The 94,408-nt window shown below is 41.9% G+C and carries 76 protein-coding genes, 2 tRNA genes and 1 pseudogene (1 of these 79 running past the window's edge); 38 read left to right on the forward strand and 41 right to left on the reverse strand.

Going from position 1 to position 94,408, the window contains the following annotated elements; genetic code table 11:
• On the reverse strand, window positions 1–2,240 hold the beginning of the coding sequence (locus tag UYC_RS0132290; protein WP_016879813.1) for a trifunctional serine/threonine-protein kinase/ATP-binding protein/sensor histidine kinase. Its footprint begins 3,199 nt before the window's first position; 2,240 of the gene's 5,439 nt are visible here — the first part of the coding sequence; the start codon lies at window positions 2,238–2,240; its stop codon lies beyond the left edge, outside the window.
• A gap of 214 nt (window positions 2,241–2,454) precedes the next feature.
• Entirely contained in the window at window positions 2,455–2,592 is a 138-nt protein-coding gene (locus UYC_RS38395) for a hypothetical protein (RefSeq protein ID WP_157171297.1), read from the reverse strand.
• 104 nt (window positions 2,593–2,696) lie between these two features.
• Between UYC_RS38395 and pstS the strand changes: the two genes are divergently transcribed.
• The 3 genes from pstS to UYC_RS0132305 all read left to right on the forward strand — a co-directional run bounded on the left by pstS (window position 2,697) and on the right by UYC_RS0132305 (window position 8,843).
• On the forward strand, window positions 2,697–3,797 hold the full coding sequence (gene pstS / locus UYC_RS0132295) for a phosphate ABC transporter substrate-binding protein PstS (RefSeq protein ID WP_016876521.1): 1,101 nt from the start codon (window positions 2,697–2,699) through the stop codon (window positions 3,795–3,797).
• 198 nt (window positions 3,798–3,995) lie between these two features.
• Entirely contained in the window at window positions 3,996–5,990 is a 1,995-nt protein-coding gene (locus UYC_RS0132300; RefSeq protein WP_016876522.1) for a di-heme oxidoredictase family protein, read from the forward strand.
• Between the two features lie 180 nt (window positions 5,991–6,170).
• Window positions 6,171–8,843, forward strand: coding sequence for a U32 family peptidase (locus tag UYC_RS0132305; protein ID WP_016876523.1), 2,673 nt, complete (start codon window positions 6,171–6,173; stop codon window positions 8,841–8,843).
• 129 nt (window positions 8,844–8,972) lie between these two features.
• Here UYC_RS0132305 and UYC_RS0132310 read toward each other — a convergent pair whose 3' ends face one another.
• Entirely contained in the window at window positions 8,973–10,151 is a 1,179-nt protein-coding gene (locus UYC_RS0132310; RefSeq protein WP_235082999.1) for a TolB-like translocation protein, read from the reverse strand.
• A gap of 397 nt (window positions 10,152–10,548) precedes the next feature.
• Between UYC_RS0132310 and UYC_RS0132315 the strand changes: the two genes are divergently transcribed.
• Complete coding sequence (locus UYC_RS0132315; protein ID WP_016876525.1) at window positions 10,549–11,490, forward strand: tetratricopeptide repeat protein; 942 nt, start codon at window positions 10,549–10,551, stop codon at window positions 11,488–11,490.
• A 484-nt stretch (window positions 11,491–11,974) separates the two neighbouring features.
• Here UYC_RS0132315 and UYC_RS0132325 read toward each other — a convergent pair whose 3' ends face one another.
• The gene (locus UYC_RS0132325; protein WP_016876527.1) at window positions 11,975–13,888 is read right to left on the reverse strand and encodes a transketolase C-terminal domain-containing protein; all 1,914 of its coding nucleotides are present in this window, start codon (window positions 13,886–13,888) and stop codon (window positions 11,975–11,977) included.
• Window positions 13,889–14,256: 368 nt separating this feature from the next.
• Between UYC_RS0132325 and UYC_RS0132330 the strand changes: the two genes are divergently transcribed.
• Window positions 14,257–15,030, forward strand: coding sequence for a DeoR/GlpR family DNA-binding transcription regulator (locus UYC_RS0132330; protein WP_016876528.1), 774 nt, complete (start codon window positions 14,257–14,259; stop codon window positions 15,028–15,030).
• 170 nt (window positions 15,031–15,200) lie between these two features.
• Window positions 15,201–15,866, forward strand: a complete 666-nt coding sequence (locus tag UYC_RS0132335) for a cytochrome b N-terminal domain-containing protein (protein ID WP_016876529.1) — start codon at window positions 15,201–15,203, stop codon at window positions 15,864–15,866.
• On the opposite strand, the gene UYC_RS0132340 is transcribed toward UYC_RS0132335, so the two are convergent.
• Window positions 15,833–17,755, reverse strand: a complete 1,923-nt coding sequence (locus UYC_RS0132340; RefSeq protein WP_016876530.1) for a cation:proton antiporter — start codon at window positions 17,753–17,755, stop codon at window positions 15,833–15,835. The two genes, UYC_RS0132335 and UYC_RS0132340, sit on opposite strands and share 34 nt — an antisense overlap.
• A gap of 359 nt (window positions 17,756–18,114) precedes the next feature.
• Between UYC_RS0132340 and UYC_RS0132345 the strand changes: the two genes are divergently transcribed.
• A tRNA-Glu gene (locus UYC_RS0132345) sits at window positions 18,115–18,187 on the forward strand.
• Window positions 18,188–18,426: 239 nt separating this feature from the next.
• Here UYC_RS0132345 and UYC_RS0132350 read toward each other — a convergent pair.
• The 3 genes from UYC_RS0132350 to UYC_RS0132360 form a co-directional block, all read right to left on the reverse strand.
• Window positions 18,427–19,017 (reverse strand): SRPBCC family protein, encoded by a 591-nt coding sequence (locus UYC_RS0132350; RefSeq protein ID WP_026087589.1) that lies wholly within the window; start codon window positions 19,015–19,017, stop codon window positions 18,427–18,429.
• The gene (locus UYC_RS0132355) at window positions 19,010–21,064 is read right to left on the reverse strand and encodes a GAF domain-containing sensor histidine kinase (RefSeq protein WP_026087801.1); all 2,055 of its coding nucleotides are present in this window, start codon (window positions 21,062–21,064) and stop codon (window positions 19,010–19,012) included. The genes UYC_RS0132350 and UYC_RS0132355 overlap by 8 nt, the downstream gene beginning before the upstream one ends.
• Before the next feature lie 740 nt (window positions 21,065–21,804).
• Window positions 21,805–22,140 (reverse strand): ribbon-helix-helix domain-containing protein, encoded by a 336-nt coding sequence (locus tag UYC_RS0132360; RefSeq protein WP_016879815.1) that lies wholly within the window; start codon window positions 22,138–22,140, stop codon window positions 21,805–21,807.
• 519 nt (window positions 22,141–22,659) lie between these two features.
• Here UYC_RS0132360 and UYC_RS0132370 point away from each other — a divergent pair.
• Window positions 22,660–23,049 (forward strand): alr0857 family protein, encoded by a 390-nt coding sequence (locus UYC_RS0132370; protein WP_016879817.1) that lies wholly within the window; start codon window positions 22,660–22,662, stop codon window positions 23,047–23,049.
• Between the two features lie 169 nt (window positions 23,050–23,218).
• Here UYC_RS0132370 and UYC_RS0132375 read toward each other — a convergent pair.
• Window positions 23,219–23,292, reverse strand: a tRNA-Arg gene (locus tag UYC_RS0132375).
• Window positions 23,293–23,510: 218 nt separating this feature from the next.
• Between UYC_RS0132375 and UYC_RS0132380 the strand changes: the two genes are divergently transcribed.
• From UYC_RS0132380 to cutA, 4 genes are all read left to right on the forward strand, one after another.
• The gene (locus tag UYC_RS0132380; protein ID WP_016876537.1) at window positions 23,511–24,167 is read left to right on the forward strand and encodes an Npun_F0813 family protein; all 657 of its coding nucleotides are present in this window, start codon (window positions 23,511–23,513) and stop codon (window positions 24,165–24,167) included.
• Window positions 24,168–24,300: 133 nt separating this feature from the next.
• On the forward strand, window positions 24,301–25,179 hold the full coding sequence (locus tag UYC_RS0132385) for a hypothetical protein (RefSeq protein ID WP_016876538.1): 879 nt from the start codon (window positions 24,301–24,303) through the stop codon (window positions 25,177–25,179).
• A gap of 24 nt (window positions 25,180–25,203) precedes the next feature.
• Window positions 25,204–26,154, forward strand: a complete 951-nt coding sequence (locus UYC_RS0132390; RefSeq protein ID WP_026087591.1) for a helix-turn-helix domain-containing protein — start codon at window positions 25,204–25,206, stop codon at window positions 26,152–26,154.
• A 98-nt stretch (window positions 26,155–26,252) separates the two neighbouring features.
• Window positions 26,253–26,579 carry a divalent-cation tolerance protein CutA gene (cutA, locus tag UYC_RS0132395; protein WP_016876540.1) on the forward strand — a complete coding sequence of 109 codons (327 nt, stop codon included), beginning with the start codon at window positions 26,253–26,255 and terminating at the stop codon, window positions 26,577–26,579.
• Window positions 26,580–26,640: 61 nt separating this feature from the next.
• On the opposite strand, the gene UYC_RS0132400 is transcribed toward cutA, so the two are convergent.
• Window positions 26,641–27,177, reverse strand: a complete 537-nt coding sequence (locus UYC_RS0132400) for a DUF4330 domain-containing protein (protein ID WP_016876541.1) — start codon at window positions 27,175–27,177, stop codon at window positions 26,641–26,643.
• Window positions 27,178–27,507: 330 nt separating this feature from the next.
• Here UYC_RS0132400 and UYC_RS0132405 point away from each other — a divergent pair, with 330 nt between their 5' ends.
• Complete coding sequence (locus UYC_RS0132405; protein ID WP_026087592.1) at window positions 27,508–28,377, forward strand: M48 family metallopeptidase; 870 nt, start codon at window positions 27,508–27,510, stop codon at window positions 28,375–28,377.
• A gap of 48 nt (window positions 28,378–28,425) precedes the next feature.
• Here UYC_RS0132405 and UYC_RS0132410 read toward each other — a convergent pair whose 3' ends face one another.
• Window positions 28,426–29,184: a metallophosphoesterase family protein gene (locus tag UYC_RS0132410; RefSeq protein ID WP_016876543.1), complete on the reverse strand. Its 759-nt coding sequence runs from the start codon at window positions 29,182–29,184 to the stop codon at window positions 28,426–28,428.
• 785 nt (window positions 29,185–29,969) lie between these two features.
• Here UYC_RS0132410 and UYC_RS0132415 point away from each other — a divergent pair.
• On the forward strand, window positions 29,970–30,188 hold the full coding sequence (locus tag UYC_RS0132415; protein WP_016876544.1) for a hypothetical protein: 219 nt from the start codon (window positions 29,970–29,972) through the stop codon (window positions 30,186–30,188).
• Between the two features lie 258 nt (window positions 30,189–30,446).
• Here UYC_RS0132415 and UYC_RS0132420 read toward each other — a convergent pair whose 3' ends face one another.
• From UYC_RS0132420 to UYC_RS0132455, 8 genes and pseudogenes are all read right to left on the reverse strand, one after another.
• Window positions 30,447–31,124 (reverse strand): Uma2 family endonuclease, encoded by a 678-nt coding sequence (locus tag UYC_RS0132420; protein ID WP_016876545.1) that lies wholly within the window; start codon window positions 31,122–31,124, stop codon window positions 30,447–30,449.
• A 138-nt stretch (window positions 31,125–31,262) separates the two neighbouring features.
• Window positions 31,263–33,107: an ATP-dependent zinc metalloprotease FtsH3 gene (gene ftsH3 / locus UYC_RS0132425; protein WP_016876546.1), complete on the reverse strand. Its 1,845-nt coding sequence runs from the start codon at window positions 33,105–33,107 to the stop codon at window positions 31,263–31,265.
• Window positions 33,108–33,201: 94 nt separating this feature from the next.
• Window positions 33,202–34,107, reverse strand: coding sequence for an aminotransferase class IV (locus UYC_RS0132430; protein ID WP_016876547.1), 906 nt, complete (start codon window positions 34,105–34,107; stop codon window positions 33,202–33,204).
• 47 nt (window positions 34,108–34,154) lie between these two features.
• Window positions 34,155–34,943: a hypothetical protein gene (locus UYC_RS0132435; RefSeq protein WP_016876548.1), complete on the reverse strand. Its 789-nt coding sequence runs from the start codon at window positions 34,941–34,943 to the stop codon at window positions 34,155–34,157.
• Between the two features lie 97 nt (window positions 34,944–35,040).
• The gene (locus UYC_RS0132440) at window positions 35,041–36,417 is read right to left on the reverse strand and encodes a glycoside hydrolase 100 family protein (RefSeq protein WP_016876549.1); all 1,377 of its coding nucleotides are present in this window, start codon (window positions 36,415–36,417) and stop codon (window positions 35,041–35,043) included.
• Window positions 36,418–36,422: 5 nt separating this feature from the next.
• Window positions 36,423–39,120, reverse strand: a pseudogene (locus tag UYC_RS35915) (MGH1-like glycoside hydrolase domain-containing protein).
• Between the two features lie 46 nt (window positions 39,121–39,166).
• Window positions 39,167–39,790, reverse strand: coding sequence for an SAM-dependent methyltransferase (locus tag UYC_RS0132450; protein ID WP_016876551.1), 624 nt, complete (start codon window positions 39,788–39,790; stop codon window positions 39,167–39,169).
• Window positions 39,791–39,905: 115 nt separating this feature from the next.
• A complete protein-coding gene (locus UYC_RS0132455; protein WP_016876552.1) occupies window positions 39,906–40,541 on the reverse strand; it encodes a hypothetical protein in 636 nt (211 codons plus the stop codon).
• 280 nt (window positions 40,542–40,821) lie between these two features.
• Between UYC_RS0132455 and UYC_RS0132460 the strand changes: the two genes are divergently transcribed.
• Window positions 40,822–41,016, forward strand: coding sequence for a hypothetical protein (locus UYC_RS0132460; protein ID WP_016876553.1), 195 nt, complete (start codon window positions 40,822–40,824; stop codon window positions 41,014–41,016).
• 145 nt (window positions 41,017–41,161) lie between these two features.
• On the opposite strand, the gene UYC_RS0132465 is transcribed toward UYC_RS0132460, so the two are convergent.
• From UYC_RS0132465 to UYC_RS0132475, 3 genes are all read right to left on the reverse strand, one after another.
• The gene (locus UYC_RS0132465) at window positions 41,162–42,328 is read right to left on the reverse strand and encodes a glycerate kinase family protein (RefSeq protein WP_016876554.1); all 1,167 of its coding nucleotides are present in this window, start codon (window positions 42,326–42,328) and stop codon (window positions 41,162–41,164) included.
• 84 nt (window positions 42,329–42,412) lie between these two features.
• Complete coding sequence (locus UYC_RS0132470) at window positions 42,413–43,897, reverse strand: ATP-binding protein (protein WP_016876555.1); 1,485 nt, start codon at window positions 43,895–43,897, stop codon at window positions 42,413–42,415.
• 83 nt (window positions 43,898–43,980) lie between these two features.
• The gene (locus UYC_RS0132475; protein ID WP_016876556.1) at window positions 43,981–45,522 is read right to left on the reverse strand and encodes an SLC13 family permease; all 1,542 of its coding nucleotides are present in this window, start codon (window positions 45,520–45,522) and stop codon (window positions 43,981–43,983) included.
• Window positions 45,523–45,708: 186 nt separating this feature from the next.
• Here UYC_RS0132475 and UYC_RS0132480 point away from each other — a divergent pair, with 186 nt between their 5' ends.
• Window positions 45,709–47,316 carry an iron uptake porin gene (locus tag UYC_RS0132480; RefSeq protein WP_016876557.1) on the forward strand — a complete coding sequence of 536 codons (1,608 nt, stop codon included), beginning with the start codon at window positions 45,709–45,711 and terminating at the stop codon, window positions 47,314–47,316.
• 135 nt (window positions 47,317–47,451) lie between these two features.
• Here the strand turns inward: UYC_RS0132480 and UYC_RS0132485 are convergent, their stop codons facing one another.
• A complete protein-coding gene (locus UYC_RS0132485) occupies window positions 47,452–47,634 on the reverse strand; it encodes a hypothetical protein (RefSeq protein WP_016876558.1) in 183 nt (60 codons plus the stop codon).
• A 142-nt stretch (window positions 47,635–47,776) separates the two neighbouring features.
• On the opposite strand from UYC_RS0132485, the gene UYC_RS0132490 reads away from it, so the two are divergent.
• Both UYC_RS0132490 and UYC_RS0132500 read left to right on the forward strand, forming a co-directional pair.
• A complete protein-coding gene (locus tag UYC_RS0132490; protein WP_016876559.1) occupies window positions 47,777–48,175 on the forward strand; it encodes a hypothetical protein in 399 nt (132 codons plus the stop codon).
• Window positions 48,176–48,724: 549 nt separating this feature from the next.
• Window positions 48,725–48,994, forward strand: coding sequence for a GlsB/YeaQ/YmgE family stress response membrane protein (locus UYC_RS0132500; RefSeq protein WP_016876561.1), 270 nt, complete (start codon window positions 48,725–48,727; stop codon window positions 48,992–48,994).
• A gap of 66 nt (window positions 48,995–49,060) precedes the next feature.
• Here the strand turns inward: UYC_RS0132500 and UYC_RS0132505 are convergent, their stop codons facing one another.
• Together UYC_RS0132505 and UYC_RS0132510 are read right to left on the reverse strand one after the other, a co-directional pair.
• Window positions 49,061–54,292, reverse strand: coding sequence for a translocation/assembly module TamB domain-containing protein (locus UYC_RS0132505; RefSeq protein ID WP_016876562.1), 5,232 nt, complete (start codon window positions 54,290–54,292; stop codon window positions 49,061–49,063).
• A gap of 133 nt (window positions 54,293–54,425) precedes the next feature.
• Complete coding sequence (locus UYC_RS0132510; RefSeq protein ID WP_016876563.1) at window positions 54,426–54,950, reverse strand: L,D-transpeptidase; 525 nt, start codon at window positions 54,948–54,950, stop codon at window positions 54,426–54,428.
• 364 nt (window positions 54,951–55,314) lie between these two features.
• On the opposite strand from UYC_RS0132510, the gene UYC_RS0132515 reads away from it, so the two are divergent.
• Window positions 55,315–55,734, forward strand: coding sequence for a hypothetical protein (locus UYC_RS0132515; protein ID WP_016876564.1), 420 nt, complete (start codon window positions 55,315–55,317; stop codon window positions 55,732–55,734).
• 240 nt (window positions 55,735–55,974) lie between these two features.
• Here UYC_RS0132515 and UYC_RS0132520 read toward each other — a convergent pair whose 3' ends face one another.
• The 6 genes from UYC_RS0132520 to UYC_RS0132545 form a co-directional block, all read right to left on the reverse strand.
• The gene (locus UYC_RS0132520; protein ID WP_016876565.1) at window positions 55,975–57,339 is read right to left on the reverse strand and encodes a deoxyguanosinetriphosphate triphosphohydrolase; all 1,365 of its coding nucleotides are present in this window, start codon (window positions 57,337–57,339) and stop codon (window positions 55,975–55,977) included.
• A gap of 171 nt (window positions 57,340–57,510) precedes the next feature.
• On the reverse strand, window positions 57,511–59,100 hold the full coding sequence (locus UYC_RS0132525; RefSeq protein ID WP_016876566.1) for a hypothetical protein: 1,590 nt from the start codon (window positions 59,098–59,100) through the stop codon (window positions 57,511–57,513).
• A 211-nt stretch (window positions 59,101–59,311) separates the two neighbouring features.
• Complete coding sequence (locus UYC_RS0132530) at window positions 59,312–61,360, reverse strand: AMP-binding protein (RefSeq protein WP_016876567.1); 2,049 nt, start codon at window positions 61,358–61,360, stop codon at window positions 59,312–59,314.
• A gap of 54 nt (window positions 61,361–61,414) precedes the next feature.
• A complete protein-coding gene (locus UYC_RS0132535) occupies window positions 61,415–62,458 on the reverse strand; it encodes a 3-oxoacyl-[acyl-carrier-protein] synthase III C-terminal domain-containing protein (protein WP_016876568.1) in 1,044 nt (347 codons plus the stop codon).
• A gap of 455 nt (window positions 62,459–62,913) precedes the next feature.
• Window positions 62,914–64,047 (reverse strand): aldo/keto reductase, encoded by a 1,134-nt coding sequence (locus UYC_RS0132540; RefSeq protein ID WP_016876569.1) that lies wholly within the window; start codon window positions 64,045–64,047, stop codon window positions 62,914–62,916.
• 72 nt (window positions 64,048–64,119) lie between these two features.
• Window positions 64,120–64,617, reverse strand: a complete 498-nt coding sequence (locus UYC_RS0132545) for a bifunctional nuclease family protein (protein WP_016876570.1) — start codon at window positions 64,615–64,617, stop codon at window positions 64,120–64,122.
• Window positions 64,618–64,957: 340 nt separating this feature from the next.
• Between UYC_RS0132545 and UYC_RS0132550 the strand changes: the two genes are divergently transcribed.
• Window positions 64,958–65,638 (forward strand): riboflavin synthase, encoded by a 681-nt coding sequence (locus UYC_RS0132550; protein WP_026087595.1) that lies wholly within the window; start codon window positions 64,958–64,960, stop codon window positions 65,636–65,638.
• A 105-nt stretch (window positions 65,639–65,743) separates the two neighbouring features.
• On the opposite strand, the gene UYC_RS0132555 is transcribed toward UYC_RS0132550, so the two are convergent.
• The gene (locus UYC_RS0132555) at window positions 65,744–67,354 is read right to left on the reverse strand and encodes a peptidoglycan DD-metalloendopeptidase family protein (RefSeq protein ID WP_016876572.1); all 1,611 of its coding nucleotides are present in this window, start codon (window positions 67,352–67,354) and stop codon (window positions 65,744–65,746) included.
• 89 nt (window positions 67,355–67,443) lie between these two features.
• Complete coding sequence (locus UYC_RS0132560) at window positions 67,444–68,283, reverse strand: biotin--[acetyl-CoA-carboxylase] ligase (RefSeq protein WP_016876573.1); 840 nt, start codon at window positions 68,281–68,283, stop codon at window positions 67,444–67,446.
• Between the two features lie 50 nt (window positions 68,284–68,333).
• On the opposite strand from UYC_RS0132560, the gene pgeF reads away from it, so the two are divergent.
• The 4 genes from pgeF (at window position 68,334) to UYC_RS0132585 (ending at window position 73,251) form a co-directional block, all read left to right on the forward strand.
• Window positions 68,334–69,134 carry a peptidoglycan editing factor PgeF gene (gene pgeF / locus UYC_RS0132565; protein WP_016876574.1) on the forward strand — a complete coding sequence of 267 codons (801 nt, stop codon included), beginning with the start codon at window positions 68,334–68,336 and terminating at the stop codon, window positions 69,132–69,134.
• Window positions 69,135–70,180: 1,046 nt separating this feature from the next.
• On the forward strand, window positions 70,181–70,939 hold the full coding sequence (gene aqpZ / locus UYC_RS0132570) for an aquaporin Z (protein WP_016876575.1): 759 nt from the start codon (window positions 70,181–70,183) through the stop codon (window positions 70,937–70,939).
• 360 nt (window positions 70,940–71,299) lie between these two features.
• Entirely contained in the window at window positions 71,300–72,283 is a 984-nt protein-coding gene (locus tag UYC_RS0132580; RefSeq protein ID WP_016876577.1) for a TAXI family TRAP transporter solute-binding subunit, read from the forward strand.
• Between the two features lie 404 nt (window positions 72,284–72,687).
• Window positions 72,688–73,251, forward strand: coding sequence for a response regulator (locus UYC_RS0132585; protein ID WP_016876578.1), 564 nt, complete (start codon window positions 72,688–72,690; stop codon window positions 73,249–73,251).
• Between the two features lie 24 nt (window positions 73,252–73,275).
• On the opposite strand, the gene UYC_RS0132590 is transcribed toward UYC_RS0132585, so the two are convergent.
• From UYC_RS0132590 to UYC_RS0132600, 3 genes are all read right to left on the reverse strand, one after another.
• The gene (locus UYC_RS0132590; protein WP_235083001.1) at window positions 73,276–74,220 is read right to left on the reverse strand and encodes a helix-turn-helix transcriptional regulator; all 945 of its coding nucleotides are present in this window, start codon (window positions 74,218–74,220) and stop codon (window positions 73,276–73,278) included.
• Between the two features lie 118 nt (window positions 74,221–74,338).
• Window positions 74,339–74,953, reverse strand: coding sequence for a Crp/Fnr family transcriptional regulator (locus UYC_RS0132595; protein ID WP_016876580.1), 615 nt, complete (start codon window positions 74,951–74,953; stop codon window positions 74,339–74,341).
• Between the two features lie 134 nt (window positions 74,954–75,087).
• Window positions 75,088–75,516, reverse strand: coding sequence for a MarR family winged helix-turn-helix transcriptional regulator (locus UYC_RS0132600; protein WP_016876581.1), 429 nt, complete (start codon window positions 75,514–75,516; stop codon window positions 75,088–75,090).
• Window positions 75,517–75,714: 198 nt separating this feature from the next.
• Between UYC_RS0132600 and UYC_RS0132605 the strand changes: the two genes are divergently transcribed.
• The 6 genes from UYC_RS0132605 to UYC_RS0132630 all read left to right on the forward strand — a co-directional run bounded on the left by UYC_RS0132605 (window position 75,715) and on the right by UYC_RS0132630 (window position 81,180).
• Entirely contained in the window at window positions 75,715–76,407 is a 693-nt protein-coding gene (locus tag UYC_RS0132605) for an antibiotic biosynthesis monooxygenase family protein (RefSeq protein ID WP_016876582.1), read from the forward strand.
• An 86-nt stretch (window positions 76,408–76,493) separates the two neighbouring features.
• Window positions 76,494–77,228, forward strand: coding sequence for an SDR family oxidoreductase (locus UYC_RS0132610; RefSeq protein WP_016876583.1), 735 nt, complete (start codon window positions 76,494–76,496; stop codon window positions 77,226–77,228).
• A gap of 41 nt (window positions 77,229–77,269) precedes the next feature.
• Complete coding sequence (locus UYC_RS0132615) at window positions 77,270–78,385, forward strand: alkene reductase (protein WP_016876584.1); 1,116 nt, start codon at window positions 77,270–77,272, stop codon at window positions 78,383–78,385.
• A 210-nt stretch (window positions 78,386–78,595) separates the two neighbouring features.
• Window positions 78,596–79,309: a rubrerythrin family protein gene (locus UYC_RS0132620; RefSeq protein ID WP_016876585.1), complete on the forward strand. Its 714-nt coding sequence runs from the start codon at window positions 78,596–78,598 to the stop codon at window positions 79,307–79,309.
• 232 nt (window positions 79,310–79,541) lie between these two features.
• The gene (locus tag UYC_RS0132625; RefSeq protein WP_016876586.1) at window positions 79,542–80,747 is read left to right on the forward strand and encodes an MFS transporter; all 1,206 of its coding nucleotides are present in this window, start codon (window positions 79,542–79,544) and stop codon (window positions 80,745–80,747) included.
• Window positions 80,748–80,835: 88 nt separating this feature from the next.
• A complete protein-coding gene (locus UYC_RS0132630; RefSeq protein ID WP_016876587.1) occupies window positions 80,836–81,180 on the forward strand; it encodes a luciferase domain-containing protein in 345 nt (114 codons plus the stop codon).
• 71 nt (window positions 81,181–81,251) lie between these two features.
• Here the strand turns inward: UYC_RS0132630 and UYC_RS0132635 are convergent, their stop codons facing one another.
• Together UYC_RS0132635 and csaB are read right to left on the reverse strand one after the other, a co-directional pair.
• A complete protein-coding gene (locus UYC_RS0132635; RefSeq protein ID WP_016876588.1) occupies window positions 81,252–82,544 on the reverse strand; it encodes a glycoside hydrolase family 140 protein in 1,293 nt (430 codons plus the stop codon).
• Window positions 82,545–82,717: 173 nt separating this feature from the next.
• Window positions 82,718–83,761: a polysaccharide pyruvyl transferase CsaB gene (gene csaB / locus UYC_RS0132640; RefSeq protein ID WP_016876589.1), complete on the reverse strand. Its 1,044-nt coding sequence runs from the start codon at window positions 83,759–83,761 to the stop codon at window positions 82,718–82,720.
• A 160-nt stretch (window positions 83,762–83,921) separates the two neighbouring features.
• On the opposite strand from csaB, the gene UYC_RS0132645 reads away from it, so the two are divergent.
• The 7 genes from UYC_RS0132645 to UYC_RS0132680 all read left to right on the forward strand — a co-directional run bounded on the left by UYC_RS0132645 (window position 83,922) and on the right by UYC_RS0132680 (window position 90,663).
• Complete coding sequence (locus tag UYC_RS0132645) at window positions 83,922–84,269, forward strand: DUF2499 domain-containing protein (RefSeq protein ID WP_016876590.1); 348 nt, start codon at window positions 83,922–83,924, stop codon at window positions 84,267–84,269.
• Between the two features lie 32 nt (window positions 84,270–84,301).
• The gene (locus UYC_RS0132650; protein WP_016876591.1) at window positions 84,302–84,592 is read left to right on the forward strand and encodes a DUF3593 domain-containing protein; all 291 of its coding nucleotides are present in this window, start codon (window positions 84,302–84,304) and stop codon (window positions 84,590–84,592) included.
• Window positions 84,593–84,820: 228 nt separating this feature from the next.
• Window positions 84,821–85,594 carry a 1-(5-phosphoribosyl)-5-[(5-phosphoribosylamino)methylideneamino]imidazole-4-carboxamide isomerase gene (gene hisA / locus UYC_RS0132655; RefSeq protein ID WP_016876592.1) on the forward strand — a complete coding sequence of 258 codons (774 nt, stop codon included), beginning with the start codon at window positions 84,821–84,823 and terminating at the stop codon, window positions 85,592–85,594.
• 1,369 nt (window positions 85,595–86,963) lie between these two features.
• Entirely contained in the window at window positions 86,964–87,716 is a 753-nt protein-coding gene (locus UYC_RS0132665) for a winged helix-turn-helix domain-containing protein (protein ID WP_016876594.1), read from the forward strand.
• Between the two features lie 40 nt (window positions 87,717–87,756).
• On the forward strand, window positions 87,757–89,073 hold the full coding sequence (locus UYC_RS0132670; RefSeq protein WP_016876595.1) for a sensor histidine kinase: 1,317 nt from the start codon (window positions 87,757–87,759) through the stop codon (window positions 89,071–89,073).
• A gap of 28 nt (window positions 89,074–89,101) precedes the next feature.
• Window positions 89,102–89,788: a phosphate signaling complex protein PhoU gene (gene phoU / locus UYC_RS0132675; protein ID WP_016876596.1), complete on the forward strand. Its 687-nt coding sequence runs from the start codon at window positions 89,102–89,104 to the stop codon at window positions 89,786–89,788.
• Between the two features lie 167 nt (window positions 89,789–89,955).
• A complete protein-coding gene (locus tag UYC_RS0132680; RefSeq protein WP_016876597.1) occupies window positions 89,956–90,663 on the forward strand; it encodes a M15 family metallopeptidase in 708 nt (235 codons plus the stop codon).
• A gap of 40 nt (window positions 90,664–90,703) precedes the next feature.
• Here the strand turns inward: UYC_RS0132680 and UYC_RS0132685 are convergent, their stop codons facing one another.
• The 3 genes from UYC_RS0132685 to UYC_RS0132695 form a co-directional block, all read right to left on the reverse strand.
• Entirely contained in the window at window positions 90,704–91,177 is a 474-nt protein-coding gene (locus UYC_RS0132685) for a TspO/MBR family protein (protein ID WP_016876598.1), read from the reverse strand.
• Between the two features lie 106 nt (window positions 91,178–91,283).
• Window positions 91,284–91,757, reverse strand: a complete 474-nt coding sequence (locus tag UYC_RS0132690; RefSeq protein ID WP_016876599.1) for a TspO/MBR family protein — start codon at window positions 91,755–91,757, stop codon at window positions 91,284–91,286.
• Window positions 91,758–92,009: 252 nt separating this feature from the next.
• Window positions 92,010–92,759: a Nif3-like dinuclear metal center hexameric protein gene (locus UYC_RS0132695; protein WP_016876600.1), complete on the reverse strand. Its 750-nt coding sequence runs from the start codon at window positions 92,757–92,759 to the stop codon at window positions 92,010–92,012.
• A gap of 45 nt (window positions 92,760–92,804) precedes the next feature.
• Here UYC_RS0132695 and UYC_RS0132700 point away from each other — a divergent pair, with 45 nt between their 5' ends.
• Window positions 92,805–94,298, forward strand: a complete 1,494-nt coding sequence (locus tag UYC_RS0132700) for an amidase (RefSeq protein WP_016876601.1) — start codon at window positions 92,805–92,807, stop codon at window positions 94,296–94,298.
• The last annotated feature ends 110 nt before the right edge of the window (window positions 94,299–94,408 follow it).

The raw sequence follows: 94,408 nt of genomic DNA on the forward strand, positions 1-94,408 counted from the left end.
TTAACAATATCAAAAATATTGGCTTCTATTTCCTGCTTTGGTGTATTTTGCAAAAGTAATTGACCGATTTTGAGATGAGTAGCCTGTTTCTGATTTTCTGGAATTAATGAATAGGCTGCTTGTTGCACCCGATCATGCAAGAATTTATAACCTACTCGTGAAGTGTCAAAATCAAAATCAATCTCTTCTTCTTGGTTAAAAGCTAAGGGAATACGATAAGCATCATTTAAAGGTAATATTAACCCTGCTTGTAAAGCCGAATATAAATCGGTTGCTGTCACAGCAGGTGATTTTTCATTAATTATCGATAAAACATCTAAACTAAATTTATCACCGACACAAGCCGCCAACTTTAACACATCCTGAGTTACTATGGGTAGCTTTTCAATTCTACTAGCAACAAGATCAACCACATTCTTATCAGTAATTCCAATTGCTTGAATTTCTTCTATACTCCATTGCCACTTAGCACTCTCAAAGCCAAAATTCAAGAGCTTATCTTGATAAAGTGCTTGAAGTAATTGTGTAATAAAAAATGGATTTCCACTTGTTTTGTAATAAATTAATTCGGCAAGTTGTAATATTTCATTTTTAAATTTTTTTGAATTATTCTCTTGCAAAAATAAACTTTCTTTTAACGTTTCAGTCATTAACTGAGTTACATTTTCTAATTTTAAAGGTTGCAACACAATATTATTAACTACTGTGCCAGCCTTTTTAATTTCCTCTACTGTTTGGATAAAAGGATGTGTGGGACTAACTTCATTATCCCGATATGCCCCAATGAATAATAGATATTTGCTGCGGGCATCCGTCATTAATTTTTGCATTAAATTTAATGTCGCTGAATCTGCCCATTGTAAGTCATCTAAAAATATGACTAAGGGATGTTCTTTTTGAGTAAAGACTTGAATAAATTCTTCAAAAACTCGATGAAAACGATTTTGAGATTCTATTGCTCCTAATTGAGCAACCTCTGGTTGTTGACCAATAATTAATTCCACTTCTGGAATAACATCAGTAATGACTTTCCCATTTGTCCCTAACGCAGTTAATATTTTCTGACGCCATTTTTCTATTTGCTCGTTATTCTCTGTCAGCAAACATCGCATCAGATAAGTAAAAGCTTGAATTAATGAAGCATAGGGTATATTCCGTTTTAATTGGTCAAATTTACCGCAGATAAAGTAACCTTGTCGGTAAGTAATCGGTTTATTCACTTCATTGACTAAAGCTGATTTGCCAATGCCAGAATAACCAGAAACCAGAATCATTTCACTAGTCCCTGATGTAACGCGTTCAAATGCAGCCAACAATTCATCAACTTGTTTTTCGCGCCCGTATAGTTTTTGTGGTATTAATAACTGACTTAAAACATCTAACCTTCCTGGAACAAAACCAGTAATTTCACCCTTTATTTCTAGCTGATTGAGACATAATTCTAAATCTGCCAATAATCCAGCAGCACTTTGATATCTATCTTCCGCATTTTTTGCCATCAGCTTCAAAATAATTTCTGCAATGGAGGTAGGAATATTTGGATTTACTAATTGTGGATTTGTTGGTTGAACAGCAATGTGACTGTAAACTATCTCTAGAGGATCTTGGCTAAAAAATGGAAGTTTTTTAGTAAAAATTTCGTATAAAGTTACACCAAGAGAATAAAAATCCGTGCGGTAATCAAGAATACGATTCATTCTCCCTGTTTGTTCGGGAGACATATAAGCAAGTGTGCCCTCAACGGAGTTGGTGTTAGTAAATTGAGGGTTTTCTTTGTTGAGGCGGGAGGCTATACCAAAATCAGTGAGCTTAACAATACCTGTTTGGGAGTTAATGATGATGTTACTGGGTTTGATATCTTTATGAATAATCTGATTTTTATGCAAATAATCTAAAGCTTTAGTTAATTGAATAGCAAGATTTAAAGATTTAACTAATTCAAGCTTTTCTGTTTCTATTATTTGTGCTAAAGACTGACCTTCAAAGTCTTCCAATAATAACCCGACACGATTATCAAATGTCTCTAGACTAATTGCTTTGACTATGTTGAGATGGTCTAAATCTTGCTGAATTTGATACTCATTTTTAAGGCGAGTAAAAGCTTCAAGTGTTGGATATTGATTTTTAAGAAGCTTAAGGATAAAGCGCTGTTGTGTATTTGGGATTTGTATTTGATAGATAATGGTTTGGATGCCTTCGTAAAGAGTAGAGTTGATTTGGTATCCAGTTAGATTTGGCATTGTTGTTAACTATAAATTTACAAAAATTAGACTAATTCCTTTTCTTGTCGTGAAAAGGCTCTCATATGATTATTCCCAAGGGTTAAAAGATTATTATCATTAAGTAGTTGCATACCGAGTGGTTGTAAGCAAAACCAGGTACTGCCTTGGTAAAGGCACTCAGGTATGTAAACTTTATGTCATTGTCACTTTCTAATCACATTTGCTCTCAACACTAAGAGTGTTGAGAGTAATCAGTAAAAATACCCCAGGTATGAACGCCATTTTTGAAGAATTTATCCGGGCGATCGCCTAACAACGGCGCTGGATGAACGGTGCCAGCATTCTTATTGTGCTGGTTTGACAGCCTCACTCTCAAGCTGCCTTGTGCAAAAAGGTGCAATTGTAGTTTTGTTAACGATAAATATCAAACTTTAAGCGATAGCAAACTTAATTAATTTTGAGGCAAGCATAACAATGTACTTGAACTTCTTTGGCTTTCATGTCAATCATTGGACAGCTTCTGTTGCTTTCACTGCCCTAGCAACTGGGTTAGTCTCTTGCCAACCTCAAAGCCCAACTGCAACTGCTCCTGGGACACCTGGCGCTCCCGGTGAAACAATATCCATTAGCGGTGCAGGTGCCTCATTCCCGGCTCCTTTGTATCAGCGCTGGTTTGCTGAATACAATAAGCAAAATCCCAATATCCAAATTAGTTATCAGTCAGTTGGAAGTGGTGCTGGGGTGAATCAGTTTTTGGCACAGACTGTGGATTTTGGAGCTACTGACGCACCACTCACCCAACAAGAACGTGAGAAGTTTCCCGCACAACGGGGACGCCCAATTCAATTGCCAATGACTGGTGGAGCACTTGTCTTTGCCTACAACCTCCCTGGGGTAGATAATCTACGACTATCTCGACAAGCATACTGTGGGATTGTTCAAGGCGATATCAAAACTTGGAATGACCCTCAAATAGCACAGCAAAATCCTGGTGTCAACTTACCCAATACTCCAATTTCTTTCATCCATCGTTCTGATGGCAGCGGAACAACTTTTGTGTTTACCAATCACCTCCAAGCTGCCTGTCCTCAGTGGCAAGCAGGTGCTGCTAAATCTGTGTCATGGCCGACAGGTCTTGGTGCTAAAGGAAATGAAGGTGTTACCGCTCAAGTTCAACAAACTCAAGGGTCAATTGGTTATGTAGAATTCGCCTATGCTAGGGAAAACAAAATGCAAATGGCTGCAATCCAAAACCAAGCAGGTAATTATATTACGCCCGAACCAGGTTCAGCTGCTACTGCAATTGAAGGCGCTCAGATTCCTGAAGATTTTGCACTCCTAGTCCCAGATCCAAAGGGAGAGCAAGCTTATCCAATTGTTGGTTTAACTTGGTTGCTGTTATACGAGCAGTATGATAATCCTGCTAAAGCAGAAGCACTGAAAAACGCAATCCAGTGGGCTTTGACTCAAGGCGATAAGTATGCTGAAGAATTGGGCTATTTGCCTTTGCCTGATGACGTTTCACAAAGAGTAATTGCAGCTTTAGACACAATTAAAGTGGCTCAAGGGCAATAAGTATAGAAGTTATCGTTACCAGGTTGAACCTGGTAACGAGGGTTTGTGGGCTTGCTTCTAGGTTGATGGAACTGATGCAAGATGTGAATCTATCCAACAGTGGCTCAAAATTTCACAAATGAGAATGGAATATCAACACAACAAATAATAGCAAGGATTCGCTGTAGCAATTGATCTTCAAAACACAGTGAAAAAGCCATGCGATTACGCGGCATAATTGTCTTAATCTCTTTACTTCTGTTTGTTGGCTTTTTGGGTTTTCAATTAGAGCTAAGTTTGCCCGGAAAATCCCCTTCAGTCAACAATACTTATACTCCACTGACAAAATCTGCACCCAGAGGAGTTGGCTCCTATGACGTGCTGGGTTATGTAGTTAGTAAAGAAGAAGCGAATAAGTTTCTACAAACAGAAAAAGGACGTGAAGCTCTTTCTTCAGAGAATGGTGCAGTTGAAATTACTGAAGAGTTAATCGACCTTGGACGTGATGCTTTTTATCAAGAAACCTTTGGCAATGAATATCTGTTTACTGATATAGTTGGCATTCTGGATGGCCCTATCAATTTAGGTAGCATCACCAAAGCAATATTAGCTCTCAAGGGCAAACAAACCACTAACCTTCAGATTCCCTTAGAACAAGATATCACTGTAGGCGATCGCACTTTTCCAGCAGGTACGTTACTCAATACTGGTTTAGATGTAGCTAAGGGTTCCTTGTTTCCTTTAGGAATTACCCTAAAAATCGACCATGTTCAACCGCGAGTCGGTATTACCTGTGCTTTATGCCATGCCACAGTCAATCAAGAAACTGGACGTATACTAGAAGGCGCGATTAATACAGACGTTAATTTGGGGCCATTGATTGCAATGGCTAGTAATTCAGCTGCTCTGTTCCGGCAGACAGATGTCAATCCAACAAAAATACCACCTGGACAGCATACCTACATCAACAAGAACGGAGAAACAGCACTTCTTCCAGACTCAAAAATCATGGAAGACGAAGTAGATAAAGCGATTCTATCCTGGCCCCCTGGTAACTTTGTTTCTAATGGCGATCTAAAAAATAACTCGGCTCAGATCCCATCTTCTTATACCCACGATTCTTGGCCTTATGCTTGGAGTGGTGTTGCTTCCATTGGTTGGTTCCACGGACTAACCACATTAAATAATGCCGTATTTGGGTTAAATGCAGATCCAACAACAACAGCGGATGCCAGCGAAATGGTATTAGGCATTGATAAAGAAATCTATCTGGGGACAATGCTGCAAAACGCTTCCAAATCTGAATTTCGTCTTCCAGAAGGAACACAACCCTGCAAATTTTTAGACAAGGTAGATCCTACACCTGGGGAACCTGGAATCAACAGTACTATTCGGATGCCAGAATATCCCAAAGGTTCGCTGTTCATGCAAAATGGATTAATGGCAGTAACTCCTGGTTTACCTGTGGCTGCTCAACTCAATGGTATGTCGGCTTGGCAAAATACCTTAGCACCACCGCCTCACGAAGCTGCCGATTTTGCAACTCTCCAGCGCGGAGCAAAGATTTTTACACAGGCTAATTGTAATGATTGCCATAGTGGTAGGTACTTTACCAACCATAAAGTAATTTCTGTGCAAGAGGTAAAAACTCAAGGCAACCGAGCACCAGCATCGCAGTCCTTTGCTGAAGTGTTTGCGCCACCAGACACTTATCCAAGTAACGTGCCTGTACCATTGCCATCTAATCCACCTGTACTATCAATACCCACAGATATCACACCCCAGGAAGATATTGAGCTAGCCTATGCTATTAGCGATCCTGCTGGTGGCTATAAAGTACCAAACTTGATTGGGCTTTACCTGAGTGCGCCTTATCTTCATGATGGTGGTGTTGCAGCTAGCTCAGATGCCTTCAAGCAAGATGAAAACGGACACTTTGTCGTTGCTAACCCTGAACAATTAGGCATGGCAGGAACTTTGATGCGTGGGATTTCACCAGATGCCGAATCTAGCTTGCGATCGCTAGTTGATCGTAACCTGCGTGAGCCTATGGTTGCAGCTAACAAAGCAAATTCCAACTTACAGCGATCAAATATAACCGGTCAAGGACACCCCTACTGGGTTGATCAACAAGCAGGTTTTACTACACAACAGCAAACCGACTTGATCAAATTCCTGCTCTCAATTGACGATGATCCAGCCGTGCTACCTTAAACATCGCCCCCGCTCAAAATAATCAATCCCCCTGCTCTCCTCAAAACAGAAAGCACAGGGGGATTATTGTCGCAGGGAACAGGGAACAAGTTAGCGATCGCCCTGTTTAATTTCCCCACACCATCACCCCTCAGCAACGATAAAATCACTCTTGGTGACACTTATCCTGCCTGAGTAACGATGAAAGCCGATATCCAACTTACCGAAACCACCCAATCTACCTTCCAACGCCCCGAACTGCTCGCCCCCGCAGGTAATTGGGAATGTGCCAAAGCAGCCGTAGAAAATGGTGCAGATGCAATTTACTTCGGTTTGGATCGGTTCAATGCACGGATGCGAGCAGAAAATTTTACTGAGGCAGATTTGCCGGAATTAATGGAGTATTTGCATCGTCGCGGTGTAAAGGGGTATGTCACGCTCAATACGCTCATCTTTCCTCAAGAATTGAGAGAGGCAGAACAATATATCCGTTCGATTATTGCAGCAGGTGTAGATGCGATAATTGTCCAAGATCTAGGTATTTGTCGTCTCATTCGTCACCTTTCTCCTGATTTTCCCATTCATGCCTCTACGCAAATGACTATTACAAGTACTGCAGGTGTGGAATTTGCGGAATCAGTTGGGTGTAATTTAGTTGTGCTTGCCCGTGAGTGTTCTTTAAATGAAATCAACAAAATTCAAAGCCAATTGGCGTATAGGGAAGCGTCGCTTCCTTTGGAAGTTTTTGTTCACGGGGCGCTGTGCGTAGCTTATTCTGGGCAGTGTCTCACAAGTGAAGCTCTGGGAGGACGTTCTGCTAATCGGGGCGAGTGTGCTCAAGCTTGCCGGATGCCCTATGAGTTAATTGCAGACGGAGAAGTTGTGAATTTGGGCGATAAAAAATATCTCCTCAGTCCCCAAGATTTGGCAGGCTTAGATGTTTTGCCTAATTTAGTAAAGTCTGGAGTAAGCAGTCTCAAAATTGAAGGGCGGTTGAAGTCTCCAGAGTATGTTGCTAATGTCACTCGTGTTTATCGGCAAGCGCTGGATCGGGTGATGGAAGAAAGGCAGACGGCAGACGGCAGTAGACGCGGTAGACGCGAAGCGGCTTCCGAAGGTACGGCTTCCGTAGGTAGGCAGAAGGAAGAAGACATAAGGCAGACGGCAGACGGCAGATGGCAGAAGGAAGGAAAGGAAAATAGCTTGATTCCCGCGTTTTCTCAGGAACACTACAATTTGGAAATGGCTTTTTCTCGCGGGCTTTATACTGGATGGTTCCGTGGAATTAACAATCAGGAATTGGTTCACGCCCGTTTTGGGAAAAAGCGTGGTGTTTACATAGGAGAGGTAATCCGGATTGGAAATGACCAAGTAACTGTGCAAACGCAAGTACCAGTCAAGCCTGGAGATGGTGTAGTTTTTGACAGCGGGCATCCAGAGGCAAAGGAAGAAGGCGGTCGTATATATGCGGTACAAATGAAGGGTAAGGAAGTGGTGCTGACGTTTGGGCGGCGCGATTTGAATTTGCGGCGGGTGCATATCGGCGATAAGGTTTGGAAAACCAGCGATCCGGAACTTGATAAGCAATTACGTCAGAGTTTTGCTGGGGATACACCACAATTTCAGCGTCCGATTAATATCGAAGTGCATGGAGAAGTTGGGCAAAATTTAATTGCGATCGCTCGTGATGAAATTGGTCACGTTGTTGAAGTAGAATCTTCAATGCCACTGGTAGAAGCACATACCAAACCCCTGACTTTAGAACGTTTGCAGGAACAATTTAGTCGTCTTGGCAATACTCCTTTCTGTTTGGGCAATTTGTCAAATCACTTAAATGGAAATGTGATGTTGCCCGTGAGTGAGTTAAATCGAATCCGGCGGGAAATTGTCGCGCAGTTGGAAGAATTGCGAAGTCAACCTAAACGCTGGCAAATAAACCCCTATGCTTCTTTGAAAGACTTACTTCCCTCCTCCTTACCTAATTCCTCAAGCACTCCATCTCTTATAGTGCTGGTACGAAATCTTCAGCAACTCCAAGCTGCACTCCAAACAGGAATTGAGACAATTTATTGTGAATTTGAAGATCCCCTCAAGTATCGTGAAGCGGTGCAGATGGTACGGCAGCAAGGGGAGCAGGGGAGAAAAAATTCTTCTACCATCTGGGTAGCGCCTCCCCGCATTACTAAACCAGGAGAAAACTGGATTTTGCAGCAGGTGCGTTCCTCTGAGGCGGATAGATATTTGGTGCGGAATTACGATCAATTGCAGTTCTTTGCCGAAGCTCGTTGCATTGGAGATTTTTCTCTCAATGTTGCCAATCCCTTAACAGCAGATTTGTTTAAAAATCACTTTGGTTTGGAACGCTTAACAGCATCCTACGATTTGAACATTAGCCAACTGGGAGACTTGCTGAAGAGTTCTCCTCCTGACTGGTTTGAGGTGACAATTCATCAGCATATGCCGATGTTCCACATGGAACATTGTGTATTTTGTGCTTTTCTATCTACAGGGACAGATTTTCGCAATTGTGGACGACCATGTGAAAAACATGAGGTAAAATTACGTGTTCGCGGAGCGTTTCCGAAGGAATCTCGCATTGGCACAGAACATATACTTCATGCTGATGCTGGTTGTCGAAATACAGTATTTAATGGCACAGCTCAAACTGGGGCAGAATACGTACAGCATCTTATCAGGCTTGGATTGCGGCACTTCCGGATTGAATTTTTGAATGAGACTCATGAGCAGGTGACTCAAACGATACATCACTACCAGCAATTACTGCGAGGCGAGTTGACAGGTTCTCAACTGTGGCGCGATTTGAAGTTGCAAAATCAATTAGGTGTAACTCGTGGTTCTGTAATTCATCGGTGAAACTTGTTTTAGCTTTATGCCTATTTGGTGTTTTGTTACTTAGTACAGTTTTGCTGTAGCGTTTTGAAACGCAGAGGTACGCAGAGTTTTGCCAAGCTTAGTTAACTATGAATTAATGAAACACTGTACTTAGATGGCGTTTTGTACGATCGCCACATTTTCAATCAAGTTACCAACTAACACACGCTCTGTGTGCCCATCGGGATGAACTGCGTAAATGGCGCTGCCGTTGGTATATACAATTGTGCCGTCTTCCCCTAAGTCAAAGGATAAAACTCCTTCTGCTATAACTTCGGCTACACCATTTGTTAATTGTCGTACCAACTGCCACGATCGCGGCACCCAAGCAGGGGCATCTTTTTCGTCAAATTTGTTATTTCCCATCATTTCGGGAGTCAGGAACTCACCCCAAACTTTCATCTGCTGTTTGCGATCGAGAGATTTTCGTGTACCTGCTGCCATTAAAGGTTTACCGGTATAAATTTGAGTAAAAAAGTTTAGCCATTGAAAAATTGCGTAGGCAAGCCGTAAAGGTATGAGGATAATTTCCCGGAACAATCGCAGCAAGTTCACCTGTTGTTTGGGACGGAAGGGACGACGAATATAATATAGTGTGCCGTCTGCCTTCATGCGCGGCCCCAAGAAATCGTATTTACGATCGCTTACTAAAGTGGTGATGTCTTTTTGATCGCAATCTAGTTTTTCGATGGTGAAAGGAGCGCGATCGCATACGAAGCCCTGACTATTACGTCCAATGCCTGCGGACTGAAATACTAAAGCCTTTGTTTTTCCAGGAATCCAGCATGGTGCCAAGTCAATTGAGTCTCCTTCTGTCACTTCATGGGGACGAGAACCGTTTTTTGGCATCATGGCGATATTGGCAATGCCACTGCGATGAATAGTCGTGCAAGCAATCAGTTCGTGTTCGGAGTGAAAACTCAAATATCCGACTTGAAAATCAGCGTTATGGAAAAGGCGTTGTTCATGCTCGCGTGCAGGTTCGAGTATAAAAATGCCGCCCACATCTCCTGCCTCCAGTGCATAAAGTAACTTACCCTTTTCTCCTTGGCAAAGGCTATTGATGACTACATTCAGCTTTGCTTCAGGTTGTTGCTGCATTTGCTCCACAACACCAGGAGGCAACATCATTTCCATTAATCCCCGATTTTTCCATGCTTTGCGTCGCTGAGTTTGTAGCACTCGTTCCTGAACTGACTGCCCAAACTGGCTTTCATATTCGCGAATGGGTGCTTGAGGATATTTAAGATACAGTTTGCCTTGAGCCAGATACGCAATACTAAGATTCATTGCTGGAATTCCGATTGTTCTACTTAGTATTCCCAAAAACATACACAACTGACAAACATCATTAGGGTAAAGGGGATTGGGGATCGGGGATAGGTGATTGGGGATTGGGAAGAAGAGGACAAGGTGACACCCAGAAGGAGTGAGGGTATGAAAGAGGGAAGGTACGAGGGTATTTACTCTTATTCTCTCGCTCCCTCACTCCCTCGCTCCCTCACTCTCCCCCTCCTCTTCCTAGTCCCTAGCCCCTAGTCTCTAGTCCCTAATTCCTATTTTGTGACTTTGCGCAACACTCTAAAGAAAGGTTTTACATTTGCAATAAAAATCAATTAGGAATTTGGCTATGAAGTTATGTTATTGTTTTGTGAATCGGAAAAACTAAAGTTCATCCCAAGGTATGATGCCAAACTCCTTTAAACTCACCCTGAATTTGGAGGCAGAATTTTTTTTCCAGCAAGGTTTGCGAAGGAATAATGTCCAAAAGTTTGAAGCGGCGATCGCTAGCTTTGATAAAGCACTCAAATGCAAGCCAGATTACCCAGAAGCCTTATTTCAAAAAGGCTTTGCTCTCGGTTCTTTAGGACGTCACAAAGATGCGATCGCTTGTTTTGACGAAACCCTGAAATTACGTACCGATGACTGTTGGGTTTGGCACAACCGGGCTATTGCTTTAGGAAAGCTAGAACGCCACCTAGATGCTCTGAACAGCTTTGAACGTGCCATTGAATTTAATCCTAATGCTGCTACAGCTTGGCATAATCGCGGTTTAACCTTGTGCGATTTAGGACTGTATGAAAAGGCGATCGCCAGTTTTGAGCGCACCCTAAAATTGCAAGCCGATGCCTATTGGGCATGGAACAACAGAGGTAATGCTCTCAGACAACTGAAGCGTTACGAAGAGGCTCTCAATAGCTACGATCGCGCCATTGAGTTCTTCGTGAATAACGTGTTGGCTTGGCATAATCGAGGCGTAACGTTGAATGAGTGGGGGCGTTATCACAAAGCCATTGCCAGCTTCGATCGTGCCTTAACAATTCAACCCAACCATCATAAAGCTCTACTAAACCGAGGTTTGTCCTGGGAAAAATTAGGGTATTACGAAGATGCGATGGAAAACTACAATCAAGCAGCAGAGTTACAACCCAACGATCCTGTCGTCTGGTACAGCAAAGCTCGCTGTTATGCCTCACAGAACAATATCGCAGCAGCTATTGAGAACTTGCAACAAGCAATTAACCTTAGTCCAGAAACGTACCTGCCAATCGTCGCCAATAACTCAGACTTTGACAGAATCCGCTCTGATCAACGCTTTCAAGCTTTAATCCAAGAGCAAAAATATTAGAGGTGTTGCGATCGTGTGAGGAGAATAACCTACAAACATCTACAGTATTCAGGAGCAAAGCCAAAGGAACTGGGGGATAATTTAAAATATTTCTCTTGTCACATTCCCCTACTTCCTCATTAAAATTCTTATAAAAATAGCAACAATTTCAACAGATATTTATTCTGATTGGTTTGATATTGAAGTAAAAATTGTGGATAGAACACACAAGCCCAGAGGAAAAGCGATAGAAGGTTTAACTAATACATTGCAAGGTGAATATGAGGAAGTAAGGCAAATGGCAATGTGGGCTTTAGAAAAACTCGAACAGTAAGCCCAATTTAACCACCTCAACAACCCCCACACTTCGCTACGACGATGCCTATCGCGCGATCGCTCCGATTTGAGTTTCTTACACCATCTCTTTTGGCTATCTTAATTGTCTCTTAAACAAAGCCTGCCAAAAGCAGGCTTCGCTCGTTTAGTCGCACCTTTAGGGTGACGACTATTTAATTAACTCCTTAACCTTATTCATAATGCTCACCGGATCTATGCCTTGATGGGGGAATTGTTCCCACAAACCGCCACAACCTTCGTGATGAGTGCCAAGATAAGCATATTTGGGAGTATAACCGCGCTCTAACAGCCAAGAACCAAAACGGCTACCCAATCCAGTGCGACGGTTAAAGGATTCTACTACCAAGGCGAAGGGAGCGTTACCGATTTTAGTCATCATTTCTTCATCGATAACGTTCAGGGTTGGTTTATTAATCAAACCGACATCCAGCCCCTCTTGCTTGAGACGCTCTACAGCATCAAGGGCGCGATAAAGAGCATCGCCAAAGCTGATGATGTAGCCTTGCGTTCCCTCTCTAACCACCTCATCTTTACCGGGAACAAATTTGTAGCTGCTACCAAACAAGTCATTATTATTACTGTCCTTGATATTGGGCACCTTGGAACGAGTGGAGAAAATAAACCGCAGCCCAGGCTCAAAGAATACAGCTTCCACACAGGCTTTCATCTGATTCACATCAGCTGGAAAGTACAGACGTGTTTCGTAGCCATCATCCAAGCCATTGTCAGCGAACATATTATTTAAACCGAAGTGGCAGGTGTTATCTGCCATGTCATCTATGCCCGCATGAGAAAAGTGGCAAAGCACATTCGAGTAGTTCAGCCGTGCCATTGTAATTTCTGAGATGCACATTTCCAAAAAAGCGCTGAAGGTTGCGAAAATACCTTGTTTTCCTTCTTCCATTCCAAATCCGGCAGCAGCAGAGAAGTTACCTCGCTCCATAATGCCGGAGGGAACAAAAATTTCTGGGTAGGCATCGTGAATCTTCTTTAATCCACAAGAGCCTTCCAAATCGCTATCGATTACCATGACTTTTTGCTTGCGCTCTGTTTCGTTCATGCGACTCAGCACGGCAACTACTGCTTCACCAAACACATTGCGGTTAGCACCCCATTCGTTACCTGAACCGAGGAAAGTATAGGTTTGTTTGGGTTTGGTAATGCTCTTGAGGTGTTCGACAGCAGCAGTCTGCCCGCGAGATTCCAGATATTTAATTGCCAAATCTACCGAAATCACGTCATGTCCGTGATTGGAGCCTTCTAAGCCTTCAATACCGGGACACATGGGACGTTTGTTGATTATAGCGATCGGCCCTGGAGTAGTCACTGCTTCGCACAGACGGCGATATAAATCGTCTAAGTCTTCCCCATCTCCCTCTAGTACCTTCAAACCGTGCCCTTGTAAGGTTTTAGCAACGCTGAAACCGGGCAGGTATTTAGAAGGATGTCCGGCGATCGTTACGTCATTATCGTCAATAATTAACTTGACGTTGAGATACTGAGCAACAGCCAAGCGAGCGGCTTCGGCGTCATTGCCTTCCTGTTGGGAACCGTCAGAACCAAGACAGAAAACTACTTTGCCTGGATTTGCCATTGCCACGCCATTGACATAAGGCCACATATGTCCTAGACGCCCAGAGCTAAATTTTACACCAGGAGTTAGTCCCAGTTCCGGGTGTCCGGGTAAGGTTGAGTGGGCTTCGCGATAACGTAGAAGTTGCTCGGCTGGTAAATTTCCGTGCAGGGCTGCCATCAGGTACTGAGTTGCTACTCGATGTCCTGCCTCATCGAAGAAAATGGGTACAAACTGATCTGATGCTCCTCGAAAAAATGCATCGAGAATCATCACCTCTGGTACTGTGTCATAAGGGCCACCAGTGTGACCACCTACTCCTTTAGCCGCTCCAGTCGCTGTGAAGAAAACGATCGCATCACGGCAAAGTTGAATGTTTGCTTTGAGGATCTCTCTTTGCTCAGTCGTCAGAGTCGTATTCGCCGGATTAAGTGTCAGAGGTTTGTAAGCACCGAGTTCTATGGGAAATTTAATGTCAGTAAAAGTCATGACTTAATTCCTTGAATTTGAATCTATTTAGATTAGACAGGACAACAGCGCAAACTATCTGAGAAAGGTACTGAGGACTGGGTACTGGTGATTGGGGATTGGGAAGAGGACACGGGGACACGGAGAATCGTGATTGACGTTCTTGCCCCTTGTCTCCCCATCTCTTTGTCCTCTTCTTTGTTTCTAGTCCCCAGTCCCTAGCCCCTAGCCCCTTTTACCTCCCCCATGCACGAATGTGCTTGAATTATTTAAAAGTAATCCCAAATATGCAAAATCCTGCACGCCTATGAGTATAAACTCACATCATAAGTATAAACTCACAAACGTGCAATTTCAAGAAGAAATCTGCAACTTCAGGAAAACCAGTCATGCTAACTGCGGAGCGACGACAATTAATCTTAAATATTCTTCATCGTGATAAAAAGGTGCTTTCATCGGAACTTAGTGCTGTTCTGAAGGTTTCCGAAGATACAATTCGTCGGGATCTGCGGGAACTAGCTGAGTCTGGTTTATTGCAGCGCGTACATGGAGGAGCACTGCTGGCTTCTCCTGCGATCGCTAGTTATGCCGATCGCCAAAAACAAGCACCTAAAGAAAAAGAAGCGATCGCTCGTGCAGCAGCAAAATTGGTTTGTCCTGGGCAGGTGGTAATTTTAGATGGGGGTACAACAACGCTCCAAGTAGCTCGTCATTTGCCTTTAGATTTGCAAGCGACAGTAGTCACAAATAGCCCTCCAATTGCCATTGCCCTAGCAGAACATCCAAACATTAAAGTTGTGATGCTAGGCGGACAGCTCTACAAAAAAGCCTTAGTAAACGTTGGGGCTGCGACAATTGAATCTTTACGCATGATTCGTGCAGATTTGTGCATGTTAGGGGTGTGCAGCTTGCATCCAGAAATTGGAATTAGTGTGCAGAACTTAGACGAAGCCCACGTCAAACGAGCAATGATTGCTGGAGCAGCGGAAGTAGTTGGATTAGCAACAGCACAAAAGTTAGACACTGCTGCTTCCTACGTTGTGGAGTCAATTCATGCACTCACTTATCTTGTCACTGCACCGACAGTATCTGATGAAATGCTAGTTGCTTACAAAGCTTTGGGTTTAACAATTATTCGCGACGCTCTTAACCCTACAGCCTAGAAAAGAGGAGGGTGGAGATGGGGAGACAAGGGGACACGGGGACAAAGAGAAAACAAACCACCAACCACTAACTACTAACCACTAACCAATAAATCTTCACCACTCTTAACTTTTCTTAGCTACACTTGTAATAAAAATATATATTTAGCCAAGCAAAGGAGCGGTGAGCCATGCAAAACACCGAGTTCGATAGGGTGATACGGCGCATAGCAACGATACTCTCAGTCGTAATCATTACGCTATCCTTTATTGCTGCTTCTACTGGAATTTTGCTGTCTTTTTATTACGAGCCTGCAGCAGGGAGAGCTTACCAGTCTTTGAAAATGATTTCAGAGCAAGTACCTTACGGTTGGTTATTCCGTAAAGCCCACAATATTGCTGGTAATGCAGTAATTGCGATCGCTCTGGTGCAAATTGTGGTGATGTTTTTGGGCAGACGGTATCGCAAGAGTTGGCTAGCAGCTTGGATCAGTGGGATTTTGTTTACCTTAATGGCGATTGGGTTGTCATGGACAGCGATGATCTTAAGCTGGGATCAAGAAGGCTTCTGGCGTTTTAGCATTGAGTTGGGAACAATCGAAGCAATTCCTTTAATTGGTTCACAACTGCGAGAAATTCTGACTGGTGGTGCGATTAGTACACTCACGATCCAGCGTCTTTACACAATCCACAGTTACATTCTCTCGCTCGCTGCCATCATTATTTCTGTGGTGCATTTGTTAAGCACGCTGTGGCAAGAAAAGCAAATGCAGCGAGAAGAAGTAAACACTGAAGTTAGTAACAGTAACTCACAACAGTTAATTCAAGGTGCAGGAACGTCACTAGCAGAGAGTTGAGATAATTTATTGATCGGCACTTCTTCAACTTCTGGTAATTTTTCTAGGGAAAGGCGAGTAGATTGACTAGCACCAGAAAGACGTTTTAAAAGGTTTGGTCTAGGATCGTGCAGTAGGTAGATAATGCGATCGCCTGCCTGCCAAGGTTCGCCCGCAGGCATGATCTGCAATTTCTCATCCCGTTCTAAAAATAGGGGTACCAATTCACCTGTGCGAATTAAGGCTTGCAATTGCACCTTTTGCAAAGAAAAACCATTTTCTTTGAGAGTTGAGATCCCTAACTTCACTTGCTCATCGTTCAGGTATTGAATCCAAGTTTTAATTTGCAAGTCACTCAAAAAAGCTTGGTTAACTTTGGTTTTGTTTGTCGAATTATTAGCTTGCGGATCGCGAGGGAAAACTGCCAGCACCCGTGGCGGGTTGAACTCTTCTGCGGCTCGTTGTGCCAAAACAAAATTTACCTCACCATTTTTAGTCATAGCCAAAAAAGTCCCCATAGAAGCCAGTCCTGCTTCTTCTAGAACATTAGCATCTAAAGCACTGCTAGTTATCACCTGAAGATTTTGTGCTTGGGCTTTTTGGCTAGCTTCTTGATCGGTATCTATCATCACCACTGGTTCTCCCCGTTCTTGCAGCAGGCGAGCAACCAAAATACTCAAAGGATTACAACCAACAATAACTGCTCCTGTTGCCTGTTTAGCAGTGATTTGCAGCCATCTAGCCACCCAGCCAGCAGTTAGCCCTTGGCAAAACACTGTCATAATAATTGTCAGAAAAACCAAGGCTTTAATAGCATCACCACCGTTGATGCCATGCTGTGTCAGCAAAATAGCAAATAAGGAAGCAACAGAAGCGGAAACAATGCCGCGAGGGGCTACCCAACTAAGAAACAATTTTTGCCGCCAGTTGAGGTCACTATTCCACGTACACAAGAGAATATTAATCGGACGAACAACAAACATCAATGCCAGAACAGTAAATAAACTGCCCCAACCCAAGGCAAATACACTAGCAATAGATAAATCGGCTGCTAGGAGGATAAATAGCACTGAGACACAAAAAATCGTCAGTTGACCTTTAAAATGCCGCAGTAACCTTTCTTCTGGCACCGAAGCAGCTCCAAAAACAAGTCCTGCCACTACAGTTGCCATCAATCCCGACTCGCTGCGGATCATTTGCGCGAGTGCAAATAAGCCCCATAAGCCAGCCAAAACAACCAGGTTTTTCACCTCAAAGGAAAGAAAACTGGCTCGCTTGCAGATAAAAGCCATCAGCCAACCACCCGCTGCACCAATAGCCCCGCCAATACTAAGGCGCATAAATAAGCTGCTAATGGCAATCAGAGGGTCGGCATTGTCATTTAAGATTGTGTTCAGTACTACGACAGCAAGAATCGCTCCTACTGGGTCAATTAAAACTCCTTCTCCTTCCAACAGTGTGGCAACTTGTCGCTCTACATTAATATGTTTAAGCAAGGGACTGATTACAGTCGGCCCTGTGACTACAACCAAGGAAGCGTATAGAAAAGCGATCGCCCAGGGAAATTCACCTAACCAATGAGCCGCCATACTGCCACCGAGCAACGTGATCAGAGTTCCCAAGGTGACAAGTAGTTGCAAGCTTGTGGAAACTTTGTTTAACTCTTGCAGTTCCAGATTTAGTCCGCCTTCAAACAAAATTATTGCCGTTCCTAGAGCGACAATGACTTCTAGCCCAGTGCCCAACAAATGTGGATGCAACAATCCAATGCCATCAGAGCCAAGCAAGATGCCAAAGAATAATAAAAATACGATGCTGGGTACCCGCAGATATGCAGCCAGTACCTGAGCACTAATGCCTGCAACAACTGCGATCACCATTTGCAGGGTGATTTCAAAAGATGCTTCCATGTGGTAGATTTTGAGCGCTATTTTTCAAAATCTTTAGTAAAGAATGGCAAATCTTCGCTTTTGTGGGTGCGACATCACACCCCCATTCTTTGTAGAGTGGAGAAGTTGTTTCATACTTAGTTGTCTATCTTACAGCATTTGTGAGTAGGTAAAACATAAGTTGATGCTAACGCTTTCAATATAAGCGCTGCAGTATGATACTTGCCCCAAAAGTGTATTTTTTTGAGCATTCTGTGTCAATAAGTTTTACTTCCACCCAGTGTAGCTGCTGCAATTGAAAATTTAGCTAGAAATTTATTCACAATATCTGTTGACATCAACTGTAAAAACAGTTAGATTTATAAAAGTGTGAACCACGCGCCCCCATCGTCTAGAGGCCTAGGACACCTCCCTTTCACGGAGGTAACGGGGATTCGAATTCCCCTGGGGGTATCTAAACAAAGATACACCAAGATAATAAGAGCAAAGTTTTAGCATAAATTTTGCTCTTTATTTTTTGAATTTTGAACATTCATGTAGGAATACTCCTTTGATGCTTTTGAGAACTTCTACACTATGTCACCAAAACTTTACGGATAAATATGAACTGTGACTAAAATGCGCCACAAAAATTTATGAATCGGGAATATGCTGATGACGCAAGTGATACTAGATGCGTCATCAACAATTGCTCAACTTGCCAATGCTTCTACGCGTTGGCGAATTGCCAGCAGATTGAGTTGTAAATCTTTGGCGAGCCGACGTTCAATGATTCCTACTGGCATGGTACGTTTAGGCCAAACTCTCAATATGTAGCAGAGATTAGTCCCCATTTCCTGAGCCAGAGAATAAGGCTCTAAACCCCAACTGCCAGAAAAATCTTTAAAATCCCCCTCTATCATCCGAAAAGTAATTTCTTGAGGAAATTTTTCTTCTAGATCGAGAACTACACGGGCAGAAAAATTAAAGCGCAAAAAGCGTTGAGAACCAATTTGCTCTAAGCGAATACCACCATGAGGATGCTCCAGCAGACGACTTGTAGCTAGGTTGGGAATAAAATCAGCCAACGCTTCATAATCTGTCAGCACTTTCCAGACTTGTGCTACTGGTTGCGGGATTTGGATCTTAGCAGTGATTTGCCGCTGTCGCTCTGCGATTTTCTCAATCTGAACTGCCACTGCTTTTAGCTCGTGAGCATTACCTGCCAAATCCGCTTCCAGGTAGGTTTCGTCTTCAGTGATGATTGAATCGAGTTCTTCTGGTGTGTATTGTTGTTCAGTCACTTTCAGAATATGATTTGCTTTCATCAGAAAATTGGGGCAAGGTTAAGGTAAAGCAGATTTTGCTGAGGTTGGTATTCTCAATCGGAATGCTTTCCACGGCAATTTCCCCATTTAAATGCTGTACCAAGGACTGGACTAGGGCAAGCCCCAAGCCTGTACCTGGAATCCATCGTCCTTTACCACGACGGAACTTATCAAATATATAGGTGGCTTCTTCTTCAGAGATGCCATTTCCTATATTAATTACCCTTATAATAACTCGATCGACTTGCTGGATAATCTGGTGTTCGACTTGTAGTTGAACAACTGTGTCTCGTTCTGAAAATTTCCCAGCATTAGTTAACAGTTCTTGCAGAATTCGGTCAAAGCTCTCTAGTTCTGTTTGTAACTCTAATGCCTGATTTGGTAAATCGAAATGAATACTTAATCCTTTATCTATCAGTTTTTTCTCAAAAGATGCTGCTATCTCTTGAATTCTTGTATTTAAATCGATAGTTTCAAATTGTGGGCGCTCTTGATGAGTCTCTAGCTTCTGAAGCGTCAGCAAGTCATTAATCAAGTTTATTTCCTTGCTACACTCTTCTTCGAGGATGTCTAAATACTTAGCCTGTCGCTCTAGTGTGATCCCTGGTTGACGTAAAATACGTATTGCCATACGCATATTTGTCAGGGGGTAACGCAGGCGATCGCTCATATTACTTAAAAATTCATCTTTAAGTTCATTGAGTTCTCGCAGTTGCTCTACGTACTGCCTTTGTTTTTCGTATAATTTAGCCTGAACGTCTAGACTGCGCTGTAATTGAGCTGTACGCTCGTCTACCAACATCTGCACCTGCCGCAGAGTCTGCGTTTGAATAATAACATTACTAATTTGAGCGCAGACCATTTCCATCACATTTAATTCTGCTGCTTGCCAAATACGAGGTTCTGCTTGTTGTAACACCATAAATCCCAAAATCTTGCCTTGATTCTCCAAAGGCATCAGCAGCATTGCTGGCAATTGCTCTAATCCAAACACTGGTGCGGCTTGAATATCATTGCGATCTATGTAGTCGTTGAGGATGATTGATTTACTAGATTCGCTAAACACACGCTGGCACAAACCACACTCTGAAATCCAAAAAGAATTCTCTTGAGAATCTAATTTACTAGAGTTGAAACTTTCTGCTGTTTTAGCCCATTCACCGACTAAAGTTGCTTTCGCTTTGGGGATCTGTCTTTTAGGCAAAGTCCTAAATAGCGGATCGGCATATTTTAAAAGTATAAGCAAACCCCGATCTGCTCCTAAAGACTCCGCAGTTGAGGCGATCGCCAATTGCAGCATTTGATTCAATTCTAAATTGCTGCGGCTGAGGAGCGTCAATTGCTTAATTAGGTTTTGATGCCGGGCGCAAAGTTGTAGATACTGCTGTTGTGAAGCGATTAACTCTGCTTGTACTACCTGAGAAAAAGCGATCGCGCAAACTGACTCCACAGACTTGAGTAGATGTTTTTCTGACTCACTCCAAGTATGTTGTTGGGACTTGATCAGGTTAATAACACCGTTGGTGTTGTTGCCAAACCTAGTGGTGATTGCTAAAACAGCTTTGATGGGTAGCGGCAAAGATTGACATCCAATAGCCAAGCTGTTTTGAATAGTTGAAATATCCTCAAATGTCGGTTCACAAGCACACTGTACTACTGGTAAATCCAGTTGTTCCAGTGAAAATATTTCGTTAGAACGCTGCAAGCCAGAATACTCTTGAGCACACCAGTTCCCAGTAATTTCTTCACCGGATGCTTCACCCTTAACTGTCACTAAGCAGCAGCAATCTACTTTAAATGCAATTCCTAGCACTTGGGCAATATCCTGCAGCATACCTGCTGCAGTTGAGTTATTGGCGATGATTTTATTTATCTTTTGTGCCAACTTTAGTGCTGGTTCTTCCTCATAGTGCATCAGCTTGCCCGGATATTGTGTGAGTCGATCTACTTCTTCATTTATGTGCTGTAGGGGTGATGACAAACCCTTTTTTATTCCTGGTACGCTCTTGAATATTGACGTCATTGTCTTTGTACCCAAACCTCCTGCCATATGCTTACTCCATTTGTGTGACTGCACCCTGCTGCTGAGTCAGACATCTTTCATTTCAAGAGCTTCCCTCACTTGTTATAGCCCCTTTCTATATCAGATGATCTATTCTCGTATGCAAAAAGTATTGAGTAATAGAATACATAAAATCTACTAAGATGCCGAAGCTAGATAATAGCTGCTTATTAAGCATTCAGTTGTTTTACCAACTTTCACCTAAGAATATCCTGTTTGTAACTATACACAAACCGTAATTTCTCTGGACTTATGGCAAAATCTCATGAAAACTTACGAATTAATACTTAAAATACAAAATATATTTGTAATATTTTTTTCACGTTTTATTTTTATCAAACTAGTTTTTGACTAAGCCATATGACCTAAAAGCTTATCTTATAAAGGTTAAATCAAAAATTTGGTAACTAAATAAATAAGTAGCAAATAAAACTTTAAATTTATTGCTAACACTCTTATTTTAGATTTTTTTAACTTTTACTAGCTTGAGATTGTGCCTACGTTGGGTTTGGTTAAAGTTTCTTTGTCTGTCAATTTTTAAATGCAAAATTTGTCAAAGCTAGACATGGCATCATTATTTATAAGTTTATTTAATAGTTATTTGCTTTTTGTTTTTTTAATTATATGTATTAATTCTACGAATGCAGCTTGGTTATCGTTACTCACCATCTCAACCAGGCTGCATTCATCTGAGTCCAAATTTATCCAGCCAAGCTTTCGATACTCAGAGGAACCATATCGCCAGTCCTTGTTAGTCCCAATAGCATCGGTTGTTGCGGTTGAATGACTTGGCCTGTGAGTACACAGCGTTCTTCTTGCTGTGCGGTGGCGGCCATACTAGCTCGAATATCAGCTTTGGAAAATCGGGGTTTCCACTCTCCTGATTTTTGCTGGACATAATTCCAAAGGATATCGCGGATCAAGGCTTGATATCCCTGATTGCCAGCTAGTTCTTTCAACTTATCTTTCAATTCTCGCTCTAAACGGATGCTGGTAACTTCCATGTCGGTGGTTGGCGTGCGAGCAATCGTATGCATGAGTTTTTCTCCTTAAAACTATAGACAGGATAGTAATACAAGTGTAGTATGTTTAAAGGAATGTTCAATAGGTGAAATTTTCTGTGAAATTCGTTTACCCCAGCTCTACTTTCATGCGTGTTGAAAAATCTCAATCCAATTGGGAATTAACCGCTGTGGAAGTGGAGTATTTATTTATGGGGTGTGGAAGTCGAAAGCATCGTCACTTCGCAGAGGGTAATCGTGATTTTAGATATGCCAGGATTAATGTACTTAATCGAGCACCACAAATAGACGAAGAAAGCGGGAGGTACAGACACCGGGATACTGTACCGATATAGGAACTAAAGACTTTAAAGTCAATTCCCAACCCCCGCTTCAAAGAAGAAAGGAGCGGGGGTTTTTGAATGAGGAGTCAAACCGTGACAAGTGCAACGCAAGTTTTAGAGCAAAAAGCACCAACCCATTCAGCGATCGCTTTTGCAGAACAGTTTTGGTTGGACTTGCAAATAAACCTGGAATAGCATGAGAGCATGAGGAATGCTGAAACTAACTTATACCGAAACCAGCTTTCACCTAGAGTGTCTGACTCAATCCTTAGAGGAGTGGGTAGCGCAGCGAGTGATTTTGGCATTGCGAATCGGTCAAAGTCTGTGCGTTGAACCCAGTAGTGCTTCCTTTTTGCTTCCTGTCGCTCTGCCGGGATTAGAACAACTCAAATTTGAGGTGCAGTGGGATGAGAGGAAGACGATTGTTTTGTGCGTATGTGATACCAATTATCTTGAAGTGACTCTGCGGGGTTCTTGGCTTTCGGATGGTTCTGAAGATGTAAAAGGTGTGTTTGTTACCACCATAAGCGATCGCACTGAGTTATTACTGCACAAACTTTGGTTGGCAGCTACAAGCTGTGCTTCCGCTATGAGTGAATAAACATATTTCTCATAATGACAGTTAGTAGTAGGCAACTAATTACTAACTACTAACTGCTATTAATTCTGTGCGGCTTACGATTCACACTTCAAGTGATCGCTCGTAGACTCGTGCAGAAAAAATAGCGCGTATAAATTGGCTCTATTTTATCGACCCTATAAAAAACGTACGAGCGCGGCAGGACTCGAACCTGCGACCAACTGCTTAGAAGGCAGTTGCTCTATCCACCTGAGCTACGCGCTCATGATCACAAAGATTTTATTTTAACCTAACTTTTAGATATTTTATCTGCCCTCCTACTATAATGCAATCTCAAATTGCGAAATTTAGGTATGTAAAGCTAAAATTCAATTGCCACAACACAAGACATAAAGACACCAGAGGCCACTCTGCCCTAATAGAGTTATGATATCTGCCATGTTAATTAAGAATGCCCCTGTGAGGAGTTATTTGCCAGTGTCATGTTTATTCTGAAAAAGCAGGATGTTGAAATATCGACCATTCAGCACCCAAAACGGGATCAGCAGATCCCTGTCCTCCATTATCAGGGGCAAACCTTTAGGCTAATTAGCGTCTTCAAAGCTAGCCAAGAAGAAGAAGCTAGAGCCTTGTGGAGAGATTTTACTGATAATCAGGGCAAAGCCTGTGTTCTGTTGGAGGAACCAGAGCGCTTTAGTGTTTGGGGCAAAATTCGCTTAGATCAACTCAGCAGCGATACAGGCGATCGCGCTAGACTAGATGTCTTTACTAAAGCCAGCATTTTGCTGCTACAAGCCGTATATATGGATATAGAAGACTTTTTAGGTTCTAGGCAAGCGGCATTATTTAAGAAAGAAATTACAGCCACACTCCAGCAGTGGCAATTTCCTCAGGTAGCTTCCCCAGAGGAAGTCAAAAATCTGCTAGAGATGAATCCCCACAAGGAGCAAGTACCAAATTGGCAAGAACATCATATTATTACCTTGTTGCATGAACTGCATCGGCTAGGGAAAGGCTATTTTGGCAATACTAACTTTGCCCATTCGGTGGTTGATAAACTACAAGGTATGCCTGAAGAAGAGCGATCGCTATTCCTGGGTTGGCTAAATCAGTCTCCACTGAGTAAACTGTGGCATTAGTATAACAGTGTTTCTAAAGGTAGAATTTTATACTAGCAAACAAGTCAAATTGACATAATCCTTGTCATGAAAATGCTCTGTTAAATTTCTGCTAGCGAAACACTGTCAGCATACGTTGACACAGTGAATTAATATGAGTAGCACTTACGACAAATCTCAAAGTTCTAAGTCTTTATTTACGACTCAAAATATTGTCTTAACAGGCATAACCTGGGGTGTATTGGCATTTTTGTACTTTTTGTTATTTAGTGCCAAAATTCCCGGTGCAGATGGGACAGAAATGCGTGCGGAGTGGTACGTTCTTGGTACAAATATTTTTGAAGCGATCGCTTACCTGTGGTCTGGTATCCTATGCTTGAGGAATTGGCGTAGCGAGCAAATAGTGAGCGGTCGAAATGTTTGGCTAGCTATTGGTATTGGTATGCTTTCCTATTTCTTAGGAGGGATAGTTTTTGGCTATATTGAAATCTTTTTACAACAAGAACCTTTTCCTTCAGTCGCCGATGTATTTTATGTAATAACATATTTGTCACTGGGCGTAGGTATGATTTTAGCAGTGGCTTCTAGGCGATTACATTTGGAAATATCGCAGTGGATAATAGTATTGGCAATAGGAGCCTTGGGCAGTACCTTGGCATGGCTAATTTCCAATCAACCACAGACAGCAATCCCAAGTCAATCTTCTTGGTTCGAGATTGTTGCTTCTGTTTTAAATTGGTTTTATGTGCTCAGTGACGTATTGCTGTTAATTTTCGCTACCACCTTACTGCTGGCTTTTTGGGGTGGAAGAGTTTCTCTTTCTTGGCGTATGATTGCAGCTGCGGCATTTTCGCTCTACATTGCAGATATATGGTATAAATACGCCGAGAATTCGATTTCAAATTATCAAAGTGGAGAGATACTAGAAGTGTTTTGGGTGTGGAGTGGAGTGTTATTTGGCATGGGTGCAGCCTTGGAATATGAGGCATCATTAAACCGTTCGCGGCGAGAACGGGGAAAAAAACGTGGTTAGAAAAATGTTTGCTTGGTGTCTACTGTGAGAAAACTAACAGATTCTGATAAGGAAGAAATCCTCAAATTATATCGTCAAACTGCTGAAACGACCTCAACTTTAGCGGAACGCTATGACGTAAGTAATTCGACTATTAGCCGTTTACTCAAAAGTACCTTGCCAGAAGACGAGTACGAATATCTCGTGTCTTTAAAGCGTGCGGCAAGAACTCCTGAGGGCAGAGCGCAGGTAACTTACGAAAACCCACCTTTATTCACTCAAGTTGAGCCAGAGGTAAAGGAACTGCCGCAGGAGAAGCCTGTTTTAAAAGAGCAGTTAAGCCCAGTTACTGCAACTGAGCCAATTCCTAAAAGCAGAAGAGTCAAGCGACGTTCCTCAGCGACGGGACAGGAAATACCATCTGTAGCAGAGCAATTAGAACTGTTACCCAAAACCCAGGAAATTACAAATATTCCCAGCCCGCTGATTGAGGATACACATCCAAATGCACAAGCGATCGCCCAAATTTTGGGTGAAGACTTGTTAGATGAATCAGAAGAATTGGAGGATTTAGACGAAGATCTTGATGAAGAAGACTTCGATGATGAAGAAGACTTCGATGATGAAGACTTTGTGGAAGCACCACGTTTAGTGACAAGAGCTAGAATTGGTGATTCCTTTGTGCGGGTTTTGCCTCTATCAGCTGCCAATTTACCAAAAACTTGCTACTTAGTCATCGACCGCTCTTCGGAATTAATTACCAGACCACTTAGAGATTTTGGTGATTTAGGACACATTCCTAGTCCAGAAACTCAGGAAAGAACTCTGCCTGTATTTGATAATCACCGAGTGGCAAAACGCTTTTCTACTAAACGCGATCGCGTAGTTAAAATTCCCGATAGCAGAATGCTACATAAAGCTCGCTATCAACTGCAAGCTAAAGGTATTACTCGACTGTTAATTGATGGTCAGGTATATTCCTTATCTTCTGGTTAATTCAGTACGTTTGTACAACAGTCAATAGTTAACAGTCAATAAGTAAATAGATTGGCTATGAGCTATTGACTCATTCAAAATTCCAAATAATAGGAGCTATGGCTAACTCTACTGCCTATGGTGTAGTGTTGGTAACAACTGCCTCAAAAGAAGAAGCGGAGGCGATCGCTTCTGCTCTTGTAGAAGCTAAACTTGCTGCTTGTGTAAACTTTTTTCCGATCCAATCTATTTATCGTTGGCAGAAAAAACTACACAATGAGCAAGAATGGCAGTTGTCCATTAAAACTGATTTGAGATTATTTCCACTTTTAGAAACTAAAATTCGTGAACTTCACTCCTATCAAGTACCAGAAATAATTGCTCTGCCTATTGTTTACGGCTCAGAGCTTTACTGTCAATGGATTTCAGAGCAACTTGGGAGTTAGAAATTATCTCAAAAATAGTCCCCATTTCTGGATCAGAGATGGGGACTATTTCCCGCATCAGCTATGACTTATCTTTAACCCGAATATCAATAACAGAAGCGTTGAAATTGTAATTAAATCCATCCAACTCAATTGGTACTCCAATTTTGAGTTTGCTCGAACCCATAACCGGGCCATTATTTGTGATTGTCGCTCTCCCATCTAAGGTCAAAAGCATATCTGTACTAAAATTGTTTGTCTTTGGATCTGGCATTTCTTTAACAGAACCATCTGGCTGTGGCACTAAGACAGTTCTGGGTAATAGCCGTGCAGATTTAATATTAATAGTACCGTGGGGTTGATTGCGGATAATAACATTTGTTTTACCGCCTTTTGTTAACCCCTGATCGAATAACTGTTGAGGATCGCGCACATTTAAACCACGCACAATTAAATCAATCTCGACTGGTTTTGTTGTAACTCCAACTTGGGCAACAGAACCAGTTGTACCAGGAAAGAAAAAGATACCAAATATAACTAGCAATATTACCAGTGCCGCACCCAAATCGAGGATGTTGAACTTACCGAATAACCGACCTTTGGAATCTAAAATAGTCATAACAAGTTTTTCCAAATCAGAGCAGAGTAAGTAATTCTGGCAGTATGGCAAGAGTTTAAGTGCGCGTCTTGTTCTCTACATTGATAAATTTCAGTCATTTTTATCCTTAGATCCACTCAGTCTCCTGCATCCCTGCCTTTTATATTTTTTGATCGTGCAACAGTTTATCACGTTCGCTGTTTTTAGTTCATATTCAATATAAATAAGAACAAACAGCCGTATACCCAAGTAAAACTCTTATACTGGGGCATTAATTAAAAATGCAACTTATAAAACCCTAAATCCGTCTCATCTTTCATGTTCTGCTAAAACACCCCTCAAACCGGATAGATGATGAATAGGAACAGTTTATCTTTTAATTACAATTTTTTTCGGCGTCGTTATTTTTATCCTTTAGTTTCAGTAGTGGTGGCATTGAGTATTTGCCTGAGTACTGCCTTGCCTTCCCAAGCTTTGGATTGGTTCCCTTTACTTTTACGGGGAGTTCAAGTACTTCAGCTTTCTAATATATCCGATCGCCAAGAAGCTGAAATTGGTAAACAAATTAACCAAGAATTGTTAAGCGGTGATGTTCGACTATATCGCAATTCAGAAATTAATCGCTATGTGGAACAACTTGGGCGGCGTTTAGCAGCAAACAGCGATCGCCCTAATCTTAAATATACTTTTCAAGTGGTTGATAGTGACAGTATCAACGCTTTTGCCACTTTGGGAGGCTATGTGTATCTTCATACAGGTTTGCTCAAAGCAGCAGCGAATGAAGCGGAACTAGCAAGTGTAGTTGCCCATGAAATTGGGCATATTGGCGGCAAGCACTTAATTAAACAAATGCGGCAAAAAGCTATTGATGAAGGTTTGTTAACAGCAGCTGGGTTAGATCGCTCTACAGCAGTGAAAATAGGAGTGCAATTGGCACGTAACCTGCCCCGCAGCCGCCAAATGGAGTTTGATGCCGATCAAAGAGGATTAAAAACTTTAACGCGCACTGGTTATGCTCAATCGGGAATGATTTCTTTTATGCAAAAGTTGCTCAGTAGCAGTAGCCAGCGCTCTGTGCCAACATTTTTAAGCACTCACCCGGCAACTGGTGATCGCATTGCAGCTCTCAAACGTGCCGTTGATAATCAACCAAGTAACAGCAACGATGGATTAGATAATAATGTTTATCAAGCTAATATTCGACCATTACTAAAGTCTTAGCATTGCCTGGTTTTGAGTAAATTGTGTCCCCTCCCATCCCTGTAATTACTACGCCAAACACCTGTTGCGAGCGCTAACTCGAATCTGTTCTGGCTTTATATTGGTTACCACTTCTTTTAAGGGCAGAGTGCGGACACAGTTTTTGAAGACGTTAACTTGATAAACTAGGCAATTTGTAACATCGAGTGCAGTTAACCAACCACTACGCGGATGATACGCACCAGTATCAATATCAATCCATCCTTGTCCTTGCGCTAGTTTTCCAGGCAAAACACCAGGCAAAGTAAAGGTGATAGTATGACCGATAATCATTAACTTATCGGGAAAATAAGGCTTCTGGATACTATGGAATTCATCTCGCACCCAACACATTTGCTCGGCAGTTTGTTCAATTAAGGGAATTGAAGGATCTACACCAGCATGAACTAACCAAATGTCTCCCAGATCTAAATGTGTAGGTAAAGTGCTGAACCATTCCAAATGCTCGTGGGGGATAGTAGCTTCTTGATAACTAGCTACTGTGGCTTGCCCACCACTATAAAGCCATGCTTGCACTGTTGGGGTAGGAATACGTTTGGTAAAAATGTTTAATAACATCTGCTCGTGATTCCCCAACAAGCACTGATAAGGACTATTTTTGACAAAATTCACTACCTGTGAGCTTTTTGGCCCGCGATCGATTAAGTCTCCTAAAAAATAAACTTGATCGTCTGATGCAGGAGCGATCGCCTCCAACAATCTCATTAAACCTTGATAGTGACCATGCACATCTCCAATTACTATGCGGCGCTGCCTAATTACGCTCATCGGCTTTATGCTTGAATAACTTTGCCTTATCTTGCTGCTACAGTTTAAACTGTCTAAATTTCGCAAACTTATTACTAAATTCAGAATCTATCTAAATTATTCCCACTTTAACTCTGTATATCTAAATATTTATTTAATTCTTACAGGTGATCGTAGGCAAGTAAGCGACTTAAAAAAGGTCGAAATCAAAAAAATCATCCATAATTTGTCATTCCAGACTTGAAGACCTTCCTTTTTAGCGTAGTAACACACAAAATTTGAAGTTTTGAATAAGCATTGATAATAACACTTTGAATTTTATAGTTAACCCAGTGTGAAATCAAATCCGGTTAATTACTGACTGGATATATTCTGTGCATACTAGTGTTCATCTCTACTATAACTTTATGCAACTTGATATCACTTCTCAAAAAAAATACTTAAAATCTATGTAATTATTGTTACGCTAGTTTGTTAACAAAATATTAATAAATTAGTCAATTTTGTAACAAATTACTTGAAATACCGCATTTAAAATAACTATGCTGGAGGTTTTTACCAAACAATAGGCGACAATAATCTAGATAAAATGGCTATATGGTGAATATGTACCTTTAGGCAGGTATGTCAAGGCTATGAAATATTTATTAATATAGAATATATATACAATATCAAGAAGCTGGAAGCAATTCATACACTCAAAAAACATGGCACTGAAATACTCGTAATAGCAAGAACTGTTACAGATGAGTTTTTCCTAAACCGCAAATTTTGAGCCAACTTCTTTACCAACGGAGTAGAAAGGAATGAATAATCAGCAATCATCAGACTCTCAAGGATTTCTAGGAAGTCTGAAAAATGGGATTTGGCTGTTTGGTATCTCATCTTGGTTATTTGGCATTACAGACAGAAGTATTGCTTCTTTCTCGGATGGATATTTGTCTGCATTAGATCTGACACAATTATTTACAGCATCTACATTTTTTGTGGCATGGCTATTTTTAAAGCCGCAAACTAGAGCTTAAGAGCTTGACAGACTTATGGTTGACTATGCTCATATTGCTTGGCGCTAATTTTGTAAAGATTTACAAGTTCAAGAACTAAAAAACACGTGGTAAGTGACGGGGGTGTGCTAATCAGTGTATTTATCTCTATTTGGTTCGTATATGGGGTAATTTTGCGAAAAAGTGCAAATAATCCTAATTTTTGGTTACAAGGTTAATTTTTTAGCAATTTAGTAATTAATTGGTATGTATTTCTAATTACAAAAAATCTATAAGTTTTTAAACAAGAGTATCAGGATCTACACCAAGCGATCGCAACCTTTCTGCCATCACTTGTGCGCGTTTTTCGGCTTGTTGAGTACGTTCTTCTGGTGTAAGTAAACGTTGTCCTTGCTCGTTATACCAATACAGCCACTCTCGCGTAATACCTTGATATGTTCCCTGTTCCATACCAATTGCCAAACCTACCTCCGGTAACCAAATAGGGTTTCCTAATAAGGATTGGTATTCATTGTTGACTAACTTATAGACTTCTAAGCGGGGCTTACGGCTACGCATGGGGTTATAAACGACGTAGTACAATGCCCCCAGCATTGCGTACTGTTCTTTTTTACTCGTATATTCTCCGCGATAAGTCTGGGATACAACTTCCAGCACTAGTATGGGAACTTGCTTTTCTTCCCAGAGGACATAACTGCGGCGGAGATTTTCATCAAAATATCGTTCTACTCCCAAACTCAAAAATCCATCAGGTACTATCGGAGGTTGATTTGGGTCATAGTAAATACCCATATCAACCCCAAAAAACCAATCCATCCGGTCTGCCCAGGCCATTGCCAGCACAGCTTTAAGTAAAGTGGGAATTAAATCTTGCAATTCGTTATCCACTGGAATATCGTCAGAGTCGGGCAGTTCCTCTGAGGAAGGTAGGCAGGCTAGTGGATCGTACTCTAGCATGGTGAGTTTGGCGATTGTCTGAAAATCAGAATTTCCTTAATTTTAACTAGATTGGATCTTTTGCCCCTGCGTGCAAAAAAAATCAGAACAATCTTGAAAAATCCAAGAATTGTCCTGACTTTTAAGAATTATGATTAATTACGCAAATGCCGCAGTCTTCACATCATTATTTCCCAGCAGTTCTTGCAACTCCTCGGCATCCACGGTTTCCTTTTCAACCAGCATTTCTGCGAGTTGATCGAGAACGTGACGGTTATCTGTCAAGACTTGTTTAGCACGTTTGTAAGCTGCATCTACTAATTTGCGGACTTCTTCGTCAATAGCAGCAGCTGTTTCCTCAGAGAAATCGCGCTCTGACATGATATCGCGACCGAGGAACATATTGCCTTGCTGACGACCGAGGGCAACAGGGCCTAAGGTTTCACTCATGCCAAATCGCGTTACCATCTGTCTGGCAACACGGGCTACTTGTTGTAAGTCGTTAGAAGCACCAGTAGTTACTTCTTCTTCACCAAAGATTAATTCTTCAGCGATGCGACCGCCCAATGCTACTGCCATCTGGTTTTCGAGATAAGAGCGGCTGTACAAACCACTATCCATCCGGTCTTCGCTAGGAGTAAACCAAGTTAAACCACCAGCACGACCGCGAGGAATAATGCTAATTTTTTGTACTGGGTCATAGTCTGGCATCAGCGCACCAACTAAAGCGTGACCAGCTTCGTGATATGCTACTAGCTGCTTGCGCTTTTCGCTCATGACTCGGTCTTTCTTCTCCGGGCCAGCTAAGACGCGATCGATGGCGTCGTTGATTTCGTCCATCGAGATTTCGGTTAAATTCCGGCGTGCTGCCAGAATTGCGGCTTCATTGAGCAGGTTAGACAAATCAGCACCAGTAAACCCAGGAGTACGGCGAGCGATTCTCTCCAAGTCCACATCCTTGGCTAATGTCTTACCACGGGCGTGAACTTTGAGAATTTCGACACGTCCAGAGTAGTCAGGGCGATCTACGACTACTTGACGGTCAAAACGACCGGGACGCAACAAAGCAGCATCCAAAACGTCGGGGCGGTTAGTAGCGGCAATAATAATGATGCCAGTGTTGCCTTCAAAGCCGTCCATTTCTGTGAGCAACTGGTTGAGGGTTTGTTCCCGCTCATCGTTACCACCACCCAAGCCTGCACCACGCTGACGACCTACAGCGTCAATTTCATCGATGAAGACGATGCAAGGAGCATTGGCTTTAGCTTGCTCGAACAAATCGCGGACGCGGGATGCACCCACACCCACAAACATTTCTACGAACTCAGAACCAGAGATAGAGAAGAAGGGTACACCTGCTTCGCCTGCAACTGCACGAGCTAGCAAGGTTTTACCAGTTCCGGGAGGGCCAACAAGCAGTACACCTTTGGGGATTTTGGCTCCTACGGCGGTAAAGCGATCGGCGTTTTTCAAAAAGTCTACAACTTCGTTAAGTTCCAACTTGGCTTGATCGATACCAGCGACATCACCAAAGGTAACTTGGGTTTGTGGCTCCATTTGCACTCTAGCTTTGGACTTACCAAAGTTCATAGCTTGGCTGCCGGGGCCATTTTGAGCGCGACGCAGTAAGAAAAATAAACCAACCAAAAGTAATACAGGGAAAAATAAGCTGCTAAGTGCCTTAAACCAGAAACCATCGTCGGTTTGCGGTAAAACACTGATATCAACGTTATTTTTGGTAAGAGTATTGATTAGATCTGGATCGTTAACTAAGGTCACCAGCTTTTTGTTGGGGTCGTACTTGGGAGTAACAACCGCTGTAGACCGATCGGAACTGAGGCTGACTTTTTCGACTCTGCCTTTTTCAACTTCTTGAATAAATTGACTGTATCGCCATGTTTCTCTGCTTTGGGGTTGCTTGTCAAAAAAGGCTGTTCCTAAAGCAATGACAACTATAAAAAGCAGCGCGTACAGCCCCGCATTTCTCCATCTTTTATTATTCACCGAGGTCAGTCCTCCTGTACTTTTTTGTGCGAGGGCATTTTTAAGAATTATGTTAACTTATTTTAAGTTATACCAGACTTGACATCTGTAATGCTCAGAAAAACCCCCGCATTTGCTTAAAAATATGATGGTAGGGATTATATTGTAGCTGTCCAGTCGGTTGGATGACAGTGTGGATCGGAACAATTTCAACTACACTGTTGCTGGTAGCGATCGCTTCAAATCCCTTGACTAAATCTGCTGTCCAAGGTTCTTCTTTCACCTCAATTTGCTTTTGCTGTAACCAGTTCATTAGGTGATGACGCATGATTCCTGGCAAAATTCCCACCTTCAGGGGAGGCGTCCACCAACAGCCATCCCGCCAACCCCAAAGATTGCCTGTACTAGTTTCTAGCCAATTTCCTTGTGCATCGACTAAAATCGCTTCTTCGGCATCTAACTTGACGGCGTTAGTTTTTGCCAACCAAGCACTGAGATAATTTCCTGTTTTGTGACCGGGTAGAGAGCGATATAATTCCGGTGTTGTTAAACAAGCCCTGACACCATATTTTTGCTTTTCCGTCAAATTATTTGGTAATAATCTCCCAGTTATCCATTCTCGTCCATCGGGGAAAATGGTGATTCTGAGAACGGGAAAGCGTGTCATGATTAATTTCGCACCTTGACGCAATCGTGCTTCATCTGGTATTGGCCAGCTAAAGGTTTGTAAGCTAGATTTTAGGCGATCGTAATGTGCTTGCCAGTTAGTTAATCTGTGAGTAAGCGAGTTTTCATATACTCGTAGAGTTGTAAAAACCGTTGCTCCATAAAGTAACCCCGGATCGTCAATTGCTAATTCCAGGGTTTGAGATTGAATTAATTTGCCGTCGTACCAGTAAATATTTGTAACCTCGCTAGGAATTAGGAGTGGGAAAGGGAGAGAGTAGGAGACAAGGGGACAAGGAGACAGGTGACAGGGAACAGGGGACAGGGGCAGAGGAGAACAACCAGCTACTAACAACTAACCACTAACTACTAACAAATGACCAATGACCAATGACTATTTACTCAATCTTTTTCAGGTAATTTAATTCTAATAGTTCCATCATCATTTTTGATGATTTCGCCTCCTAAAGCTTCTATTTCCCTAATCACTCTTTTACGAGCTTTTTCATCTACTTGATTATTTAATACCATTACCCAGGTAGAAATTTGAGCATATTTGCTATTAGGTTTTTTATGTAAAAAATCGGCAGTTTTATAAGAAAAATAAGCTATTCTTTTGCTTTCTTCATCTGTGTACTTACTAGCCCAACTTGCTGCTTCTGTAAAGGATTGCTCGGAGGCTTGGGCATTACCTAAAAATAATAATTCATCAATTCCTTTATAACGCCATACATAATAAGCTCTGTGTGGAACCTTGGGAGATAAAGACTTTAAACCCTCCTCCATCAATCCTATAGAACGCTCTGGCATAGCAGAATACATAGATGTGCTAATAGAAAGCCCCAAATAAGCCTGTAAAAATCGCGGGTCGCGTTTCAAAATTACTTCAAAATATTCTGGACTTAGGCTATAACCTGTTTTGGCACGACCTTCTTCATCACCGAAGTATTGTAAGAAATTTAGATATACCCAATTTGCGATTAAATTATCATAACCAAAACTAGGCGTTTTTTTGAGTATATTGAGCCGAGTTTTTTCTATATTTATCTCTTTTTCTAGAGTTTCTAAGGAAGCATTTTGTTTAATAGCAATGAAGTGTTGTAGGCGTGGATATTGCAGCAAGCCTACTCCTGAAATACACAGACAGGCAGCCAAAAATGTACCAACAGCTTGACGAGAAAAAAATAACATCTGCTTGCTTGAAAAATAAAGCTCAGACTACAGTTACATAATTCCCGCAAATGTCACTAAAATAACAGTCTTAGTAACGCACCGCATTTGCATATGCTTACGCAAAATCACAGCCTAAATTCTGATTATCCTCCTCAAAAGTAATTAAGTCTAAGTAAGCAGGATTGGCAATGATTTCCTTTGCGGCTAACAATCCAGCAATGCTCCAAGTTTGGTAGATTCTGGCTTCCTTGCCAATTAAACGGCCATTTTTACCATCGTAGTATTCGGGAAATCTATCTCGGATCAAACGGCTTTCGGCAATCTCGATCGCGCGTTGGGCAAGTTCTACTCGACCTGTTTTTTCTGCTGCTGCTGCAAATAACCACAGTAAAATTGGCCAGTTGCCTCCATTGTGGTAAGACCAAGGAATATTTTTAGGATCGCATCCTGTGACAATATGCCATTCCATACCTTCTAAGGCAGGGAAACAAATTTTTAAAGGCATATAACCAATTAAGTCGTGCCAGCGCAACTCAAATAAGTCCATAATGCTTTGGGACTCTTGCTCGCTGGCTAAAGAAACTAAGATTGCTAGCAGGTTTCCTAAGGTAAAAAAGCGAAAATCCATTCTTCCGGGGCCTAAATTTCCGACTAGATAGCCTGCATTTTCAGGTAACCACTCGGTTAACCACATGGGAATAGATTCAGCATAAATATTAAACTTGTTGGCAATTTCTTTACCGAATTCATCACCTTTGTAACGATAGATTTCGCCTAGTCGCTTTAAATCCAACCAGTAATACTCGCGGATATGGTAATTTAAAGCTCCCATTCGCTGCTTAATTTTATGGGAATAGCTGTGGTTATCTCCATCTGGTAAAAGTAATTCATCAGCAGTGCGGAGAACGGCATAGAATAACACTTGAATTTCCAGAGGATGCCCGTAAACTCCCAAACGACGATCAATCATAAATGAGCCGTCAGGAACTAGCATCGTTGGGTACATGGCAAAGCGATGCACCAAACACATATCGAGAATGAGCTTAATTCCTTCCTGGAAGCCTGGTTGATGAGCAAAAGCTATGTCACCCGTGGCTTTGACATAGGCTCGCAGGAGAAAAATCCACCATAAACAGGAATCTACTGGAGGAACACGGGCGATCGCATGTTCGCCAAAATCGGCAGTTAAATATTCTTTGTTCCCATCAAATTCTACTTTGAAACTAGCAGGCATGAGTCCCGGCCCTGGTTGAAAGCAGTCCATCTGCTTTTCATGGCTTTGCAACAACAGTGTTTCTATTAAAAAATTACGGACAATCTCTGTCTTGCCTTGCATGAGAAACACCAAGGCTGAGGGAACAAAATCGCGGATGAAGCATTGATCGTAGTTCAGTGCATCTAAGTGGGGATCTTGTGCTGCGACTGTACCAACTGCTCGTCCTTGATAGTAAATAATAGATTTTTCTAAGAGTTCCCAGGCTTCCTGCATCATGGCTGTTATCGGTTTCCAGACAATGAAACTAAATCCGAAGCGATCGCTGGTTGTTCGCGAGCTTGTCTTTGCTTATAATTCTGTCCACAGTGGTGAATCAAATACGCTACCAATCCTGTCCAACCTGTTTGATGGTTAGCTCCCAATCCTGCACCATTATCGCCATGAAAGTATTCGTAAAACAAAATTAAATCGTGCCAGTCTGGATGATTTTGAAATAGAGAATTACCGCCATGAACGGGACGATAATTTACACTATTGCACAAAAAGATGCTCATCAATCTGTGAGATAACTCTGTTGCGATTTCGTTTAAATTCATAAATTTTCCAAAGGCAGTGGGACACTCAATTTGAAAGCCATCACCTAGATAGCGATAAAATTTTTGTAATGATTCTATGATTAAAAAATTCATGGGAAACCAAACAGGGCCGCGCCAGTTAGAATTTCCACCAAACATTCCACTAGTTGATTCAGCAGGTTCGTAGTCAACTCGATGCTGTTGTCCATCTACTTCAAAAATGTAGGGATGTTCAGCATGGAATTTGGAGGCAGAACGGATGCCATAAGGACTTAAAAATTCATATTCATCCAACATTTTTTTGGAGAATTGCTTTCAATTTTTCTGGGCTAACAATAGCAAGTAGTCTTCTTGCTTCACTACCTGGAATTTCTAAACAGGCAATATTTTTTTGCAGATCGGGACGATTGTTAATAAACCATTCAAAACGTTTTTTAAACCCAGGAAAAGCATTTAAGAGACTCGCTTCTATAGTTTCTGTTGCAAACAAAGGAACTAGCCCCACCATTGAACGGACTTTGAGGCGCTGACGTTCGCCATGAGGCATATGCAGTACATCATAAAAGAATTGGTCATCATCATCCCAAAGATGAATATCAGTCTTGCCGATGTGATCCATAGCATCGGCAATATAAAGAAAATGCTCAAAAAATTTGCTGGCGATATCTTCGTAGGTAGGATTAGTTTTTGCTAGTTCCAAGGCAATGGTTAACATATTCAGGCAATACATTCCCATCCAACTTGTACCGTCAGATTGCTCTAGATAACCGCCTGTCGGTAGTTCGGAACTCCTATCAAAAATACCAATGTTATCTAATCCTAAAAATCCGCCTTGAAACACATTATCACCATTATTATCTTTGCGATTTACCCACCAAGTAAAATTGAGTAGTAATTTCTGAAATACTCGTTCAAGAAATTCGCGATCGCTACGGCCATAAAATTCCTGCTCAATCTGATAAACTCGCCACGTTGCCCAGGCATGAACAGGAGGATTGACATCACTAAAGTGCCACTCATAGGCGGGAATTTGCCCGTTGGGATGTAAATACCATTCTCTTGTTAATCTCGTTAATTGGCGTTTGGCAAAATCTGGATCGATCATTGCCAGAGGAATAACATGAAAAGCTAAATCCCAAGCTGCAAACCAGGGAAATTCCCACTTATCGGGCATAGAAAGAATGTCATCATTATAAAGATGTGTCCACTCTTGATTGCGGGAGTTATGACGCTGGGGTGCTGGCTGAGTAGGATCGCCTTTGAGCCAGTCTTCCAGAACATAGTGATAATATTGCTTTGTCCAAAGTAAACCAGCAAATGCCTGCCGCTGTACATTTTGGGCATCTTCTGAAAAATTACCACCCGAAATATGCTGGTAAAATTCATCTGCTTCTTGCTGGCGTTTGGAAAAAATAGCATCAAAATCTGTATCAAAAGCTGCTGTTAGATTTGCATTATCAGTTAAACGCAGATGAATAATTGTAGTTTGTTTAGGAGCAAGAGTTAGTTCGTAATGAGCCGCTGCTTTGGTTCCAACTTGTTCAGAATTTACAGCTTCGATTTGATTGTGAACAATATAATTATTAATTCCATCTTTGACATAGAGAGAATTATTTTTTGTGCCAAATAGTCGCTCGTAATTAGTTTCATTTTCAGTAAATAAAAGCGATTTGGGGTTTTGGCAATATAGCCATCTATCTCCTAAAGATGGGTGAGATGCTTTGATAATATTTGGAGAATTTTGAGTCAGAGTAGGCTTGGAAGAGTTTTCTTGCCAAGACCAAGTATTGCGAAACCAAATTGTAGGTAACAAATGGAGATGCTTGGTTTGTGAAGCTCGATTAATAATACTAATTTTGATTAAAATATCTTCGTCTGCTGCCTTAGCATACTCAACGAATACATCAAAATATTCATTGTTATCAAAAATATTTGTATCTGCTAACTCAAATTCTGGCTCATGATAGCCCCTTTGCTGATTTTCTTTTACTAATTGGGTATAAGGAAATTCTGCTTGGGGATATTTGTAGAGATATTTCATGTAGGCATGGGAAGGAGTATTATCAAGATAAAAATAATATTCTTTGACATCTTCTCCATGATTACCTTCAGGGCCGCTCAGACCAAATAGCCTTTCTTTTAAAATAGGATCTTTACCATTCCAAAGAGCGATCGCAAAACATAACCGTTGATGATTATCACTAATACCAGCAATTCCATCTTCACCCCAACGGTAGGCACGAGAGCGGGCATGATCGTGAGGAAAATAATTCCAGGCGTTACCATCAGAACTGTAATCTTCCCGAACAGTTCCCCATTGCCGCTCACTCAAGTAAGAACCCCATCTCCGCCAGTATGCCTTGCGGTTGCGGTCTTCTTCCAGCCTTTTTTGTTCTGCGGTCATATTTTAATTCTCCTATATAACAAGCATTACAACAATTGCGATCGCGTTATCGTAAGTTCTGGGGTACGTTCTCAGGAACAACCCATAGGTAAATGGTTCTGCCTTCCACTCGCACTACTTGCTGTGGCTTCCACTCGCCCATATCGAAGTCATGGGACACAATCCGGGTGCCTGGTTTAAGTTCCTGCAAAAGCTTAGGTCGAAGTTTGATGTTGATATCGGGTAGTAGATAGAGTGTTACCACCGTTGCATCACCTAAATCAGTTTGGAACAAATCCTGTTGCCGGAATTCTACGCGATCGCTTATCCCTGCTTGTTTGGCATTAGCTTGGCTTTTCTGCACCAACTCTGGATTAATCTCTACACCAACGGCACGACGAACATTGTATTTCTGCACAGCAGTAATTGGTATTCTGCCGTCACCGCTGCCAAGATCGTAAAGTACGTCATTACTGCTGACTTGTGCCAATTCCAGCATGGCATTCACCACTGATTGTGGTGTTGGGACAAAGGGTACATCTGGTTTGCGTTCTTGGGCTTGGGGTGTGGTTGTGGCAGTTGGTGTTTGTGTTTCTGTTTCAAAAGTGCGCTCTTGGGTACATCCGGCAATTCCCAAGCTGATGATGCTAACACTTGTAGCCAGTCCGAAAAGTATTTTTTGCCACAGCATATTTTTGTCCTTTTTCCTTTTGCAAGCTGCAAGCCAGTGGTGTTAACTAGCTCGGCTTGCAATCTTTTAGGAAATGACAGTACACAAATGTTTAAACGAGCAAATTTGCTATTGATTAGAAGTTATAGCCAACTCCTAACTGTAATCCAACATCAGTTTCATCAATAAAACCAACATTCACACCAGCATTGGCGGTAAATTCATTTGACAGCGGCACATCTACACCACCAGTAAGTAGAAAACCAACAGTACTATCCCTACCTGTAGAAATAGCAGCTCCTCCACCGATGTAAGGAGCGACATTGAGTTGTTGTTGTGGGGTTTCTGTTACTGATTCCACTGGAAAGTCGAGTGTTAGCGGTAGAAGGATAACAGTATTATCGCCAAACAAAGCTCCAGGGCGGGCAGAGAAATTATTAGTTAAACCAAATTTGCTGAAGACAGCAAATGCACCTTCACCGATTGTGGTATCACCAGATAATCCAATGTTGCCGCCTACTCCAATGTAACTAGAACCACCACGGGTAGCTCTACCAGGTGTTATTGCTTGTGCTACTTCAGGAGCAGACGTTTCAGGTGAGAGTGTCTGGGTTTGCAATTGAGCAGCATTAGTACTGACATTTGCATTCGTTGTTCCTGTTAGTGCTGTAGCTGAAGTAGTTTCTGCATTTGCTTTGAAACCACTAAAAGTAATAATACAAGCGGTGAAACCGACAAGAGAAACTGTACGTTTGACAAGACTATAATTCATTGCTAATTATTGTGAGGGGTCAGTTAAAAATCAAAGTCAACAAAATTTTTTAGAACTGGTTGTCTACAAAGATTAATTTAGATTGAATCCGACTTTGTAGAGTACTAGTTCCATCTTTTGAAGAGAAGAGATTACAGCAGTTTGTAACAAGTATGAGCTACAAAAAAACAAGACTCTAAACCAGAATATAAAGCCTGTTTTACTTCTAGACTTCTGGCTCCTGCTTCTGCTGAAATTATCTTTCCTATCTTTAATAGTTAAAAATAAATGTGACTGGAAAGTGACAGTTAGTCTGTTTTTTGGTGATTTTGGAGAAATATTTGTAATCTATGCCTTTTATGGTATTTTTTCAGGGCATTTAAAGGTTGAAAAACCAACCTTTAGGAAGAGGAGGGGGAGATGGGGACACGGAGACAAGGGGACAAGGGGAAAACAAAGCAGGGGAGATGAGGAGAGTGGGGGAGTGAGGGAATAACTACTAACTACTGTACGGGCGGGTTTAGAAGATAAATTGTCTGTTAAACCCAAGGATAATCAGCAAAACCCGCCCCTACAAATGGCTAATAAATAATGACAATCCTCACGAGTAAATGTGTCAATTGCATACGTGACAGTTTAATTTATCTAACTGACTGAGCAAGTTTTTGACCAACTTTAACTAAGCGCATCACCCGTTCTGCTGCGTAGGTTAAAAGTTCAGGTGTGTTGGCGATCGCTTCAGGTAGACTACAAGGTTCTTTCAGAATTGTCGAAAAGGAGTCAATACCATAGTCAAAATTCACCCGCGCATCCTTACCGATAGTGCCAGCGATCGCAATCACCGGCAAATAATAGCGCTTGGCACGTTGTGCTACTTCCACTGGAATCTTACCTCGCGGTGTTTGGAAATCAATACTTCCCTCTGCCGTAATCACTAAGTCACTTTCTTGCAAAAGGCTATCTAGTTCTAGATATTGCATCACAATGTCATAGCGCGGATGGAGGGTAGCACCTAAAAAAGCATACAACCCCGTCCCCAATCCACCAGAGGCACCGCTTCCAGGCATTTCCCGCACATCAATTCCCAACTCTTGCTCAATCACATCTGCATAACGATCTAGTGCGGCTGCTAGTTGTTCGACTGTTTCCGGAGATGCTCCTTTTTGAGGCCCGAAAACTCTTGCTACTCCCTTTTCACCACACAATAGGTTGTGCCAGTTACACGCTACATCAATTTTTACTTGTTCTAGGCGGGAGTCACGCTGGCTCATGTCAATGGTATGGAGTTTAATCAACTCGCCACCGCCTCTTTCCAACTCATTACCAGCTGCATCTAACAAACGTATTCCTAAAGCTTGCGCCATCCCTGCACCACCATCGTTTGTGCCGGAGTCACCGCAACCAACCAAGATTTGTTCCGCTCCTGCATCCAGTGCGGCTTTGATTAATTCACCCACACCATAAGTAGTCGTTTTCAAAGGATCGCGAGCATCGCGGGGAACCAATCGCAATCCTGCCGCCGCCGCCATTTCCAATACGGCAGTTTTGACATCTGTACCCCCAAGAAAGCCATAGTGTGATTCTATTAATTGTCCTACGGGGCCAGTTACCCTGACTGAATGCAAACTTCCACCCGTAGCAGCAACCAATGCCTTAGTAAAACCCTCACCACCATCTACCAATGGCGCTTTCCTGATTTTTGCATCTGGGATAGTACGTAGAACACCTGTGGCAATACAATCAGCAACTTCATCTGCTGCCAAACTTTCTTTGAAACCAGAAGGGGCAATTAAAACTCGTAAAGTCATAGATTACTCCTTAGTATTGGTTATTGGTTAGTAGTTAGTGGTTCTCCCCATCTCCCCTGCCCCCCTGCTCCCTTGCTCTTCATCTCACTCCTCACGCCACGGCAAGCGGATCTGAACATGAGTACCTAAACCAGGTTCGCTGTCAATAATGAGATGACCTCCATGTTGCTCAACGATCGCTTTCGTGAGCTTGAGTCCTACACTGGGGCGTTGCCTGCGGGAGTCTTCAAAGGTGACAAAAGCTTGGTTAATTAATGGCTGCTCGATACCTGCACCGTCATCGGCAACTTCTATAAGCAATTCTGTGCCATTGCTGCCACTATCAAGATATGACCGGATACCCAAGCGCCCTCCCTGTTCCGGTAGGGCACAGAGAGCATTGCGTATCAACTCAGCCAAGACTTCCCTTAGCTTGAGCCGATCCACAACAGCGTAGTCAACCTCTGGAGCAATTTGTAATTCAAAGCTGACACCTCGACGCACAAAATCGTCTTGAAACCGTAGCATCACTTCGTAAAGTAATGCTCGGATATCTGTACGAGCTAGATTCAAATCAAGGGGAAACCCAAATTCAGTGACCCGTGTGACTGCTTGTAATAATTGGTCAAGCTGGTCAACTAGTGCCTGCTTTTGCTCAACTATGACTGCCCCATTGCCATCTACTTCATCGTTGTGCAGTTGGGAAACTCGCGATCGCAACTGCGACACCAGTCTGTGTAGTGTCAGGCGGGATGGAAGATTGTGCCAGTCTGCTCCTGCGCCATTATCTGTCTCACCTCCAGGCATAGCTTTTAATCCCATAACTTGCTCTCGTTGAGCGATCGCCGCGGTCATGCGATTAAAAGCACGGTTGAGCGCTCCTAATTCATCTTTGCGCTCCTCATCCAAGCGACGTTGAAAGTCACCCCGCGCCACATCATCAAGTGCCTGTTCTGCCTCACGTAGGGGAGCGAATAAATCGGAAGAGAGATAAGCAAACAGCAACAAGATGAGCGAGAGAATTCCAAAAGCAGAGATTGTCAGCACAAGTTGCGCTGTTTGGCGAGTGTTCTGAGTTTGCTGGCGAATGATCTGACGGATCTTTTGATCGGAAGCCACTGCTTGCTCAGTTACCTTCTGAAATTGCTCGAAATCTTTCTCTTCTAATTGCTCCTCCATCAATTCAAAAGCTTCATCCCGCCGATTAGCCTCCATCAATTCAAAGGTTCTACGAGAATTTTGGATCAAATTGTTGTAAGCATTGCGAACTTGCTGTACTTGCTGGCGTTCTGCCTCACTGTCAGCTAACTCCGCCCATTCCTGGAAATCTTGTTCCACAGGCTTGATAGATTCTTCAAACTCCTCTTTCGCATCGTCATCGTCAGTAAGAATTCGATCTGGCACTTCTTTAAGGGCACGAAAGGTTGCCGCTCGTACACGTTGCAATAGCAGACTGCGCTGGTAGTGATTTTGAAGGTTATCTTCGCTGGCGTGCCATTGAGCGATCGCCCACACAGTTACACCACCGCTTGCCAGTGCCAACAATGCTAAACCACTAAATATAGTTAATAGTTTCTTCTGTAAGTTCATTATTGGTCATTGGTTAGTAGTTAGTAGTTAGTGGTTTCTCCCCCTTGCCCCCTGCACCCTTGCTTCTTTCTGTCCCCTATCCCCTACAAACTCAAACCAACCCAACGCCAGTAACTGTAGTAAAACAACACCATCAGTCCTAGATGAACAGGAAGCAGCGCTGAACTGAGGCGTAGCAAATCGGTGGGTTTGTAAGTTTGGCCTTCGAGTTCTTGAAACATTAGCAGTGCTTTGGAACTGACTGGAAATGTCAAACAGTAGTCCATACCAACGGTGCTGATGAACATTACTGCAACGGGGTTGAGTTGCAAACTGTTGCCTAGATAAAGCAAAGCAGGGACTAATGCTGCTGCTCGTGCAGTGTGAGAAGTCATATAAATATGGGATGTCAGGGAAATAAATGCCAGTGACACCAAAATGAGCGATCGCGAATCTGTGTTAGCAATAGTGCTGATCGTAAACAGCCGATCAATAATCCACTGCGCTGCCCCTGAGTCAATCAGCGCTCTTCCTAAAACTAAAGCTGCACCCACAAAAATTACTAAATTCCAGGAAACAGATTTGATTCCCTCTTTCCACTTCAAAACTCCTATTCCTGGCAGAGTTAAAATCAGTGCCCCAACTACTGTTACTGTGGCAATCTCAAATCCATGCCAAGCTTCTGTTAACCACAAAGCAATCATTACTCCCACCACAATCAAGGTAATCCATTCTGAGCGAGAGAGCGGTTTGCTCTTGCCTTGGGAAATATCTAACTCCTGATTGAGGCGTGCTTCATCTAAAAATAAACGCATGATTACCCAGCATGAAGCATAGCTGGCAACTACGCCAAAAGGTAAACCGTAAATTACCCACTGAGTAAAAGAAATTCGCTGTTTGGTGATTTGCTGAAGTAAGTCATTGGCGATTAGGTGTGAACCTGCACCTACTAATGCCACAATCGTTGACACTAAAATGATGGTCGGCATTAGTAATGCTAAAGCACGAATAATTCGGCGATCGCTTGTGGCACTGGTAATGCTGCGAAATACAGGAATTGCCACAGCAGCCCTACCAGAAGTAGAAGGAATTAAAAAGGACATGGGAATTAATACAGTAACGAGCAACCAAAATACACCCTTTACCGTCTTTGCCCTAGACACAACTAATTGCGTGAGCCTTCCTGCCAAACCAGTTTTTTGCACTGCCCCGCCCAGCACAAAAGCACCAATCATTAACCAAACTACATCTGACGCTAAAGCATCAAAAAGTTGTTCCTGAGAGGTGCCGCCCACTAGAACCAACAGCATCATCGTAAAGAGGGCGATGTAGTCGGCACTAATGGAGGTAGTTGACCACAAAATTGCCGCTAGCAAGAAAGCGAACAAAGCCAAACGTGCAGGGTGAGGCAGCGAAGATGGTAACAGCACGGCAATACCAGCAATCGTAGTCAGTGCTAAAGGTAGTACCGCATCGACAACCCAGCGAAATTTTCGCTTTTTGGTCTTGCCAGAAGCCTGATGCTGAGTACCCGAAGCAGTAGTTGTAACCTGCTGCAAGCGCTTCGCATCAAATCGACTCCAAAGGCTTGCCTTGTCTGATTCAGTTTGTCTGGATACAGATTTAGAGGCAGAAGCTTTTGTCATTTCTATATTTGTTTTAATTTCTTAAAATTCACGAATTGTTTTGGTTTTAGGTTAAGAAAATATCTCCTAAGGTTAATAAAAGGTTATTTGTAGCAAGTACTATACTTAGTTTTACGGTCACAGCATTACTACCCGTAGAGAGAGTTGCGACACAATCTACATATCCTGGGAATGAGACTTTTAAAAATGATTTGGTATTTTGGCAAACAAAGCTTCTTGCTTGCTATTGCAACTATGCTGTTACTAACAGCAAAGACTTTAGCATCTGAAGTAGATGAGAGGAGCTACTCTTCAATCAGTATTCCATCTGTGTTTGGAAATCAGAATCTTAACCATGCAGATTCACTCACCCAAATCAATGCTGTATCCGATTTAGCAGAGATTCGACCAGGCGATTGGGAAGCTCAATATCTCCAGTCATTAATGCAGCGCTATGGTGTGACTGAAACAGATAATACCTTTGATGGCAACCAAGTCATGACTCGCTATGAATTTGCTATCAATCTTGCCGCAACTATAAATCACATCAACAAATTGTTACTTGCAGGCAATTCTCAATTAATTGCTCAGGAAGACTTAGAAACCCTAAAACGGTTAGGTACAGAATTTGCCCAAGAGCTAGAAATTTTGCAAGGACGAGCCAAGCGTCTGGAGGCTGATGTGCGGCTCCTAGAGGCACAACAATTTTCTACAACTACTAAACTTGATGGAGAAGTTTTGTTTGCTGTTGCAGCAGTTGCAAGTGGTGACAAAGCCGATAATTCAGGCGATCGCATTGCTAACAATCTTACCTTTAGCAACCGGGTACGGCTAAACTTTAATACCAGCTTTACTGGCAAGGATCGCCTGCGAACTCGTTTACAAGCCAGAAATGTTCCTGAATTTGATGAAGTGACGGGAACTGATATGGGGCGTTTAGCTTTTCAAGGTGATAGCTCTAACGAGGTTGAAATGAGCCTTTTAGAATATCGCTTTCCGATTGGGGAACAGGTGATGGTTTATTTAGAGGCAGTGGGAGGCGATTTAGATGATGTAGTTGTAGATACACTAAATCCTTATTTGAGTGGCAGTGGTAGCGGTTCAATCTCTCGCTTTGCCCAGCGTAACCCAATTTACCGTCAGGGAGAAGGTGCGGGAGTTGGTATAATTTACAACTTTAGTAACAGTCTCAGTTTAAGTTTGGGATACGTAGCCGACGATGCAGAGGTTAACGATCCAAAAATTGGATTTGCAAAGGGAAAATATGGGGCGATCGCTCAACTTACTCTGCAACCAAGCAAAAACACTGGAGTAGGTTTGACTTACATCCGCTCTTACAATAATCAGGACACGGGTACTGGCAGCCGCCGCGCCAACGATCCTTTTAACGATGAAAGTGATGCCATTACCGCTGACTCCTTTGGGTTAGAAACTGCGATCGCTCTTAACCCTAATCTTAATCTTGCTGGTTGGGTTGGCTTTACCCTTGCCACAGCTGAAGACTTGCCTAACAACCCAATGGCGAATATTGTTAACTGGGCACTCACTTTAGCTTTGATTGATGTCGGTACAGAAGGAAGTATTGTGGGAATAGCGATTGGACAACCACCCAAAGTTACTAGCAATGACTTTGAGGTTGCAGGTGAGGCATACAAAGATGAAGATTCCTCTTGGCATCTAGAAGCTTTCTGGCGCTACCAAGCTAGTGACAATATTGCCATTACTCCAGGATTGTTAGTGGTTACCAATCCAGAAAGCGATCGCGACAACAACACAATCTATATCGGCACCATTCGTACAACATTTAGTTTTTAAAGAAAATTAATTTTGGTCACGTCTGGAAAATAGGGTTGGGGGAACAGGGAACGGGGAACAGCGTTGTGGGTGAACAGCCTGTGGGAGCTAGCTAGACACAGCGAATTTCAAGTGGCGAGGTACAAAACTTTAGTCTTATAAGTCATATATGATGGCTATTTTACTTCTGGCTACCTGTGCTAGGTGCGTAGCGACTTCTGCAAGTAGCTGCTCCGCATCTACCGTGTCTACTGGCTTCTGGCTCCTGACTTCTGCTGTATTATTCCTTTTGGCATACGACCATATTATTACAAGCAAATCTCCTGGCAGATATACCATTATTTAGCTTTTGCTACACCTATAATTATAATTTTGCAAAGCAGTTAATTAGAATAAACCACCCCAGATATAGGAGTAAAAATTACTGACATAGTAAAACAACACATTTACACAAAAATGGATACTATTCAAGGTAATGTATATGTATCTTAAGAAAATACCAATACAAAATATAGAAGACAAGACAAATGTAAATCAGGCTAACCAAAGTGAAGTACAAATAGATGTTGTTCAACTCGATAACTTTTTTCAGCCTGATACGGTAATTGCTCTCGGTGGTGCCACTATCAGCTTTGTCATGATTTGGGCAGGGGTTTTACTAGTTATTTCTAAGATGAGGAGAGTAACTGAAAATAATAAAGTTTATTTCTCGGTCAATTCCTTACATAAATTACCCTGTAAAACTTGTCGTTACTTTTCTAATAATTATCATCTGCATTGTGCAGTACAGCCTTCTATTGTGCTCACAGAAGAAGCAATGAATTGTAGTGATTACTGTCCTAAGTCTGTAAACTTTTCGAGTAAACAAAATGATAATTGAAAATAGGTTTTAGGGGCTAGAGGTTAGGGACTAGGGAAGAAAGTTTTTTACATCCATGCTGGGGTATATAGTTTAGCAACGTCGAGTAATCATCACATTTAAAGCACTTTACACTGTCAATCACTCTAATAAGGGATTTTTCTCAAAGTTTTGCTCTAATTCGTATATGTAAAGATAGATACCTGATATTATTGAGCTTCTAACTATAGAAAGAATAGTTATCCGACTGTAGATGGTTAACTTAACCAGAGTAGATTTGCTAATTTAAGAATATGAACAAACGCACTGGCAGAACTTTGACACCGCTTTAGTTCTTTGTGGTGGTTTGAAGTCAAGCGATGCCGTAACTACCAACAGTGCATATATGACAACGACATAGATGGTTGTAGAGTTTGCTCGCTTAACTCTACTTTATCAAGAACAAGAGGATCTGTTTTCCTCTACAGCGGTTGGAGTTCGCGAACATCTAGGGTCTATCGATATCAGTTTTAGCTCTTAGAAAACAATATCTCACAATTATCTTATTCACACACGTTAAGGAGTTGAACCATGAACATTCTTGCTTGGATTGTGTTAGGTTTATTGGCAGGTGCTATTGCTAAAGCTATTTATCCTGGTTCTCAGGGAGGCGGCATTCTTAGTACCCTCGTTTTAGGAATTATTGGTGCCTTTATTGGTGGAACTTTGGTTACTTTACTACAAACGGGAACTTTCGCAATTACCTCTGCAAGCTTAAGCATTCCTGGTTTAGTTGTGGCAGTATTAGGTTCAATCATCGCGATTTTCTTGTACTACCAATTTGCTCGTAGAGCTTATTAATTGAATGTAAAATTCGCTTTGTTAAATCCCTGACTTCTTAAAGAAGTCGGGGATCTGTGTTTTTAATTAAAATCGTGTTTCATACTCAATTACCGCTCTACTCTCATCTGCTAAATTGGTAAAACCTCGTAGAATAAATTGGTCGTTGAGACGATAAATTATGCCGTAACGGAAGGATTCGTTAGCAGCGAAAACTCGCGATATGGAAGCCGAAAGATCGTCAGTTATACCAACCACCGCCTCTGCTGCTAAACCAAGCACTGAAACATTTGATGCCGGATTAGTTACAACAGTAGGAAATATGCGCAAATCTCTCAAACCGATCGCTTCCCCAAGTTGACTAACAGTTCCTTGCAACCCCGGAAAGAAAGTAGAACCAGCTATGGTAGCAATTCCTAAACCAGTATCAGATTGTCCGAGGACATTTAAAAATGAACCTCCGATTAAAGCAATTATTTCTGCTTCGGTACGAGCAGGTTGACTAGTTAATTCCAGATTATCAGCTAAATCGCTAGCAGGCCCTTGTACTCTGGCTTCTACACGAACAGTATTTAAAGTTCCGAAATTGATGGCAGAAATATCTTGAATTTCGCTAGAACCGGCTGTGGCTGGTAATCGACTGCCACGAACTTCAGGTACAAAAGTTACTAGTCGAACATCTAAAATTGGGTCAAAGCCAAGCTTAGGAGTAAATGTTGCGGTTTGTTCGTAACCGCGAGCTAAGGCGAATTGAGTGACAAATAAATTCACTTGCCCACGTCGAAGACTAATTGTTCCTTGAGGGCGAGGTTCAGCTAATGTGCCGTTGAGGGTAATATCACCCTCTGCCACAAAATTGAAAAGTGGCTCGGCGGTAACGCGAACATCATCTTCTAAGAACACCCGTAAATCTGCAAATTGTATAGGTGGAGTAGCAGGAGTTTCGTTAGCTGGAGTTGGAGAAGGTGTTGTATTTGTTGTGATTTGAGTAGGTGTTGCACCTGGTGTAGTTGGAGCAGCACTTAAACCAGCAATTCTTTCCCTTAAGGATATCTCACCATTACTTAAGCGAACATCTCCACCAATTTGCGGATCTCTTGCTGTTCCGGTAATGACAATATTGCCACTAACTCCACCTTCATACAATCCTGGCAGATTTAGCCGCAGATTTTCTGATGTAATCGTGAGAGGATTTGTTGCTGCTTGTTGTTGGGCATTTTGAGTGGCAAAAATCGGCAAAATTCCCTTAGCAGTTAATTGTCCCCGGCTGTAATCGCCTTGAAGTTGCTCGACGATGAAGCGATCGCCCACAAACCGTATTGTTCCAGTTACATTTGTCAGTGGTTCAGGCAGATTTTGTACGTTCAAAGTCGCATTTTTAATTGTCGTAATACCACTAACAACTGGTTGATCTAATGTGCCTTCAATTTCTACATCTACTTGTCCCTGACCTTTAACCCAACTAAATTGATTAGTAAAGGCGTTAACTACTGCTAAACCTTCATCTTGCACGTTAGCTTGAATGCTAATTTGGTTACTATCGGGTTCAACAGCAGCGAAAGGTAACTCGAACGGTACGCTACCTGTAATTTGCACTGGTTGTGTACCTGTACCTGCAATTTGTACAGTACTGCCAAAATTCAAGCGAGCATCGTTGTAATTGAAGCTAACTTGCGCTGTGTCTACAGATTGTTTATTCACAGTACCGTTCACCAGCCCTATTTCCCCAATTGCTCTAGGATTCTCCAAATTGCCTCCTAGAGTGACAAGGGTGTTGAGTGTCCCCGTAATATCTACAGGTAAATCAGGTAAAAAAGGCTCTATAAGTTCTACTGGTAAAGCTTCTGCTCGCGCTTGTCCAGAAAGTTGCTCTTGACTAAGTTGTCCGCTAAAAGCTAGGAGCGAGCCATTCAAATTTGCTCGCAGGGGTAGTAACGTCAAAACTCCATCTGCAAAATTACCTTGAGCAATAACTTGATTGATATTGTATTTACCCCATTCCCAATCCGAACCTGTGAGATTAAAGCCGATATTCAACCCTTGCTGTAAAGTGCCAGTTACTGCTACGTTACCACTAATTGTCCCAGTTAACTCTGCCAGCGTTGGGATTCTAGCCTCTTGTTGCTGCTCCTGGCGCTGTTGGGCAACAATTTCTTGGATTTTGTCAAAAAAGCGCAATTGTGCGAGTAAAGGCGCATTTGGTAGACTTACAGGCTGAGTTTGTAGTGCCTCTGCCCCAGCTAAATCTGGAGCTTGCAAGCCGGTGGCTACGTCTTGAAAACCAAAGATACTTACTGCTTGCAATACTTGCTCTATTCTGGCTTGGTTGAAGCTCAGTTGAAATTGTAGCGGGCGATCGCCAAGAGTTGGCAACTCACCACTAAGGGAGTAAAGTCCTTCACCTTGGCGGATCTGACCTTGTTGTAAAGTAAAAGTACCATCAGCAAAACCAATTCGCCCTCGAAATTCATCGGCGCTGATTCTGCCGATTCTGGGTTGAGCGATCGCTATATCTCCGACAAAGGTATTGTTGGTTAAATTAACAACTAAATCCCCAGATATATTTCCGGCAACAGGTCTTAAAGTTGCATTACGGGGAACAAAATTTTCTAGCACCGCTACAGGAAAATCGCGGACGTTAACAAAAAGATTTTCTCCTTCGGTTCTGCCAGTTGCAACAGCGCGATCGCGTTGAATTAAAAATGAAAGTGGGCGATTATTAGGGTCAAGAGTAAGGGCAATTTGGTCTTGTTTGCCAGTTAGCTGAAGTCGTGTTCCTTGTTCTGGCTGAAAATTTACTTGCCCTGTAAGCAGCGGATCGAACGCCACTCCATTGACTGCAAAATTCCTTAACCGAATATCTCCAGAAGCGATCGGAGTCGCAGGAGTACCAGTGAGTTGTCCGGTAAAATCTATTAGACCTGCAAGTGCTACATCTCCAGGTAGGTTAAGGGGAAGATTTTGCAAGTTATAGTTTTGCGCTTGGACATCCAAGTTGAATCCCGTAACTTGAGGCGTTTCCTCCACTTGAACTGCTACAGTACCCGCAGCCCTCAACCCTGGTGCAGTCGCCTGTAAAATTTGCAACTGCTCCCCATTCCATTGAAATTGGGCGCTCAAAGGTTGTTGCAGTTGGGCTAAACCTTGGGAAAAACGTACTTGCCCTGCGGCTTGAATGTTGGAGAGTTGGAAAGATTCAGTAGTTCCACTCGCGCTGACTTCACCATTGAGCCGTCCCCGCAATTGTGGCGATAAAGTATCAAGTTGAACTTGGGAAATATTAGCTAAAGCTTGCCAACGTCCGTCATCTAAGCGAATATTTCTCAGATTTACCGTGCCATCTGCTAAACGCAAGTTTGCCTGCCCTGCGGCTTGAATATCTGAAAGTTGAAAGGATTCAGTGGTTCCCAGCAGATTCAAGTTAGAGCTAAGGATTTGTCCTGGTGGTAAATTTTGTGCCACTTGACTCAGTGGAACTTGGGAAGCATTGACAACAGCTTGCCAGCGACCGTTATTGAGGCGAATATTATTGAGGTTAACATTGCCTTGTGCCAATTTTACATTTGCCTGCCCTGAGGCTTGAATGGCTGAAGGTTGGAAAGATTTTGTCGTTCCAGATAAAGCAAATTCACCGTTTAAAACACCTTGGTACTGGGGTGGTACTTGGGGAAGACGACTCAACTGAATGTTATTTACGTCTACAAAAGCTTGCCATTTTTCTTGGGCAAGGCTACCTCTAGCTTGGATTGTACCCCCTGCCACTTTAAAAACACCATCTTGGAACCTGACAACTCCCGTGTTTTCGATTAAAATTCCCACTTGACCAGAGTAGGTAGCACCTGGTGCTTGCAATTGTACTGCTGTTTGGAAATTACCAGGAATGCCGGAAACTTGGGCGTTTGCGGAAATATTGCCAATTGTGAATGTAGGAGCAGCTTCATAGATTTTAGCGATCGCATCTCCAGGTAAATTCTGTGCCTGCAAGTTGAAAGCAATCTTGTTTTGAGTGCCTAACCCAACTCTACCGTTACCAGTTATTTTTCCTCCGACTGTTGGCGTTGCTTGAATGTTGGAAAGAACAAGTTCAGAAGGAGTCAGGCGTAAACGACTGCTGATATTACTAAATGTCAAGCGGTCAATTTGAGCAGATTGAACAGTACTAATAGTTCCTGCCAAAATCGGTTTTTGCAGTTGTCCTTGCAATTGCAAATTTGCTTGTACTGTTCCAGCTGTTGGAACTGGTAAGTTAACATTTAATGTGTCTAAAAGGTTTTTAACGCTAGCTGCTTTCACCTGAGCTGTAAGGTTGTAACCAGTTTCGGTATTTAACTTGCCACTGGCTTGCAGCGGAATACTGCCATAACTTGTATTTAAGTTTTCTACCGCAACTGTTTGACCCTGAAATTCTAGTTTTCCTGTAGTATTATTAAATGCTCTAGGGACATTAGCAATTTGTGCAGTTACTTGATTTAAACCGACAGTTCCAAACAGAGCAATCTCTGGTTGAGTGGGTTGAAATTGGACTGTTAAATTACTATCTAAACGACCACCTTGTAAGTCAAGTGGCAACTCTATCAATCGAGTAACATCAGAGGCTAGCAGATTAGAGGAATTAATTTTGAGATTAGTTTGATTTGCTTTTAAGTTTGTCTCTCCAGCAATTCGTAAATTTCCTCCTCTCCTGGGTTGACCGTTGAGTGTAAAATTAATCCGCTGATTTTGATCTAGAAAATTAGCTACACCATTTACCTGAGTTAACCCCACAAAAGCCTTAGGTCTTTTTGGCTCAGAATAGGGGAACAACAATACATCAGCGTTCTCTACCCGGATGGATTCCAAATCAGTTCTGATCAAACCGACTCCCTCTTCGGGTGGAGTTTTAATTTCCGTTGTTACCCAGCGCCCTTCTCGATCCTGTGCAATATAAACATTGGGTTGAACTAAGGTAACATTTAGCTTTAAAGTTCGGTTTAGTAGTAGTTGCCACGGATCAAACTGCACTTCGACAGCCCTAGCTCTGAGATTATCTGGATCTGTGGCTGTAGCAGGTACTGATGATGAGCCAAAACGTAAGCCATTAAAGGAAATATCTTGGACTTCTCCTACCTGTACAGGTCGCCCAAGTATTTGCTGGATGTTCTTTTCTACTAGCGGTGCTAGCCTTTCGTTAATAAAGATCCAAGCCCACAACGCGCCTCCCACAGCACCAGCAAACAAAATCACACCTACAGCTAGACTGGTGCGGCTGAAGAGGAGGAGTCGTAAACGTCTGTTGAAACTCGATGGAGGTTGATTATCCCGATTTGGAGAGCGTGTCATCTCTCATGTCTCTAAAGGAACAGTTCTAGATAATGCCAAGCCGTATATCGCTCGACCTACATTTTGACAGATTTAGAACACATCTATCAAAAGCAGGGTAAGAAGACAAGGCACATAAAACTAATTTATTTGATTATTTGATGACGTTTACAGATGTTCCTAAAGTCACCAGTTGAAATAATTCTTTAATATCTCTGTTGTACATTCGCAAACAACCGTGGGAGATTGCTTTACCTACTGTTTCGGGATTAGGAGTACCATGGAATCCAACCCAATTTCGTCCATCAGTCCAAAAACCAATCCAATAATTTCCTAGAGGATTTTCTGGTGTTCCTCCTTTAATTTCTTTGCCTGTTATCGGGTGAATCCACGTAGGGTTTTGTAATAATTGTTGTACTTTAAATCTTCCTGTAGGGGTTTCCCAGTTACGGCGTCCAATTGCAACTGGGTAACTTTTAATTAAATTTTTACCACGGTAGACAAATACTCGTCGCCGACTCAGATTAACTTCTAATCGAGTTGTTTGGGACTGGGTTTCATAAGTGTCTGGCAATAGAAATATTTGCTCATCCGCCCAAGCAGATTGAGGAACAACCAAGTTGATTGATACACCGAGTATCAAAACTAAATAGATGAGATTATTCGTTTTGTTCTGCATTTTTCTATTAAAAATCTACTGAATATGCGGTAAACTTTGTCATTCTCTGATTTTCGTTGATTAATGGAGATTTACTGGATAATGTTTTCTTAAAAAATAGCTATTGTCATTTTCTTCTTAATCAAACTTTAGATAGATAAATAGCATTATTACTATTTCTACACTTGAACGAAACCTTCAATTTTAAATTTTTCTGTCCATCGTTTTTTGGTCAGAAACCTTTGTCAATTCAAGATTTGAGCTACTACAAAAATGTGCAAGTAATATATATGAAATTATTTTGTTACTTTTTGCAAAAGCTCTTAGATTGAATACACAAAAGATAAAGCAATTACTCAAATTTTACATAAAGGAGGTTTCATTCATGAGTACAAAAAATACCAAGAATTTATTCACAAACATTGCTACTGTGATTGGTGTTGCTGGTGTTAGTGCTTTGTTTACTATTCCAGCCAAAGCCGAAATCAATCTAAATCCTGCCAACGTTGCTCAAGCAACTCCCGGTGTAACTCAACCTGGAACAACTCCCGGTGTAACTCAACCTGGAACAACTCCTGGTGTAACTCAGCCTGGAACAACTCCTGGTGTAACTCAGCCTGGAACAACTCCTGGGGTAACTCAGCCTGGAACAGTAGATGATACAACTACCATTGACGAAAACGAAACTGCTCCTGGTGCTCAACCCGTGCAAGATACAACTACACCAACACCAGGACAAGATACAACTACACCAGGAGCCGTTCAAGAGGATGATAATGGTAATGGTGTAAGGGCTTTGTGGTAATTGGCTAAATAATATGGCATTTGTCAGGTAGCTTAGGACATCAACTGATGATAAAAGCCGGAAATTAAGAGAGTTTCAAGCCTATTCCCCCAATCCTGTTCCCTGCGACAAGAATCCCCCTGTCCTTTCTGTATTGAGAAAGCAGGGGGATTAATTTTAGCACGGCTGGATCATCGTCAATCAAGAGCGGGTACTTAGACTAACTGATATGGAAGTTTTTTAAGGGAAAAAAATAAATTTTTATCTCAAAGAAATGCCGCTAATTTGTTGGAATACACTAGTGGCATAAGAATCAGTCATGCCAGATATATAGTCTGTTATTCTCAAAATTTTGTCATATATATCATCGTTATCATTGGGGTGATACCCTTGGGGAAGCATACAAAGAATTAATCTGCCTTTGTTACTGTCATATAAAACTGCATTAACAAATTCAGCGAATAGTTTCCCTAAAACTTCATATCCAGCAATTTTTATACCCACAATATCAGGATGTTGAAAAACAGAAATGCGACTCACTTCGGCAATTTTTTTCAGATGTTGAGCGTAAATGCTTTGTGTTAGTAATCCTTGGTCGTATTCTCCTTTAAGCAAACTGTCTTCATTATCTAAAAAAGTCTTGATAGTTTCTTCAATCAGATTGTTTATAGCTTTAGCACGTAGGCGTTTTACTTTTTCTGCTTTACTTTCTGAAGAATTTTCTAAATCATTAATTTGGGCAATTTCATTTAGTAAATCTTTAGCTTCATCAAATGGAATATAGCCCATGCGATAGCCATCTTCTATATCAATAATGGAGTAGCATATATCATCCGCGGCTTCAACAAGAAATGCCAGTGGATGCCTACACCACCAGGCTGCATTATGATGACGACGGATTAATCCTACTGTTTCTGCTACTTCAGTAAATAATTCTTTTTCTGCTTGGAAAAAACCATATTTTTCTACACTTCTACCTACATAACCATTAAGTATATGCTTTGGAATAAAAGATTCTTGAGGGTACTTGGTAAAAGCAGCTAATGTTGGACAGGTGAGTTGCATTCCTCCTTTTCTTTGCGGCATTTCTAGTTTTGTAATAATCCGAAAGCCTTGAGCATTACCTTCAAATAAATCAAAATCAGCTTTTTGAGCTTTGCTTAATATTTCCTTTTTAGAATGAAAAATTGTGCTGTACCAAGATTCAAATCCTGTACGAATAGCGTCTTCTCCAGAATGACCAAAAGGAGGATTACCAATATCATGAGCTAGACAGGCAGCAGAGACAATATCACCAAAGTCTGAAGCACTAAATCCATACTCATTGAGTTGATATTTTCGTACAATTTGCTCTCCAACCATCCTGCCTAGAGATCTACCAACACAAGAAACTTCAAGACTGTGAATCAGACGAGTACGAATGTAATCGTTGGTAGGTAAAGAGAAGACTTGGGTTTTATCTTTGAGACGACGAAAAGGAGAAGAAAACACCAGGCGATCGTAGTCTCTATGAAAGGGGGTACGGCCAAATTGCAGGTTTTCTGGTTGCTCTTTGCCGAGTCTTTTAGGTGTCAGAAGTGTCTTCCAATCCATCATAGTTGGATTGTTTGAGAGTGGAGTAGACATAGCTCCCTAGCTCCAAGGATTTAATAATGCTCAATCGTAATTTTAAGCACTTATAATTTAACTAAACTCGCGGAATTCCCCATCCGCCATGAGTGCGATACTCCAAAGGAGTCGCTACCTGCGGAAGCCGCTCCGCGTCTACGCGATTCTTGTATGTGCTATGCGATCGCCTCAAGTATTACGTCGTGCTTCTTGCCAATCAACATAGAAAAACAGAATCGCTAGCAAAATATAACCAACTGCCCAAGCTGTTCCAGTTCCCCAGCCTAAATTTACAACCGTATCTGCAACAGTCCAGCGATAACTGTGCATTAATCCAACCCAGGAAATTAGAGCAGCAAAAACAGACCAATAGGCAGCATGGCGAAATTTTCGCTCAATAATGTAGACTGTAATACCAGCTAAAATCATAGCTGAAAAAATAAATCCCTGTTCGAGAGCAAAAGCTCCATCAATATAGGTATCGCTCAACTTAAACTGCTCAATTAAAGCTGGTGTTAAAGGTTTTTCTGGTGTACCCAAACCTGCTGCCCGCAGTGCATTTTTGGCAATTAAAGCACCCCAACCAGCAATTCCTGGTAATAAACCGATAACGACAGCAGGTGCATGATGCGGTGGAGTCGCTGTAAAACTTTGAGCTACAATCACAATCCCGATCCACAATACAATTGCCATCCCTGCTTCAATCGGAACAAAGTAAGCCAACATTGCTACAGTTCCAGTTAGGCAGAACAAGCCCATAATGATGCCATTAAGAATAGAGTAGCCGATTCTTGCCCCTAAAGCTTTCCAGCCAGGGTGACCAATATAAATCGTGGTTGGAAAACAAGAACCACAAATAGCAGCTACCAACGTGCCAATACCATTTGCCGCTAAAGAAGGAGTAGCAGGATAAGTATCGCCCGCAGCTTCCGCACTTTCTAAATTCTGGAGACTGCCAACAAGGTTAAACAACCCCATTGGTAAAATAATGCTGAAATACTCGATTAATACTGAACGACTACTCCACAATTTCCCCAGCCACAATCCTGGTAGATAAAATCCAATCGGTTGTAAGGCGGTGGCAAACTTGGCGTTATCCCAACTCAACAAACCTGTTCCCCAAGCCAAGGCAATTCCCAACAGAACAGCCAACAACCCACCAGGAATGCTAAATCGCACTCGCCCAAAATAAGTTAGCAAAATTACACCCAGAGGGACTAAACCTACTACGGGATTGGCAAAGGTACGGAATAAAAAGCCAATGGCAATAAAAGTAATGGCAATACCGCCCAAAGTAGAAAGCAGTGCCGCACGGGGGGCAAGGCGACGGAGTGGATCGCCAACCCAAGCTCCAGCCAATTCAATCAAACCGGAACCAAAGCAAGCCACCAATCCTGCCTGCCAAGCTAATTCAGCAGCTTGTTCATTTGACGCACCACCAGAAATTGCTGCCAATCTTACGGGCAGCATCACCAGAAAAATATAGGCAAAAAGGCTAACGGTGTTAATACCATAGGGCAGGGCAGTAATATCTTCTCGCTGCTCGCGCTTTCCTTGCTCTTTTGCTAGCCAAGCGTAATAAAAGTTGCCAACTATTAAACTTAAAGCAATTCCTGGTAATATGCGCCCGTAGACTAACGAAACAGGAAAGCCAAGCACTCCTTGACACAAACTGACAATTAATAAAATTTGAATTAAATTATCGAGCGCTAGCCCAAAGAAACCGTCAATATCTCTGCGAACGAACCAACGGGGGAATTTGGTTGTAGCAATTTCCATTGTTTTACTTTGACATTTACTTGCGGTAATCTTGCCGCTTTCAGAATAGCAACAATGGTAGTACAGAGTAAAAGTTTTCGGCGTTGCTGATTCAAATTATGATTTTGTCTCACGCGGAGCCGCATTAGACGCCCGGAGGGCGGCTTCCCGGAGGGTAGGCGCAGAGAGTAGGAGTTTTAAATGCCTAGCTAAGTTGTCTATCCGCTGTTCCCTATCTATTGAGCATTTGAGTAATTTCATGAGCCAGTGCTTCTATAGAAGGAGAATCAAATAGGCGATCGGGAGGAATGGAAATGCCTAACCAGTTCTCTAAATCAGTGGCGATGTTAATAAATTGGATGGAACTCAAACCATAGTAGGAAAAAGGCTGACGGGGATTAATTGCTGCGGGTGAGATGCCAAGTTGTTTTGCCAAGCGTGAAACAATCCCGATTTTGATGTCTATGGCTAGCCAGGAAAGTTCCTTAGTCTCAGTTGTTTTACTAAATGACTCCTTTGATGTTGGTTGTTCTCTAAAGTTGTCGAGCCAACGATACACTTCTAGCAATTCACCTGCTACAAAGCAAGCACGACAGCCTTGGCGCTTAATCTTGCCACTAGAGGTTTTGGGAAGGCTCCCTGTCTTGAGCAGCACTACTCCATAAACTCGCAATTGGTGTTGTTGAGATACTGCCTGGCGAATGGCAGCTACAATTTCATCACCATTCAGGTTGGAAAAAAACTGACGTTTGACTTCTTGTGCAACTACCAGTTGTTCTTCACCATCGATCGCTATTGAAAATGCTGCCCCACAACCAAGTCGTAAAGCTGGATGACTTTGTTCTACGGTAAGTTCAATATCCTGAGGATAATAGTTACGTCCCCGGATAATAATCAAATCTTTGATCCGCCCTGTCACAAATAACTCACCATTTAACAAGAAGCCTAAATCACCTGTCCGCAAAAATGGCCCCTCATTTGTGTCAGTTAAATAGCCTCGAAAAGTTTGCTCGGTTTGCTCTGGTTGATTCCAATATCCTTTGGCAACACTTTTACTAGATACCCAGATTTCTCCCACTTGTCCATTTGCACAGGAGGTTAAAGATTCTGGATTAGCGATCGCGATTTTTTCATCTAACCAGGCACGACCACATCCGACAAGAGTTTGTGTCTCTAAACCAGCTTTTGCTATTGCTTGATTTTGTTCTAGAGCTGCTTTGTCAAATGACTCAATAATAGGGGGAGCAGTTTTTATCCCTCCAGAAACAAATAAAGTTGTTTCAGCCATCCCATAGCAAGGATAGAAAGCACTCTTACGAAAACCACACTCTGCAAAAGTGGTGGCAAATTTTTCTAGTGTCTGTGCTCGTATCGGTTCAGCACCATTGAAAGCTATTTCCCAACTACTTAAATCGAGACTATTACGTTCTTCGGGGGTAATTTGATGGATACACAATTCATAGGCAAAATTTGGCCCCCCACTAATAGTCGCCCGATAGCGAGAAATTGCTAAAAGCCAGCGCACCGGCTTTTGGATAAAGGCTTCCGGGGACATCAAAATACAGTTTCTTCCTATATATAATGGTTGCAAAATATTACCAATTAGCCCCATGTCATGGAATAAAGGCAACCAACCGACAAAAATAGTTTTTTCGCCATGCTCACAGGCAGTCTGAATCATCTGCTCATTGTGCAGCAAATTCCCATGAGTCACCATGACTCCCTTAGGCATTCCTGTAGAACCAGAAGTGTACTGAAGAAAAGCTAAAGTGTCTTGATTCAAATCTGGTTTTTGCCAGTCGAAAGTCATGTGACTAGCAATATTATCTGTAGATACACACTTGAGTTTTGCCAGTTCTGAGTCTTGAGAAAACCAGTTTTCGATATTGCTTACTAAGGAGGTGGTTGTCAGTGCTAGCTTTGCCTGTGCATCAGCGACAATTCCTTGTAGCCTTGACATTTTTTGATTCCGTCTGGGTGGATAGACGGGAACAGCGATCGCTCCCGCATATAAGCAGCCCAAAAACGCAGCAATAAACTCTAATCCAGATGGATATAGCAGTAAAACTCTCTCGCCTGTTGCCTTTAAACCCTGAAGTTGAGCAGCGATAGCCTTAGCTTTTCGATTTAACTCATAGTAATTGAGACTGAGTTCTTCTGTTTCTCCGTCTTTCAAAAAGGTGTAGGCTGTTTTGGTAGGCTGCTGAATTGCCCAATATTCAAGGAGATCAACCAAGGTAGAAACTTTAGGAATTCGCTGTATATCAAAATCGGCAATCATCCAACTTTACTCCTTGACTTTTAAGTTACTAAAACTTAGAGATTGGTTGGCTACCTAAAAGGTGAACGAATAGGCACAAAAAGACATCCCGGCACTTCCAACCCAACCAACTAAGCGATCGCCTCGTTGTATCTGTCCTTGTTTAAATGCCAAAGCAATCCCTGTCGGAACAGAAGCAGAAACAACATTCCCACAATAAGGATAGATATAATACAGAAGATGCGGTATCCCAAAATACTCTCCCCCTTTTTCCCATTCCAGCTTTGAGGAGGCATGGGGAAAAATAGCTCGGATTTCTTTTAAAGGAACCTTGAGTTTCTCAAAGACTGAGACTAATTCAGGAGCGCCGCGATCATGTAGCTCAAAGCCGAAGGATGTAAAGCGATCGGCACCATTACGACCAGTATATTCACAGGGATGGCAGTAACCTTCGTAGCCATCCAAAGGGGCAGTACATAGGTGTGCCAAGTCAGGGCGAGAAGAAAAGTGAAACTCCCATTCTCGTTCTGGATCGGCTGAAACGATTGTAGCTGTGGCTGCTTCTCCTAAGGTATATCCTGGAAAAGACCAAGTAATTTGCTCGTATTGATTTAGACTAAACAGATCGGGATAAACTCCCTTTCTCCCGCAGAGGTTGAATTCTGCATTGACAATCATTATGCGCCTGTAGATACCTGTTTTTAATAAGGTGTAGCTAAGAGACAAAGCTCGTGTCCAACTCATACAGGCATCAAGCACATCAAAACACTGAACTCTGTCCATCCCTAAGGCATTGGCAACAAAGTAAGCTCCTCCTGGTTCTAGAAATCCTCGGCTAATGCCAGTGTAAATTAGTAAGTCAATGTCCTGCTTTTTACATTCTGCTTCTTCTAAAGCTTCATTTACAGCTTGGGAAAGCAGGCTAATTGGAGTTTCGCCTTTGTCTAGCCAGTATCGCTCTTTTGCTCCAGAATATTTCAGAGAAAATCGAATATCTTGAAGAACTTTATTTAAATCCCCACTATAAGTTGCCTCGCTATGCTGCTGAATCAGTGTGACAATATCCTCGTTGTTCAGCTTTCGAGAAGGAAGAACAACTTTGACGGATTCTAGCTTCATAAGAATCTATCCTGAATATTTTGTAAAAATCTGTGATTTGAACTTTTTTGGCAATAAAAGCCTTGCTTTTTCTAAACTGATAGCTTTTTGTTACAGGCTCAGTTTTGAGATGTTGGTAATATCAAATTACGTCTAATTTTTTCTGCTTCTTTGGCAAAGACTTGTTACCTGGCGAGCACTCTTGCTCTAATTCTCGTTACCAGGTTGAACCTAGACGAGGGTTTGAAGGCTTCAGCTCCAGGCTTTTGCATAGATTTGCAAGATATTAATTTACAAAAAGTAGAAAAATAATTACGACAGAATCTATTAAATTGAGAATTTCACAAAATTACAGCTTAGTAAAGTTGCATACAACTTTCATGCAACTAAAAACTTTTTCTCTCAAGTTTGGAATGTTTTTAAACGCAAAGGGACGCAGAGTTTGGAGTGTTAAATATTTAATTGCATTTTTCTCTTTAACTACCCCACAATCGCCTACCACTTCGCCCTTTTAATCTTTCATGGGCATCTTTTAGTAAGGCGGGAATAGCTAAATTTTCCGGGCACTTAGGTAAGCAGTCGCCGCATTCTGTACAACGGTTCGCTTTCATGCCTGGGAACCAGTGACCAGCGTTTTCAAACATCCCGTAACGATATTGTCCGTAGTCGGTCATATCATAAGCGATTGCCAAATTCCGCAGTCGCAGTACTTCTGGAATATTAATATTTTCCGGGCAGGGTAAGCATTTATAACACTGACTGCATTTATCAGTAGCTAAAATTTTATTTTTGTAATGTTCTAGTCTTTCTAAAGCAGTAATTTCCTCAGGTGTTAGCTCCCCATCGCGATCGCTCACGGCTAAAGGTTCAGTCAATTCTTCTGGCGTTGCTGGCCCAACACTTAGAGTCGTAATATGGGGGTTACTCAATAAAAATCGATAATTTAATTCTAGGGGCGAGAAGGGATAACACAATTCAACTAGGGCTTGGGAGGGTGTATATAAGCGCCCGCCTTTATCGGCAGGAGAGATGATAAACACCCCCATATCCTTTGCAGCGGCTAGTTGAATTGCTGGTAAATTACGCTGGAAAAAATAGTAATAATGCAGATTGACAAATTCAAATAAATCTGTATTGATTGCTGCTAAAATTAAGTCTAGGGAACCGTGGGTGGAAAAGCCAACGTGTCGTACACGACCTTCAGCAATAGCTTCTTTAACTGCTTGCATACAGCCGCCTTTAGCTTTTACCCAATCGAGATGTTCCCAAGTGTTTAAGCCATGAATCCCCAAGCAATCGAGATAATCGAGGTGCAATTTTTCTAGGGATTCATTGATGCACCGACGCATTGTGTCAGCATCTGCTGTGGGTGGGATTTTAGTAGTTATGTGAAGCTGCGAACGAGGTACTGGTAATCCCAAAGCGATCGCCGCTCCTAAATACTCCTCACTTTTACCGTAACCCTTAGCAGTTTCTATATGATTAATCCCTAGCGCTATGGCTTTTTGGATTGTTTGCCATACGTTCTCTGGTGCTGCCAAATAGCGCATTGTTCCCAAGGAAAACACTGAAAGACGCAGTTCTGTTTTCCCAAAGCGTCGGTATCGCATCTTCAATTAGTCCTTATGTCATCAGTCATTTGTCCTTTGTCATGTACCAATGACTAATGACCAATAACTTTTCTATGATTCACCATTGCCAAAGCGTTTGATTAAATCTTCAGGACGGAGATTGGAGATAAATTCACGGAAAGCTTGTTGCTCTGCTTCATCTGCATCTCTATCTACGGGAATAGAAGCATCAGCAATTACTTCTTCCATCACCCAAATGGGCGTATTTGTACGGAGAGCAACAGCGATCGCATCGCTAGGACGGGCATCAATTTCTTTTTTGATTTCCCCTTGTTTAAGAATTAAAACTGCATAAAATGTATCCTTTTGTAGGGAATGAATAATAACGCGCTCTAGAGTCATATTCCACGCCTCTAAAATATTCACGAGCAAGTCGTGAGTTAAGGGTCTTGGAGGCTTTTGATTCTCCAATGCGCTCATGATTGCCCTAGCCTGTTCTTGACCTATATAAATAGGCAAAGCACGGCGATCTGAAGCATCTTTCAAAAGTACAATTGGGCTGCGAGTTATGGCATCTAATGCTATACCAGCGACTTTCATTTCAATCATTGGTTAAGCCTCTACAATCCTTTGAGCGCTAGAGGGTATCTGTAACAAATCATACCCTTGATTTGGTAAGATTGGGACAATAACAAACATAGTTCTTTATTCTCTATAATTGCTTCTATTAAACTCCCAAATGGTTGCGAATACCAGAGTAAGTTAAATTAGTTTGGTTCCACAATAATCTACTGATCCAAGTATGCCTTGTAATTACTGTAAATGTGTTGAAATCGTTATACGAAATTGAGTCAGAAAATATACTTTAAAAATAAGGATACTTGGGAGAATTACCAGTTGATTTTAGTCGAAATTACGCAATAAATAGAATTAAATTGACTAAAAAGCCGTGTTTACAGGAATAATTCAAGCATTAGGAACTATAAGTCCCCTGGGAGGGGATTCTTGGCAAATCACCTGTATGAGCCAGTCATCTGAATTAGTTATGCGGGATCTGGCTTATGGTGACAGCGTAGCAGTAGATGGCGTTTGCTTAACTGTAGAAGAAGTTCTAAAGAGCGGTTTTATTGCCACTGCTTCACCAGAAACCTTACGCCGTACTACCTTAGGAATAGAACAAGCAGAACCAAAATATGTGAATTTAGAAACTTCCCTACGAGTAGGTAGCAAAATCGGCGGTCATTTTGTGATGGGACACGTAGACGGAATCGGGCGCATGATTGCCGCAGAACAGACGGCAACGTCTTGGGAAATGACTTTTAGTGCTCCTGATGCGATCGCTCGTTATCTTGTTCCTAAAGGCAGTATAGCCATTAATGGCATCAGCCTCACAGTCGCCGATTACGAGCCAGAAATTTCCCAGTTTAAAGTAGCGGTTATTCCTCTTACCTATGCCGAGACTAATCTTCGCTATCTAGTTCCAGGCAGTTCGGTAAATTTAGAAGGGGATATTCTAGGCAAATATGTAGAAAGATTCCTTGTCATGGGCAAGGGAGAGCAAAACAACTCAAAAGACACCAATCACGAGCAAATAACGCCCATTTTTCTAGCAGAGCATGGGTATCTGTGAAAGGGAATAGGGGACAGGGAACAGGGAACGGGGAATAGGGTTGGGGGAATTTCTCCCTCTGCACCTGGTGTTCTTTCCTAGCCCCTAGCCCCTAGCCCCTAGCCCCTATTCTTTAGGAACCTGTGCTGTTTGCAAAGTATTTACAAGTTGATTGAGAGCAAACTGTAATTGTATGCCTGGATCGACTGCTACCCATCCTTGGGGTGTGAGTTGACGCACTTCAAAATGTAGGTGGGGGCCTGTAGAATTTCCTGTACTACCTACCCTTCCAATTACAGTTCCCTGTTCTACCCTTTGTCCGGGTTGAACAAAGATTTCTGACATATGACCGTAGAGTGTTTGTTGAGCGTTATTGTGGCTCATGACAACGGTTAAGCCATAACCACCCTGCCAGCCAGCAGCTTCTACTTGACCGGAGTATGCCGCTAAAATGGGTGTTCCCATCGCTGCGCCTATGTCCATACCAGCATGGAAACGGCGATCGCCACTAATGGGATGAGTTCGCCAACCAAATAATGACGTAATTGGTGCAGGAACACTAAGGGGGAATATTAATCCTGTGGGATTATAAGCGATGCCACGACCGTAAATACCAGTAAAGGCAATACGTGGCAGTGTCGTTGCCAAGGGGATGTTATAAGCTACCATGCTGGGGCGTGGTGCAATATTCTCAGCTGTAAGTGGTGCTGGCAAAGCACCCCCACTCGGTGCAATGGGAACAGAACTAACTGTCGTGGTAGGAGTAAAATCGCTAGGATTGGGAATAAAGCGATTCGATTGATAAACATTCTTGCCAGCATTAGCAGGAACTGTTTGGTTAGAACGCCATCCAGTATTAGTAACCAGCTTAGAAATTACCCGTGGAGCACGCAATCCTCTGTTGTTGGCATCAGTAGCAACAACCCGCTGTACTGCAGGAACCGCTGCTATGCGAGTGTTTTGGCTTTTGTTTAACCAGGCGGGCGTGGCTTTTTTGGCATTGGCAACAGAAGTACCTGGTGCTTTGGCGCAATTAAGACTAGAAATTCCTCTTGCTAAGACGGCTTGACAACCACTTGCACGTTCTATAACTACTACGCTACTAGGTGCGTCGTATTTAGAAGTAGTATTTCGATTGTAATCAGTGGGGTCGATGTAAGCGTTATTGTAATCCTTAGGTTTCCCTGTCGCCCAACTGGCGATGTTTGGAGAGTTATTTGAGGGTTGGCTAACTGTTGGCAGTTGTTTGGGTATAGAACGAGGTGCAACAGGAGCAGCAAACTCTACTTTGGGCTTTTGCTCTCGGACAACTGGAGTAGTCTTGAGTGTTGGAATTGTTACTTTTGTTGCAGGTTGGGAAACTGTTACTCCAGTTTTGAATGTTCTCACACCAACTCTAGACTCTGTTTTGACTGTTGCGGTTGGCTGAGAAATCTCTGTTTTCTTCAGTTTTTGTTTAAGTCTGGTTCGGCGTTGGGAAAATTCTGGCTGTGGTTTAGCTGATTCTGAAGCTATGAATGTTTGTTCAACTGTATCTTGATTGACGATATTTCCCGCTGCTGGTTGAGAATTTTCAACTGTAGGCACAATATTGTCAATAGCTGAGTCGGTTTGAGCAAATGCCAAACCACTACTGACAAGGCTGAAGCTCCCAACCAAACAGAGACTCTGGGCTGGCAGGGTGCGCTGCCATAAGTGGTGCAAGCGATTGGGGGCAGAGTTATGACGCTGCTTCATGGGTTCTCTGATGTTGTGTGTAGTTAGCCTAAAAAGATCATCTCAGTATTTTCTTAGCCCAAATTTAAAATTTTGGACAAGCTAGACAATTAACCAGATAGTTTGCTATAGCCCAGACTGATTGTACCGGGCTGAAGATAAATTTCTGGTGTTATTTCTGTTAGAGATTCAGATGTTTGCAAACGGACACGAAGTTCCCCGGTAGATTTTACACCAACAACAGTGCCAGCTAAATCATTAATGCAAACGCGATCGCCCACATTTGCAAGTAACTCTAAATAGCGAGCCAATAATATATTGACTCCTTCTTCAAAAAGGCACTGTATACCACATTCTATTCCCAATAAAACTTTAGCAGCGAGCATTTCCAGACTGGAAATTGGTTTGGGATCTTTGGCAGCTTGCCACATTTCCAAGTTAATTCCGGTTTCTGGTACTGGATTAGTCCAGTTAATGCCAACGCCTACAATCGCTTGAGTAATTACTCCTTGGTTGACTTTCGTTTCCGTTAATATACCGCCCAGCTTGCGCTGATTGATGACCAAATCATTAGGCCATTTAATTCCAACATTAATACCAGATTCTCGCAATTGGTAAGATATACCCCAGGCAGTAGCAAAAGTTAATTGATAACTATTACTAGCTTCTATATTGGGAGCTAACAATAACGAAAGATACAATCCTCCTGGTGCAGAAACCCACTGCCGCCCCCATTGCCCCCTTCCAGCAGTTTGCTGAGTGGCAATAACTGCACATCCTGGCTGTGCTCCTTCATCGAGCAATTTCCAAAGGGTTTGGTTAGTTGAATCTACGGAACTTACCAAATAAAGGCAAAATGGTAAATAAGTATTTTTTCGCCCTGCTCTCAGGGCTGCTTCTAGCTGTTGCCGATTCAATCCCACAGGGTTTACCCAAATTTGCTTGTTCAAGCTAGCATGAATTGATTGCTTTTTGATGTTGTTTTGAGACTTAGTGGAAGATGCATACTTGGTACTGGCGCACTTGGGAAGGAATGTCTTACCTGACTTGTAGTCTTCTGGAAACTTGGCCGCACGGCTTTTTTACTCACAAGTTTTGGCCTCGCTCTCCAGAAGAGTTAACTGTGGTACTGCATCCAGATGCTTTAGGATATCGCTTGAAGCAGGTGCATGGCAATACTGTGCTCACACCTTCAGAAATTTGTAGTCAGCTATCAAGTGGGAATGAGGAAGAAGATAATTCTGCCTTGGCACCTGCAGATGGTTTGATGAGCGAAGAACCTCTACAAGCTGTGTGGGTGGCTTCTGCTGATTGTACACCTGTACTGATTGCTGATGAAAAGACTGGGCAGGTAGCAGCGGTACACGCCGGATGGCGAGGTACAGCAGCTAAGATTGTGCCGCAAGCTATTGCTCGCCTGCAAGCACAAGGCAGCAAAATTCCAGATTTACGAATCGCGATGGGGCCTGCGATCGCGGGAGAAGTTTACCAAGTATCTACGCAAGTTGCAGCCCAAATTGGAGCTAGCATTATCTCCCATGAAGACGAAACCGCTATTATCGAAGCCTTACAAAAGTTACCTAAATCTCCTTTACTCCCCGATCCCGATCCTACAAAAGTGCGGGTGGATGTCCGACAAGTAAATTGCTTGCAGTTAGAAAGTTTGGGTATCAGCCTAGAACAAATAGCGATCGCTCCTTACTGTACCTACCAAGCTCCAGAACATTTCTTTTCCTACCGCCGTGACAATCTCAAAAAAGTGCAGTGGTCGGGAATTGTTAGCGTTACCCCTAATAGTTAAGGATACAACTGTGTTGCTATTCCATCAGAGCATCTATTCTCACACCTAATAACTACAGTCCACTTAAGTAGACTCACTGCATATTTCAGTCCTAGAAGTAGACTTAAGCTATTAGCCCAGAACTGAAGTTCTGGGCGGGATGACATTAAAAATCAGTGAAGAAACCTATTTGTATTCTCACAGTTGAAGCCTTTATTTACTATCTTTGTAATAGTGTTAGAGATTATTCATAAATATTCTACTTAATAAATATCAATCTCATCAATAACATAATGAGCCGTGTTCATTTTTACATAGTTCATTAAAATTATATGCAAAAACGCACGTACTCAAAAATAAAACATCTATCAAAAGTATAATATTAGTAAAATATCTGTAAGCTCTGATAATTTAGAGTAAAAAATGAGAACTTACAAAAAATGAGTATTTTAAGGTTACTAAAAAATATCTCTAGAGATAGATGCTAGATTAAAAGCAATAGTTAGATAACTATATTACTTTCAAAAAGTTTCACTATATATGTGAACGCCATATTTCATAGAAAATTTTGTTGCAATCAATATAGAGAAAACTGCAAAACTTAGTTAAGAAACATTGATATTACATTAAGTTCTTTGCAATCCAAATCTTATATTTATTTGGAGTAATTTAATATGCGGCTCAAAAGTTAACCAACACATTTATTGCAGAAGTGTGTTGCCTAGTGTGCTGGGTATTATCATAGCTGGCAATACTGAAAATATAAGCATTTCACGTTTCTAGACGAGGCGATGTCTACCGACAAGCCGATACAGCGTCTACGCATTTTTGACAAAACTAACTATTCTTATAAGCTTCTTATAAATTTCTTATTTCTTTTCTATATGATTACAGCACGAAATAAATAAATCTGAAAAATTTCTTAAATCTAAATCTGTTGTTGTAATTAGATGCACATTATACATAATGACGAATAGCACGAAATATAAGACCAAATAAACTATTAAAAATAAAAAGACTTTAAAATTTGGTCAAAAATTGAGTAGAACATGAGCACGGAGAAAAAAATGATATCTCTTTTTACGCGTTGTCTTGCAGAGTTTCTTGGAACATTTGTGCTAGTTCTTGGTGGATGCGGAAGTGCTGTTTTTGCGGCAGCATTCCCTGATGCAAAAGCCAATGAATTGGGAATTGGCTTTTTAGGCGTTGCTTTAGCATTTGGCCTTACGGTGCTAACAATGGCCTATGCAATTGGTCATATTTCTGGTTGTCATCTAAACCCAGCTGTATCATTTGGTTTATGGGCAGGAAAGCGTTTTCCAGGCTCTGAATTACTTCCATATATTGTTGCCCAGGTATTAGGAGCAATAGTCGCTGCAGGAATAATTTATTTAATTGCTACTGGTAAACAAGGATTTACACTTTCTGGTTCTAATCCATTAGCGACAAATGGTTTTGGAGTGCATTCTCCTGGGGGTTATTCACTAGTCGCTTGTTTCATTACAGAGGTTGTACTTACCTTCATTTTTTTAATAGTAATTTTAGGTTCAACAGATGGCCGTGCTCCCAAAGGCTTTGCACCTATTGCTATTGGTTTGGCGCTGACACTAATTCATTTAATTAGTATTCCAATCACCAATACATCAGTTAATCCTGCTCGCAGTACAGGCCCAGCCCTTTTTGCAGGAGTAGAATTGTTTAGGCAAGTATGGATGTTCTGGGTTGCTCCTATTTTAGGTGCAATTTTGGCAGGATTTTTCTATTCAAAAGTTCTAGGTGAATCAGGAGAGCAAGTTGTGGGTGAGGCAGAACTACAACTGAAATAACAATTCCACAATAGTAAGATTAGTCGTAATGCCCAGCAATCAAGCAGTTTATTTTAGTACTAGAACTGAGATTGCTGGAGCAGCTTATTTATATCCAAATCAAAATCTATTTAGAATTTAGGCAAAATATCTCTCTAACTCTTATTAATCTATGTACTCTGTGCCTCTGTGGTTTTATTATTCCGTACATCATGTGCAAGTTCTACTATTGTGTAGTAGTAAATATAATTTACTAACAAAATTTCTAAACATCCTCTTATAAATTTCTTACATTCTTTTATACATTAACTGTAATAAATTATTTCAAGAAGATTTATAGTGATAGAGTGCTAAAATTATTTTTTGGTAGGAATTATCAACATGAGAAAGTCTATATTATTTGTTTGCTTATCTCTCTTAGCAGCTTCTATCGTTACATTAGGAAGTTTCGTAACCGGAAGCTCAATTGTTGCCCAAGAAACATTATCATTTTTATCAACAAAACCACCGAGCCTTTATCACCAAGCTGCTACAGAACTAAAAGATGTTCTCAAAAAATCTGGATTTAACTTAGCAATCAAAGAACAATCTCCAGGCTCATTTCAAAACTTAATCCAGTTGGGGAATGGTGGTGCTAATATGACATTTGCTCAACAAGATGCTTTGTACCTATTACGGAATGCAGGCGATAAAAGTATTGCCAAGCTTGCTGATAATATCAAAATTTTTGCTCCAGTGAACGCTGAGACTATTCATGTTATAGTTAATAGTTCATCTGGGATAAAATCTTTTGCGGATCTTAAAGGTAAAAACGTAAGTGTTGGCCCGGAAAATTCGGGAACTTATGTCAGTGCTATTTTTCTATATCAACTTCATGATATAGATGTAGTTAATCAATCCCTACTTCCAATGGAAGTTAAAGAGTCAATTGAAAAAGTCAGAACCGGAGAACTTGATGCCGCTTTTTACACTGCTGGTATTGGTAATCCTTTATTAAAAAATATTTCTGCTCAAGAAGGTGCAACGCTTAAACTCCTACCAATCAATCAGCAGCAATTTAAAATTCCTCAGCGAATGTATACACGTGGTACTGTTCTTTACAATCCTGCAAAAATTCCTGCTAATACATATCCTTGGCAAAAGGAAACAGTTAACACAGTGGCTAGTACTTCATTTATTTTTGTGAATAAATCTCTGCCTTCAGAACAAGTGTATAAGCTAGCAAAAGCTACCTATCCTCAAGCACCACAATTAAGAAGTAAAAATCCTTTCTGGAGTTTATTTAGTATTTCTGAAGCTAATAGCCCGCGTTTTAAAGGTATAGATTATCATCCGGGTGTGAGAAATTTTCTAAAAGAGCAGTAAAAATTTGAAAATTGCAATAGCTTTTATTTAATACCCTAAGAGTTCAGTCTTGATAATTAGGGTATTTTTGTATTAATGTCTAAATATTTTTATTTTTCATATCAACTTTAATTGTTGGAACGGTAATCTTTAGCTGTCCAACTGAATCAGCTATGTTTTCTATACCTTTACCATTTTATTACCTCAATTTAAACTTTAATTGATAAAGTTTGGATGGTTATAAATTCAAGTTAAATTACTTCTATTGCTGGGGCTTCAAATTCAATAAGTTATTTATAAGGTTTTTTCTTCTTAGATTTTCACTAGAATTAAAGAGCGTCAAGCTTGGGTGAGAATTTTTTAGTAAGTCTGTAACAGCACTTAGTAAAGCTTACTTAATGGACAAAACCAGGAAAACCAACCAAATGCTTGTCCAACAAATGGCACACTTGACTAGCAAAACAAACCCCAAGTATATTTGCATGGCATTGAACCATTGTGAGAATCAGTCAATTGATATCTACAATCAATTCAAGCACAGAATTACCTCACAAGCTCTCAACGGTTTAAAAATATTAGCAGTAGATAATAATGTTGATTCTCTTGAACTAGTTAGATTTATTTTTGAACCATACAATACACAGGTAGTACTAGCAAAAACAACTAGTGAAGCTTTTCAAAAAATTACCCAACTGCAACCAAATATTCTCATTAGCGAAATTTTTTTACCTGATGAAGATGGATATTCGCTGATTCATAAGGTTAGAACTATTAAAGGAAAATTAGGACAAATTTCAGCTATAGCTCTCACAACTCTTGCCTATCAAAAAGCGATTAATCTTGCTTTCAATGCAGGTTTCTCTAGTTATATAACTAAACCATGCAACCCTGACTCATTGGTTGAACTGGTCTCAATCTTAGCTCTAAAACAAGCATATAATTTAATTTTGCCTGAAGAACAATCTAATATTGCTTTGGTGACTCAGTAACTATAATTCTTGAAGGTGAGAGTATCAATGCTTTTGATATACCTTTGGTGTAACTCCTGTAAGTTGACGAAAATGTTTTGTAAAATGACTTTGATTGGCAAAACCGCACTGTAATGCAATGTCAGTAATTGTCACCTTGCCTTGCTTCAATAATTGCTTTGCTAATTCTACTCGTTGCTGAATTACATAATGATAAGGTGTAACACCCATTGAATTTTTGAAAAGACGAACAAAATAGAATTGGCTCATACCAACGACTCCAGCCAAATCAGCTAATTTAATATCTTCATTCAGATGGACATTAATATACTCAAGTGCTTGTCGTAACTTGTATTTGGGTAGCCCATCATTATAAATTGCTATTTGAGGTTGTTTAACACAATATTTCTTTAATAAATGAATAACTAGTGTTGTTTTTAGTTGCTCAACATACAAATTATTCCCCTGATTTATTGATTCTAGTTCATCTTTAAGAGCTAAAAATATACCTTGAATAAGCGGATCTTCTTTGGTTGCAAACTGAGGAATAAGTTCAATATCTTCAGATAAATTTGCTTCCGCACCTAAACTAAGCAAAAGCTTGGGATCAATCGCAACAAACATGAATTGTACATCTTGAAACCAAAGGGAGCGGTGGAGTGTACCAGCGGGAATAATTGCTGTTGCTCCCACCGTTTGGTACTCGCTTTGCCTGTATCCATCAAACCATCGTTCTGCAGGAGTAGAGTTGAAGGTAATACAAACAGTATGCATAGTCAGGCGGTGCTCTGGAGTATCATGACTAGGCTGATGATGATACTCGAAGTGAATACCATTCCATCCGGAATTGTAACTACTAAGGATAGGTGCTTTGGGAAAGAGTTCAAAAGAAGCATCTTCCTGTTTAAAGTCAATTAGTAAAGTTTCTTCTTGCTTTAATTTTTGGCAATGCAGCATATAGTCACAGGCACTACTTGGAAAGACGTACATAGCGATCGCAGTCTCACAAATTTTTTAACCAAAACTTAAGTTATTCTTAATTTGCCAGACATTATTGAAAACTGAAAAATATAATATTATTTTTTGTTGCATTTCCCCTTGATTGCAATCAAGCCGCAGATGAATTCTGAAGTAAAATTTGCAGCCGTGTGCGCCTAATTTTTCCTTCTCGCTCTAAACGAGCCAAGGCACGAGAAAGGGTTTCTGGTGTCAAACCTATATCTGCAGCAATATCCTTGAGTGGGCGATCGAAAGTTACCACTGTTTGTTCGCTAGGATCGGCTATATACCGCAAGTATCGCAGTACTCGTTCATGCGCCGCCCGAATATGCCGTAATTCTAAGCGCACCTTTAAATCGTGAATTTTTCCGATTAGCATTGCCATAAAATCTTCAGCTAAATCGGGATAGTTACGTAACGCTGACAAAAGCGGTTGCTTAGGATAAACAATCACTCGTGAAGACAGCTCTGCTACAGCAGCACAGGGATAATTGTTTGAAAACAGCGCAATTTCCGCTAAACTTTCTCCTGAGCGGGTAATTTGAAACGTCACTTCTTTGCCATCACTGCTATAGCGCACCAGCCTCAATCGCCCCGTTTCGACTACAAAAAAAGCAATTGCTTCGTCTCCTTGCTGGAAAAGAGCTTCTCCTGGTTCTAGCTCTCGATACGAAATGAGTTGCCGCAACTGTGGCGGTAAACTTTCCAGTGTTAATAAATCCATACAACCTCCTGCGATCGCAAAAATATTTAGCTGGCTAAGTAAATTTTCTAAATACTAAATATAAATGTGATTTGCTCGCACAACAACATAGATGAAAATCTCTCTTCCCTAGCCTCTAGCCCCTAGAGGTGTTTTCAACCTAGATTACTGCGAACTTGCAGAAGCAACCGACGAAACAAAAGTTGCTCTTCAAGGGTAAAGTCAGTCAAGATCCGCTGTTCAAAGTCATGCCAAAGTTGAGTGACGGGTTCTTGAAGAACGCGCCCTCCTTCTGTCAAGAATACTCTATAGGAGCGAGCATCTTCCGGACAGCGACAGCGCTCCAATAAACCGCTTCTTTCCATCCGATTCAACATTTTGGTTAGGGTTGGGGGTTCTATTTCCATACGCTCGACAAGTTCAGACTGAGTTAACCCATCCTTTTCCCACAGGTACATCAGTAAAATCTCTTGTCCCAGGTAAAGCCCCAAGTCAGCGAGAGCAGCACTGACTAGATTGCGATGTGCTCTAGCAACCAGCACCATCAAGTAGCCGATAGTTTCCCGCATCGGTTTAGAAGACATAGAACCAATTTATTTAGCCAACTAAATAAAAGTATCGCAAAAACTGACCATTTTTAGCAAGAATAGAAAAGACACAGCAGCTGTTGTTCTGTAAATTTCTATTCAAATACCTGAAGTGAGCCGACTGCAAAGATACGAGTTAATGATTTACTATCCTCATCGGCTTGATGTTCCTGCAAAGGTTCAGGTTGAAATTTAGTGAATGTACTAAATCAAACTCTAGCAAGTACCTTTGAACTCATGCTTACAGTTAATAAAAACAATCCTGTAGTAGCAGAAATAGATATCTTTCCCGTCGAAGCAGAGCAACAGCAGTCACTGGTAGATAAATTGATAGAGGATATTAAAACCGTGTTCAAGCAACAACCAGGTTTTGTAGCTGCTGCTGTACATCGCAGTCGAGATGGACAAAGAGTAGTAAACTACGTCCAGTGGAAAAGCCAAAAAGACTACGAATCTTATGTTAATGGCGAAGTGCCATTAATTTCTAGTCGGCTTTGTGCATTTCCCGCGCCAAACTCTCGTCTCTATGAAATTTTCATCAGCGAGCCTAGTGATAGCGAGATGACAATTTCAAAAAATACAGACGGGTTAATTAATTTTGGTATTTTCAAGCTCAGAAACCCACAAGATCAACCAAGCTTTCTTGAGGCAACTAAAAAAGCCGTGCAGTTAGTAACTGGACAACCAGGACTAGTAACAACACATTTTCACCGCAGCTTGGATGGTGCTATGGCTGTAAACTACGGACTGTGGAGTTCTCATGAAGATTATGTAGCAATGAATGCTAATCCTCCTTTTGCTGAACCACTCCTAGAAATGAGAAGACTGGCTGATAACGAGTTTCAGATGTCTTTGTATGAGATAGTTTTCACGGTGCCTGCTGATTAAGTAAAGTGGCGATGATGACAGCGCTTGTTCTGGAATTGGACAAGCGATCGCTCAAAGGTTATCAATTTTTTATACGAAGATAAATCATGGGAAATCTTTCTGGTAAAGTAGCCATTGTTACAGGTTCTTCGCGCGGAATTGGACGCGCAATTGCAGAACGCTTAGGACGTGATGGCGCGAAAGTAGTTATTACCTATGCTGGAAACAAAGATAAAGCTGAGGAAGTTGTATCAAGTATCACAGCAAACGGATCGGATGCGATCGCCTTACAAGTTGACGTCAGAAATATTAGTGATGTCCGTAGCCTGTTCCAAAAAACACTCGCTTACTATGGCAAGTTAGACATCCTTGTTAATAATGCTGCTGGCAAAAACGTTTTCAAGCCAACAGCGCAAATGAACGAGGAAGAATATAACAGTATGTTTGACATCACAAGAGGTGTCTATTTTGCACTTCAAGAAGCTGCACAGCATATGGCAGATGGAGGCAGAATAGTTAGTATTTCTACTGCTGGTACATCAATGGCGATAGCTGCTGGCGGAGCTTATGCAGGTAGCAAAGCAGCAATTGAACAATTTAGCATGGGGCTAGCAAAGGAATTAGGCGCACGCGGTATTACAGTTAACACGGTTGCTCCTGGCGTGACAGGAACAGACGGTTTAGTACTAAATCAAGAGCAAGTAAATCAACTTATTGCCCAGACTCCTTTAGGACGCCTTGGTCGTCCGGATGATATTGCTAGTACTGTGGCAATGCTAGTTTCTGATGATGCCCATTGGATAACTGGTCAAAATATTCGGGCTACCGGTGGTATTGTGTAGAGCTATCAAAGAGCAATTTTTTACCTTTAGATACTAGAAATATGCAAGCTCTAGATTCAATCACTAATCTTTTCTCACCTATTCAGCTAGGGGCATATACTTTGCCCAACCGGATCGTGATGGCACCGATGACTCGCTTGCGGGCAGTCAACGCGATTCCAACTAGTTTAATGGCAAGTTACTACGCTCAACGGGCATCCGCAGGATTAATTATTACTGAATGCACGATGGTATCTCCCCTGAGTAATGGATACATGAACTGTCCGGGAATATACTCTCAAGAACAAGTGGAGGCATGGAAGCAAGTTACACAGGCAGTTCATGCTCAAGGTGGAACGATTTTCTTGCAACTATGGCATAGTGGGCGCGTGGGGCATCCTTCTTTGCTGAATGGAGAGTTACCCGTTGCACCAAGTGCGATCGCTGCGGAAGGAACGTTACATACACCCGTTGGCAAAGTTAATATTGAAACACCCCGCGCTTTGGCAACCCATGAAATTCCTGAAATTGTCGAGCAGTTCCGTCAAGGAGCAGAAAATGCAATGGCAGCGGGATTTGATGGTATTGAGTTACACGGAGCCTTTGGTTATTTAATAGATCAGTTTCTTCAAGATGGCTCTAACCAGCGTGATGATGAATACGGCGGTTCTATTGAAAACCGCGCTCGTTTTTTATTAGAAGTAGTACAAGCTGTCAGCAGTGTTTGGGTAAGCAACCGCGTCGGGATTAAGCTCTCACCCAGTAACACTTTCTACGGCATGAAAGACTCAAATCCCAAGGCAACCTTTAGCTATGCGATCGCCGCACTCAATGAATTTAATCTGGCTTACATTCACTTAATGGAACCAAATGAAATCGATTTAGCTACTCGTGAGGTTCTCAATCCTGTCTTGCCAATTTTCCGTCCAATTTATAAAGGCACAATTATCACCAATGGTGGCTACGACAAGCCCAAAGGTAACGAGGTTTTATCCTCAGGCGATGCCGATTTGGTTTCCTATGGCAAGCTATTCTTAGCAAATCCAGATTTACCCCAACGCTTTCAAATAGATGCTGACTTGAATACACCAGATCCAAAATCTTTTTACGGTTTAGGCGATCAAGATTTGGAAAAAGGTTATATCGACTATCCATTCCTAGAAGCGCAACCTGCCTAGAAATAATTACTCCGCAATAGTCAAATCCTCTTTCCTACCTACGCTCTTGCGCGAAGCCACTTCTGCTATCTGCCTCGTTTCTTAAAAGAATCTATGTTTCTCATACTCGTAACGAGTACATATAATATAATCATACTCATTACGAGTACGCTTTAGCTAAGACTGCAGTCAAAATAGCAGTCTTGAAATGGATTCACAAGAGGGAACACAATGGATTTATCTAACTCCAATACAGCCAAGAACTTAGCCGAAGCTTTTGGTGGAGAATCAATGGCGAATCGCAAGTATCTGTTCTTTGCAGAAGTGACTCGCCAGTTGGGGATGAATGAACTTTCAAAGCTGTTTCGAGAGACGGCAAATCAGGAGACAGAACACGCTTTTGCTCACTTTCGCCTCATGCATCCAGAGTTAGTAGTGGGTGATGTAGCCTCCTTAACTGAAGAGCAAAAGAAAGCGATCGCTGCTCGTTGTTTAGAGTTAGCAATTGAAGGAGAAACCTATGAGTACACTACCATGTACCCAGAATTCACCGAGCAGGCACGTGCCGATCGCGATAATAAAGCTGTAGTCGAGTTTGAAGCGCAACAGGCAGAGTCTCGCGAACACGCTAACACATTCCGTAAAGCAGCCCATAACTTTGGTTTATTAACACACGTTGAAAATTATCATGCCCGTCAATATACGGAAGCTCTCCAGGTGTTACAAGGGGAAACTCCCCTTGCTAAACAAGCTAGTAGCGACCCCGCTACCCAAAAGTGGATTTGTCGTCAATGTTCGATGATATACAATCCAATTGAGGGCGATCCCGATTCTGGTATTGCTCCTGGAACACCCTTTGAAGCAATTCCTGAGGATTGGTACTGCCCGATTTGTGGCGCTAGCAAGAAAGCTTTCGTTCCTTATCAGGAAACTGTTACGGCTTAGGGATAGGGGCTAGAGGCGCTTAGGCTAGGGACTAGTGAACAGGAGTGGGGGAATGAGAGAGAGGGATAAATTATCAAAAATTTTCCCCGTGTCTCCGTGTTCCATTGTCCTTTTCCTAGCACGCCAGGTGCTACAACGCGCTTAACCCGCAAGGGCGCACTGGCTCGGAAACCTCCGCACGGCGCTGGCTCCCCTAGTCCCTAGTCTCTAGTCCCTAATCCCTCGAAAACTTATGAGCAATTCTAATCCCAACTCAACCTTAACCAAAGCTACCTTACTGCTTGCTAGCACCTTAACAGTGATGGCAGGTGCAACGATCGCTCCATCTCTACCTGCGATGCAAGATCAATTTGCTGATGTGGCAAATGTAGAACTCTGGGTAAAGCTGGTTTTGACGCTTCCTGCTTTATTTATCGTCATTGGTTCACCCATCGCTGGCGTAATTGTAGATCGACTGGGACGCAAACCACTATTACTGGCTGCCGCGATACTTTATGGTTTTGCAGGGGGTTCTGGATTAATTCTCAATTCTTTGTTTGCCATTCTCGCTGGACGTGCTTTACTAGGTTTGGCAGTGGCAGGAGTAATGGTTAGCGCTACTACTTTGATTGCAGACTATTATATTGGCGCTGCCCGTGCCGCGTTTATGGGTTTGCAAGCAGCCTTTATGGGGTTGGGAGGAGTACTTTTCTTGTCGGTAGGTGGTTCGCTCGCAAGTGCAAACTGGCGCTTACCATTTTTAATTTATCTGTTGGCATGGCTACTAATACCTCTAATTCTTTTTTGCATTTACGAACCAAGCCGTAGCATATCAAACATCCCATCAATTCAAGATGGTGAAGTAATTACTGATAAATCCATCCCCATTAATTTACTCGTACTTATCTTTAGTATTACTGTCCTCAGCCAAATCATCTTCTACCTTATTCCCGTACAGCTACCGTTTTATCTGCGTAGTCTCACAAATGCAACACCCACACAAAGCGGAATGGCGATCGCTTTTTCTACCCTCTTTAGCGCCTTTGCTTCCTTGACTTACGGTAGAGTGAGAGCAAAGCTTGATTTTGTCAGCATTCTGCCCATAATCTTCGGATTTATGGGCATCGGCTATACCATTATTGGTTTAGTTAGTAGCTATGCACTAATTTTATTCGGTTTAAGCTTTGCAGGTATGGGACTGGGACTCCTCATGCCTAATATGACAGTGTGGGTATCCGCAACTGTCCCTGATGCTGTGCGCGGGCGTGCTTTAGGGGGACTTTCTACATCTTTATTTTTAGGGCAATTTCTCTCACCTATTGTCAGCCAACCCGTAAGTGCAAAACTCGGCTTGGGTTTGACATACTCTTTAGCAGGAGGAGTTTTGCTCGCTTTGGGAATACTATTTATTGCGATGAGACAACAAGTTATCGCTTTTACAGCTAGCCCCTCGAAGTAAAGATAGAATAAACTTATTGCAAATCATAATCATTTCAACTATGATTAAAAATATAAGATAAAGTCCTGCTTTGAGAGGGCTGACAGCTATGAGTAATATTAAAGACGCTATATTGCGGGAAGTACAGACTTGGGAAGGTGTAACAGTATCGCCCCATCGCTATGGTGGCATTGAGTTTCAGGTAAAGGGGCGTGAAATTGGTCACTTACATGGAGTCACTCAAGCAGATCTTCCTTTTACAGCTAAAATACGGAAACAACTAATAGAATCAGGGAAAGCTTCTCCTCATCACATTTATCCTAATAGTGGCTGGATTTCCTATTACATCCATAGTGTGGAGGATGTGCCACTGCTTTTGGAACTGCTACGGATGAATTATGAGCGATTAGCAAACAAAAGAGTAGAAGTAAACTCTGAAAAAGTAGTAGCGTAAGTTTCTTCATGCCCACCACAATACACAATTGGTGGGCAATCTCCATCCCAAAGGATTAATCCGATAACCTTCTAATCATCTCCTGGCGTTGAAAAATTAATTGCTGCATTATCTAACACCAAGATCCAATCGTTACCTCGCCCTCTTGTTGGCGGTGTGAATTCTCTTGTTCCAATATTAGGTAGTTCTGCGATCTGTTTTGCAACTCCCCGGCGTGGATCGTACCAATAAGCTTTTACTTTACTGCCCTTTATTTTCCCTAGCTTCACAGTAATAGGCTTTCCGGTAGGTGTATACACAAATGCAAAACTACCATCCTCCGCACAAGCAGCTCTCAAATGATCCATCCCCTCACCCACATTACCGATAATCAGAGACTGATCGGGTGCTAACTTAGTAAATGGTCTAGATTCAAATAATCGCCGCAAATAGCCCATCTGGATTGCACCAGGATGTCTTAAGGCTTTCCGCCAAGGTGTTCTCGCTGCTGAAATGGGCTTTTTGTTTGGCTCCCACATCTGCCAGATGTTATGGTTACCGTAAGTATGACCGCAAGCTCCTGCTAGCATTGACCAGTAAGCAGCTTGCCTAACATCAAACTCATCAAACCAGCCATTCTTTGGATTCCAGTTAATAGGGTGATCTTCATAGCGTGGTTCCCCATCTAGCGTTGGCTTTGGTGGATTTAACAGATAGTTCTTTGATGTAACCTCATAATTAGGTAAATTAATAGCCATGTGACCCGATTGGAACATATTAAAATCGAGCCAATCATCATTCTCAAACCAAGTCGCGGAATTACTTCCTCCCTGTGGATGGTATGTCATTAAATGGTTGCCTCCATCCCCCTTCTTTAATCCTTTCGCCATCGCCCGAATTATGGCAAGATGAGTATCGTTTTCTGGATTGCGATCGCCACCGAGAATCCATATAATTGGCTTACTCTTGTAACGCTTGCCAAGATATAGACCAAAAACTTCAGCATTAGTTGGAGTAAAAATTTCCGGCCCTACACCCCATTTCTGATTCCACTTATCTCCCCATGTTGGTAACATTCCGATGTAAAGCCCCATCTCTTCGGCTTTATTTACAATGTAATCAATATGCTGAAAGTAACCTTCATTAGGTTTGGTGGGATCGTTATTTTTTAGGGGTAAATAGCCATAAGGATTAGGTTGCTTAAGCCCATCTAATTCTGCAAGAACAACAGCTTGAATGACATTAAATCCTTTTCTGGCACGATCTTGCAAGTAAATCAGTGCCTCCTCCCGATTCAGCCGATGGAACAACTCCCAAGCTGTATCACCGAGATAAAAGAAAGGCTGACTATCTTCTTTAAATAAGTAATGTTTGTTTGGTTTCACCTTTAAGCGTTGTGTTGCTTTAGTCCTTTGTGATAAGGATACTGACAGACTTATCCCAAAACATAAGCCGATAAACACTCGTCTAGCTAAAGGCTTGTACATGAGTAAATAATCTTATAGAGAAATGGCTTCGCAAACATAAATTCCAAAAGGATATTAGTACATTAAAACTATCAATTCTTACCTAGTGCCGCATAAAGTACCTCACGGTGAATTAGCGCCCGATCTACTAAAAACTGGATTTTTTCTGATGAGAGTGGATCGCCATTAGCATAATGTTCAATCCAAGTTTTGCTGATCGCATTAGGATCGTCTGGCAAATTTACTAAATTCCACCCAGGCATATCTAAATCTTCCATCAACCGATTCACCTTGGGATCGTAACTGAGGGCAAAACAACGACACCCTTCACTTGCTGCCATAATTAAACTATGTAGGCGCATTCCGATCGCCATTTCCACACCGCGAAATACACCTTTTAAAAGCTGTGGATCTTCTAGAGAAAGAATTTGGCTGGCATCTTTAATAGCAGGTTGAATGGCTTGGGCGATACTCAAATCTTGAGCTTTTTGGAATGGCAACAGCACAATAAAAGTTTGCGTAGCTTTCTGAAAAGCTACCAACGCGCGAGTCAGGTTAGCAAGGCGAGCGGGTGTAAGTTGGGGATGCGATCGCAAAGTCACCGCCACTCTAGGTGCTGGTAAATCCCAAAATCCGGGAACTGGTTTAGATTCCAAAGCCCAAACTGGATCGGGTGCGAGAATGTGGGGAATTTGCCAATCAGAAAGTAAAGCCGCAGAAGCGCGATCGCGAACACTAACTTTAGTGCAACCTGCAAAAGTTCGCCGCGCCAGCCAACGAGTGACAGAACGCTCCAAAGGGCCAATACCTTGTGCCCAAGCAACAGTTTTCAAGCCCATTTTTTGGGCTAATGTCATCATGCTGCCATAGTAAAATGGACTAACAGCACTTGTAGCATCTTGAATTAAACTGCCGCCGCCCCAAATCAAAGCATCGCAGGAGCGCAAAGCTTGTATTACTGCTAAAAAACTCATGCGTTCATAAGCTTCTACACCATAGCGATTTTGCGTTTCTTGTGGATTACCAGAAAGAACCACAGGTGTAACATCAGGTGGTAGCATTTGTAGCAGGGTTGCTAACAAAGCCTCATCACCACCATTTCCTTTACCGTAATATCCAGACAATAATGCCCGCATCTTAACTATTTTAGATTTTGGATTTTCAGATTATTTAACTGATATTGTGCATTAAAACGTAATGGGAATTGGGTACTAGGTACTGGGAGATTTGTAGAGACGCGATTAATCGTGTCTCTACAATGACAAATGACAAATGACTATTGATTAATGACTAATTATGCACGCTCTTTCAATTCCTACCTGGATTATTCACGTCTCTAGCGTTATTGAGTGGATTGTAGCCATTTGGTTGATATGGAGATACGGTGAACTGACGAACAACCGCGCTTGGTGGGCATTGTCTTTTGGGATGTTACCAGCTTTAATAAGCGCAATGTGTGCCTGTACCTGGCACTATTTCGACAATGCAGAATCACTCGAATGGTTGGTAACACTTCAAGCTAGCATGACTTTAGTGGGTAACTTTACACTGTGGGCGGCTGCGGTATGGATTTGGCGTTCGACTAAATCTAGTGATGTTACCGATGAATTGACTTCCACAGAACCGCTCGAATCAGAGCAATAATTAACTATCACGTAACTTGCAACTTTATAACCATGATTTCAAAAGAAACCCTATTTATCCTGTCACTGTTTCCCTACTTGGGTTTCTTGTGGTTTATCAGCCGAGTCAAGCAAATGCCGCGTTTAGCGCTGTATGGGTTTTATTGCACTCTCGTTTTTGTTGCTGTCACTATTCCAGCAGGGATTTATGCTCAATTACATTACGGTAAATCTTTGGCAAACGTCGATTGGTTACACGGGAGTGCAGAATCTTTTTTAGTGCTTTCTAATATTTTGGTTGTACTGGGTTTTCGGCAGGCTGTGATGAAAGAGGCAAAGGATTAGGGGCTAGGAAGAAGACAAGGGGACAAGGAGACAAGGAGACAAGGGAACAAAGAGCAGGGGAGCAGAGGGGCAGTACTGTACGGGCGGGTTTTAACAACAATCTCTCTAGAATGAAAAAATATCTAAATAAACTCGCACGGCAGTCGCTACAACCGGGGGAATCTCGGCAACGCACTGCCTCCCCTACGAATGACTAATGACTATTGACTAACAACTTTGAGGATAATTATGGAAGTTATTCCAGCAATAGATTTACTAGAAGGTCGCTGTGTGCGACTTTATCAAGGAGACTACTCACTATCAGAAGTTTTTAGCGAAAATCCTGCGGATGTAGCGAAACAGTGGGTAGAACAAGGCGCTACTAGACTGCACGTAGTTGATTTAGATGGCGCAAAAGCAGGGAAATTAGTCAACCTAGAGGCAATTGAAGCGATCGCTCAAGCTGTGTCTGTGCCCATTGAAGTTGGCGGAGGATTGCGGACAAAAGAAAGTGCCCAACAGTTGTTTAATTTGGGTGTAGAGTGGGCAATTTTAGGAACTATTGCTGTAGAACAACCGCAGTTAGTACAACAACTCTGCCAAGAATTTCCCGGACAGATTATTATCGGCATTGATGCTCGCAACGGCAAAGTAGCAACTCGCGGCTGGTTAGAAACCTCAGAAGTGCTTGCTACCCAACTTGTTGTGCAAATGCAAGAATTAGGAGCAGCAGCAGTAATCTATACCGATATCCATCGTGACGGAACTCTGACAGGGCCAAATCTAGAAGCTTTACGCGAACTTGCTAACTCAGTAGATATTCCGATTATTGCTTCTGGTGGTGTTAGTTCTGTTACCGATTTGCTGAGTTTGCTAGCCTTGGAACCTCAAGGTGTAACTGGTGCGATCGTTGGTCGTGCTTTATATACTGGTGATATCTCCCTCAAAGAAGCATTGCGGGCTGTTGGTTCTGGACGTATTCAGGATATACCCCCTAATCTTGATTTTTCAGCATTTGCTTAATGGGAACTCTATCAGTGAACAGTTAACAGTTATCAGGTGTCTTGGTGTTAACTGACAACTGATAACTGGTGACTGATACCCAATCCCCATCCGTTAATTTTTTAATTTTCCGGATTAGTAATTTGCTGCGGTGTAGTTCAATTTGTAGAGATGACAACAAACGGAACTAGTTTACATGACTCGTAAAAAACCCCCTATTACCAGTAAACCTCGAACTGAATCGGGTAGTACCAAATTTCGAGCTGAAAATAATCAAGACTACAACCAACAAAAGCCAAAAACAACTTGACGATGTACAAAAAAATCCTGTAACTCAAGTTTTTATCCTCAAGACAGCAAATTATTTGTTTGATTTTTAATTTCCTGCTTAAATCCTCTACTTTTAATTTGAATTTTTAAATTTATAATGGGTTTCCTCTTCTGTAGAGACGTTGATAGCGTCTCTATTTTTATATTTCGTAATAAAAATAATTAAAAATTAGATAAAGTGCAGAATTATTTGCATTTTGATTCCCAAGTAGTAATAAAAATCATGTTATTAGTATTGTTAACAAGTTTAAAAGTGAAAACCATGACTAATCAAAAACCAATCCCACTTCCTCTACCTATTAAAAGTAGACCAAAAAAACAGAACCTGGTTTAATCCCTGATAACAATCAACCTAATAAACACAAGAAATGAACTAGATATAATATTTACTCTTCAAAAATAGTTTCTACTCTAAAATTAGAGTCAAATTTTATCTCTAACAACCTATCCATTAACTCTATATATGTTGAGAAAAAAGAGAAAATTTATGAATGATTGAAGCTTATTATCCTGAAAATTCCGTATTTTAATGATAAACAAGCCAGTTTATATATAAGCGTAACAAGCTCTTTAAAATTATAAATTGGGTTTAGGGAAATTGATTTCAAAACCCTGGTTTTAACTATAAAACGGAATTCAAAATTATACATCCAATCTCCTTGCACTTCTAAATTTAACCTTGGGGTAAATTTAAGTTTTTTGATAGTGTGCTTAATGAGTGGTTATTTTTTTAGCGACCAAATTAGTGAAAGTTGCTTGTAAAAATTAATACTATCTGAGTAATGATAATGTATGGTTGACTAAATTATCCATCTTATTAAAATTTCAGTAACCTTTTTGAGCTTGTGCTTTGATTCCACAAAAGTTTCTGGACTTGATAGAATCCTAAAGAATAGAAGCTTTTGAAAAATTATTTGTTGCACGCATAGTTTATAATTATAGAGTGTGCTGTCATATAGGTTACGAAAAGCTGAAAAATAACCAACTCATCATTTAGTAGTTGCACTGAGATTAGACACTTATATTGATACAATAAAGTTGCAGCATTATTGTGATATCGATGTACACGAGTGAATCAACTAAGTATCCTCCCACGACCGACATCGGCCAAAGAAATCGTATTTTGGTGGTTGAAGATGAAGAACTCATCCGGGAAATGCTAGTTTTAGCTCTGGAAGAAGAAGGTTATGGGGTGGTAACGGCTACGGACGGTCGTTCAGCGATAGAACAACTGAAAAATTTTGAAATAAGCTCAGGAGAACTTGCCTTTGATTTGATTATTCTCGATTTAATGCTGCCTCAAATCAATGGTTTAGATATTTGCCGCTTGCTTCGTTACCAAGGCAACCCAGTACCGATTTTAATGCTAAGTGCCAAAGGTAGTGAAACTGACCGCGTTTTAGGTTTAGAAGTAGGAGCAGATGATTACCTAACAAAACCTTTTAGTATGCGGGAATTAGTGGCTCGTTGTCGCGCTCTACTGCGTCGCCAACGCTTAAGTAGTTTACCGCAACTTCCAGTATTGCAATACAAAGATATTACATTGTATCCGCAAGAGTGTCGCGTGCTAGTTCGTTCTCAGGAGGTGAACCTTTCTCCAAAGGAGTTTCGTCTTCTAGAACTCTTTATGAGTTATGCTCGTAGAGTTTGGTCACGAGAACAATTGCTGGATCAAGTATGGGGGCCAGATTTTGTCGGGGATAGTAAAACTGTGGATGTTCACATCCGTTGGTTACGTGAAAAGTTAGAGCAAGATCCCAGTCATCCTGAGTATATTGTGACTGTGCGTGGTTTTGGTTATCGATTTGGATAGTTGTTAGGTATGAATTGTGCAATAGCACTAACAACTAGCGATGTTAGTACCAGAATTCTTTTTAGGTTTGACGATCGGACTTGGGTTTTGGCTTTGGCAAAAGGTACAAATGTACCGCTTTCTGGGAAGAATACCGCCCTCGTTAAGATCCCAGTCTTCTGATGTAGCATTACCGCTCATTCCGCGCTTGCGACATGAAATTACTTCATTAAAGGAGCACCAGGAAGAGTTACAACAAGATCTGGAAAATTACAAAAACTTGCTAGAGATGGCACCAGTAGGGTATTTGCAGGTGGATGAAGAAAACCAACTGCTGTGGTGTAACCAACTGGCACGAGAGATGTTGTATTTGCAAAGGTGGCAACCAGGGCAGGTGCGCTTGTTGCTTGAGTTAGTGCGTTCTTATGAACTCGATCAGTTAATTGAGCAAACTCGCGATCGCCAACAATCCCAGATTCGGGAGTGGATATTTCATCCCTCTGTGGAAAACGCAGCCGCAATTTTAGAAATCAAACCTTTGGCAGTGCGAGCGACTAGCTTGCCTTTATCTCAAGGAAAAGTAGGAGTCTTTTTAGAAAATCGCCAATCATTGTTGGAACTAAACCAAGCACGCGATCGCGCTCTTTCCGATCTTGCCCACGAACTGCGCACACCTTTGACTTCAATTCGTTTAGTGATAGAGAATTTGCAAGATCGTTTGCAGCCACCTTTAGATCGCTGGGTAAACCGCCTGTTACATGAGGTTGATAGGTTGATTTATTTGGTACAAAGCTGGTTGGAACTTACTCGACTCGAAAATAATCCCTCCTTAGAATTAAATCGCCAACCTGTAGAATTGCGATCGCTGATTGCCAAAGTTTGGGAAAATCTAGAACCTCTAGCACAACGCCATAAAATCCAGCTTATTTATACAAGCTCCGAAAAACTTTGGATTAATGCTGATGAATCGCGCATCTATCAAGTTTTTGTGAATTTGCTAGACAATAGCATCAAATACAGCCCTCCTGAAGGTACCATTGCTGTTGAGGCAAAGGTTGTTTGTACAGAAAATAGCTCTAGTGGCAAAGCGAGCAAGCCACTAAATCTGGAGATCAATATCATTGACTCTGGAGTTGGTTTTTCTGAAGCAGATTTGCCCCATGTTTTTGAACGTTTTTACCGAGGGGATCAAGCACGCTCTCGCCCCCAACAAGCAGAAAATAATTCTACAACGACAATTGTGGGTACTGGTTTAGGTTTGGCGATCGTGCGTCAAATTGTGCTTGCTCATGGTGGTACTATCAAAGCCATGAATCATCCCGTTACAGGTGGCGCATGGATACAGATAATATTCCCTGAGAGCGTAGCAAATTCTTAATCCTAAGACTATATTTAGAAGTATCTTCATGTTTGAGGCTGCAAGCGTGAAAGCTCTTATTTTTGATGCTAATTCAGGAAGACCCCAGCTAACACGCGAAATTAGGCGTTTAGAGCGGGACGTTTTGCGTATGGGAGCTTTGGTAGAGCGATCGTTTCGCCTCAGCCATCAAGCGTTATTTTCTCGTGACTTAGAAGCGGCAGAGGAACTTCCGCATATAGATAAACAAATAGATCGCTTTTATAAACAAATAGAATCAGACTGCACAGCAATCATGACGCTGCAAGCTCCTGTCGCCCAAGACTTGCGCTGCTTGAGCGCCTTTATGCAGCTAGTGCGCGATCTTGAGCGTATTGGCGATTATGCAAAAGACATAGCAGAAATTGCAATTAAAATTTTTCCTTATCCGCCGCATCCATCTTTACCTGAGATTGCGCTGATGTCTCATCATGCTCAGGCGATGTTAGCAACTAGCTTGGTAGCTTTAGCTGATTTAGATGAAGTCAGCGGACGCAGTGTCAAACAAATGGATGACACTGTAGATGATGCCTATGAGTACCTTTATCAAACTTTAGCTTATCAAAAGGATGTTCCGGGGATTGTCGAACCAATTTTACTGTTGGTGCTAGTAATACGTTATTTAGAACGCATGGCAGATCATGCTACTAATATTGGTCAAAGAGTCGCGTATATCGTTACTGGGCAACGTGGTTAAAGGGGTATTGGGGATCGTAAAGAGGACACACCAGACGCGGAGACGCGGAGAAAGAGGAGTGGGGGACAAGGGAAAAGGAGAAGAATTCTTCCTCTCTGCTCCTGGAGCTTCTTTCCTAATCCCCTGTCACCTGTTCCCTATCCCCTGTACCCTGTACCCTTTTCAATATGAGACCTTATCATCAAATTCCTATTCAAGAGTGTGGTGAACCTCTTGTACCTATTCCCCTCAAAAAATTTGCAGTCGAATTTCCCCATCCTTATGAAAAATTGGGTGCGCCTTATGGCGAACATTCCCCCTATTTTCTGCGCCAAAGTGTAGTTGATAATTTGATTGCAGCACAAAATTACCTGCAAATACTACATCCTGACTGGCACATTCAAATTTTTGATGCCTATCGCCCTGTGGCAGTGCAGCAGTTTATGGTGAATTATGCTTTTTGTGAAGCTTTGCGTGACAGACGATTAATTGGCATTGAGTTATCAGAAATTCAACGCCAGGAAATTTGGCAGGAAGTTTATAAAATTTGGGCTGAACCAAGTCTGGATGAAAAAACACCACCGCCTCACAGTACTGGTGCGGCTGTAGATGTCACGCTGGTAGATGATAGAGGGAAAATTGTGGATATGGGTTCGCCGATTGATGAATTATCCGATCGCTCGCTTCCCGATTACTATCTCAATAGCGATCGCCCCCAGGCACAGCAGTATCATGCTAACCGTTTGCTATTGCAGAATGTCTTGGAAAAAGCTGGATTTAAACGCAATCCTCGTGAGTGGTGGCATTTTTCCTTTGGGGATCAAATGTGGGCTTGGTTAAATAATCAAACTAATCAAGATACAAAGTTTGTAGCACGGTACGGTCGATTAATTTAGCCTTGATTTGCTCGCTACGCAATAAAATGTGGTCACGTAACTAGGCATCTTCTGGGTTTAACTGTATCAATTCCTCAGTAGTGTATGTACCAACTGGACTCCATACCAGATAAGGGACAAGTAACAACGTTGCTAGCCAAGAAATCGGCAAAACTGAGATTGCAAGCAACACACCCAAAATCATACCAACCGATCCAATGATTTCTCCAACCCGAAGACTTCGATATCTCAGCATCAGAGGTATGTAGGTAACGGTGATAATTTCTAGTAGTAAATAACAACCCATTAATAGCCAAGTAACCGTACTGGCTGGATTCTTTTCCCAAACAATAGTTGCAGACGCTGCTCCGCAAATAAAAATTACAGTCCAGATCAGCGGAATTAACGGCTCAAAAACTAACCAGCGAGGGCGAGTTAACCGCGCAAACCATTTGACATCACGTGGTGTAATAAAGAAACTACCAAACGCGACTAAAAAAGTTACGGCTCCTATTACCATCCAAGATGGAATCATAGCTTTTACCTCTTAACGTGTATTTTGTCAATACTTACACGGCAATTTTGTCAATTTAAGGTACAAGTTTAATCAGTCGCTGGTTGGATTATTAGTAGATTGAATATCAAATATCTTGAGGATTAAGACGCTCCATTACCTTAGTGGTATAAGTTCCAATTGGACTCCACAATAAATAAGGCACAAGCAATAGTGTTGCCCAACCAGAAATTGGTAAAACCGCGATCGCTAGTATCACCGCTATGATAAAACCCGTTCCACCCAGTATTGTGCCCAATCTAAGACTGCGATTCCTAAACATGGCGGGAGTATAGGAAACAGTAACAATTTCTAAAAGTAAATATAATCCCATGTAAATCCAAGTTCGGGTGCTGCCTGGATTATTTTCCCAAATGATATAAGCTGACCAAGCACCACAGACAAATACTACAGTCCAAATAACTGGAATTGCTGCCTCAAACGTGAGCCATCTAGGCCTTTGTAAGCGTTTAAACCATTTGCGATCGCCAGGAGTAATGAAGTTAGCACCTAAAGCAACTAATAAAGTTACACCCGCAATAACCATCCAAGATCTAATCATGCATACCCTCATCCTTTGCGATCTAATGAGATTTTGTCAGTTTACCAACAATCTGCTCATCGCCCCTTGGTGAGAACAATTGTAAAACCCGATCTAGCGGGAGAGATAAGGGATTAGGGGCTAGGGGCTAGGGGCTAGGGGCTAGGGGCTAGGGGCTAGGGACTAGGGGCTAGGGGCTAGGGGCTAGGGACTAGGGGCTAGGGACTAGGGGCTAGAATTTGAATCACGATTCTCCGCGTCTGGTGTGTCTCCTTAATTAAAGTGGCTCAAAACCACCTCTAACCTCAACCACCGTTCTTGTAGTACCCCTGCCAGCGCTCTTAAACCCCACACTTCGCTACGATGATGCCCAACCGCGATCGCTCCGATTTGAGTTTCTTGTATCGCCTCCTCGGCTGGCTGTCGTAACTGCCCGGTTATGTAAATATCAGCACCACGCTCTGCTGCTTCACGTACCAGTAAATCTGTCATTGCACCAACAACAGCAACACGCTTTACTTTCTCACAAACTGTTGTACGTACTTGCTCTGTTCCACCAAATACCTGACTTACACAACTACATAAGCTCTCAAAACTTTGAGTTGGGATTTCTCCTAGCATCCCGATCGCTCTATTTTCTTTCTCTCCCAAAACTTCTAAACCAGACATATTTAATACTTGTGCCAACCGGGGATTAAAACCAATTGTTAAGCGTTCGTCAAATGGCAGATGGTAAGAAATTACGCCAATATCAGGTGGAAGTTGCCCTGGTTGGAGTTTCCAAGGACGATGTAAAAAAAGCGCGTCTAAATTTTGAGCGATCGCCCATTCCTGTAGTTGTGTCTCAGGTTCTAGTGCTAATCCTAATCGTCTGATAGAACGTGATGATGGTAAGTATATGCCTCCCTTTTCCACTTCCGGAAAACGCTCAACAGCGAAGAACCGGTTGAGAAATTCTGCTATCTCTTCTAAAAAAATGAGATAGCTTTGGCGTTTTGGCGTAGTCTCGGTTTTAATCTCCATCTTTATGTTTTGCAAATGTCGGTATAACATACACCCAATAAAATTATGAGCGATCTAGTTTTTACGCCTGCCCATCAGCTTGCTCAAATGATCCGCGATCGCGTTGTTTCTGCGGTTGAAGTGCTGGATGCCCATTTAGTACAAATTGCCAAACATAACTCTAAACTTAACGCCATCTGCACGCTAGATGAAGAACGTGCCCGCCAACAAGCCAAACAAGCGGATGAAGCTTTAGCAAAAGGTGAAATTTGGGGTGTCCTTCATGGTGTACCCATTACGATTAAAGATATTTTCGAGACGGCAGGATTGCGTACCACAGCGGGTTACATTCCCCTCAAAGACTACGTTCCTCAGCAAGATGCCACGGTTGTAGCAAGGTTGCGGGCAGTTGGAGCAGTCATTCTCGGCAAAACGAATATGGCGGAACTGGCTGGTGATTTTCAGAGTACAAATTCTCTGTTTCCACGGGTAAATAATCCCTGGAATCTTGACTACACAGCGGGCGGCAGTTCTGGAGGGAGTGCTGCTGCGGTTGCAGCTGGACTTTCACCGTTAGATATCGGTAATGATATTGCAGGTTCCATTCGCCAGCCTGCTCATTTCTGTGGCGTCTACGGCTTGAAGCCAACCGATCGCCGCATCTCCACAGTCGGAATGATTCCAGAAGTACCGGGAATGCCATACTGTCTGCGGCAAATGATGACTGTGGGATGTTTCGCGCGATCGCTCGAAGACATTCGACTCTGTTTTTCATTAATAGCAGGTGCCGATTTGCGTCGCCCTGATGTGCCACCAATTTCGCTTGATATACCCTCTGGGAAAACTTTGCGAGAACTCAAAATTGCCTGGATTGACGAATGGACAGAAGTACCTGTTGCTGTTGAAATTCGAGATACAATACAAGCGATCGCACAAAAGCTTTCTCAAGCGGGTGCCCAAATTGAACGCTGGCTACCTAGAAACTTTGAGCTATCAAAAATACTGAACCTCTACGGGCGGATGGCTGCATACATCAACATCTACGCTCAACCGATAAATCGATATAATTTACGTCGCAGTTGGCAGCAGATTTTTCGTACTGCAACCCAAGGCGACAAAGAACTTCGCAAATTGGGGGATTTCAGTCGTCTCTTACCTGAGCTATTAAACCCAAGACTAAAAGGGTATTTTGAGACTCTCACCGAGCGCGATCGCTTCATTGCCCAAATTGACGAAGCACTAGAACCGTGGGATGTGTGGCTAACTCCTGTAGCAGCAACCCCTGCCTTTACCCATCGCCCAGCTTGGAATGCCATTGATATTGAGGGTAAGTCTTATCCTCATGGAGTTGCCAACGGTGCTTACACTATGCCTTTTAATTTGAGCAGCCATCCTGCTGTGGTGATTCCCATTGGGCAAACCCAGAATGGTTTACCGATTGGACTGCAAATTATTGGCAAGCGATGGCGTGAGATGGAATTGTTGGCGATCGCTCAGGAACTCAATCGGGCGATCGGTGAATTTAAAAGTCCATTGGGTTATTATACCGTTTCACTTTAAGACCACAAATCGTAGGGTGGGCATTGCCCGTAAAAGGCCATCTAGTAAACATTTTAGATAGTGGTGAGCAATGCCCACCTTACAGAAAACCGCTGTAAAAGGTGATTCAG

Origin of the sequence: Chlorogloeopsis fritschii PCC 6912, from assembly GCF_000317285.1 — a bacterium.
Classification (GTDB): Bacteria; Cyanobacteriota; Cyanobacteriia; order Cyanobacteriales; family Nostocaceae; genus Chlorogloeopsis; species Chlorogloeopsis fritschii.

Bases quoted from the DNA above. Each gene is read 5' to 3' on its own strand.
- pstS (WP_016876521.1), top strand. From the start codon at position 2,697: ATGTACTTGAACTTCTTTGGCTTTCATGTCAATCATTGGACAGCTTCT.
- UYC_RS0132300 (WP_016876522.1), top strand. From the start codon at position 3,996: ATGCGATTACGCGGCATAATTGTCTTAATCTCTTTACTTCTGTTTGTT.
- UYC_RS0132305 (WP_016876523.1), top strand. From the start codon at position 6,171: ATGAAAGCCGATATCCAACTTACCGAAACCACCCAATCTACCTTCCAA.
- UYC_RS0132310 (WP_235082999.1), bottom strand. From the start codon at position 10,151: ATGAATCTTAGTATTGCGTATCTGGCTCAAGGCAAACTGTATCTTAAA.
- UYC_RS0132315 (WP_016876525.1), top strand. From the start codon at position 10,549: ATGCCAAACTCCTTTAAACTCACCCTGAATTTGGAGGCAGAATTTTTT.
- UYC_RS0132325 (WP_016876527.1), bottom strand. From the start codon at position 13,888: ATGACTTTTACTGACATTAAATTTCCCATAGAACTCGGTGCTTACAAA.
- UYC_RS0132330 (WP_016876528.1), top strand. From the start codon at position 14,257: ATGCTAACTGCGGAGCGACGACAATTAATCTTAAATATTCTTCATCGT.
- UYC_RS0132335 (WP_016876529.1), top strand. From the start codon at position 15,201: ATGCAAAACACCGAGTTCGATAGGGTGATACGGCGCATAGCAACGATA.
- UYC_RS0132340 (WP_016876530.1), bottom strand. From the start codon at position 17,755: ATGGAAGCATCTTTTGAAATCACCCTGCAAATGGTGATCGCAGTTGTT.
- UYC_RS0132355 (WP_026087801.1), bottom strand. From the start codon at position 21,064: ATGACGTCAATATTCAAGAGCGTACCAGGAATAAAAAAGGGTTTGTCA.
- UYC_RS0132360 (WP_016879815.1), bottom strand. From the start codon at position 22,140: ATGCATACGATTGCTCGCACGCCAACCACCGACATGGAAGTTACCAGC.
- UYC_RS0132370 (WP_016879817.1), top strand. From the start codon at position 22,660: ATGCTGAAACTAACTTATACCGAAACCAGCTTTCACCTAGAGTGTCTG.
- UYC_RS0132380 (WP_016876537.1), top strand. From the start codon at position 23,511: ATGTTTATTCTGAAAAAGCAGGATGTTGAAATATCGACCATTCAGCAC.
- UYC_RS0132385 (WP_016876538.1), top strand. From the start codon at position 24,301: ATGAGTAGCACTTACGACAAATCTCAAAGTTCTAAGTCTTTATTTACG.
- cutA (WP_016876540.1), top strand. From the start codon at position 26,253: ATGGCTAACTCTACTGCCTATGGTGTAGTGTTGGTAACAACTGCCTCA.
- UYC_RS0132400 (WP_016876541.1), bottom strand. From the start codon at position 27,177: ATGACTATTTTAGATTCCAAAGGTCGGTTATTCGGTAAGTTCAACATC.
- UYC_RS0132405 (WP_026087592.1), top strand. From the start codon at position 27,508: ATGATGAATAGGAACAGTTTATCTTTTAATTACAATTTTTTTCGGCGT.
- UYC_RS0132410 (WP_016876543.1), bottom strand. From the start codon at position 29,184: ATGAGCGTAATTAGGCAGCGCCGCATAGTAATTGGAGATGTGCATGGT.
- UYC_RS0132415 (WP_016876544.1), top strand. From the start codon at position 29,970: ATGAATAATCAGCAATCATCAGACTCTCAAGGATTTCTAGGAAGTCTG.
- UYC_RS0132420 (WP_016876545.1), bottom strand. From the start codon at position 31,124: ATGCTAGAGTACGATCCACTAGCCTGCCTACCTTCCTCAGAGGAACTG.
- UYC_RS0132435 (WP_016876548.1), bottom strand. From the start codon at position 34,943: ATGTTATTTTTTTCTCGTCAAGCTGTTGGTACATTTTTGGCTGCCTGT.
- UYC_RS0132440 (WP_016876549.1), bottom strand. From the start codon at position 36,417: ATGATGCAGGAAGCCTGGGAACTCTTAGAAAAATCTATTATTTACTAT.
- UYC_RS0132450 (WP_016876551.1), bottom strand. From the start codon at position 39,790: ATGCTGTGGCAAAAAATACTTTTCGGACTGGCTACAAGTGTTAGCATC.
- UYC_RS0132455 (WP_016876552.1), bottom strand. From the start codon at position 40,541: ATGAATTATAGTCTTGTCAAACGTACAGTTTCTCTTGTCGGTTTCACC.
- UYC_RS0132465 (WP_016876554.1), bottom strand. From the start codon at position 42,328: ATGACTTTACGAGTTTTAATTGCCCCTTCTGGTTTCAAAGAAAGTTTG.
- UYC_RS0132470 (WP_016876555.1), bottom strand. From the start codon at position 43,897: ATGAACTTACAGAAGAAACTATTAACTATATTTAGTGGTTTAGCATTG.
- UYC_RS0132475 (WP_016876556.1), bottom strand. From the start codon at position 45,522: ATGACAAAAGCTTCTGCCTCTAAATCTGTATCCAGACAAACTGAATCA.
- UYC_RS0132480 (WP_016876557.1), top strand. From the start codon at position 45,709: ATGATTTGGTATTTTGGCAAACAAAGCTTCTTGCTTGCTATTGCAACT.
- UYC_RS0132485 (WP_016876558.1), bottom strand. From the start codon at position 47,634: ATGGTATATCTGCCAGGAGATTTGCTTGTAATAATATGGTCGTATGCC.
- UYC_RS0132490 (WP_016876559.1), top strand. From the start codon at position 47,777: ATGTATCTTAAGAAAATACCAATACAAAATATAGAAGACAAGACAAAT.
- UYC_RS0132500 (WP_016876561.1), top strand. From the start codon at position 48,725: ATGAACATTCTTGCTTGGATTGTGTTAGGTTTATTGGCAGGTGCTATT.
- UYC_RS0132505 (WP_016876562.1), bottom strand. From the start codon at position 54,292: ATGACACGCTCTCCAAATCGGGATAATCAACCTCCATCGAGTTTCAAC.
- UYC_RS0132510 (WP_016876563.1), bottom strand. From the start codon at position 54,950: ATGCAGAACAAAACGAATAATCTCATCTATTTAGTTTTGATACTCGGT.
- UYC_RS0132515 (WP_016876564.1), top strand. From the start codon at position 55,315: ATGAGTACAAAAAATACCAAGAATTTATTCACAAACATTGCTACTGTG.
- UYC_RS0132520 (WP_016876565.1), bottom strand. From the start codon at position 57,339: ATGTCTACTCCACTCTCAAACAATCCAACTATGATGGATTGGAAGACA.
- UYC_RS0132525 (WP_016876566.1), bottom strand. From the start codon at position 59,100: ATGGAAATTGCTACAACCAAATTCCCCCGTTGGTTCGTTCGCAGAGAT.
- UYC_RS0132530 (WP_016876567.1), bottom strand. From the start codon at position 61,360: ATGATTGCCGATTTTGATATACAGCGAATTCCTAAAGTTTCTACCTTG.
- UYC_RS0132535 (WP_016876568.1), bottom strand. From the start codon at position 62,458: ATGAAGCTAGAATCCGTCAAAGTTGTTCTTCCTTCTCGAAAGCTGAAC.
- UYC_RS0132540 (WP_016876569.1), bottom strand. From the start codon at position 64,047: ATGCGATACCGACGCTTTGGGAAAACAGAACTGCGTCTTTCAGTGTTT.
- UYC_RS0132545 (WP_016876570.1), bottom strand. From the start codon at position 64,617: ATGATTGAAATGAAAGTCGCTGGTATAGCATTAGATGCCATAACTCGC.
- UYC_RS0132555 (WP_016876572.1), bottom strand. From the start codon at position 67,354: ATGAAGCAGCGTCATAACTCTGCCCCCAATCGCTTGCACCACTTATGG.
- pgeF (WP_016876574.1), top strand. From the start codon at position 68,334: ATGCATACTTGGTACTGGCGCACTTGGGAAGGAATGTCTTACCTGACT.
- aqpZ (WP_016876575.1), top strand. From the start codon at position 70,181: ATGATATCTCTTTTTACGCGTTGTCTTGCAGAGTTTCTTGGAACATTT.
- UYC_RS0132580 (WP_016876577.1), top strand. From the start codon at position 71,300: ATGAGAAAGTCTATATTATTTGTTTGCTTATCTCTCTTAGCAGCTTCT.
- UYC_RS0132585 (WP_016876578.1), top strand. From the start codon at position 72,688: ATGCTTGTCCAACAAATGGCACACTTGACTAGCAAAACAAACCCCAAG.
- UYC_RS0132590 (WP_235083001.1), bottom strand. From the start codon at position 74,220: ATGTACGTCTTTCCAAGTAGTGCCTGTGACTATATGCTGCATTGCCAA.
- UYC_RS0132595 (WP_016876580.1), bottom strand. From the start codon at position 74,953: ATGGATTTATTAACACTGGAAAGTTTACCGCCACAGTTGCGGCAACTC.
- UYC_RS0132600 (WP_016876581.1), bottom strand. From the start codon at position 75,516: ATGTCTTCTAAACCGATGCGGGAAACTATCGGCTACTTGATGGTGCTG.
- UYC_RS0132610 (WP_016876583.1), top strand. From the start codon at position 76,494: ATGGGAAATCTTTCTGGTAAAGTAGCCATTGTTACAGGTTCTTCGCGC.
- UYC_RS0132615 (WP_016876584.1), top strand. From the start codon at position 77,270: ATGCAAGCTCTAGATTCAATCACTAATCTTTTCTCACCTATTCAGCTA.
- UYC_RS0132620 (WP_016876585.1), top strand. From the start codon at position 78,596: ATGGATTTATCTAACTCCAATACAGCCAAGAACTTAGCCGAAGCTTTT.
- UYC_RS0132625 (WP_016876586.1), top strand. From the start codon at position 79,542: ATGAGCAATTCTAATCCCAACTCAACCTTAACCAAAGCTACCTTACTG.
- UYC_RS0132630 (WP_016876587.1), top strand. From the start codon at position 80,836: ATGAGTAATATTAAAGACGCTATATTGCGGGAAGTACAGACTTGGGAA.
- csaB (WP_016876589.1), bottom strand. From the start codon at position 83,761: ATGCGGGCATTATTGTCTGGATATTACGGTAAAGGAAATGGTGGTGAT.
- UYC_RS0132645 (WP_016876590.1), top strand. From the start codon at position 83,922: ATGCACGCTCTTTCAATTCCTACCTGGATTATTCACGTCTCTAGCGTT.
- UYC_RS0132650 (WP_016876591.1), top strand. From the start codon at position 84,302: ATGATTTCAAAAGAAACCCTATTTATCCTGTCACTGTTTCCCTACTTG.
- hisA (WP_016876592.1), top strand. From the start codon at position 84,821: ATGGAAGTTATTCCAGCAATAGATTTACTAGAAGGTCGCTGTGTGCGA.
- UYC_RS0132665 (WP_016876594.1), top strand. From the start codon at position 86,964: ATGTACACGAGTGAATCAACTAAGTATCCTCCCACGACCGACATCGGC.
- UYC_RS0132670 (WP_016876595.1), top strand. From the start codon at position 87,757: ATGTTAGTACCAGAATTCTTTTTAGGTTTGACGATCGGACTTGGGTTT.
- phoU (WP_016876596.1), top strand. From the start codon at position 89,102: ATGTTTGAGGCTGCAAGCGTGAAAGCTCTTATTTTTGATGCTAATTCA.
- UYC_RS0132680 (WP_016876597.1), top strand. From the start codon at position 89,956: ATGAGACCTTATCATCAAATTCCTATTCAAGAGTGTGGTGAACCTCTT.
- UYC_RS0132685 (WP_016876598.1), bottom strand. From the start codon at position 91,177: ATGATTCCATCTTGGATGGTAATAGGAGCCGTAACTTTTTTAGTCGCG.
- UYC_RS0132690 (WP_016876599.1), bottom strand. From the start codon at position 91,757: ATGATTAGATCTTGGATGGTTATTGCGGGTGTAACTTTATTAGTTGCT.
- UYC_RS0132695 (WP_016876600.1), bottom strand. From the start codon at position 92,759: ATGGAGATTAAAACCGAGACTACGCCAAAACGCCAAAGCTATCTCATT.
- UYC_RS0132700 (WP_016876601.1), top strand. From the start codon at position 92,805: ATGAGCGATCTAGTTTTTACGCCTGCCCATCAGCTTGCTCAAATGATC.